103 protein-coding genes and 2 riboswitches (2 of these 105 running past the window's edge) are annotated in these 115,343 nt (G+C 57.6%); of the genes, 22 read left to right on the forward strand and 81 right to left on the reverse strand.

What is annotated here, in order from left to right:
• From E0E20_RS06325 to E0E20_RS06355, 7 genes are all read left to right on the forward strand, one after another.
• On the forward strand, positions 1–725 hold the 3' portion of the coding sequence (locus E0E20_RS06325; RefSeq protein ID WP_130837364.1) for a pyridoxal-dependent decarboxylase. Its footprint begins 469 nt before the window's first position; only the last 725 of its 1,194 coding nucleotides appear in the window; its start codon lies beyond the left edge, outside the window; the stop codon is at positions 723–725.
• A 24-nt stretch (positions 726–749) separates the two neighbouring features.
• Positions 750–1,820, forward strand: a complete 1,071-nt coding sequence (pseI, locus tag E0E20_RS06330; protein WP_130837365.1) for a pseudaminic acid synthase — start codon at positions 750–752, stop codon at positions 1,818–1,820.
• Positions 1,817–2,893, forward strand: coding sequence for a UDP-2,4-diacetamido-2,4,6-trideoxy-beta-L-altropyranose hydrolase (gene pseG, locus E0E20_RS06335; protein WP_130837366.1), 1,077 nt, complete (start codon positions 1,817–1,819; stop codon positions 2,891–2,893). The genes pseI and pseG overlap by 4 nt, the downstream gene beginning before the upstream one ends.
• A 45-nt stretch (positions 2,894–2,938) precedes the next feature.
• The gene (locus tag E0E20_RS06340) at positions 2,939–5,350 is read left to right on the forward strand and encodes a YfhO family protein (protein ID WP_165444011.1); all 2,412 of its coding nucleotides are present in this window, start codon (positions 2,939–2,941) and stop codon (positions 5,348–5,350) included.
• Positions 5,337–5,918, forward strand: coding sequence for a DUF4870 domain-containing protein (locus E0E20_RS06345; protein WP_130837368.1), 582 nt, complete (start codon positions 5,337–5,339; stop codon positions 5,916–5,918). Before E0E20_RS06340 ends, E0E20_RS06345 begins: the two co-directional genes overlap by 14 nt.
• 5 nt (positions 5,919–5,923) lie before the next feature.
• Complete coding sequence (locus tag E0E20_RS06350; RefSeq protein WP_130837369.1) at positions 5,924–7,108, forward strand: phosphopentomutase; 1,185 nt, start codon at positions 5,924–5,926, stop codon at positions 7,106–7,108.
• 67 nt (positions 7,109–7,175) lie between these two features.
• The gene (locus tag E0E20_RS06355; RefSeq protein ID WP_130837370.1) at positions 7,176–8,552 is read left to right on the forward strand and encodes an MFS transporter; all 1,377 of its coding nucleotides are present in this window, start codon (positions 7,176–7,178) and stop codon (positions 8,550–8,552) included.
• 4 nt (positions 8,553–8,556) lie between these two features.
• Here the strand turns inward: E0E20_RS06355 and deoC are convergent, their stop codons facing one another.
• The 10 genes from deoC to E0E20_RS06400 all read right to left on the reverse strand — a co-directional run bounded on the left by deoC (position 8,557) and on the right by E0E20_RS06400 (position 17,418).
• Positions 8,557–9,270, reverse strand: a complete 714-nt coding sequence (gene deoC, locus E0E20_RS06360; protein WP_130837371.1) for a deoxyribose-phosphate aldolase — start codon at positions 9,268–9,270, stop codon at positions 8,557–8,559.
• Positions 9,271–9,360: 90 nt separating this feature from the next.
• Positions 9,361–10,761, reverse strand: coding sequence for a thioether cross-link-forming SCIFF peptide maturase (scfB, locus tag E0E20_RS06365; protein ID WP_130837372.1), 1,401 nt, complete (start codon positions 10,759–10,761; stop codon positions 9,361–9,363).
• Positions 10,762–10,938: 177 nt separating this feature from the next.
• Entirely contained in the window at positions 10,939–11,088 is a 150-nt protein-coding gene (scfA, locus tag E0E20_RS06370) for a six-cysteine ranthipeptide SCIFF (protein WP_130837373.1), read from the reverse strand.
• A gap of 128 nt (positions 11,089–11,216) precedes the next feature.
• Positions 11,217–11,978 (reverse strand): Fic family protein, encoded by a 762-nt coding sequence (locus E0E20_RS06375; RefSeq protein ID WP_130837374.1) that lies wholly within the window; start codon positions 11,976–11,978, stop codon positions 11,217–11,219.
• A 22-nt stretch (positions 11,979–12,000) separates the two neighbouring features.
• The gene (locus E0E20_RS06380) at positions 12,001–12,432 is read right to left on the reverse strand and encodes a DUF3842 family protein (RefSeq protein WP_130837375.1); all 432 of its coding nucleotides are present in this window, start codon (positions 12,430–12,432) and stop codon (positions 12,001–12,003) included.
• 130 nt (positions 12,433–12,562) lie between these two features.
• Positions 12,563–13,723, reverse strand: a complete 1,161-nt coding sequence (locus tag E0E20_RS06385; RefSeq protein ID WP_130837376.1) for a toxic anion resistance protein — start codon at positions 13,721–13,723, stop codon at positions 12,563–12,565.
• A 67-nt stretch (positions 13,724–13,790) separates the two neighbouring features.
• Entirely contained in the window at positions 13,791–15,176 is a 1,386-nt protein-coding gene (locus tag E0E20_RS06390; RefSeq protein WP_130837377.1) for a 5-bromo-4-chloroindolyl phosphate hydrolysis family protein, read from the reverse strand.
• Between the two features lie 263 nt (positions 15,177–15,439).
• Positions 15,440–15,607 carry a hypothetical protein gene (locus tag E0E20_RS14165; protein WP_242622683.1) on the reverse strand — a complete coding sequence of 56 codons (168 nt, stop codon included), beginning with the start codon at positions 15,605–15,607 and terminating at the stop codon, positions 15,440–15,442.
• Between the two features lie 3 nt (positions 15,608–15,610).
• Entirely contained in the window at positions 15,611–15,742 is a 132-nt protein-coding gene (locus E0E20_RS14170) for a nitroreductase family protein (RefSeq protein WP_242622684.1), read from the reverse strand.
• A 104-nt stretch (positions 15,743–15,846) separates the two neighbouring features.
• Complete coding sequence (locus E0E20_RS06400; protein WP_130837378.1) at positions 15,847–17,418, reverse strand: aminotransferase class I/II-fold pyridoxal phosphate-dependent enzyme; 1,572 nt, start codon at positions 17,416–17,418, stop codon at positions 15,847–15,849.
• 133 nt (positions 17,419–17,551) lie between these two features.
• On the opposite strand from E0E20_RS06400, the gene E0E20_RS06405 reads away from it, so the two are divergent.
• Positions 17,552–18,799, forward strand: a complete 1,248-nt coding sequence (locus tag E0E20_RS06405) for a galactokinase (RefSeq protein WP_130837379.1) — start codon at positions 17,552–17,554, stop codon at positions 18,797–18,799.
• Between the two features lie 156 nt (positions 18,800–18,955).
• Here E0E20_RS06405 and mscL read toward each other — a convergent pair whose 3' ends face one another.
• The 8 genes from mscL to E0E20_RS14740 form a co-directional block, all read right to left on the reverse strand.
• On the reverse strand, positions 18,956–19,357 hold the full coding sequence (gene mscL / locus E0E20_RS06410) for a large conductance mechanosensitive channel protein MscL (protein ID WP_130837380.1): 402 nt from the start codon (positions 19,355–19,357) through the stop codon (positions 18,956–18,958).
• Positions 19,358–19,457: 100 nt separating this feature from the next.
• Entirely contained in the window at positions 19,458–20,372 is a 915-nt protein-coding gene (locus E0E20_RS06415) for a DMT family transporter (protein ID WP_130837381.1), read from the reverse strand.
• 9 nt (positions 20,373–20,381) lie between these two features.
• Entirely contained in the window at positions 20,382–21,179 is a 798-nt protein-coding gene (locus tag E0E20_RS06420) for an ABC transporter ATP-binding protein (protein ID WP_130837464.1), read from the reverse strand.
• Positions 21,180–21,187: 8 nt separating this feature from the next.
• Positions 21,188–22,171 (reverse strand): ABC transporter permease, encoded by a 984-nt coding sequence (locus E0E20_RS06425; protein ID WP_130837382.1) that lies wholly within the window; start codon positions 22,169–22,171, stop codon positions 21,188–21,190.
• 18 nt (positions 22,172–22,189) lie between these two features.
• Complete coding sequence (locus E0E20_RS06430; protein ID WP_130837383.1) at positions 22,190–23,158, reverse strand: ABC transporter substrate-binding protein; 969 nt, start codon at positions 23,156–23,158, stop codon at positions 22,190–22,192.
• Positions 23,159–23,351: 193 nt separating this feature from the next.
• Positions 23,352–25,568 carry an alpha-galactosidase gene (locus tag E0E20_RS06435; RefSeq protein ID WP_130837384.1) on the reverse strand — a complete coding sequence of 739 codons (2,217 nt, stop codon included), beginning with the start codon at positions 25,566–25,568 and terminating at the stop codon, positions 23,352–23,354.
• Between the two features lie 103 nt (positions 25,569–25,671).
• Positions 25,672–26,289 (reverse strand): Maf family protein, encoded by a 618-nt coding sequence (locus E0E20_RS06440; protein ID WP_334295339.1) that lies wholly within the window; start codon positions 26,287–26,289, stop codon positions 25,672–25,674.
• A 142-nt stretch (positions 26,290–26,431) separates the two neighbouring features.
• The gene (locus E0E20_RS14740; protein WP_330508850.1) at positions 26,432–26,671 is read right to left on the reverse strand and encodes a hypothetical protein; all 240 of its coding nucleotides are present in this window, start codon (positions 26,669–26,671) and stop codon (positions 26,432–26,434) included.
• A gap of 61 nt (positions 26,672–26,732) precedes the next feature.
• Between E0E20_RS14740 and E0E20_RS06450 the strand changes: the two genes are divergently transcribed.
• Together E0E20_RS06450 and E0E20_RS06455 are read left to right on the forward strand one after the other, a co-directional pair.
• On the forward strand, positions 26,733–27,326 hold the full coding sequence (locus E0E20_RS06450) for a type IV toxin-antitoxin system AbiEi family antitoxin domain-containing protein (RefSeq protein WP_242622685.1): 594 nt from the start codon (positions 26,733–26,735) through the stop codon (positions 27,324–27,326).
• A complete protein-coding gene (locus E0E20_RS06455; protein ID WP_242622686.1) occupies positions 27,323–27,949 on the forward strand; it encodes a nucleotidyl transferase AbiEii/AbiGii toxin family protein in 627 nt (208 codons plus the stop codon). Before E0E20_RS06450 ends, E0E20_RS06455 begins: the two co-directional genes overlap by 4 nt.
• A 182-nt stretch (positions 27,950–28,131) precedes the next feature.
• On the opposite strand, the gene E0E20_RS06460 is transcribed toward E0E20_RS06455, so the two are convergent.
• Positions 28,132–29,298 (reverse strand): DUF6077 domain-containing protein, encoded by a 1,167-nt coding sequence (locus E0E20_RS06460; RefSeq protein ID WP_130837386.1) that lies wholly within the window; start codon positions 29,296–29,298, stop codon positions 28,132–28,134.
• Positions 29,299–29,739: 441 nt separating this feature from the next.
• On the opposite strand from E0E20_RS06460, the gene E0E20_RS06465 reads away from it, so the two are divergent.
• The 3 genes from E0E20_RS06465 (at position 29,740) to E0E20_RS06475 (ending at position 33,800) form a co-directional block, all read left to right on the forward strand.
• A complete protein-coding gene (locus tag E0E20_RS06465; protein WP_130837387.1) occupies positions 29,740–30,684 on the forward strand; it encodes a glycosyltransferase family 2 protein in 945 nt (314 codons plus the stop codon).
• Entirely contained in the window at positions 30,681–32,717 is a 2,037-nt protein-coding gene (locus tag E0E20_RS06470) for a DUF6044 family protein (RefSeq protein WP_130837388.1), read from the forward strand. The genes E0E20_RS06465 and E0E20_RS06470 overlap by 4 nt, the downstream gene beginning before the upstream one ends.
• A 96-nt stretch (positions 32,718–32,813) precedes the next feature.
• On the forward strand, positions 32,814–33,800 hold the full coding sequence (locus E0E20_RS06475) for a radical SAM/SPASM domain-containing protein (protein WP_130837389.1): 987 nt from the start codon (positions 32,814–32,816) through the stop codon (positions 33,798–33,800).
• A gap of 35 nt (positions 33,801–33,835) precedes the next feature.
• On the opposite strand, the gene E0E20_RS06480 is transcribed toward E0E20_RS06475, so the two are convergent.
• Positions 33,836–34,960, reverse strand: coding sequence for a sensor histidine kinase (locus E0E20_RS06480; RefSeq protein WP_130837390.1), 1,125 nt, complete (start codon positions 34,958–34,960; stop codon positions 33,836–33,838).
• Between the two features lie 45 nt (positions 34,961–35,005).
• The gene (locus E0E20_RS06485) at positions 35,006–35,710 is read right to left on the reverse strand and encodes a response regulator transcription factor (protein WP_130837391.1); all 705 of its coding nucleotides are present in this window, start codon (positions 35,708–35,710) and stop codon (positions 35,006–35,008) included.
• A 216-nt stretch (positions 35,711–35,926) separates the two neighbouring features.
• On the opposite strand from E0E20_RS06485, the gene E0E20_RS06490 reads away from it, so the two are divergent.
• Together E0E20_RS06490 and E0E20_RS06495 are read left to right on the forward strand one after the other, a co-directional pair.
• Positions 35,927–36,652 carry an ABC transporter ATP-binding protein gene (locus E0E20_RS06490; protein ID WP_130837392.1) on the forward strand — a complete coding sequence of 242 codons (726 nt, stop codon included), beginning with the start codon at positions 35,927–35,929 and terminating at the stop codon, positions 36,650–36,652.
• Positions 36,649–38,175: an ABC transporter permease gene (locus E0E20_RS06495; protein ID WP_130837393.1), complete on the forward strand. Its 1,527-nt coding sequence runs from the start codon at positions 36,649–36,651 to the stop codon at positions 38,173–38,175. Before E0E20_RS06490 ends, E0E20_RS06495 begins: the two co-directional genes overlap by 4 nt.
• Before the next feature lie 38 nt (positions 38,176–38,213).
• Here E0E20_RS06495 and E0E20_RS06500 read toward each other — a convergent pair whose 3' ends face one another.
• Entirely contained in the window at positions 38,214–39,782 is a 1,569-nt protein-coding gene (locus E0E20_RS06500) for an NAD(P)/FAD-dependent oxidoreductase (protein WP_130837394.1), read from the reverse strand.
• 142 nt (positions 39,783–39,924) lie between these two features.
• Positions 39,925–41,451: an MBOAT family O-acyltransferase gene (locus tag E0E20_RS06505; RefSeq protein WP_130837395.1), complete on the reverse strand. Its 1,527-nt coding sequence runs from the start codon at positions 41,449–41,451 to the stop codon at positions 39,925–39,927.
• A gap of 116 nt (positions 41,452–41,567) precedes the next feature.
• Between E0E20_RS06505 and E0E20_RS06510 the strand changes: the two genes are divergently transcribed.
• Complete coding sequence (locus E0E20_RS06510; protein WP_242622687.1) at positions 41,568–42,002, forward strand: VOC family protein; 435 nt, start codon at positions 41,568–41,570, stop codon at positions 42,000–42,002.
• A gap of 143 nt (positions 42,003–42,145) precedes the next feature.
• Here E0E20_RS06510 and E0E20_RS06515 read toward each other — a convergent pair whose 3' ends face one another.
• The 5 genes from E0E20_RS06515 to E0E20_RS06535 all read right to left on the reverse strand — a co-directional run bounded on the left by E0E20_RS06515 (position 42,146) and on the right by E0E20_RS06535 (position 47,272).
• Positions 42,146–42,400 carry an acyl carrier protein gene (locus tag E0E20_RS06515; RefSeq protein WP_130837396.1) on the reverse strand — a complete coding sequence of 85 codons (255 nt, stop codon included), beginning with the start codon at positions 42,398–42,400 and terminating at the stop codon, positions 42,146–42,148.
• Positions 42,401–42,420: 20 nt separating this feature from the next.
• The gene (locus E0E20_RS06520; protein WP_130837397.1) at positions 42,421–43,569 is read right to left on the reverse strand and encodes an alginate O-acetyltransferase AlgX-related protein; all 1,149 of its coding nucleotides are present in this window, start codon (positions 43,567–43,569) and stop codon (positions 42,421–42,423) included.
• Positions 43,570–43,584: 15 nt separating this feature from the next.
• Positions 43,585–45,006: an MBOAT family O-acyltransferase gene (locus tag E0E20_RS06525; RefSeq protein ID WP_130837398.1), complete on the reverse strand. Its 1,422-nt coding sequence runs from the start codon at positions 45,004–45,006 to the stop codon at positions 43,585–43,587.
• Between the two features lie 79 nt (positions 45,007–45,085).
• Positions 45,086–46,924 (reverse strand): HAD-IIIC family phosphatase, encoded by a 1,839-nt coding sequence (locus E0E20_RS06530; protein ID WP_130837399.1) that lies wholly within the window; start codon positions 46,922–46,924, stop codon positions 45,086–45,088.
• Between the two features lie 75 nt (positions 46,925–46,999).
• Positions 47,000–47,272 (reverse strand): hypothetical protein, encoded by a 273-nt coding sequence (locus E0E20_RS06535; protein ID WP_130837400.1) that lies wholly within the window; start codon positions 47,270–47,272, stop codon positions 47,000–47,002.
• A gap of 68 nt (positions 47,273–47,340) precedes the next feature.
• On the opposite strand from E0E20_RS06535, the gene trxA reads away from it, so the two are divergent.
• On the forward strand, positions 47,341–47,658 hold the full coding sequence (gene trxA / locus E0E20_RS06540) for a thioredoxin (protein WP_130837401.1): 318 nt from the start codon (positions 47,341–47,343) through the stop codon (positions 47,656–47,658).
• Between the two features lie 376 nt (positions 47,659–48,034).
• Here the strand turns inward: trxA and E0E20_RS06550 are convergent, their stop codons facing one another.
• Together E0E20_RS06550 and E0E20_RS06555 are read right to left on the reverse strand one after the other, a co-directional pair.
• Entirely contained in the window at positions 48,035–48,451 is a 417-nt protein-coding gene (locus E0E20_RS06550; RefSeq protein ID WP_207302834.1) for a hypothetical protein, read from the reverse strand.
• Positions 48,452–48,456: 5 nt separating this feature from the next.
• Positions 48,457–48,918, reverse strand: a complete 462-nt coding sequence (locus E0E20_RS06555; RefSeq protein WP_278045059.1) for a DUF3990 domain-containing protein — start codon at positions 48,916–48,918, stop codon at positions 48,457–48,459.
• A gap of 411 nt (positions 48,919–49,329) precedes the next feature.
• Here E0E20_RS06555 and trpB point away from each other — a divergent pair, with 411 nt between their 5' ends.
• A complete protein-coding gene (gene trpB, locus E0E20_RS06560; RefSeq protein WP_130837403.1) occupies positions 49,330–50,520 on the forward strand; it encodes a tryptophan synthase subunit beta in 1,191 nt (396 codons plus the stop codon).
• Complete coding sequence (gene trpA / locus E0E20_RS06565) at positions 50,513–51,283, forward strand: tryptophan synthase subunit alpha (protein WP_130837404.1); 771 nt, start codon at positions 50,513–50,515, stop codon at positions 51,281–51,283. Before trpB ends, trpA begins: the two co-directional genes overlap by 8 nt.
• A gap of 213 nt (positions 51,284–51,496) precedes the next feature.
• Here trpA and E0E20_RS06570 read toward each other — a convergent pair whose 3' ends face one another.
• The 25 genes from E0E20_RS06570 to E0E20_RS06685 all read right to left on the reverse strand — a co-directional run bounded on the left by E0E20_RS06570 (position 51,497) and on the right by E0E20_RS06685 (position 75,403).
• The gene (locus E0E20_RS06570; protein ID WP_130837405.1) at positions 51,497–53,482 is read right to left on the reverse strand and encodes a right-handed parallel beta-helix repeat-containing protein; all 1,986 of its coding nucleotides are present in this window, start codon (positions 53,480–53,482) and stop codon (positions 51,497–51,499) included.
• Between the two features lie 402 nt (positions 53,483–53,884).
• Positions 53,885–54,037 (reverse strand): hypothetical protein, encoded by a 153-nt coding sequence (locus tag E0E20_RS13905; protein WP_165444012.1) that lies wholly within the window; start codon positions 54,035–54,037, stop codon positions 53,885–53,887.
• Positions 54,038–54,262: 225 nt separating this feature from the next.
• Positions 54,263–55,429, reverse strand: coding sequence for an N-acetylglucosamine-6-phosphate deacetylase (nagA, locus tag E0E20_RS06575; RefSeq protein WP_130837406.1), 1,167 nt, complete (start codon positions 55,427–55,429; stop codon positions 54,263–54,265).
• Positions 55,426–56,310, reverse strand: coding sequence for an ROK family protein (locus E0E20_RS06580; protein WP_130837407.1), 885 nt, complete (start codon positions 56,308–56,310; stop codon positions 55,426–55,428). Before E0E20_RS06580 ends, nagA begins: the two co-directional genes overlap by 4 nt.
• On the reverse strand, positions 56,288–57,220 hold the full coding sequence (locus E0E20_RS06585; protein ID WP_130837408.1) for a dihydrodipicolinate synthase family protein: 933 nt from the start codon (positions 57,218–57,220) through the stop codon (positions 56,288–56,290). The genes E0E20_RS06580 and E0E20_RS06585 overlap by 23 nt, the downstream gene beginning before the upstream one ends.
• A 50-nt stretch (positions 57,221–57,270) precedes the next feature.
• The gene (locus tag E0E20_RS06590) at positions 57,271–57,894 is read right to left on the reverse strand and encodes an NAD(P)-dependent oxidoreductase (protein ID WP_242622688.1); all 624 of its coding nucleotides are present in this window, start codon (positions 57,892–57,894) and stop codon (positions 57,271–57,273) included.
• Positions 57,891–59,249 (reverse strand): ABC transporter substrate-binding protein, encoded by a 1,359-nt coding sequence (locus E0E20_RS06595; RefSeq protein ID WP_130837409.1) that lies wholly within the window; start codon positions 59,247–59,249, stop codon positions 57,891–57,893. The genes E0E20_RS06590 and E0E20_RS06595 overlap by 4 nt, the downstream gene beginning before the upstream one ends.
• A gap of 47 nt (positions 59,250–59,296) precedes the next feature.
• Positions 59,297–60,127, reverse strand: coding sequence for a carbohydrate ABC transporter permease (locus E0E20_RS06600; protein WP_130837410.1), 831 nt, complete (start codon positions 60,125–60,127; stop codon positions 59,297–59,299).
• A gap of 11 nt (positions 60,128–60,138) precedes the next feature.
• The gene (locus E0E20_RS06605; RefSeq protein ID WP_130837411.1) at positions 60,139–61,020 is read right to left on the reverse strand and encodes a carbohydrate ABC transporter permease; all 882 of its coding nucleotides are present in this window, start codon (positions 61,018–61,020) and stop codon (positions 60,139–60,141) included.
• 72 nt (positions 61,021–61,092) lie between these two features.
• Positions 61,093–61,809, reverse strand: coding sequence for an N-acetylmannosamine-6-phosphate 2-epimerase (locus E0E20_RS06610; protein ID WP_130837412.1), 717 nt, complete (start codon positions 61,807–61,809; stop codon positions 61,093–61,095).
• Between the two features lie 330 nt (positions 61,810–62,139).
• Positions 62,140–63,021, reverse strand: coding sequence for a MurR/RpiR family transcriptional regulator (locus E0E20_RS06615; protein WP_242622689.1), 882 nt, complete (start codon positions 63,019–63,021; stop codon positions 62,140–62,142).
• Between the two features lie 158 nt (positions 63,022–63,179).
• Positions 63,180–64,832, reverse strand: coding sequence for a flotillin family protein (locus E0E20_RS06620; protein WP_242622697.1), 1,653 nt, complete (start codon positions 64,830–64,832; stop codon positions 63,180–63,182).
• A 92-nt stretch (positions 64,833–64,924) separates the two neighbouring features.
• Positions 64,925–65,227: a DUF2157 domain-containing protein gene (locus E0E20_RS06625; RefSeq protein ID WP_130837413.1), complete on the reverse strand. Its 303-nt coding sequence runs from the start codon at positions 65,225–65,227 to the stop codon at positions 64,925–64,927.
• On the reverse strand, positions 65,217–65,870 hold the full coding sequence (locus E0E20_RS06630) for a hypothetical protein (protein WP_130837414.1): 654 nt from the start codon (positions 65,868–65,870) through the stop codon (positions 65,217–65,219). Before E0E20_RS06630 ends, E0E20_RS06625 begins: the two co-directional genes overlap by 11 nt.
• Before the next feature lie 157 nt (positions 65,871–66,027).
• The gene (locus E0E20_RS06635) at positions 66,028–66,384 is read right to left on the reverse strand and encodes a hypothetical protein (protein ID WP_130837415.1); all 357 of its coding nucleotides are present in this window, start codon (positions 66,382–66,384) and stop codon (positions 66,028–66,030) included.
• Complete coding sequence (locus tag E0E20_RS06640) at positions 66,381–66,872, reverse strand: RNA polymerase sigma factor (RefSeq protein ID WP_130837416.1); 492 nt, start codon at positions 66,870–66,872, stop codon at positions 66,381–66,383. Before E0E20_RS06640 ends, E0E20_RS06635 begins: the two co-directional genes overlap by 4 nt.
• Positions 66,873–67,284: 412 nt before the next feature.
• Positions 67,285–68,022 carry a hypothetical protein gene (locus E0E20_RS06645; RefSeq protein WP_130837417.1) on the reverse strand — a complete coding sequence of 246 codons (738 nt, stop codon included), beginning with the start codon at positions 68,020–68,022 and terminating at the stop codon, positions 67,285–67,287.
• An 11-nt stretch (positions 68,023–68,033) separates the two neighbouring features.
• Complete coding sequence (locus tag E0E20_RS06650) at positions 68,034–68,870, reverse strand: metal ABC transporter permease (RefSeq protein WP_207302835.1); 837 nt, start codon at positions 68,868–68,870, stop codon at positions 68,034–68,036.
• A 63-nt stretch (positions 68,871–68,933) separates the two neighbouring features.
• Positions 68,934–69,638, reverse strand: coding sequence for a metal ABC transporter ATP-binding protein (locus E0E20_RS06655; RefSeq protein WP_130837418.1), 705 nt, complete (start codon positions 69,636–69,638; stop codon positions 68,934–68,936).
• 158 nt (positions 69,639–69,796) lie between these two features.
• Entirely contained in the window at positions 69,797–70,909 is a 1,113-nt protein-coding gene (locus E0E20_RS06660; RefSeq protein ID WP_130837419.1) for a metal ABC transporter substrate-binding protein, read from the reverse strand.
• Positions 70,910–71,021: 112 nt separating this feature from the next.
• Positions 71,022–71,474, reverse strand: coding sequence for a Fur family transcriptional regulator (locus tag E0E20_RS06665; protein WP_130837420.1), 453 nt, complete (start codon positions 71,472–71,474; stop codon positions 71,022–71,024).
• A 186-nt stretch (positions 71,475–71,660) separates the two neighbouring features.
• Entirely contained in the window at positions 71,661–72,317 is a 657-nt protein-coding gene (locus E0E20_RS06670; RefSeq protein ID WP_130837421.1) for an HD domain-containing protein, read from the reverse strand.
• Positions 72,318–72,375: 58 nt separating this feature from the next.
• Entirely contained in the window at positions 72,376–73,824 is a 1,449-nt protein-coding gene (locus tag E0E20_RS06675) for a M20/M25/M40 family metallo-hydrolase (protein ID WP_242622690.1), read from the reverse strand.
• 100 nt (positions 73,825–73,924) lie between these two features.
• Complete coding sequence (locus E0E20_RS06680; RefSeq protein WP_130837422.1) at positions 73,925–74,602, reverse strand: hypothetical protein; 678 nt, start codon at positions 74,600–74,602, stop codon at positions 73,925–73,927.
• 78 nt (positions 74,603–74,680) lie between these two features.
• Entirely contained in the window at positions 74,681–75,403 is a 723-nt protein-coding gene (locus E0E20_RS06685; RefSeq protein WP_165444013.1) for a DUF5058 family protein, read from the reverse strand.
• A 77-nt stretch (positions 75,404–75,480) separates the two neighbouring features.
• On the opposite strand from E0E20_RS06685, the gene E0E20_RS06690 reads away from it, so the two are divergent.
• Positions 75,481–76,860, forward strand: coding sequence for an alanine/glycine:cation symporter family protein (locus tag E0E20_RS06690; protein ID WP_130837424.1), 1,380 nt, complete (start codon positions 75,481–75,483; stop codon positions 76,858–76,860).
• A gap of 57 nt (positions 76,861–76,917) precedes the next feature.
• Positions 76,918–77,045: riboswitch (FMN riboswitch) on the forward strand.
• Between the two features lie 161 nt (positions 77,046–77,206).
• Positions 77,207–77,851: an ECF transporter S component gene (locus tag E0E20_RS06695; RefSeq protein ID WP_207302836.1), complete on the forward strand. Its 645-nt coding sequence runs from the start codon at positions 77,207–77,209 to the stop codon at positions 77,849–77,851.
• Positions 77,852–77,918: 67 nt separating this feature from the next.
• Here the strand turns inward: E0E20_RS06695 and E0E20_RS06700 are convergent, their stop codons facing one another.
• The 5 genes from E0E20_RS06700 to E0E20_RS06720 form a co-directional block, all read right to left on the reverse strand.
• Complete coding sequence (locus E0E20_RS06700) at positions 77,919–78,971, reverse strand: glycoside hydrolase family 88/105 protein (protein ID WP_130837425.1); 1,053 nt, start codon at positions 78,969–78,971, stop codon at positions 77,919–77,921.
• Positions 78,971–81,148: a 1,3-beta-galactosyl-N-acetylhexosamine phosphorylase gene (gene gnpA / locus E0E20_RS06705; protein WP_130837426.1), complete on the reverse strand. Its 2,178-nt coding sequence runs from the start codon at positions 81,146–81,148 to the stop codon at positions 78,971–78,973. Before gnpA ends, E0E20_RS06700 begins: the two co-directional genes overlap by 1 nt.
• 145 nt (positions 81,149–81,293) lie before the next feature.
• Entirely contained in the window at positions 81,294–83,006 is a 1,713-nt protein-coding gene (locus tag E0E20_RS06710) for an extracellular solute-binding protein (RefSeq protein ID WP_130837427.1), read from the reverse strand.
• A gap of 57 nt (positions 83,007–83,063) precedes the next feature.
• Positions 83,064–83,984, reverse strand: a complete 921-nt coding sequence (locus tag E0E20_RS06715) for a carbohydrate ABC transporter permease (protein ID WP_130837428.1) — start codon at positions 83,982–83,984, stop codon at positions 83,064–83,066.
• A gap of 46 nt (positions 83,985–84,030) precedes the next feature.
• Positions 84,031–84,975 (reverse strand): ABC transporter permease, encoded by a 945-nt coding sequence (locus tag E0E20_RS06720; RefSeq protein ID WP_130837429.1) that lies wholly within the window; start codon positions 84,973–84,975, stop codon positions 84,031–84,033.
• Between the two features lie 354 nt (positions 84,976–85,329).
• On the opposite strand from E0E20_RS06720, the gene E0E20_RS06725 reads away from it, so the two are divergent.
• Positions 85,330–86,295 carry a helix-turn-helix domain-containing protein gene (locus tag E0E20_RS06725; protein ID WP_130837430.1) on the forward strand — a complete coding sequence of 322 codons (966 nt, stop codon included), beginning with the start codon at positions 85,330–85,332 and terminating at the stop codon, positions 86,293–86,295.
• 33 nt (positions 86,296–86,328) lie between these two features.
• On the opposite strand, the gene kduI is transcribed toward E0E20_RS06725, so the two are convergent.
• The 21 genes from kduI to rfbC form a co-directional block, all read right to left on the reverse strand.
• The gene (kduI, locus tag E0E20_RS06730) at positions 86,329–87,171 is read right to left on the reverse strand and encodes a 5-dehydro-4-deoxy-D-glucuronate isomerase (RefSeq protein WP_130837431.1); all 843 of its coding nucleotides are present in this window, start codon (positions 87,169–87,171) and stop codon (positions 86,329–86,331) included.
• Positions 87,171–88,004, reverse strand: a complete 834-nt coding sequence (locus E0E20_RS06735; RefSeq protein ID WP_130837432.1) for a gluconate 5-dehydrogenase — start codon at positions 88,002–88,004, stop codon at positions 87,171–87,173. The genes kduI and E0E20_RS06735 overlap by 1 nt, the downstream gene beginning before the upstream one ends.
• Positions 88,005–88,078: 74 nt before the next feature.
• On the reverse strand, positions 88,079–88,891 hold the full coding sequence (locus tag E0E20_RS06740; protein ID WP_130837433.1) for a sugar phosphate isomerase/epimerase family protein: 813 nt from the start codon (positions 88,889–88,891) through the stop codon (positions 88,079–88,081).
• Between the two features lie 205 nt (positions 88,892–89,096).
• A complete protein-coding gene (locus E0E20_RS06745) occupies positions 89,097–90,482 on the reverse strand; it encodes an alanine/glycine:cation symporter family protein (protein ID WP_130837473.1) in 1,386 nt (461 codons plus the stop codon).
• Between the two features lie 169 nt (positions 90,483–90,651).
• Positions 90,652–90,751: riboswitch (glycine riboswitch) on the reverse strand.
• Positions 90,752–90,814: 63 nt separating this feature from the next.
• Positions 90,815–92,113 carry a UDP-N-acetylglucosamine 1-carboxyvinyltransferase gene (locus tag E0E20_RS06750; RefSeq protein WP_130837434.1) on the reverse strand — a complete coding sequence of 433 codons (1,299 nt, stop codon included), beginning with the start codon at positions 92,111–92,113 and terminating at the stop codon, positions 90,815–90,817.
• 152 nt (positions 92,114–92,265) lie between these two features.
• Positions 92,266–93,900, reverse strand: coding sequence for a M23 family metallopeptidase (locus tag E0E20_RS06755; protein WP_242622691.1), 1,635 nt, complete (start codon positions 93,898–93,900; stop codon positions 92,266–92,268).
• A gap of 25 nt (positions 93,901–93,925) precedes the next feature.
• Positions 93,926–94,666, reverse strand: coding sequence for a hypothetical protein (locus tag E0E20_RS06760; protein ID WP_130837436.1), 741 nt, complete (start codon positions 94,664–94,666; stop codon positions 93,926–93,928).
• Positions 94,667–94,732: 66 nt separating this feature from the next.
• Entirely contained in the window at positions 94,733–95,422 is a 690-nt protein-coding gene (locus E0E20_RS06765) for a GTP pyrophosphokinase (protein WP_130837437.1), read from the reverse strand.
• 35 nt (positions 95,423–95,457) lie between these two features.
• Positions 95,458–97,251 carry a glutamine--fructose-6-phosphate transaminase (isomerizing) gene (gene glmS, locus E0E20_RS06770; protein ID WP_130837438.1) on the reverse strand — a complete coding sequence of 598 codons (1,794 nt, stop codon included), beginning with the start codon at positions 97,249–97,251 and terminating at the stop codon, positions 95,458–95,460.
• Between the two features lie 19 nt (positions 97,252–97,270).
• Complete coding sequence (locus E0E20_RS06775; protein ID WP_130837439.1) at positions 97,271–98,245, reverse strand: glycosyltransferase family 2 protein; 975 nt, start codon at positions 98,243–98,245, stop codon at positions 97,271–97,273.
• Positions 98,246–98,310: 65 nt separating this feature from the next.
• Complete coding sequence (locus E0E20_RS06780) at positions 98,311–99,900, reverse strand: LCP family protein (protein ID WP_242622692.1); 1,590 nt, start codon at positions 99,898–99,900, stop codon at positions 98,311–98,313.
• 157 nt (positions 99,901–100,057) lie between these two features.
• Entirely contained in the window at positions 100,058–101,467 is a 1,410-nt protein-coding gene (locus tag E0E20_RS06785) for an undecaprenyl-phosphate glucose phosphotransferase (protein WP_130837440.1), read from the reverse strand.
• Positions 101,468–101,491: 24 nt separating this feature from the next.
• A complete protein-coding gene (locus E0E20_RS06790) occupies positions 101,492–102,586 on the reverse strand; it encodes a glycosyltransferase family 2 protein (protein WP_130837441.1) in 1,095 nt (364 codons plus the stop codon).
• Positions 102,587–102,592: 6 nt separating this feature from the next.
• A complete protein-coding gene (locus tag E0E20_RS06795) occupies positions 102,593–103,939 on the reverse strand; it encodes a glycosyltransferase (protein ID WP_165444014.1) in 1,347 nt (448 codons plus the stop codon).
• Positions 103,940–103,999: 60 nt separating this feature from the next.
• Positions 104,000–105,733, reverse strand: coding sequence for a phospho-sugar mutase (locus tag E0E20_RS06800; RefSeq protein ID WP_242622693.1), 1,734 nt, complete (start codon positions 105,731–105,733; stop codon positions 104,000–104,002).
• Between the two features lie 45 nt (positions 105,734–105,778).
• Positions 105,779–107,824 (reverse strand): glycosyltransferase family 2 protein, encoded by a 2,046-nt coding sequence (locus E0E20_RS06805; protein ID WP_130837443.1) that lies wholly within the window; start codon positions 107,822–107,824, stop codon positions 105,779–105,781.
• 3 nt (positions 107,825–107,827) lie between these two features.
• Positions 107,828–109,960 carry a glycosyltransferase family 2 protein gene (locus E0E20_RS06810; RefSeq protein ID WP_242622698.1) on the reverse strand — a complete coding sequence of 711 codons (2,133 nt, stop codon included), beginning with the start codon at positions 109,958–109,960 and terminating at the stop codon, positions 107,828–107,830.
• A gap of 37 nt (positions 109,961–109,997) precedes the next feature.
• Complete coding sequence (locus E0E20_RS06815) at positions 109,998–112,133, reverse strand: class I SAM-dependent methyltransferase (RefSeq protein ID WP_130837445.1); 2,136 nt, start codon at positions 112,131–112,133, stop codon at positions 109,998–110,000.
• A 128-nt stretch (positions 112,134–112,261) separates the two neighbouring features.
• Entirely contained in the window at positions 112,262–113,761 is a 1,500-nt protein-coding gene (locus E0E20_RS06820) for an ABC transporter ATP-binding protein (RefSeq protein ID WP_330508856.1), read from the reverse strand.
• Between the two features lie 59 nt (positions 113,762–113,820).
• Positions 113,821–114,840, reverse strand: a complete 1,020-nt coding sequence (locus tag E0E20_RS06825) for an ABC transporter permease (RefSeq protein WP_242622694.1) — start codon at positions 114,838–114,840, stop codon at positions 113,821–113,823.
• Positions 114,837–115,343: the 3' portion of a dTDP-4-dehydrorhamnose 3,5-epimerase gene (rfbC, locus tag E0E20_RS06830; RefSeq protein WP_130837447.1), read on the reverse strand. Its footprint extends 84 nt past the window's final position; the window shows 507 of its 591 coding nt (coding positions 85–591); its start codon lies off the right edge, out of view; it ends in the stop codon at positions 114,837–114,839. Before rfbC ends, E0E20_RS06825 begins: the two co-directional genes overlap by 4 nt.

Here is a 115,343-nt window from a genome sequence, read left to right on the forward strand (position 1 = left end):
GCGGGCTCGCGGATGTGATCGCCCGCCTCCGAAAGCTCCCGGATGTCGAAATCTGCGGCCTCCACCTCCACTGCACGACGCACACCCGCTCTGTCGCCGGCTTCCGCGCTCTCGCCCGCTTTGCCGGGGAGCTCCGGGACGCTTTCGGCCTGACACTCAGCTACGTCGATCTGGGCGGCGGCTTCTGGGGCGGCGTACCCGGCAGACCGGATTTTCGGGACTATATTCCTGCCATTGCCTCCGAGCTGTCCCGCTTCTTTAATCCGGAAGCCACGACGCTCATCCTCGAGCCGGGCGTCTCTCTCGTCTCCCGCTGCTCGAGCTTTGTCACCACGGTGCGGGAGGTGAAGCGGCTCCGCGGCGAAGTCTTCGCCGTCACCGACGGGGGCCGCGTCCATCTCAATCCGCAGGTAACGCGGCGGCGCTATCCTCACCACACCGTCTATCTCGATCATGACCGGGAGATCGTGCCGCGGCAGATGATCTGCGGCTACACCTGCATGGAATACGACCGCCTCTTTGAGGAGACGGACGCCCCCGCTCTCCGCCCCGGCGACCGCGTCGTCTATGACCTCGCGGGCGGCTACACGCTCTGCCTCGCCCCGCAGTTCATACAAGGGCTCCCCGCCGTCTATATCGGCAAAGCCGACGGCTCCGTCCTCACGGCGCGCGAAGCATGGGGCGCGGCGGAATATCTGCAGAAATGCCGCTTTGAAACGCTCTGAAAGATTTTGAAAGGACAAGCTCATATGACGCTCAGCAAAGCACCCCGCCGGCAGATCTGCATCGGCTCGCACCACATCGGAAAGGATGATCCGGTGTACATCGTCGCGGAGATGTCCGCGAACCATCTTCAAAGCTATGACCGGGCTCTGGAAATCCTCCGCGCCGCAAAGGAGGCCGGAGCCGACGCCATCAAGCTCCAGACCTATACCGCCGACACCATCACGCTCGACAGCGACGAGCCCTGCTTCCGCATCACGGGAGGGACTCTCTGGGACGGCACCACGCTGCACCGCCTCTATGAGGAGGCCTATACCCCGTGGGAGTGGCAGCCGAAGCTCTGCGAGGAGGCGGCCGCGCTCGGCCTCGACTGTTTTTCCTCCCCCTTTGATCCGACTGCGGTCCGCTTCATGGAAGACATGAATATGCCGGCCTACAAAATTGCTTCCTATGAAATTACGGACATTCCGCTCATCCGCGAGATCGCGCAGAAAGGAAAGCCCGTCATTTTTGCGACCGGCGTCGCGACGGCGGACGACATCCGTCTTGCCCTCGAGACCTGTCTCGCCGAGGGCAACGACCGGCTCGTTCTCCTGAAATGCGTGAGCGCCTATCCCACGCCCTACGAAGATATGAATCTCAATATGATTCCCACGCTCGCAAAGGAATACGGGGTGATTACGGGACTGTCCGACCATTCACCCGGCTCCGCCGCCGCTGTGGCTGCCGTTGCGCTGGGTGCCCGCATGGTGGAAAAGCACCTCACTCTCCGGCGCGCCGACGGCGGCCCGGATGGCGCATTCTCCATGGAGCCGGAGGAGTTTGCGCGGATGGCAGCCGATATCCGCATTGTCGAGAAAGCGCTCGGCCTCTCCGACTACGCTCTCACGCCCCAGCAGGAGGCGGAGCGCTCCGGCGTCCGCTCTCTCTTCGTGGTGGCGGATATCCGCGCGGGCGAAGCGCTCACCACGGACAACATCCGGTCCATCCGCCCCGGGGACGGCCTGCCTCCGAAAGAGCTCGGCCGTGTTCTCGGCCGCGTGGCCGCCCGGGATCTTTTCCGCGGAAAGCCTCTGCAGGAAGGAGATTTCCTATGATCCGCATCGGCGTCCGCACCGACGGCAACGCCGAAATCGCAACCGGACATCTCCGTCGCTGTCTCACCGTCGCCGATGCGCTGACGGATCGTGCCGAGGTCGTTTTCTATGTTTCCGACGAAGAGAGCGCCGCCCTCCTCCGCCAGTTTTCCTCCCGTTTCCCCGTGTATATCACCGGGACAGATTACCGCGCCCCAAAGGAAAACGCCGCGGACTACGCGCGGCCGGAGCTTCCGGAGCTTCTCCTCGTCGATTCCTATTCTCTGACAGAGGAGTGGCTGCGTTTTCTCTCCGGGCTTGCCCCGGTCTGTTATCTCGATGATCTGATGCTCTTTGATTACCCGGCGGCGCTCGTCGTAAACTATGACCCCGCGCCGCCCTCCGCCTTTTACCGCTCCGCGGAACAGCTCCTTGCCGGTCCGCAGTACGCCCCGCTCCGGCCGGAATTTGCCGCAGCCGGCGCCGCGTACCATGTAAGAGAGATCGTGCGCGACGTTCTGATCACCACCGGCGGAACAGACCCTCTGGACATAACCGGACGCCTCGCGGAGGCGCTCGCCGCCGGCTTCGGGAAAAATACGGACCGCAGACTGTCCGGCGGGGCCCTTTCCGCACCGCTTTGCATTCACATGGTCTCCGGCGCGCGGAATATACACCGAAGCCGCCTTATGGCGCTCGCAGAGCGCTTTCCCTCCCTCTGCTTTCACGAAAATGTTGAGGACATGGCGGCTCTCATGGCCTCCTGCGACCTCGCCGTAACCGCCGCAGGTACGACGCTCTGCGAGCTCTGCGCCGTGGGCGTGCCCGCCGTTTCTTTCTGTATGGCAGACAACCAGAAGACACAGGCCGCCGCGTTTGACCGGCTCGGCGCCGTCCCCTGCTGCACCGGTCTCCCGGAGATTCTTCATTGGATTCATACCGCGGCGGCGCCGGGAAGCCTCGACGCCCGCAGAGCGCAGTCCGCCCGCATGCGCACCGTCACCGACGGCCGCGGCGCCTCCCGGATCGCGGACGCACTGCTTTGCACCGCCGCCCGCGGACGCCGCCTCCCGGACCGCACGGATATACCGTGAATCATAAGAGCCGTCAAGCATAAATAATTTATGGAGCTTTCGCCTATGTACCGTTCGCCGCAACATCCAAAGCGCCCGGCCCCGCGTCCGCTGCGGCCGGCCTCCGATATCTGTCTGCTCCGCACGGCCGCGCTCTGCGCTCTCCTCTCCGCCCTCTCTTTCGGCTGGTATATCTTGAAAAACGGCGGTTTCTTTTCGCTCAGCGACGACTTCAACGTCCAGCAGCTCCCTTTCTTTGCCGCCATGCGAAACACGCTGTTCTCCGGCGGATGGGACAGCTGGGTCTGGAATCTGGATCTCGGCACCGCCCTCATCCCGGGGTTTTCTTTCTACGGTCTCGGGAGCCCGTTTTTCTGGCTCATCGCACCGTTCCCCGCCCCCGCGATCCCCTACCTTGCCGGCCCTCTCTATATTCTCCGCTACACCGCGGCCGGCGCGTTCTCCTATCTCTATTTCCGACGCTTTGTCTCCCGAAAGAACCGGTGCTTTGCGCAGCTCGGCGCTGTTCTCTACGCATTCTGCGGCTTCCAGAGCGTGAATCTGATCTATCAGTTTCACGACGCGGCCGCTCTGTTCCCTCTCCTCCTCATCGCTCTTGAAAGCGCTATGGGAGAACGGGATCAGAGTCTCTCCCCCGGCCGCGGCGCGCCGCGCCGCAGAACGCTCCCCGGCTTTCTTCTTTTTTCCGCAGCCGTCGCCCTGAACTGCGTCAATAATTACTATTGCTTTGTGCAGGACGTGTTTTTTCTCCTGCTCTATTTTCTGCTGCGCTTCCGGCGAAGACCGGCAGAAAAGCTCCGCGCCGCGCTTCGTCTTCTGGCCAGCGGCGTTCTCGGCGTCTCCATGGCCGGTTTTCTGTTTGTCCCCAGCATTCTCTATGTCCGCTCCAGTCCCCGGGCGTTCTCGCTTTTCCCGCTCACGAGGGACAGCTTTTTTTACCCGTTCCGCTTTTCTCTTATGTATCTGAAAGGCCTCCTCATGCCCGCCGAGGCCATGTCGGATCAGAGCGCGATCTTTCCGTTCAATTATGATTCGGCCTCCTGCTACCTGCCTCTCATCGGCATGACGCTTGTGCTCGCCTACATGCTGCGCCGGAGAGACCGTCTGAGCGCCCTGCTCGGCCTCCTCCTGCTCTGCTCCTTTGTTCCGATCCTGTCCTCGGCTTTCGCCCTGTTTTCAGCGGATTACAAGCGCTGGTGGTACGCCCTCGCCCTGATGTGCGTCCTCGCCTCCGTCCGGGTGCTGTGCCGGCCGGAGGATTATCCCGTCCGGGCATCCGCCGCGGTCAATCTTCTCCTCATACTGCTCCTGTATCTTGCCGCGCGCTTCATGCGGCTCCCCGGAAGCTTCTGGCCGGAAACCCTCGTGTACCACAGCCTGCGGCTCACCCTGTTCTCGGTGATCGCCGCCCTCGGAATCTGCGCCGCCGCGATTTTCCTGCGCATGCTTCCGAAGCACCGGGCCGCCGGAATACGGTTCCTCACCATAGGAATCTCGCTCTCTGCCCTCGTCACCACCTTTCTTTCCATCCGCTTTTATCTGCGGGAGGATCAGGCGCCGGAGACATATCTCACGGATTATCTTCTGGGCACGGAGCTCCGTGTGCACAATCCGCAGTACCGGTACACGACGAATGACAACGTCCTTACGCTCACCGGGGAGGCCGCCGGAACCGGCAGCTTTTCCTCCACGGTTTCCCACGCCGTCACCCGCTTTGACGAGGTCTTTGACTACTACTCCCCCACCCTGCGGATGGACGTCACACAGGTTCCCGGGCTGCGCGAGCTCCTCGGCGCGGGATACCTTCTCTCGGATTCCGTTTCGGATCCCGCCTCCGCTCTTGAAACTCTGGAGATCCGCGGAAAGACCTACTATATTGTCAGTCTCCCCGCCTCTCTCATCGGCTACGCCGTGCAGAACACCATCTCCCGTGAGGAGCTCCGCTGTCTTGACCTCAGCCTGCGCGGGATCGCGATGCTGGACTGCGCCGTCATCGACCCGGATAAGGAGGAAGAGGCGGCAGACTTCGCTCCCCTGCGGAGCGTCGCGGAAACCGATTTCGAACGCTCCATCTTCGATTACTGCGCGCGCAACGCCGAAAACGCGGTATCGGACTTTACCCGGAGCACGGGCGGCTTTTCCTGCACCGCCGATTATGAGCAGAACCGCGCCGTCTATTTCAGCGTGCCGAATGACGAGGGCTGGACGGCATACATCGACGGCACGGAGACGGAAATTCTCGATTCCGCAGGCATGATGCTGCTCCTTGTCCCCGCGGGAGAGCACCGCATCGAATTCCGTTACCGCACGCCGGGATTCCGCGCCGGCGCGCTGCTTTCCATCTGCTCCTCGGCGCTGTTTATCATGGCCGGGATATGGTACTATAAAAGACAGCAGTATCCGGAACCGTCCACCACAGCACCCGAAACAGGAGGAAATCATTATGAAGCTCTGTAATCAATGCGGCGCCCCTGCCGAAGATGACGTAAAATTCTGTGCGAACTGCGGCGCCCCTTTCGCTGCTGAAAAGAAAGAAACCGCCGTAAAGGATGAGACCGCAGCCGAGGCAGAAGCCGCCGCTCCCAAGACGGATGAGCAGCCGCAGGGCAGCGCCGCAGGGACTTCCGGCGAGGACGCACCGGCGCAGGACGGCGCGGCAGAAGCGCCTGACGGCAACCGCCGCGCAGAAGAAGCAAAAACACATTATGAGCATGTGGAGGGTGAGGTCATGAGCGAAAACGGCGCTCCCGTTTCTTCCAATAGTACGTCATTTGGCATTGTCGCCTATATTACATGGATCGGTCTTCTGATCGCCTTTCTTGCCGGGGACCGGAACGATCCGTATCTGCGCTTTCATCTGAATCAGTCCCTCGTCATCAATCTCTTCGGACTGGTCGGCCTTGTTCCGGTCATCGGCTGGATCTGCAGAATCTTTGTTTTTGTCTGCTGGATTATCGCGATCATCGGCGCAGCGCAGGGGCAGAAAAAAGAGGTTCCGCTTCTGGGCAGCATTCACATTCTGTAAAACGTATGAAATCAGATATTTCCACCGCAAAACGCGTTTTTTTCATGATCATGGACAGCTTCGGCATCGGCGCCGCCCCGGACGCCGCCGCGTTCGGGGACGAGGGCTCCGATACTCTCCGTGCAGTCTCGGGGAGTCCGCGTCTGTTCTGTCCGAATCTCGCGCGGCTCGGCCTCTTTGCCATTGAGGGCACCGAGGAGGCGCAGCCGGCCTTTCTGGACGCCCTGTCCGGCGAATGTGCCGGCTCCTACGGACGTCTCCGGGAGCTCTCCGCCGGAAAAGACACCATCATCGGCCACTGGGAGCTCGCAGGTCTTGTCAGCGCAAAGCCCATGCCCGTCTTCCCGGAGGGCTTTCCCGCGGACTTCATCGCCGCCTTTGAAAAGGCGGTCGGACACCGCTGTATCGTGAACCGCCCCTATTCTGGCACAAAGGTGATCGAGGAGTACGGGGAACAGGCGCTGAGAGAAAATGCGCTGATCGTCTACACCAGCGCCGACAGCGTCTTTCAGATCGCGGCGAATGAGAGTCAGATTCCGGTCGAAGAGCTGTATCGCTGCTGTGAAATCGCACGGAATATGCTGACGGGCGATCTCGCCGTCGGCCGCGTCATTGCCCGCCCCTTTGAGGGTACCGACCGGAAGAGCTTCCGCCGCACGGAGCGGCGGCACGACTACGCACTCTCGCCCCCGGCTCCGACCATGCTGGATATCCTCCGGGATGCCGGCAGGGACGTAATCGGCGTCGGAAAAATCGGCGATATCTTCAACGGACAGGGCCTCACCGAATCGCATCGGACCACCGGAAATCTGGACGGCCTCATCACCACCGATGAGATTGCAGCGCGGAACGACTGGAGCGGCCTTTGCTTTGTCAATCTTGTGGACTTCGACATGCTCTACGGCCACCGCAGAAACATCGACGGCTACGCGCAGGCGGTCACGGACTTCGATGCATGGCTCTCGATTTTTATGGACAGCATGTGCGAGGATGATCTGCTGGTCATTTCCGCCGATCACGGCTGCGATCCGTCCTTTTCCGCCCATACGGATCATACCCGCGAATATGTTCCGCTTCTGATGTACGGCTGCGGCGTCGAAAAGGGCAGAGATCTCGGGACGGTCGACGGCTTCGGCTTCGCGGCGGAAACCATTCTGCGCGCGCTCGGCACAGAGTGCCGTACGGCCTGAGGAAAGGAGCGCGTCCGGCACTTTTTTCTCTTTTCACTCATATGCCCATACGGAGGTTTTCATTCTCATGAAGCTCAATTACCGGCGCACCATTCTCATCGGACTTGCCTTTCTTTCGATCTCCGCTTTCTGGCAGACCTACGACAACATCATTCCCCTGATGCTGCAGAATACGTTCGGGCTGAAAGAAACCGTCACCGGAAGCCTCATGGCAATGGACAATGTCCTCGCCCTCTTTCTTCTTCCCCTCCTCGGCAGCATCTCGGACCGGGTCGATACAAAATTGGGCCGCCGCATGCCGTTTATCGCCGCAGGTACGGTTCTGGCTGTCTCGTTCTATATCCTGATCGCTCTGGCCGACCGGGCCGCCAGTCTTCCGCTGTTTCTCATCGTCCTCTTCGGCGCGCTGATCTCCATGGGACTGTACCGCTCCCCCGCCGTCGCCCTGATGCCGGATCTCACGCCGAATGTTCTGCGCTCCAAGGCAAACGCCGTCATCAATCTGATGGGCACCGTCGGCGCGGTCTACGCCCTTGTCATGATCCGTCTTCTTTCCGGCAGAACGCTCTCCTCCACCGGCCGCACCGACTATCTTCCCCTCTTTGGCAGCGTCGCGCTGCTGATGGTTGTTGCTGTCGCCGTGCTTCTTCTGACCATCCGTGAGCACCGCGTAAAGCAGCAGGTCAACGAGGAGATCCGCCTTTACCGGCAGGCGCATCCCGAGGATACGGAAGTACAGACTATCGAAGACGCCGGCTCCGCCAAAGGCACAGCCGCTTCCCCGCAGAAAGCGGGAAAGGACCGTGCAGGCACCCGTCCCGCCGCGGCTATGCCGGCTGATGTGAAGCGGAGCATGATATTCCTGCTTCTCTCCATCTTCCTCTGGTTCACCGCCTACAACGCGGTGACGACCGCATTCTCCCGCTATGCGGAGAACGTATGGCAGATGCGGAACGGCGGCTACGCGAGCTGCCTGCTCGTGGCGACGCTCGCCGCAGTGGCCTCCTATATCCCGATCGGCCATATTTCCAGCCGGATCGGACGAAAAAGGACGATCCTAATCGGAATCGTCCTCATGCTTCTGTGCTATATGACGGCGGCCTTTGTCACGGAATACGCGTTCTGGCTGAATTTCCTCTTCGGCCTCATCGGCATCGGCTGGGCCGCGATCAACGTCAACTCCTACCCGATGGTCGTCGAAATGAGCCGCGGCGCGGACATCGGCAAATTTACGGGAACCTATTACACATTCTCCATGGCAGCGCAGATCTTTACGCCGGTGTTCTCCGGTTTTTTGCTGGAGCATGTGTCCTATCGGACGCTCTTCCCCTATGCGCTCCTCTTCTCCGCTGCGGCTCTCCTCACCATGACGCAGGTGCGGCACGGCGATATCCGGCCGGCGAAGAAAAGCAGCGCGCTCGAAAGCTTCGACGTGGACGACTGACGCCTTACAGCTGCGGGTCCCAGCCCCTGTCAATATTGGTGTTCGTCTGCAGGAAGCCCTCGATATCCTGCAGACGGACCACCTCTTTGATGATGGAGCTGGTTCCCAGACGCTCCGCGCCGAGGCTCATGTAGAGCTCCGCCTCCTCCAGCGTATGGATTCCGCCGGCCGCCTTGACCTTTACCTCCACCCCGACATGCGCCCGGAGGAGCTTCACATCCTCCGGCGTCGCGCCGCGCACGGCAAAGCCGGTCGATGTCTTGATATAATCGCAGCCCGTCTTTGTCACGATCTCACACAGACGGATTTTTTCCTCATCGGTCAGAAGCGCGCACTCGATGATGACCTTGAGCACATGTCCCCTTGTCGCCTCGCGCACGGCGCGGATATCCTCCTCGACAAGATCAAAGCGCCCGTCTTTCACATAGCATACATTGATCACCATGTCGATATCGCTCACGCCGTTCCGGACAGCCTCCTCCGCCTCGCAGACCTTGGCCGCCGTGGTGCTGTACCCGTTCGGAAAACCGATCACGACCGTAACCGGAAGACGCCCGTTCAGATATTTCACCGCCTCCGCCGCGTAGCAGGGCGGAATGCAGACGCTCGCCGCATGGTACTGCACGCCCTCGTCGCAGAGCGTCTGAATCTGCTCCCATGTGCTGTCAACCCTGAGCAGCGTATGATCGCAGTGTCCGCAGATTTTCTGAATATCCATACCGATCTCCTTTCAAAACAGCTGACATTTGTTTTTTATTATACGTGAAACGGACCGGGTATCCAACCCGATCCGCCTTATCTCAGCCTTTCAGCGGCTCTCCGCCGCTTTCATCATGATCGCACATTCCATACGTTTGCGGAACAGGTCGCAGCCCTGCCGGTACACCCCGTGAATATCACCGGTCGCGTGCATCGCGTTGGCCGCGCAGCCGCCGGAGCAGTAGAGCTTCGCCCAGCAGTCCTTACAGTCGGGACGGGCATAGACATTGCAGAGCTTGAACTCGTCCCGGAGCGCCGTGTTCGTGACGCCGTTCCAGATATCCCCCAGCCGGTACGCCTCCTCGCCGACAAACTGATGGCAGGGATACAGGTCCCCCCACGGCGTGACCGCCATGTACTCCGTTCCGGAGCCGCAGCCGGAGATTCTCTTATAGACGCAGGGCCCGCCGGACAGATCGAGCATATAGTGATAAAACGTGATCGGTCTGCCCTCTTTCTTCCTGCGGAGCATATCCTTTGCCAGCAGCTCATACTGCTCCGAAACGATCGCGAGGTCCTCCGCGGTCAGCGCCGAGGGGTCCCCCTCCTTTGCCACCACCGGCTCCATGGAGAGCTCGGTGAAGCCCAGATCGTCCGCCATGTGGAAGAGGTCCTCCGTAAAATCCGGATTGTAATGCGTGAATGTCCCTCTCATGTAGTAATTTTTGCCGCCGCGGGCCGCAACGAGCTTCTGAAACTTCGGCACGATCGTATCGTAGCTTCCTTTTCCGGAGATATCCCTGCGGAAGCGGTCATTGACTTCTTTCCGTCCGTCGAGGGACAGGACGACATTGCCGCACTCACGGTTTGCCCACTCGATCACCTCGTCCGTGATGCCGATTCCGTTCGTCGTAAGCGTAAAGCGGAAGTTCTTGTTGTGCTCCCGTTCAACGGAGCGCGCATAGGCGACCAATTCCCTGCAGACCTCAAAGTTCATCAGGGGCTCGCCGCCGAAGAAATCAACCTCAAGATTGCGGCGTGTCCCGGAATTTTCAATCAGAAAATCAAGCGCCCGTTTGCCGGTCTCGAAGCGCATCACCCCTGCCTGCCCGTGAAACTTTCCCTGCGCGGCAAAGCAGTAGTTGCAGTTCAGATTGCAGGTGTGCGCGACATGGAGGCAGAGCGCCTTGACAACGGTGCTCCGCTTCTTAAAATCAAAGGCCTCCGGTTCATAAATATCCTCCGTGAACAGCTTCCCCTGTTCCCGGATCCGTGCGATCTCGGCAAGAACCTCCTCCGGATCCTGCTCACCGTACTTCTCCTCTCCCTCCGGGATCGCGCTGTTGTAGCGGCTGAGCGCCGAGAGAAGCTGCGTCTTTGTCTCTTCCTCGGTCTTCCCCGCATCAAGGAGCGCAATGGCGTCATAGGACATATCGTCAACGACATGCACGCTGCCGCTGAATACGTCGAGAACAATATTGTAGCCGTTCAGCTTATACTGATGGATCATAAAATGCAAAATTCCTCTTTCTCTGATGAACGCTTCGGATGAAAGCAGCAGACATGAAAACGACAGCCGCAAAGCCACACAGCAACAGACTGCCATGTCCCCGGAATACAACCATCCCGAGGATATGGCAGTCTGCTGTACACGTATGGTAAATACTCTGTGCCGTCAGGAAATCCCTCAGTCCTCCATACACTTCTCGCACTGCTGATTCGCAATGCCGCAGCTCGTCTTGCAGGCGCTCTGGCAGGAAGTCTGGCACTCGCCGCAGCCGCCGTTCTGCAGGCTCGCCGCAAGGTCACGGGTATTCAGAGTCTCGATGTGCTTCATAGGAATTACCTCTTTTCTTTATACAAACAGATTTCTGATACATGTTGCGGCACTGTTCCGCTGCTTTTTAATAATACATACGAGCTCCGGGGTTTGTCAATGTCCGTCGGACTTCTCCCGCACCTGCTTCAGCCCCGTTTTCGCCGTTCGGCGCGCCCGACCTGCTTTTCCCATGTCTTTGCGGTCTGCTCTTTCAGAAACGCACATAAGGGAGTCAGTTCCTGATGAGTATCCCACTCTTCCAGCGCCGTATAATATGCCTTTCGGTCCTCTTCATGAATCACAATGGGAGGGTGATTATGAAGAACAAGAAAATAGTTCATGGCAAGACGGCCGCATCTGCCGTTGCCGTCGGCAAAAGGGTGGATGTTCTCAAACTTTGCGTGGAAATACGCCGCAGCCGTCAGTGCATTTTCCTCCGAAACATCCTGCAGCTCTGCGAGCAGCTCATCCATCTCTTCCGGCACATCCTCCGGGGCCGCACCGATTTCTTCCCTGCCGGTCACATAATCATGATGCTTATACTCGCCCGGGCGTTCACCCATCTGCCACCGGCGGGTGTCATAGCTTGCCTGCGTCAGCACCTGATGCAGCTCCCTGATAAAAGCCTCGTTCATAGGACGCTTGTCACGGAATGATACGAGAAACAGCTCATTGGCATTTTTGGCATTCTGAATTTCAAAAAGAGTCCGCAGATCCCCGGTGTAGGAGGTGACGCCGTCATGATCAAAAATCTCTCTGGTATCATGATACGTAATGCGGTCATTCTCTATTTTGCCGGAATGATAGGCAAACACAATGCTGTGACTGCTTAGCGCTTCCGCAAGCTCCGCATCGTTCTGTATGTTTTTTTGACGCCAGAGAACAACGGCTTTTTCATAATCCGTCATCTCTCTCCTTTATCCTGTGCAATCATTCCTCGGTCAGATAAATTCTGAGCTGCTGCACAGCCTCCGCCATCAGACGGCCGGTGCTGAAATCCGACACCCCCGCGATATAATTGTCACAGCTGCTGAACGGTATCATAATCCGCTTTGCCGCCGCCTGTGCAATCGTGCAGGCAATCATCGGGGTGATTTCCCCCAGCATGGCATCGGCGATCACCATCCCGACCGGACCGATGATAACATCTGCCTTTCTGCTCGCGACACGGGCGGCATTCTCCCCCGTCGCCGCCTCGTCCGCACCCGCTTTCAGCATGGCGCCGGTAGCCGTTGAATTTGTTCCGACCGCCAGAATCTGAATATCAATATCAGACAATGCTTTTCTGATCGCTGTGATAAGCTGTTTGCCGAGGCCGCCTCCCTGCGCGTCGACGACCATAACCACTTTTTTGCTGCTCATTCCTGTCATTCCCCATGCCGAAGCACTTTGTGCGAGGCGCGCGCCGCATGCACCCTGCGTCGGGGTGCAGAGTGCCGAGCCGCTTTGCGGCTGCAATCACCGGCATAAAGCAGATCATTCCCGAATCAGATCACCCTCTCGCCGCTTCAAGGAGCTTGGCCTTGAGCTGATTTTCGATATCCGCAAGCTCAAGCTCGGCGTCGTGACGCTTCTGCTTGCCCTCTTTCTGGATCGTGATGACCTCGTCCATCGCCGAGATCAGCGTCTCATTGGTCTGGCGCAGCGTCTCAATATCGACGATACCGCGCTCCGCCTCCTTTGCGCTCTCCACCGTGGCGACTTTCAGCGCCGCCGCGTTCTTTTTCAGCAGTTCGTTGGTCATATCGTTGACCTGCCGCTCTGCGCGGGCCGCCTGTGTCGCGTGCTCCACGCCCATGGCAATAACCATCTGATTTTTCCAGAGCGGAATCGTATTGACGATCGTGGACTGAATTTTCTCCGCCATCATGGTGTCGGAATTCTGCACCATACGGATCTGGGGAGCCGTCTGCATCGCGATCGTCCGCGTCAGCTCAAGATCATAGATTTTTTTCTCGAAGCGATCGCACTGCGCCGCCAGATCCTTTGCCGCCTGCGCATCCTCCGCAAGCCCTGTCTGCGCAGCCTTGTTCTGGAGCTCCACGAGCTTCCCGGTGCGCACCTCCGCGAGCTTTTTTTTGCCCGCAAGGACATACATGGTCATCTCCTTGAAATAATTGAGATTCATTTCATACATGCGGTCGAGCACTTCCACATCCTTGAGAAGCGTGACCTGATGTTTTTCCAGTTCCGTGGAAATCGTGGTGACGTTGGTCTCGACCTTGCTGTATCTGGCGCGCAGCTCCTCCGCCCGGTTCCCCGCCTTGCGGAACAGCCCCATGAAGCCTTTCTGCTCCCCGTCCACATTGAAATCCTTGAGCTGTGTGATAAGCTGGGTCAGCATCTCGCCCGTCTCGCCCATGTCCTTTGTCCGGACGTTGTCCAGCGCTCTCTCCGAGAAATCCGCGAGCTTTTTCTGCGTTCCCGCGCCGTAGTTCATGATCGCCGCCGAATTGGCGATATCAATCTGCTTCACAAAGGCGTCGACCTGCGCGAGCTCCGTTTTTGAGAGAACAGACTCCGCATCTTTCAGCATCGTTTCCGGCGTCGCCCTGACGATTTCCTGCGCGGCCGGTTTCTGCTCCTCCTGCGGCGCAGTCCCGAATTCCAGCGTGGGGGCCTGTTCCTCAAATTCCTTAAACTCTTCCGTCATTTTTCGTCTCCTTCCCGGAAAATCATTTTCACAGCGCTGCGGCAGCTGCACCGCTGTCCGTGCGTGCTCAGCGCTCCGCCGCCGAACCGTCGGTGTCGGCCTCCATATGCAGAGCAGAAGCCTCCGCTTTCTGCTCCGAAGCTCCAAACGGCACCGGGACCGGCTCTTTCTCCGAAGAAGTCATTTTCCCGGGAGTCAGACCGTCCTGTGCCAGCATCGTTTTCATCACGGAAATATCCGACGAAATATCCCACGCCAGATCCTGAAACAGGCTGTCGAGAAGCTTCTCGAACGCGTCGTTGATCGTATCCATCGCCTGTTCGATTTCATGCCGTGTCTTTACCACGTTGGTGACCTCCGGCTGCTTGTCCAGCTCCACGTAGGCCCCCAGCAGCTTTGCCGTGGTCGGCAGATAGTAGTCCATCAGGCGGCGGAGCTCGCCCGCGCTCGCCGGGTGCTTTCGCACCTGCGCGAAAATGCGGTTCATAATATTTTCAAGACGATAGAGCTTCTCCGACATTTCCTGATTGTCAGGGATACGGTCGTTGGCCTCCCGGACGGAGCGGATATACTCGCCCCCCTCTTTCAGAACGGCCGCGGCCTCCGCAGGAAGCTCTCCGTAGATTTGCTGTTCTTTCTGCTGCTTCTCGCGGGCCTGCTGCTCCCGCGCCGCGCGGCTCTCCTCTGCACTCCGGTACTGCGCATAGGCGCTGTCCGTCAGCATAAGCGTCGTCTCTCCCGCATCCATGCGGGCTTTCGGAAGATAGCCCCGCCGGATCATCTGCGCGAGCTCCGCACGGAGCTTTTTCTCCGCGATCCCGGCCCGTGAAGCAAATTCCCGGATGCTGAAAAATTCTTTCTTTTCCAGCAGCTTTCCATAGAGATAATAGTGATCTACAAGAATCCGTTCCCGGTTTCCCTTTATCATAAGAGCGATGGAGCCTGCCAGTCCCCCGGCGGACACCCCGGCCGCGATCAGAGAGGCGATGATGCCGGCTGAATTGTGCGCCGCCAGAAATCCCACGGCGAGCATAAGCATGAAGACCGCGAGCGGAGCGCTGACAATCGCCCACAGAAGCCCCAGAACAAAATACACGATTCCCTTGGTGCGGCCGGGCGATTTCTGAATAAAAAAGCCGCCCGGAGAAGCCGCGGGCACCCCGGTCCGCCCGTCCCCGTACGCCGACGGGAAAGAAGAGGCAGAGGAGCGATAAGCCGTGCGGTAGTCCTGACGGAAGCGCTGCTGCTTTCCGCCCTTATGCTGCTCTTCATAGCGTTTTTTCCAGTCCTCTGTGTTTTTCTGCGCCTCGCTCCGCGGATATACGCTGCGGGCAACATCATTCACACGCTCCCGGAGCGTGCTGTTCAGCTGACTGTAATCATTTCGCGTAACGGCATCGGTGACTGCATTCAGAATTTCTCCGCCGGCATCGATAAGATCCTGTGTATTCATCCCTTGTTCCCTGAAGAAAATCACACTGCCGCCGAACCCCCGGCGACTGGGATAAGTATATCATAAAGCAAAGCCCTGCGGGTTTTGTCCTGTAAAAAGTCGAAGCATGTTTCGCATACGTCCTCTGTCAGGCGGCAGAATGGACGCCGTACTTGTACGAGCGGACATTCTGACATCTGACAGGACTGTTTCGCTGCCACCGGCGGCGAAGCAGTGCAAAGGACTTATCCCCATGGGCGCAGCCGCCCCTCCCCGCGCGCGGCTCACTCCACGTAAAACACCCGGTTCGCCCAGTCCTTTTCCGCAAGGACAACCAGAATCACCGGCGCACCGTAAAACGGATCGAAATCGGGCTTCCAGCCGCCGATCCTGCAGTTGTCCGCCGACAGCCGGTCCCGAAGCTCCCGGTTCGTGACCGCCACCGTGGTCACCGACTACCTGCCTTTTGCGCTCGCCGCATAGAGGCCCGCCTCGATGATCTGATCAATATCCTTTTTCTCCGGCATATCCGGCTTGAATTTCCGGATGCTCCTGCGCTCCTCCATGGCTTTGATGATCTCGTTCATACTTTTCCTCCTCTCTGCAACCGCTTCATCCGGCATAAAAAATACCGGTGGAATATCCGTTTGGCACGATATCGATACTCACATTATAGCCCCTGCCTTTCCATTCATTGAAGCTCCTGTTTTTTCTTCATCTGCTCCGCTCTCCCCGCACGGTGAAATTCCGTCCCCGCAACCGCAAGGCGCCGGATGGAGGACAGCCTTGCTTCACTGATCTCCTCGCCCGGCAGAAGAATCGGGACGCCCGGCGGGTAGCACCACAGATATTCTCCGCTCTGCCGGCCCTGCGCAGCGGAGAGAGAAACCCTCTCCGCCGGCTGCTCCAATGCCGGCCGAAAACGCCGGAAGCGCTGTCCGGGCACGGCCTCTTTCAGCACAGAAAGCTCCATTTCCGTGATTTCCGGCACTGTTTCTCCCACTGCCGCGGACATTCTCCCGTCGGAACAAGAGGAGGCGAAACCGGCGCCGGGCCGATACGCGGATACCGCATCGCCCCCGTCATCGTCAACCCTGCGCAGAGCCGCCGCAAGCGCGGCAAGCGCCTCCGGGCTGTCCATCGGACTTGTCATTGCGAGCACACAGTCCCCGCAGGTCATTTCCATTTCAAAATGAAAACGCTCCCGCAGGCAGGCCGCCAGCTCCGCACCGGTAAGCCCCGCACCCCGCCCGCTGATATAGAGCTTGGAGGGGTCAAAGCCGAAAAAGCCGTGTCGTTCTCTGCTGTCTCCGCCGCAGCAGAGCACACGCAGCCGCCGGAATTTTTTCGCTTCTTCATGGAAGTTCCGAAGCGCCCGTTCCCAGCGCTCAAAGAGGCCCCGTCCCTCCCGCAGGAGAAAGCCGGTGCAGCTGTCCAGCGAGCAAAGCAGCGGATAAGACGGCGAGCTCGTCTCGAAAATATCGAGCTGATGCTCCAGCTTCGCAGGGCTCAGAAAGCGTTCGCTGCAAAGATGGAGCCATGCGGTCTGCGTAAGGCCTGGCAGCGTCTTGTGTGCGCTCTGAATAACCACATCCGCTCCCTGATGCGAGGCGCTGTCCGGAAATCCGTAGTCACAGGAGCGTCCTCCCCCCGGAAAACACAGTCCCAGATGCGCCCCGTGCGCCTCATCCACGATCAGGGGAATCCCCCTCTCGTGGCAGAGCTCCGCGGCGGCATGGACGTCCGAGAGCACGCCCTCGTAGGTCGGGCTTGTAAGAACAACCGCCTCCGTCTTCGGGAAACGGACGAGGAGCCGCTGCACCTCCCCGGGGTTCACCGATCCGGACACATGAAATTCCGCATCCTCGGGCGGCTCGGCAACATGCACCGCAAGATCAAGGAGCTCCGCGGCATGCCAGATCGAGCGATGGCAGTTCCGCGCGGCAATCAGCTCGCCCCCCGGCCGAACCGCCGCCGCAATGGCCGCGAGGTTCCCGCAGGTGCTCCCGTTCACAAGGTAACGGCTCCACGGCACCCCGCAGAGCCGCGCCGTCCGTTCCATGGCAGCCCGCAGGATGCCGTCCGCCTCATGAAGATTATCGGTGCCCGGAATCTCCGTAAAATCGATCCGGTACGGCAGCTCCTCCGGGAGAAGCCCCGCCGCGCGCCTCTTGTGCCCCGGCATGTGGAACGGATACGACGCCTCTCCCTGCCGATGCAGCGCATTGATAAGCTCCATTTCATGAGCTGTTTCAGAACTCATTTCAAACTCCCGTCTCAAATATGGTCGAATTTGCGCAAAAGAATGATTTTTGCAGATAACCGAACGCAGCAAAACAACGTATAATAGGTAGCAGTATAGTGCTCATTCACATATCTGCAAGGAGAACAACGCTATGACACTTCCTTCCAAAGAAGCTCTGGGATGCATTTACGGTGCGGATGCCGAAAGAGCTGAAACCCGCTACGAAAACCTCGCCGCCGCATTCGAAAAGCAATTCGGCAAAGCCGAGCCCGAGTTTTTCACTGCGCCGGGACGCACGGAAATCATCGGCAACCACACCGACCACAACGGGGGCCGGATTCTCGCCGCCAGCATCTCGCTGGACACCATCGCTGCCGCGGCAAAAACGGACGGCACCGTCATCACCATCATCAGCGAAGGCTATGACCGGCCGATCGTCGTCGACACGGCAAAGCTCGATGAAGTACCGAAGAATCAGGGCAGCATCTCTCTCGTCGGCGGCATCATGACCGCGGCCATCCGTTTCGGCTACCGGATCGGCGGCTTCAACGCCTATGTCTCCACGGAGGTCATCAGCGCCGCCGGCGTAAGCTCCTCTGCCTCGTTTGAAATGCTGGTCTGTTCCATCGTAAACTTTTTCTTCAACGACGGCGTCATTGACTGCGCGCACTATGCCCGCATGGGGCAGTATGCGGAAAACCACTTCTGGAACAAGGCCTCCGGCCTCATGGATCAGATGGCCTGCGCCGCCGGCGGAACGATACTCCTCGACTTCTCCGACGGCGTGCAGTGTAAAAAAGTGGATTTTGACTTTGACCAGATCGGCTATGATGAAGTCATCATCAACACGGGAAAGGGGCACGCGGATCTCAGCGCGGAATACTCCTCCATCCCGCTCGAAATGCGCTCCGTCGCTCACGAGCTCGGGGCAGACAATCTCTGCGGCGCCAGTGAGGAAGCGCTCCTCGCCGGTCTTCCCGCCATCCGGAAAAAGCTTGGCAACGACCGCGCCATTCTCCGAGCGCTTCATTACTTTGAAGAGTGCCGCCGCGTGGATCAGGCGGCCGCCGCTCTGACCCGGGGGGATGCGAAGCAGCTTCTCTCCATTATTGAGGAATCGGGCCGCTCCTCATGGGACTGGCTGCAGAACGTCTACTGCATCAATGACAGCTCCGAGCAGTCCATTCCGCTCGCCCTTGCTCTCACCCAGATCTTTACCGGCCGGATCGGAAAAGGCGTCGCCCGCATCCACGGCGGCGGCTTCGCCGGCGTCATCATGGCCGTTATTCCGAAAGAGCACACAGCGGAATACGTCGATTTCATGACCGACTTCTTCGGTCGGGAAAACATCTATGTCATGGGAATCCGGCAGACCGGCGCCGTACATGTGGGGCGCTGATACAGACTACGGATTCTGAAAACGCCCGCCAGAGGCGCCGGATCGGCGTTCCCTGACGGGCGTTCTTTTCAAAATTAATACAGGCGGATCCGCTTTTTCCTGCGCTCACGGAGGCCGCATCGGACAGCCTGTCACTGCCGTCCCCGCCACTGCGTCTTATTTCTTCTCTTTCAGAGTTTTCAAAATATCCGCGAGAAGCTGCTCCGTCGTGGGACCTGCCGGAGCGGCCGCTGCCGCCTCTTTCTTCTGCAGCTTCTCCGCTCTCGCCTTGACCGAATTGATGGCCTTTACGATACAGAACAGAACAAACGCCATCAGGATAAAATTGATAACCGCAGAGATAAACGCGCCGATTCCCAGCGAAACGTTGTCCGTCATTTTGATGGCGACATTGCTGAAATCGGTCTGAAACACCAGTCCGATCAGCGGATTGATGATATTTTCAATCAGCGCCGTGATGATGGACTGAAACGCGCCGCCGATGATCACGCCGACCGCCATGTCCATGACGTTGCCTTTCAGAGCAAACTCTCTGAATTCCCCCAGAAACTTCTTCATAACAATCCTCCATGCCGAAGCACTTTAGTGCGAAGCACGCGCCGCAATTATTTGCCTGTGATCTGACCTGAAGTAAGTATATGCGAGCAGCACAGGCTTTTCAAGAAATTGTTTCCTGCGGCTTCGCGGAAATGATCGCCATCATCGCGAAGATGCAGGCAAAGCCCGCCGCGTCCCAGCCCGTGAACGGATTGCCGAGAAACAGTGTCCCGATAAGGGCCGCCGTGACCGGCTCCGAAAAGCCGTAAAGAATCCCTTTCTGCGGGCCGATCATCTGCACGCCTTTCATATAGACCGTAAAGGCGAGAACATTGCCTACAAGTACGACAAATGCAATCCCGAAAAGGCCCGCCGCCGTAGGAGTATACGCCGCGCGCCACGGACGGAAAAGCAGTGCCGTCACCGCGCTCCCGAGAAGAAACGCCCATGTCTGGAGCACGGTGACCGGGTATTCTCCGACAATCGGCTCCATGTTGTAAACAGTGACGCAGCATACGCTGATCAGCCCCGCCGTCAGCGCTGCCGCCGGAATGCGGAGGGCTCCGAAGCTCCCGTGCGTCGTGATCAGCAGAACGCCGGCCAGCGCCAGCAGGATGCTGATGAGCTCGAACCGTTCCGGCCTGCGCCGCCGGATCACGCAGGTCACCGCCAGAATCAGGGCCGGCGAAAGCTCCTGCATAATGGTTCCGATCACCGCCGTGGAAAATTGAATGGTTAGAAAATACGTGAACTGACAGAATGTGACGCCAAGAATTCCATAAATCAGGAGATGCGCCCGGTCCCGGCGGTTTTTCCACGGCCGAAACAACAGCTCCCTCTCCCGCAGAAAGCACCAGACAAACAGAATCACCCCCGCACAGCCCAGACGAATCGGCACCAGCCACCGGCTGTCCATATGCTCATGATGGAACAGATATTGTCCCATCGTTCCGGAGGCTCCCCAGCTCATGCCCCCGACAAGCGTCAGCAGTGCGCCGGCAAGCCCGTCCCGCCGGACTCCGTGATTCTGATTCATGCGCCCTCTCTATCTGCTCAGCAGCGCCTGATCATTGGAAAACTCCTCCTCCGTCGCCACGCTGAATTTGTGGAGCAGATCCTCCACCGTCAGATTTTTCTTCTCCTCGCCCCGGATATCCAGCGCGATTTTTCCCTCATTCATCATGATGAGACGATTGCCGTGATGAATCGCGTCCCTCATGTTGTGTGTGATCATCAGTGTGGTCAGATGCTCCTGCCCTACGACCTTTTCCGTCGCATTCAGCACCTTTTCCGCGGTCTTCGGATCGAGCGCCGCCGTGTGCTCGTCAAGAAGCAGCAGCTTCGGCTTCCGGAGCGTCGCCATAAGGAGAGTCAGCGCCTGCCGTTGTCCGCCGGACAGAAGCCCTACCTTGGCCGTCATTCTCTCCTCCAGCCCGAGCTCGAGAATCCGGAGGCGCTCCCGGTACTCCTCGCGCTCCGCGCGGGTAACGCCCCAGCGGAGCCCCCGCCGTTTTCCCCTCCGCGCCGCGAGAGCAAGGTTTTCCTCGATCTGCATGGTTGCCGCCGTCCCTGTCATCGGATCCTGAAACACTCTTCCGATGAGGGCCGCCCTCTTATAATCCGGCAGCCCTGTGACGTCGATTCCTCCCACAAGAATCGAGCCCTCATCCACCGGCCAGACGCCCGCAATCGCATTGAGCACCGTGGATTTGCCTGCGCCGTTCCCGCCGATCACGGTGACAAAGTCGCCCTCCTCCAGAACGAGGTCCACGCCGCACAGCGCGCGCTTCTCATTGATGGTTCCGGGATTAAAGGTTTTGCTGATGTGCCTCAGCTCCAGCATCGCAGCACTCATGGTTCCTCCCCTTTCTCCGCGCTTCTGCCGCCTTTTCCATCCGCCCGTCTTGCATTTTTCTCCGCTCGCTTAAAGGAGGCCTTCGAGTGGGAACGCAGATACGGCACCGCAAGGAACACTGCGACGACGACGGCCGTGAGGAGCTTCAGATAATTGGAGTTGAGCTTCATCCAGAGCACCAGCACGACGACGAGATAGTAAATCACGCCGCCCAGCGCGACAAAGCTCAGCCTGCCGAAGAAATTGAGATATTTGCCGAGCAGCGCCTCGCCCAGAACCTCCCCGATGATGACCGCCGCGAGCCCGATGACAATCGCGCCGCGCCCCATGTTGATATCCGCAAAGCCCTGAAACTGCGCCATCAGCCCGCCCGCGTAGGCGACGACGCCGTTGCTGATCGCAAGCCCCAGAATCTTCATGAATCCGATGTTGATTCCCTGCGCCTTGCTCATCTCCGGATTACAGCCGGTCGCCCGCATGGCCGACCCGCTCTCCGTCCCGAAATAGATATACAGAATGCAGATGATGACAAAAATCAGCAGCACGCCGGTGGCGATCGCAGGCGGAACCCTGCGCGAGCTGATCGACAGGGAAAACTTATCGACGCTGACCGCCTGATTGGCTTTCATCCCCATAATCGCAAGATTGATGGAATAAAGCGCGAACTGAGTCAGTATCCCCGCAAGAATCGCCGGGATTCCCAGCAGAGTATGAAGTATCCCCGTCGCCGTACCGCACAGAAGCCCGACAACAAGCGACGCAAGGAGCGCGGCCCATGGATTCCAGCCCGCAAGGATCAGCATGACCGCGACCGCTCCCCCCGTCGTAAAGCTCCCGTCGACCGAAAGATCCGCGATATCAAGAAGACGGAACGTGATATAGACGCCCAGCGCCATCACGCCCCAGATCAGCCCCTGTGCGATGCCGGCCGGCATGCTGGACAACAGCGTCGCCGGATTCAGAGATGCAAAATAGCCCATGAGTCCAATGTCCCTTTCTTACTCCTCCGCCGTGTATGCCGTATAACCCTCCGGCACGGTAATGCCAAGGGCGGCACAGCGATCGGCGTCATACTCCTTGACCGGATTCTGATAATATTCCACCGGCATGGAGGAAATCTGCGCCTCGCCGGTCAGAATTTTCACCGCCATCTCGCCGGTCGTTCTGCCGAGCTCATAATAATCGATGGAAAGCGTGGCGATGCCGCAGCCGGCCATGATGCCCTCCTCGCCGCAGACGATCGGAACGCCCGCCGGCTGCGCCACATTATCGATGGCCGCCGTGCAGGATGCCGCCACATTGTCCGTCGGGATGTACAGCGCGTCGTTGTCATTACAGGCCGTCTGTGTGACCGAGGCGACATCGTTGGAATCCGCAAAGGTATAGACCGTGACAGTCTTCCCGGCTTTTTCGAGAGCCGTCCTGACCTCCTCGGCCTGATAAACGGAATTCGGCTCCGCCGAGCAGTAAAGAATACCGATGTTCTTCGCATCCGGCAGCAGCTCGTCAAAGATGGCAGCCTGCTGATCGAGGGGTGCGAGATCCGACGTTCCGGAGACGTTGCCGCCCACCGTGCCGTCAAAGCCGTCGATCGAGAGCGCCGTGCCGTACTCTGTAACCGCTGTCCCGAGAATCGGAATTTCCGCCGTCGCAGCCGTCGCAGCCTGCAGCGCCGGCGTCGCATTGGCCAGAATCAGGTTGACATTAGAGGAGACAAAGCCGCTGACAATCGTCGTGCAGGTCGCGGAATCGCCTGCCGCATTCTGTTCGTCAAAAGTGACCTGTCCCGGAAGCGCTTCGTCGATGGCGTCACGAAAGCCCTTCGTCGCAGCATCCAGCGCCGGATGCTGCACGAGCTGGCAGATTCCGACCGTGTAGGAGCTTCCCTTTGCCGGAGCCCCGCAGGCCCCGAGACTTACTGCCGTCAGAACAGAAAGAACCGCCGCTGCAAATTTTACCCTCTTCATCTCTAACCTCCCTTGCCGCGTTTTTTGCGGCTTCGCAAGGAGAATTTCGCGCAGGCGAATTCTCCTTTGCGATCAAAATCGATGACGCCATGCGTGCGCTTCCCTGCGCCAACGCTTTAACGCTTTGTGTTACTAAAGCGGCATTTCCATCATATTAAAAGTTCCGGTCAGAAATGTCAAATGCTATATTCCGTTAGATTCTCTTCAGATAGACCTGCGTACTGGTAAAGTCTCCGCGGTTCGGGAAACGAAGACCGCAGCACAGCAGCTCCTCACCGGAGCGCTCGCCCTCCGCAGCGCCATCACGCTCGACCGCGTAGCGTGCCTCCGGGTCGAGCCCCCGGAGCTTTATGATGCGGCTCCGGAAATTGGGGCGTCCGAGCACCTGCACAAAGGTCAGGAGCGCCTCGCTCCGATCCTTACGGACCGACATCCAGCAGTCAAAGGGATCGCTGTCCGACCATGAGCTGAGCCGGTAATAATCCCCGTCCGCCACAATCCCGTGGAAGCGGTGATAATCCGCCACCTGACCGGGAATCTGCGTTCTCTCCTCCGCCGTCAGCTTCGCAATGTCGAGTTCATAGCCGAACGTTCCGGACATCGCCACATCGCCGCGGGTCTTGAACGGCGTGCTGCGCCCCACCTGCTCGTTCGGGCAGATGCTGACATGCGCGCCCATCGAGGAGAGCGGAAATACCATCGCTGTTCCCTCCTGTATCCGCAGACGCTCAATCGCATCCGTATCGTCCGAGGTCCAGATCTGAGGGCTGTAATACAGCTCGCCCGCATCAAAGCGCGCCCCTCCGGAGGAACAGTTTTCCAGCAGCAGCTCCGGAAATTCCGTGACCAGACGTTCCTGCATCTCATACAGAGCCAGCACATAGCGGTGCAGAAGCTCTCCCTGCCGGTCCGACGGAAGAACGAGATTGCCGACGTCCGTGAGAGAGCGGTTCATGTCCCACTTCACATATTCGATGTTCGCGCTGTGCAGTATCGACAGCAGCTGATCCATGATGCAGTCCCGGACCTCCTGCCGCGTGATGTCCAGCACAAGCTGCATGCGCCCGCAGGAGGGCTTACGGCCGCAGAGCTGCAGCGCCCAGTCGGGATGCGCGCGGAAGATCTCCGAATCCGGAGACACCATCTCCGGCTCGAACCAGATGCCGAATTTAAGGCCGATCCGGTTCACCTCCTCTACAAGATACGAAAGACCGCCGGGCAGCTTTTCCTCATTGACAAACCAGTCGCCGAGCGAACGGAAGTCGTCCTTTCTGTCCCCGAACCAGCCGTCGTCCATGACAAGCATCTCGATGCCTGCGCTCTTTGCCTCCCGCGCAAGCGTCAGAAGCCTCTCCGTATTGAAGTCGAAATACGTCGCCTCCCAGTTGTTGATGAGAATCGGTCGGTCCCTGTGCAGATACGGGCTGCGTATCATATGCCCGCGGAAGAAATCATGAAACTGGCGGGTCATCTGCCCGGTCCCCTCTGCCGAATAGCTGAGGACGACCTCCGGCGCATCGAAGCTCTCTCCCGGCCGAAGCTCCCAGTCAAAGCCGTCCGGATGAATCCCCATGACCAGACGGATCTGATCCATCTGCGACCACTCCGTCTCCGCAAGGAAATTACCGGAATAGACAAAGCTCAGGCCGATCGCCTCGCCCTGTTCCTCGTTCGTATCGTGCCGCACCAGAGCCGCAAAGGGCTGATACTGGTGACTGGATTCCCCGCGGAGGGAAAATACGGACTGACGCCCGCGCCGAACCGCACTCCGCTGCACATGGCGCTCCCGTCCCCATGCGCCGGGCAGTGTGATGAGCTCATATCCATTTTGACCGTCTTGGTCAACATCTAAGCAGGCGCTGAGAACCCGCCCGATGTGCAGCGTCTCTCCGCCGTTTTCCATGCCGGTATTGGCGAGCATCACACTGCGGGTGATGATGTTCTCACGCGGAAAAGCAGAATAAAGAAGCGTGACGGTCAGACCGAGAACCTCGTCTTTCAGATTGAGGTACAGAGTCTGAACCGCATCGTCCTCACCGGGAAACGAGCAGGGAAGACCCTCGAGACGGGGCTTGCCGCTCTCAATCGCATACGAGTCATAGACAAGCTCGCAGCCCCTCTGTCCGCGCGCGTTCCTGACCTCAAGACAAGTGGGACGGAAATCTCCCACACCGCCTGTCGGGAACTCAAACAGATAATAATCCACAAAGGAAATCTTGTCCCGCGGCGTCACTGAGGGCGGGTACGGATACTCATCCGCGCGCAGCATATCCATCCCGCAGGCATGGTTCAGCTTCGGCCCGTAATAGATATGTCCCAAAAGTCCCCCCGGCCCGATGCCGATAAGGTACGTCGTTCTGTCCGTATCCAGCTTGAAAATCTGTTTTTGTTCGTCAAAAGAAATCGGCATAATCTGTGTCTCCCTGTGCGCTCCTGCGCCCTCTCCCTGTCCGGTTCTGTTTCGTATACTTCTTAAATGAACAGCTCTTTCTGTCTGTCCCTGCCGGAGGCGGTCAGTTCTCCAGCGCTTTCAGCTCCTCATACACCCGGCAGACCGGAAGCCCGACCACATTGCTGTAATCGCCCCGGATGCCCCTCACAAACGCAGCGAACGCTCCCTGTATCCCATAGGCTCCTGCCTTGTCCATCGGCTCCTCGCTGTCAGCATAGCGGAGAATCTCTTCGGCCGTCATGGGCGCGACCTCCACCTCCGTGCGCTCTGCAAAGGTCTTTGCGCTCCAGCGCTCCGCGCCGCCTGTCCGCTCCTTGGCCGTACTGATGCGGAGCAGCGTCACGCCGGTGAGCACCTCATGCGTTTTCCCCTGCAGGCTCCGTATCATTGCCGCCGCCTCCTCATGACTCCCCGGCTTGCCGAGGATCCGTCCGCCCGCCGATACAACAGTGTCCGCGCCGAGAACGATCACCGGCGCCTCCGGGTCGGGGACACGGAGAAGAATCTGTTCCGCAACATCCTCTGCCTTTCTCCGTGAGAGCTCCCGAACCACCCGCTCCGGATCGGTTTCCTCCGTCATCTCATCCGCAAAGCTCGGGACGACGCCTGGCTCCAGTCCGATCTGCTCTAGGAGCTGTCTGCGCCGCGGCGACGCCGAGGCAAGAATTATTTCTGTAATCACTGTGCTTCTCCTGTCCATACCGTCATGCCGCCGGCCCCGGACCGTCCCGGAGAACCGCCTGCATGCACATCGCTTTTTTCATTATATGCAAAATCTTCCGGAAAGCATATGATAAAAACTGCTTTCCGCTTTCACCCTGTCAGGAGGCCTCCATGCACCAGTCTTTTAGCTCAAAAATCCCTGCATCGACATCCCGCGAAGTCCCCTCGCCGGAATCCGTCGAAGATATTCTTCTGCGCCATTCACAGCGCGGTATGTGGGAGCTCCGCGCACAGCAGCGCGCGGCGAAGTTGCCGCTGCAGGCGTCCTCTAAGCCCCATACCAGCTCGTAAATCCATTCCCGGCAAAAGACACCTGCATTGACGGAAAGCAATTCCATAATATCGAATTCTTTTTGACAATACCTATCTTTCACAGATAGGAGCAGGATAATATCTCATTTGTTCATCCGACATACACACATTACTACATATCAATTGTCGAAAGACGGCACGATCACCGCTGCACAGGTAACGGAATCCGGGCTGCACCGCAGCATCCTGCAGGAGCTTGTTAAAAGCGGCGAAATATATCGCTTCGGGCGTGGGCTGTATGTGCGGAGCAGCGCATGGGAGGATGATTTCTACCTCTTGCAGCGTAAGTATGGACGCGGAATTTATTCGCACGATACCGCTCTTTATCTGCTGGGCTATTCAGACCGTACCCCTGCGAAATATACAATGACCTTTCCCAAGGGCTACAATACGCTGTCCCTGAAGCGGGAAAACCTGATTGTCAAACGCGTTGTGCCGGAAAACTACGAGTTCGGCAGGATTGAAACAGAATCCCCATCCGGCAATCCGATTCGTGTTTACGATCTGGAACGGACACTGTGCGACATCCTGCGCGGCACCGGCAGTGACATCCAAATCGTCGGGGAAGCCATGAAGCGCTACGCGGCATCCAAGAACAAGAACATTCACAAGTTGATGCAGTACGCAGCTCAGCTTCACGTTACGTCCAAAGTACTGCGCTATATGGAGGTTTTGCTATGATAACTAAAAATCCAATGCAGCTGAAAGCTTTTATCAAAAAGAACGCGGCGGAGAAGCATATCTCGGCACAGCTCGTTATGCAGAACTATATGCTGGAGCGTCTGCTGGAACGAATCTCACTCTCACCCTATAAATACAATTTCATTCTCAAAGGCGGATTCCTGATTTCTGCTATTGTGGGACTGGATACACGGGCAACTATGGATCTGGACACGACGATCAGCATACCGCTGACTGTGGACGTTACTACGGGCGATATGATAACGCCCCGCGAAGTGGAATACACATGCTCCCTGCTGTTTGATGACCGCACAATCAATATTCCTGCCTACAACCTTGAAACAATACTGGCCGAAAAGCTGGAAACCGTGCTGTCCCGCAGCATTGCCAACACCCGTCCGAGAGATTATTACGACATATATACTGTATGCACTGCACGGCGCGGAGTACAGCAGAGCAACGCTGCACTGCGCGCTGGAACGAACGACACAGAAACGCGGCAGCGGCACGATTCTGATAAACTGCCCGGATATTATAAAAGAAATCCGCGAAAGCGATACTCTCCGCAAGCCGTGGGAGAAATACAGCCGCGAGTACGAATACGCAAAGGACATTTCCTTTGAAGATACCTGCCATGCCATTCAGACGATTATGGACGCAATCATGGCGTAAACAAGTCAAATACTCCGCAGCAGGCTACGGGGCATGACCTGGCTTGTTTCTGGATTTGTACGCCCCAAGGGGCGGGTATCCCGCCCTCGCAGCATTCGCCAAATGGACATGCAAGCATGTTCCGCCCCGCTCATTACCCGCGGGAATAGAGCGTTTTCAGCAGATACAGGAACAGCAGCACATAGAGATAGCCCGGGATGCAGGACAGCACCGCACCGCGGAAAACAGCCGCTTTTCTCACCGCAAGGCTGATGAAGAAGCCGCAGAGCCAGATGAGCCCCATGGTCATGACGACCGCCATGGAGGAGCTGAGCCCCCCGGTGACGACCATCAGAGCGAGCATGATCCAGATAAAGCGTTTTTCTCTCCGAAGCGCCGCGCGCTCCTCCGGAGCAGCTCCGCCGTCCTGCCGCCCCGCCGGACGCTCTCCGTACAGCTCTGCGGCCCAGAGAAACATCCAGAACACCGCCGGAATGATGAAATTCACAAACAGAGATTTCCCCTGCCACGAGCGCATCATGAGAAAGGTTTCGGGCGTGTAGATCGACACATTTCCGAAAATCTGCAGCAGCGCCGTCAGAATCATGAACAGCGGAAACGCTGCGCTGCGCTTCCCGTCAAAGACCTCCCTCCGCAGAATATGCTTCACCGCACAGGCCACGGAGAGGTCCGCGAGAGGGATCATAAGGAGCGGCATCACGGAGTGCGTGACGGCGGTCGGGTGCATGCCCGCGATGCCTGCGATATAAGAAATCCACATCGGAAACAGCGCCAGCGCATGGCGGACATCCAGCTTCGTTGAACCGCCCGTGTAGGGAAGAACGCGGTACATGGTGCCTTTCTGGTTTGTGATGACCGAGGAGGCCGCATAATATGCATCGTCGCCGTCAAAGGACAGATTGGTAAAGGCCATATAAAGTTCAAACAGGAGGAACACGCCGAACACCGCCCACAGAATGAAGCCGGCAATCCGCGCCCCCTGCCCCTCGCTCTCCTCGGTAAGCCCCGCAAAGGAGAGCCCTTTCGCTCCGCCGCACAGGACGAAGCCGAGCACCGCCATGAATACGCTCACCACAGAAAACACACGGGTCAGCAGGGAAAAATCCCCCCCGTAAGTGAACAGCAGGATGGGGAGTGCGATCATCTCAAAGACCGCAAAGGTCATAAAATATCCCGCGAGAATCAAAACCCCGGGCGTTCTCTTCTGTCTGGGGAGCAGCGAGCAGGGAAGAAGCCCTGCAAGCGCCGGGGCAAGCGCCATCCACACGATCAGTGCCGCCAGTTTTGCCAAAGCATTCATTCTTACACTCCTTGCGGCGTTCTCTGCCGCATCCGCGAAAAGAATTCCGCGCCGACGGATTCTTCTCTGCCGGAACCTCCATATCAGAAAGTGTATCGCAGTTTCCGGAGCATGTCCACGTGCCGGGTCCCCGCGCTCTGCCTCTCGCCCCGCCGAAGCACACTTCCTGAGAGACAAGACCCTCCGGATAGCGTATAATAACAGGGAGATGTCCGCTCCCGCAAGGGTATGCGGCAAAGGACGGAAAACATAATGCTGCCCGAGCTCTTCGGGCAGACGGCATGTCAAGAGATCTTAGTGTGAAAAATCACGCTGATGCGCTGATTTTTCGCACAGCCATTTGTGCCGAAGCCCAAATAGCCCCTGAGCGCAGCCGCAAAACCGCATTCGCGGATTTTACGGCGCGTGCCTCGCACAAAGCGCTTCGGCATGGTGATTATTATGGATAAAATCGCAGTTCTGATTCCCTGCTACAACGAAGCGCAGACCATCACAAAGGTCGTCCGGGACGCCGCGCGGGCGCTCCCCGACGCCGTAATTTACGTATACAACAATAATTCCACCGATAATACCGCCGCTCTCGCAGCGGCCGCGGGGGCCGTCGTCCGGAATGAGTACATGCAGGGCAAGGGCAACGTCATCCGGCGGATGTTCCGTGAGATCGACGCGCAGTGCTACATCATGGTCGACGGGGACGACACCTACCCCATGGAGGCCGCGCCGGAAATGGTCGAAAAGGTTCTTCATCACAACGCCGACATGGTCGTCGGCGACCGCCTCTCCTCCACCTATTTTACGGAAAACAAGCGTCCCTTTCACAATCTGGGCAATTCCATGGTGCGCGCCTCCATTAACCGCCTCTTTCACTGCCGCGTCCGCGACATCATGACCGGCTACCGCGCGTTCAGCTATGAGTTCGTCAAGACGTTCCCGGTGCTGTCCCACGGCTTTGAGATCGAGACGGAGATGACCATTCACGCCGTCTATAATAAGATGCAGATCGAAAATGTCGTCGTCAGCTACCGTGACCGGCCCGAGGGCAGCGCCTCCAAGCTGAACACCTTTGCCGACGGCTTCCGGGTCCTCAAAACCATCTTCAACCTGTACCGGGGCTACCGGCCGCTTCAGTTCTTCAACGGGGTCGCTCTTCTTCTGGCTGCCATTTCCGTAATTTTTCTTATTCCGGTCCTCACCGGCTACCTTTCGACCGGTCTGGTAGCAAGATTTCCGACTCTGTTCGTATGCGGCTTCGTCATGCTCGCTGCGGTGCAGTCCTTTTTTGCGGGCCTCATCCTGTCGAACATGGAGCGCAACAACCGGAGACAGTTCGAGCTCCATCGCTGCGAGCTGAGCCGCCTGTACCGGCAGGAGCTGGAAAAGCATTGAAAAATCGAGTACAAAACACACTTCATACGCTTGCATGCGGCTGGTACTATGCCCTCATCGCACTCTTCCTTGCCGCCGCGGCGGCTCTTTACCTGCTGTGCGGAGAGAATTCCCACATCGCCGTCCACGACAACCTCGAGCTCTTTCAGGCCCAGTATCAGATGATGAAAAATCAGGGCAGCTTTTTCCGTCACGGGAGCGCCGCGCCGTTTCTGGGAGGCGTAAACCGCGATCTTCTGCCGTCGGAGTTTTCTCTGACGACGCTTCTGTATGTCCTGCTGCCCTCCTCCTTTGCCGCCTATATCGCGAACTGGTTCGTGAAGCTCCTGCTCGCCGCCGTCTCCTTTTCGCTTCTGGCGGGGGAGCTCCTGTGCGCCCCGGCTCCTGCGCACGGCGCAGGAGCAGCATCCGCCGCTTTCACGCCAAGGGAGCGCAGCATCGTCGTCCTCTGCGGCTTCGCCTACGGTCTCCTCAATCTCTTCCCGAATTTCGGCATTCCGTTTGCCTCCATCCCACTGTACATCTGGTTCTTTGTCCGCCTGTACCGCGCGCAGACGCGCCGCAGCGCCGCGCCGTATCTTACCGGACTTTTTCTCTATCCGTTCCTCTCCTATTTTTCATACTTCGGCCTGTTTCTTCTCGCCTACTCCTCCGCGGCGTTTCTCCTGCTCTGGTTCCGGAGCCGCAGGCCTCCTCTCCGGCTCCTTTGCGGAATTATCGCGGCGTCCGCGGGCTTCATGCTCTTTGAGTACCGCCTCTTCGGACAGATGCTTTTTTCCGACACGGTCACCATCCGCTCAAGCTTCGTGGCGGGGGATCTCTCCGCTCCCCGGATTTTCTCTGAAATTCTCACGGTGTTCCGGAACGGCATCTTCCATGCCGACAGCCTGCAGGCAAGGCTGGTGCTCCCCGTCTGCGCCGTCTATTTCCTGTACCGCAATTTCCGGAACGTCATCACAGGAAAATGGCGGGACAGCTTTCATGATCCTTTTAATCTGTGCATGGCGCTGCTTGCCTTCAACGCCGTCGTCTACGGACTGTATTATTCCGCACCGTGCCGCGACGCCGTCGAGATGCTTCTGCCGCCGCTCCGGGGCTGGCAGTTCAACCGGACGGTATTTTTCAGTCCTTTTCTCTGGTATGCGGCATTCTGCCTCGTCTGTTTAAGGCTCTGCCGCTTCGGGGAAAAACGCCGGTTCCGCCCGGCCGGGCCTCTCGCCTCCGCGCTCTGCCTCGCCGCCTGCGCCGTAATTCTTTTAAGCGGCACCAGATATAACGATCTCTATTCCACGGCAAGAGCTCTCGCCATGGAAACGCTGCGCGGGTCGGAGCCCGACGAGCTCTCGTACCGGGAATTTTATTCCACGGAACTGTTCGAGGAGATCAAAAAGGATCTGAACTACCGCATCGGCGATCTGAGCACCGGCGAGCGCTCCCCCTCCGGAGAAATCGAGGCGGCCGCCGTTCGCGCCGGTCAGAATTCCGGACGCGGTCAAAACGCCGTTCGCCCGGCGCAGGATGACGACGCCGCAAAAGCGCAGACCGGCCACGACGATGACGGCGGCAGAGAACGCGGCGTGCAGGTCTCCGGCGCAGACGGAACCGACTGGGCGGTCGCCTACGGCCTCAATCCGGCCATTCTGGAATACAACGGCATCGCCACGCTGGACGGCTACCTCGGCTTCTATCCGCAGAGCTACAAGGATGCGTTCCGGGCCGTGATCGCGCCCGCGCTGGACCGCCGCCCCGCCTCCGCGGCGTACTATGACGAGTGGGGTGCAAAATGCTTTCTCTACTCGGGCGACGAGGACAGCATCGTGCAGGCAGTGCGGAACTATCAAAGCATCAGCAGCCGCATCTATATTGATGCGGAGGCGCTCCGGGCGCTGGGCTGCCGTTATGTATTCTCGCGCATCGAGCTTTCCAATGCCGGCGAATCGGGCCTCGTTCTGCGGGGGACCTACACGGAGCCGCATTCCCCCTACACCGTCTATGTGTATGAATTTTCCCGGACGGCGCGGGGCGCATTTTAAAAAACTGTGATACACTGTAAAGAAATTCAAATCAAGGAAATTCCATGCCGCGCGCATCCGGAAAACGGATATCCGGCGGCGGAAAGGACACCGTCCATGCCAGTGCGGATTTCAAACTTTCTGGGCCGTTTCGGCTGGGAGATGCAGAAAAGATTTCCGAAGCTCTCCTCCGGAGCCTACCTGAAGCTCCAGTTCCTTGCGAGGAACCGGCTGCAGAAAAAATATATCGAGTGGTTCATGCAGAATCCGGATGAGGTTCCTTATCCCAACGTCGTCAATATCGAGACCGTCAACCGCTGCAACAATAACTGCGCGTTCTGCACAGCCAACCGCTTCGCCGAAAAACGGCCCTACAAATATATGAGCGACGAGCTGTACCGGAAGTGCATCGACGATCTGGCGGACTGGGGCTACCGGGGCCACCTCACCCTGTACGGGAACAACGAGCCGTGGCTGGATCAGAAGATCGTGGAGCGCCACCGGTACGCGAGGGAAAAGCTCCCGGACTGCTATCTCTTTATGTCCACCAACGGGCTGCTTCTCACCGTCGACAAGCTCCGTCAGATCGCGCCGTACCTCGATCAGCTTGTGATCAACAATTACTGCGAGGATATGAAGCTGCATCCCCTGACCAGACAGTGTTACGATTACATCCGCGCAAATCCGGAGGAATTCCGCCATGTCGAGGTTCTGATTCAGATCCGCTATGTCAAGGCCGTGCTGACAAACCGGGCGGGCTCTGCGCCGAATAAGCAGGGCGCGTCCAAAATCATCCGGGAAACCTGCCTCATGCCCTATACCGATATGTGGATCACGCCGGACGGACGTCTGGGCTACTGCTGCTGCGATAATTTCGAAGTCACGGAGCTCGCCGACGCAAGCCAGTTCCGTCTGAAGGACGCGTGGAATACCGAAAAGTACCGCGCGTTCCGCGAGAGCGTGCGCGAGAGCCGCGCGGGCAACGATTTCTGCAAATACTGCGACTTCATCGACGCAGGGCTCCGCATGCGGATCGTTGAAAACGTACTCGAGGGAAAGGACGCCAATCAGGCCTCGAACGGCTATAAGATTATCGGAAAGTAAGCTTCTCCGCGCTTTATCATATGCGCGCCGCCCCGTCAGATCCATATTCTGCATCGGAAGCCGTGCGGCTCCTCGCTGTCGAAGCGCACCCGCCACCCGTGATACCGGGCGATCTGCTTCACGAGCCGAAGCCCCAGCCCGTGCTCTCCGAGTCTCCGCGGGCGGAGATCATCCCTGCTGTTCAGCCGGGCCAGAGTGTCCGTGTCCGTCCCTTTCCCGTCGTCGGCAAGCTCAAGACAGTACCTGCGCCGCGGGCTTTTTGCCTCATCGAAGCGCAGGCTGATCCGGCAGCCGTCCGGATTGTGCCGCACGGCATTGTTGATCAGGTTTTCCAGAAGTCTGCGCGTCAGCTCCCTGCTGCAGCGGACACGCGTTTCGCAGGGCTCCTCCGCGATGACAAGTTCGAAAGTGTAGGGCTCCTCCCCGCGGGCGTTTACGGTGTCGGCCACCACCTCCCGCAGGAGTCTCCCAAAGCTGAATTCCGTTTTCTCATAGCTCCCCATGCCGAAATCGAGCTTGCTCGACATGTTCAGATTCGCGACAAGAGAGCGTATTCTCAGCCCCTGCTCCTCCACAGCCGCCGCACGGGCCGCATTCCCCGGCTCCTCCGGATGCTTGCGGATATAGTCCGCATTGCCCAGCATCAGCGTGAGCGGCGTCCGTATGTCATGCGATACCCCCGCGATCCACTCTGTTCTCTCCTCCTCTCTTCTCCGTATCCATCTTTTCTGCAGGGCGAGCGGCGCCATGATGAGCAGACAAATATTGAGAAGAAAAAGAAGCGGTATATATTTCATGAGCATATTCAGAAGAGAAATCTCAAACTCCAGATTGTACTTCCACACGGAGTTTTTCGGCCCGCCGATCACGAGGATGCCGCGATCCGCCACATAACTTTGCACCGGGTAATCGTCCAGATAATAGCGGGTAAAGCGCACGACATCCTGCAGCGTATAATCCCTGCGCAGCTCCTCCGGCAGCTCGTAGGCCGCCCCTGCCGCAGAGACATCCTGCACAATCGCGCTGTATTCCACAGGCTTCCCGTCTTCCCCAAAGAGAACCAGAAAGAAAAAAATCGCAATATCCGCAAACACCAGCAGCACCGCTATGAAGAGAAGCGCGATGACGATATATGCCGCATTTTTCATATTCCTTATCATAGATACCAATCCCCATGCCGAAACGCATCAGCGTGATTTTTCACACTACTTCTCCAGCTTGTAGCCGAGCCCTCTGACCGTCAGAAGATAGCGGGGCTTTGAGGGATCCTCCTCGATCTTTTCGCGCAGGTGACGCACATGCACGATGAGGGAGCTCTCAAGGCCGTAGCTTCCCTCCGGCCAGAGTGCGTCGCACAGCGCGTCGATGGTAACGATCCGCCCCCGGTTTTCCGCGAGCTTATGGAGCAGCGCATGCTCCTTGGCCGTGAGCCTCTGCTCCCCGTCCGGGCGCTTCACACTGCCCGCGTCAAAGGAAACCTCCGTATCGCCGAGCAGAAGCAGCTCTTCCTCCTGCTCTCTGCCCCGCGCCGTCCGACGCAGCACCGCCTTGACCCGCAGCAGAAGCTCCATGGGAAGAAACGGCTTCGTGATATAATCGTCGGCACCCAGTCCCAGTCCCCGCAGACGGTCGGCGTCCTCATCCCGCGCGGACAGAAAGATCACCGGCATCTCGCCGCATTTTCCCCCGCTCTGCAGCTCGCGGTACAGCGAAAATCCGTTTCCGTCCGGCAGCATCACGTCAAAGATCGCGAGCTGATACTCCTTTTCCATGAGCCTGCGCCTTGCTCCGCGGCAGCTCGAGGCCGTATCAACAGAAAGTCCGTCCTCCGCCTCAAGGAGTTCCTTTACCATATCCCGCAGACCCGCCTCATCGTCGACGAGCAAAATCTCCATTGCACGCTTTCCCATCCGCATCGTCCTCTCTCCGCGCCATCTCTTTTCTCTGCGCCATCCTTTTTCCGCGCCGGCAGACCCGCGCGGAAAGCACGCTTACAGCATAGCCTCCCCTCCCCGCGCAATCCATGCCGCACGGGGATTCTTAAGGTAACGCTAAGGCAAACGCAAGGTTTTCGCAAGGGAGATTCTGTATTCTGTCCTTGACATCAATCATCACGGAGGATTCCTATGAATTATATTCTTGAAACCGACCATCTCACCAAAAAGAGCGGCTCCGCATTCCGGGCAAACGGGGTCTGTCTCCGGGTCCCCGAGCGCTGTGTATACGGCTTCCTCGGCCCCAACGGCGCCGGCAAGACCACGACCCTCAAGCTGATCCTCGGACTGATCCGTCCGGACAGCGGCTCCGTCTCTCTCTTCGGGCAGCCCCTCGAGACGAAAAACCGGCTCTCTCTTCTGCGGCAGACCGGCTCTCTCATCGAGAGTCCGGGAGGCTACGGACATCTCACCGTTCTTGAAAACATGCAGATCGTGCAGAGGCTGAAAGGCGTCCCGGAGGAGGAAATCCTCTCTGCGCTGCGCACCGTGCGCATGGACGGGCATCGGGACCGGAAGCTCAAAGCCTGCTCGCTGGGCATGAAGCAGCGTCTGGGAATCGCCATGGCTCTTCTCGGGAGTCCCCGGCTTCTCATTCTGGACGAGCCGACAAACGGACTGGATCCCGCCGGCATACAGGAGATGCGCGAGCTGATCCGGACACTTCCGCAGGAGCGGGGCATAACGGTCCTCGTCTCCAGTCATCTGCTCTCCGAGGTGGCGCAGATGGCGGATTACATCGGCATCATTCATCACGGAGAAATGCGGTATCAGGGCAGACTTTCCGAGCTGGCGCGGGAGGGCGAGTCACTGGAGGAGGCGTTTCTTCTTATGACCGGAGGGAGGGAATCACTGTGAAAACATTCGGCGCATGGAAGAGCTTTCGTCTGGAATTTCTGAAATTCCGAAGAAAGCCCACCATTCTTCTGGTGCTCGCACTCGCCGTCATCGACGGCCTCTATCTGTACGCGGGAAACAGGACAGGCCGCAGCTCCAAGGCCCCGTCATGGCAGTCCCTGCTGTTTGCCCTCTCCATCATCAACGGAATATTTCTTTCCATTCTGGCCGCCGTTCTCGCGAGCCGGAGCATGGATCTGGAACACAAGGGCGACACATGGTATCTTCTACACACGCTCCAGTCCGGGCCGTCCCTCTACGGGGGCAAGCTCCTGTCCGGTCTGTTCTGGCTCACGCTGTTCTGCCTGCTGCAGGATGCCGCCCTGCTGCTCCCCGGAAAGCTCCTCGGCACGCCGGAGTTTCCTCCCGCGCGGATGCTTCTGCTCCTGAACCTCGGCGAGCTCGCCGCCGCGATGGTGCTCTATGAGCTGCAGTGCATTCTCTCGCTCATTCTGCCGAATCAGTTTGCCGCACTTTCCGTCAGTATGGGAGGAACGCTCGCCGGTCTCTTCCTGATGTTTGTGAGCCGCAGCGCCTCCATCCCGTGGACGCTGATCATCTCTCTGGGCGTCGTGCGGATGAACTATGACGAGCTCTCCCGCAGCGCCTCCTATTATTGGGAGCTTCCCCCGGCGTCCGCGTATATCGTCACCGCGCTCTATCTCGTTCTCTTCCTCCGGGGCGGGCTGGCCCTGTACACCCGCATGGAGGAGGGCTCGGTCCTGCGCACGTCCGCCGTGCTCCGGAAGTCCCGCTCCGTGCACACCCTGTGGCCGGCAGAGCTCATCAAGCTCCGGCGGTCTCCGGTCTGGATCGCATTCTTTGCGCTTCCTCTCATTTCCGCATTCATCGGGACCATAAATTTTATGCAGAATCAGGGCGTGCTGAGCTTCACATGGGACTCGCTCTGGACGCAGCACTCCCTCTTTCTGGGGATATTTTTTCTGCCCCCTCTCATTGGGATATTCTGCAGCCTCCTCTGGCGCATGGAGCACACGGGGACAAACTGGAACCTCATCCTCACGCTGGAGTCCGCCGCAAAGCTCGTGCGGGACAAGCTCCTTGCCGCCGCGGGCGTCTCCGCCCTGTGCATACTTTGGACAGCCCTGCTCTTTGTCCTGTGCGGAAAGCTGCTCGGCCTTAGCGACCCGGTGCCTGCCGCGTTCGGGCAGCACCTCCTCTTCGGCATTCTCGCCTGTGCGGTGATCGCCTCGTTCCAGAGCTTTCTCTCACTCGTCATCCGCTCCTTTGCCGTTCCGGTCGGCATCGCGGCCGCCGGGAGTCTCGCCGGGATGATGTGCCTCGTAAAGGGCTGGGATTACGCACTGCCCTTTTCGCTCCTCCAGCTCGGCATGGGGAGCAGCAATCTCACGGAAAGCGTCCGGGCTCTCCCGTTTCTTCTTGCCGGCATGATCTATATTGCGCTGTGCTTCGGCCTCAGCGTGCTGTACATCCGGCGCACGGACGTGAAAACACATGAATAGGAGCGCCGCGGCGCTCCTATTCATGTGTTTATTTCACTTTACTCAATCTCGTTTTTCTTCTCCTCCTCGTGATACTCTTTCTCCGTGTTGACGTTCCACACATTGCTGTGATCGGTGCTGCCGGAGAGAATATCCTTTACCGCCTCGAAGCTCGTGCACATGGAATGATCGATATTGTTGTAGCGGTGCTGCCCGTTCCGTCCCACGCAGAACAGGTTCGGAATCGTATCAAGATACGCCCGCAGCTCATCCATCTGCGCATAGCTGTCAAAATAGGCGGGATAGGCTTTCCGGACGCGCTCCACATGATAATCCAACACCTCGTCCGGGGAGCCGATGAGCTTCAGCCTGACCATCTCCGAGATCCCGAGCCCGGCAAATGCATCGTCGCTCATGCTCCACATCGCGTCGCCCTCGTTGCAGAAATATTCAAGTCCCATCCAGACCGTGTGCTCCAGATCCTTTACCATATAGGGCGACCAGTTGTTGTAAATCTGAAAGCGTCCCATCTGCACGGAGCGGTCGTGCACATAGACCCAGTTGTCGGGCACGATGTTCCCGACCGTCTTCCTGCCCGTCCGGTTTTCGAGCCCGAGACGCGGAATCAGCACGCCCACCGTCATATAATCCCGGTAGGGCAGCCCCCCGGCGATTTTTGCCGCGTTCTCCGGCACGTCATTCATCCCGGCCACAAGATCCCGGATCGGCATGGAGGAAATGACGACGTCCCCCTCCATCTCGTGCGTCTCTCCGTCCTGCTCATAGAGAAGCGTCGTCAGCCGGTTCTCCGCGTTCTTCCTGAGCCCGGTCACGCGGGCATGACGACGTATCGTCCCTCCCCGCTTCTCGATCTCCGCCGCCGTGACGTCCCACAGCTCGCCGGGCCCGAGCTTCGGATAGGAAAATTCCTCGATGAGCGAGGTCTCCACTTTCCGGTTCTTTCTCCCGAGCTGCTTCTCAAGCGCATTTTTCAGAACCGCACGGATTGAAACACCCTTGACGCGCTGCGCCCCCCACGACGGGTCGATCTGGCTCGGGTGGCGTCCCCACAGGTTCTCGGTGTAGTGCTCAAAAAACATGCTGTACAGCCTGCGCCCGAAGCGATTGATATAAAAGTCCTCAAGAGAGCGCTCCGGCCGCTTGCGAAGACAGACCGCAAGATAGCTGCACCCGGCTGCAATCGTCGCTTTCAGCCCCATGTTGCGGAACGTCTCGGCCTTGATCGTGATCGGATAGTCAAAAAATTTCTGATTAAAGAAAATGCGGGAGACGCGGCTCCTGCGGAGCATGACGCGGTCCTCTTTCTCCGGATCGGGCCCTCCCGGCTGCAGGGTCGGCACTCTCCCCAGCAGTCGGTCGTCCAGCGCCGGCGCCCCCTGCATCGGCAGCATATTCTGCCACCACGCATTGACCTCCGGCACCTTGGAGAAAAAGCGATGCCCGCCCATATCCATCCGGTTCCCGTTATGGCAGACGGTCCGCGAAATTCCGCCGAAGCTCCCGCTCTCCTCAAATACGACGACCTCGTATTCCCCGGAGCGGACGAGCAGTTCATAGGCGGCAGTCAGACCGGCAGGCCCGGCGCCGATAATAAGAGCTTTTTTCATAAGTAATCTCCACACCAAAGCGTTTCCCGGCAAAACACGCAAAGCACTTGATAAAACAACACTTGTTTTATTCTACCATCGAAAAAAAGGAAAGGAACCCGCCGCCCCCGCCGCAGGCTCCCGGAAATATGGACCGGCCCCGTCAGAAGCCGGCATAAATAAACGCGCCCGAGCTGTAACCCGGTCCGTAATTGCCAAAAATAATGACAAAGAACAGAAGTCCCATCCACAGGCACCAGCGAAGCGGGAGCGGCTTCCCGGCAATGCGCTCCCGCACATCTCCCGTTCCTCCGCCCCGGAGCGGCCTCTGCTCCATGACCGACACCGCTCCCAGCGCAAGAACGGAGAGCGCGAGGATCACGAGCTCCGCCCCGTCGAGCCCCAGAGAGAGAATGCTCCTCCGTTCCGCGCTCAAAAAGTCCGCTCCCCGGACCGCCGTGCGCTGCCAGCCGTTTGCCAGCATACCGAGCGCGTCGCCGGCCGATGCGGCGCGGAAAAACACGTTTCCGATGTTAACAAGAAAAAAGGTGCGCGCCACGCGGAAGCCGTCCGCCGCCCGGCCCTTGGTCGGAATATGGCATTTCGGGAGGAGCTTCTGCCAGAACGGGAGCGTCGCCTCGCCGAAAACCATGTAAAACCAGTGCAGAAGACCGGAGCCGATCACATATTTCACATCGCCGCCGTGCCACAGACCGATGGCCAGCCAGAGAAGAAACATCGCGGCATATGTTGTGAGCTGCTTGCCCGCTTTTTTCCCCAGTCTCCTGCGAAGCGTCTTTCCCAGACGGATGAAAAGAGCCGTGCGCAGCAGCGGATAAAACACGTAGTTCCTCATCCACACGCCGAGGCTCGCATGCCATCTGCGCCAGTATTCCGCAATCGACTTTGAGAAAAAGGGCTGTGAAAAGTTTTCCGGCAGCGTGATGCCGAACGTCTCCGACACACCCAGAACGATGTCCATGCAGCCGGAAAAATCAGTGTAGAGCTGAATCGTGAACATGACGGCGCCGAACCAGATCCATGCGCCCCGGTATTGTTCATAGTAATCGAACACCGCGTTTGCCAGCACCGCCGCCCGCTCCGCAATCACGAGCTTTTTGAAAAATCCCCAGAGCATCCTCTGAAATCCGCGGGTCACGCGGAGATAATCCAGCGTGTGGGCCTCAAAAAGCTGACTGCCGTGTTCGCGGAACACCGTGATCGGCCCGGACGTCATCAGCGGGAAAAAGAGCCCGTACAGTGCAAGACGAAAGGGATTCGGCAGAAACTCCGCGATGCCGTTGTACACGTCGATCAGATAGCCCGTGAGAATAAAGGTATAATAGGAAATGCCGAGCGGAATGGCGAGCCCGCCGCCGAAGCGGAGATATTTCAGAAGCGCCAGCGAGCCGAGGAGAAGAAAAACGCCGAAAAACAGCGCCGCTCTTCGCCGTCCCGCCGCCTCCGCCGCGCTGCTCCGGACGATCATGAACGAGCAAAACCATGTGACCAGCACCGCGGAAACCGGCCAGAGTATCGCCGCTCCTCCGCCGCCCGCCTGATAGAACACCGCGCTCGCAAGGAGAAGAAGCACCCACTGCAGTTTTTTCTTCCACGGATCGGGAATCAGATAATAGAGCAGCAGCACCGCCGCATAAAATATCAGAAAAAAGAACGAGGTGATTTCCATGAAACGGAATCCTTCCGATTGAAAAATCAGAGCGGCCGATATATCCTGTTGCCAGAGCGTCAACCATCTGATAAAGGAATAGCGTAAAAAATCAGCGCATCGGCGTGATTTTTTATATGGTAATTTCTATGCTGGATCTGAACATACATCATATCGGTTATCTGGTAAAAAAGGGAGGCCCCGCACTGCAGGCGTTTCTGGCGCTGGGCTATACGCTGCGTCAGGACTGGGTCCGCGACACGCTCCGGGGCATTGATATCTGCTTTGTGGAAAAGGACGGCGTGCAGCTCGAGCTGGTCTGCCCCTTTACAAAGGACTCGACCGTTTCCGGTCTCCTGTCGCGCTGTAAGAACACGCCCTATCATATCTGCTATGAGAGTCATTCCCTCGCGGAGGATCTCCCGGTGCTCCGGGAGGCAGGGTATCTGCCCGTCACCGAGGCCAAGCCGGCTCCCGCCTGCGGCGGACGGCCCGTCCAGTTCTTTCTGCACCCGGCGCTGGGAATGATCGAGCTTGTGGAGAAAGACGGAGGCCCCGCTCTCTCCACATGATTCTCCATGCCGAAGCACTTTGTGCGAGGCACGCGCCGTAAAAGCACCCTGCGCCGGCGCGCAGAGATGCGAGCCGCTCTGCAGTTCATATCCGGTAATGCGCCATGCTCTCTGAATCATACGGATGTGCACTGTCGGGGGCATTACGATACGGGAATCGACCCCTTTGCCGCGATGATCTCCGCCATTTCTCCCACATTCTTCATGGTCACGATCTGTCCCATGGCAAACTTCACGCCGAATTCCTGCTCGACCGCCGCAATCAGATTGATGTGCTCGAGAGAGTCCCAACCGTCGATATCCGCCGCCGTCGTATGCTCGTCCACGGTGATGTCCTCGTCGTCGAATACATCCCGGAACACCTCGTTCAGCCTCCTGTAAATTTCATTCCTGTCCATGAATTTTCCTTTCCTTTCCGTCAGTCCGTGACGGAAATTCCGCCCGAAACCGAAAATCTCCCGAGATTCGCGATATAGCGCTCCACTGTTTCGTATACGACCACGTCCGGCTTTTCCCTCTCCAAATCCTCCGGACTGTATTTGTAATAGAACGCATCATACATATGATTGAAATTCGCCGCCACGTAGAGAGAAAGCATCGAGGAGAACGAATCGCCGATCATCATGACGTTCCGCGGATCGCCGTCCATCGCCGGGTTGTTGTAGCTGAACACCGTGCTCATATCGTCAGTAGTCATTTCAATGCTGTGCAGGGTATAGCCGCGCAGCGTCTCCGCCGGGTCATCCTTAAGCACATTTCCGAGATGAAGAAGCCGCGCCAGATCGTAGACCGGGATCGGGCCCTCGTCGACCGCCAGCGCCTCCAGCGGAGGAATGTCGTGAATCCCGAGCTGCGTGTTCAGAGCATAGGCGCCCAGAAAAGCGCCCTTATGATTCCAGTGCGTATCGTACTTGAAATAGAGCTGCGTCTCCGGATGCAGGGTCCGGTACTCCCGCAGCGACTCATAGGCGTTGACGACCGGCACATCCGTATTCTGTCGCAGATAGTCCGTCACCTGCTCCAGCCGTCCGTAGGAGGTGAGAGCTCCGTAGACCTCCGGCATCTGATCCGCATAGGCTCTCTCCTTGTTCGGACAGAGCATAACCACGAACTGCTGCACGCCCTGCGCCGCAAAGTCCGCTTTCATCTGCATGACGTTCGCCGCGATCTGCTGCAGCTCCTCCTGCGAAAAAAGATTCGTCCCCTGATAATCAGCGATCGGATCCTCTCCGTTTGCCTGCGAGCCCTTGTAGAAGAGCCAGCCGTCCTTTCCGATGATGACCGTGTCCGAGGCCGTGCTCCTGAAGATCCGGTAATCAATAAGGCCGCTCAGCATGCCGAGCTGATTGCGGAAAGGAAGCGCGTCCTTAAAGTAGCTCTCGAACGCCGCGGGAAAGCTCTGCAGGCTCTCCAGACTGATGGAAAGCACCGGCCGCGGCGCGAGCCGCCGATTTTCATAATTTGCCGAATCGACCAGATGCTTCCCCACCGTCCGGAAGAACACCACCGGCAGGGCAAGAAACACGACAAAGACTGCAATATAGAAAAACTGAACCGCTTTTTTCATCCGACTCCGTTCTCCTCAGAACCGTGTATAAATGAACGCATTATAGCTGCTCCCCGCCGTCAGGACAAAGGAGAGAAACAGCACGCAGGCAAGGAACACCGCTTCCGGAAGACTGTTCTTCCACCGCGCGGCGAGCGCCGCCCCGCGCCCCCGCTCCGAGAGCCTGTGAAGAACGCCGGCCCCGAGCACGGCGAGGACGCAGGCAAAAACCGCCTGCGCCGGAACGAGCGCCGCGAGCTGCGGGTCGGCCTCCGTATAGAGCCACGGCAGGAACATGCGCTTCACCATCTGCAGCCCCTGTCCCAGACTGTCCACGCGGAAAAACACCCAGCCCACGACAAACGTCAGTATTCCGTAGATATGGCCGATCAAGGCAAAGCGGTCGAGCACCCTTTTGCGCAGCCCCATGCGCTCGATAATGACAAAGAACGCATTGTAGAATCCCCAGCCGACGAAGCTCCAGCTTGCCCCGTGCCAGAGTCCGGTCGCCGCAAACACCAGAAAGAGATTAACATAGGTGCGCAGCGTGCCTTTCCGGTTGCCGCCGAGCGGGATATAGAGATACTCGCGGAACCACGTTCCCAGCGTCATATGCCACCTGCGCCAGAACTCCGTCACCGAACGGGACAGATAGGGATAGTTAAAATTCTCCGGAAAGCGGAAGCCGAACATCTGCGCGATGCCGATCGCGGAATCGGAATACCCCGAAAAATCATAATAAAGCTGCAGCGTATAGAAAATCGCGCCGGTCCATGCCGCCGCGCCGTTCATCGCCGCCATATCCATGCCGAAGATCCGGTCCGCCGCAATGCCCAGCGTATCCGCGAGGATGACCTTTTTTCCAATACCGTAGAGGAAGCGCCGCAGCCCCGCCGCGAACATACCGGCCGACGGTGCGGGGCGGTGATCCAGCTGATCCCCGAACTCCGCGTAGCGGATGATGGGGCCGGACATGATGCGGGGGAAGAACGCCATGTAAAGGGCAAAATCCGGCAGGCTGCGTCTTGCAGGGAAACGTCCCCGATACAGATCGATCAGATAGGTCAGGGCCTGAAAGACAAAAAAGGATATCCCGATCGGAAGCGCCACCCCCAGACGGGGAAGCTCCCCCGGGAGGATATGATCGAGCGTATTCAGAAAGAAATCGGCATATTTGTAATAGCCGAGCGCCCCCAGGTTCAGCAGCACCCCGAGCGAGAGCAACGCCTTTGCCGCAGCCGTTCCGGGCGCGGCGCGTCCCAGAAGAATTCCCGTTCCCCAGTTCGCGAGAATCAGCAGCAGAAGCAGAGGAAAATAGCGGACATCGCCCCACGCGTAAAACACGAGGCTCGCCAACAGAAGAAACAGATTTTGCAGACGGGTTCTGCGGATAAGCATTCCCGGGATCAGCACCAGCGGGAAAAACACCCACAGAAACAGCATGGAGGAAAAGGCCATGTGCATTCTCCAATCAATTTGCCGCCGGACAGCTCATCCGGCACGGTGCCGCCGGACAGCGGACTCTCCCGCAGACCGGTCATTCCGGCAACACTCTGATGTGACGGTTCTTATTCGTATATACCGGCGGAATGCGGAACTTCCATGTCGTGCTGCCCCTGTCATCCTCACCGGCCTTTTCAAAGCCGAGCTCCCGGTAAAAATCCTTCACCATTCCGTTTTTCGCCGTCGGATAGTAGTAGCCAAAGATCGAATCCACGCGAAGACGCCGGCACGCGGCGACCAGCGCATCCATCATAGCGTATTCCATGTCCCGTTTCAACACGCGGCAGCTCATGAGCCAGAGATCGACGAGCAGCGCTTTCTGCCCGGTAATAACCGGTCTGCCGCCGTTTTTCGCCAGATCTGCCGGTTCATCGGACACGGTCATGGCAAGGCTCCCGATAATCAGAGAAACGATGCCGTTGTCCCCGAATTTATCCTCAAGACGCCCGCAGAGCGTGAGGGTGTCCGGATCCTCGGCCGCCGCCCGGATCTCTTCCTCATTGTAGCGCTTCGTCGTGAGATTGAATTGATTGCTTTTATTCGTAAGCTGCGTGATCCGGGGATAATACAGACTCTCAAAGGGCCTGATGTTCGCCGTCATCTCGAGAGAGTCCAGATACTCGCCGTAGTCGGCAAAGCCCGTCGCCGCCGCCTTTCTCTGCGCATTGGCGAGGTACATCTGACTGCGCCGCGCATCGTCCCCGGAAAAATCCGTGACCTCAAAGAAGCCGGAGCGGTCGAGAATGCGGATGTACTCCTCGGGGCGCGTGAGCTCCGGAACCGCGACGCCCGGAAGCTGCTGCCGGACGAGCTCCCGCTCCGCCGGATTATCGTCCACAAAGACGAACGCCTCGGGCAGAATATTCAGCTCCCCTGCCATGCTGAGGAGATTTTCGCTCTTCGACTCCCAGTTGGCCCGGAGCGCGACAAAATCCTCCGGCCGAAGCACTCCCGAGGGATGCCGGAGACCCGCGAGCGCGTTCTCCTCCTCGTTCTTGGAATCCACCGTGAGGAGAACGCCGATATCTTTCTGCTCCTTGAGATACTGCTGAAATTCCCGGTAGGTCTCGCCGACCGGCGTCTCCTCGCCGATCTCAAGCCCGTCCACACCGTCGTCGCCGACAACGCCGGCCCAGAGCGTATTGTCGAGATCGAGCGCAAGCGCTTTCCGGTTGCGCCCGTAGAGCGATTTGATGATGTTGGAAACGCTCCACGCCAGCACCGGAATCGCCCGCAGGGAGAGCGCGTATTTGTACATATTCCAGAACGCGTCGTCGAGCCATTCGTCCAGCCCGTACGCGGCGGACAGATAGCAGAGATCGTGGATATAGAAGCTGTCGTGCTCCTCAGCATACTGCGCGAAGCGCTCATTCAGACGGTTCACGAAGCGGACCCGCCCGCCCGCATCCCACGCCTCCCGGTTTCCCATGACGCGGTACATGGGGTACTCGAAGTTGTTCTGGATCACCGGGCAGCGGAATTTTGCCGCCGCACTCTCCCAGAGCGAAACGAAACGCGCAAAGCTTTCCTCCAGCAGCTCGTCCGCCTGCTCCCGGGACATTCCGGCCCGCGGCAGCTCCCTGAGATTCCGGCAGCTCGTATGAATATAGATCACGTCCGGATGAAACACAGCCAGCGCCTCGCTCCCGAACACCGCATCCTCGTAATACCGGCCGTATTCCGACTCATAGAACTCCGGTTCAATCCCGCTGCGAAGCAGAAAAATCTCCAGCATGCGGATGATGTCATGGGTGGTCGAGCCGCCCAGAATCGCAATTTTCTTATGGATCCGCTCCGTGCCGTCCGCAAGGAGCTCCCGCCGGAGCCTTTTGGATTTTTTCAGTAATTCGTCGCTGTCAAAGGGATAAAACATGCGCCGCCTCTCCGTTCTTTCATCGTCCGGCCGCCTGCTCTCCGGACAGAGGCGCGCAGCCGTGCTTTCAGATCATTATAGCATTTCTGCCGCCGGTTCGGGACAGAGAGCTCCGTTTTCCTCCGCCTCTCCCTCTTCCATGATCCGGTACAGCTCCTGAAAACGCTCGGGGATGACGCCGATATGTTCCCCCATCTCAAAAATACGGGCGGCATCTGTGCTCGACTCCCACCGGGGAAGCCCCTCTCCGTTCAGATTTCCGTACTTTGCAAAATTCGCCCAATAGCCGGTCAGTTTTTTATGATCAGATAAATATATTCTGCGTACTTGATAAGTTTTGCGTACCATCTATAATAAAGTCATACAGAACAGATCAATCATCGCTGTTGCTTAACATAATAACGGAGGACGGAAAAATGGAATATCATTTTAATGAAGAAAATTTCAACAACGAAGTAATAAAGAGCGACAAGCCCGTCATGATCGACTTCTACGCCGACTGGTGCGGGCCCTGCCGGATGATGGGGCCGGTGGTCGCACAGCTTGCGGACGAATACGACGGCAAAGTCAAGATCGGCAAAGTGAACACCGACGAGCATCCGCAGCTGGCGTCCTCGTTCCGGGTCGAGACCATCCCGTTCATCGCTTTCCTGAAAGACGGCAAGCTGGTCGACAGCTCCATCGGCGTCGTTCCGAAGTCGGTGCTGGAGGACAAGCTGAACAAGCTCCTCTGATTCTGACCGCTCCCCCGCACAGCTCCCGGACTCACACAGCTCCCGGAGTGCGGATCCCCCACCGGCTCTGTCATTGCAGTATGAGCGTCACGATCACCCTGCCACATTGAAAATCGAGACTCCCGCATAGAGGAGCCTCGATTTTCAGCGTGGCGGACATCGTGGGCAGAAATCACCGGCACAGCTTGTTTCGCACCATCATCAATATCAAGTATTTCTGATGCTGTTTTCTCATCATGGAAGCAGGAGGCTTTCTGGTACATCATATACTGCTCCATCGAAGAAAATTCTTTATCTGCATAGACAAAGCCCGAGAGATATCAGTTGCTTAAGAATCCGTTCTCTTCGTCCGGATTATGGAAACAAATGACGTTCATCATACCTCACCAACTTTTTTCACCGCCAACTCAAGATCCAGATCATGAAGGCCTCGATAGGCTTTTATAAGAAAATCCACCGGTATCTTTCTGATGATCTCAGCGCTCGGCATGTTGTAGTACCACTGATAATAGGCATAGAACTCGCCCATCCAATCAGGCGCAAAACCCTCAATGGCCTTTCCGGTCTTGAGAGCATAGTTCTCAGTTCTTGCAAAATACCGCCAAAGCTCTCCGGCATCCATCGTATTCGTATACGCTTTTGCCTCATCAATGCTCTTTCTCGTTTTACTGAGCATGTAGGCATTGATGAAGTCGCTGGTGTCTTTATCCGGATAGTTCTGCGCGATCATATCAAACAGTTTTCCCTGATTCTCCACCACATCATTCAAATAAGCTCTCGCATAGGCCTGCATAATCATCATCTCCCGAACAACGTGCTGAATACTTTCATAACCTTATTCGCATCGGAATCCACAAGCTTCCTCATATTCTGTCCGGCCATGGAATCACGTTCATTATATTTCATGTTAAATTCTTCATACTCGACCGAAACAAGGTCTTTGGTAACTTCTTTCAGCTGAGAATATGCCTTTTCCGACCTGATGCAATATTGAATCCCAAGATCGCCGAGAGAAAGCAGTTCCTCCAAAATATCAATATCAACGTTATCCCTGACAAATTCTCTTGCGATATAAAAATAGGATGCATCGGCGCGCCATCCTCTAATTACATCGTATCCGGCTGTATCAATACCATACTTTTCAATGAACTGCCCGGCCAGCATATGATATCTTCTGGAATCTGCCGCATCTCTATGCTTCATAAGTTCCGCCAGCCAGCACAATACATTTATTCTCTGAAAATCAAGGGCGCTGCACAAAGAGCCAAAAATGTATTGACTTTCCGGAGAATGCTGTGCTATAAATCATGTTAATTTCATATTCTCCAAACCGTTGACGCGGAGATAACGGCAATGATGCCTTTACAGAGAGCCTGTGTTGCTGAGAGACAGGCAGGAAACAAGTTGTCAAATGGACCGCTGAGGGCGCAGTCAACAGAGAAGCGCTGCTTCTCCCAGTATTCTGCGACGTTGCAGGCAGACGTCATTTGCCGGGGATATATCGGTATCCTGCTGAGCGCACGGGGCGACCCGTGAATCAAGGTGGCACCACGGATAGTGTCGTACTTTCAGATAAGTACCTTATTCGTCCTTGACAGATTAATATGATCTGTCAGGGACGTTTTTTATTCCCGCGGCATTCGCTGCAGACGCCAGAAAGGAAAACCAAACATGACAAATCCAAACGGACGCTTCGGCATTCACGGCGGTCAGTACATTCCCGAAACGCTGATGAACGCAGTCATTGAACTGGAAGAAGCCTATAATCATTATAAAAACAATCCCGAATTCATCCGGGAGCTTTCCGCGCTGCTCCATGAATATGCAGGAAGACCCTCCAGACTGTATTTCGCCGAGAAGATGACGCAGGATTTAGGAGGCGCAAAGATCTACCTGAAGCGTGAGGACCTGAACCACACCGGCGCTCACAAGATCAACAATGTTCTCGGGCAGGCGCTTCTCGCAAAGAGAATGGGAAAAACCCGATTGATCGCCGAGACAGGAGCCGGGCAGCACGGCGTTGCGACGGCGACCGCCGCCGCTCTGATGGGAATGGAATGCGTGGTCTTTATGGGCGAGGAGGACACCATTCGGCAGGCTCTTAATGTGTACCGCATGCGCCTGCTGGGGGCTAAGGTAATCCCCGTAAAGACAGGTACGGCGACGCTCAAGGACGCCGTATCGGAGGCCATGCGTGAATGGACCTCCCGCATCAGCGATACTCACTACTGCCTCGGCTCCGTGATGGGACCTCATCCGTTTCCCACCATTGTCCGTGATTTTCAGGCGGTCATTTCCATGGAGATGAAAGCGCAGATCCTCGAGAAAGAAGGTCGGCTGCCGGACGCGGTGCTTGCCTGTGTGGGCGGCGGCTCCAACGCCATCGGAAGCTTTTATCATTTCATAGAAGATAAAAGCGTTCGCCTGATCGGCTGCGAAGCGGCGGGCAGAGGCGTTGATACCTTTGAGACGGCCGCCACCGTGAACACCGGCAGAGTAGGAATCTTTCACGGAATGAAGTCATATTTCTGTCAGGATGAATACGGTCAGATTGCTCCCGTCTATTCGATCTCCGCAGGGCTTGACTATCCCGGAGTCGGTCCCGAGCATGCTTACCTGCATGACATCGGCAGAGCGGAATATGTGCCCGTCACCGATGAGGAAGCCGTAGAGGCCTTTGAATATCTGGCAAAAACCGAGGGCATTATCCCTGCCATCGAATCGGCTCACGCCGTCGCTCACGCGATGAAGATCGCGCCGGCAATGAACAGGGACAAAATCATCGTGATCACCGTCTCCGGCAGAGGCGACAAGGACTGCGCCGCCATCGCCCGATACAGAGGGGAGGATATACATGAGTAATATCCGGAAAGCATTTGAAAACGGGAAAGCGTTCATCGCTTTTATTCCCTGCGGCGACCCTGAGCTGGACACCACCGCTGCCGCTGTCCGCGCCGCCGCGGCGAACGGCGCAGACCTCATCGAGCTTGGCATCCCGTTCTCCGATCCCACCGCCGAGGGGCCCGTCATGCAGGGGGCGAGCTTTCGTGCGCTGCGCGGCGGTATCACCACGGATAAAATCTTCGCCTTTGTCAAAGAGCTTCGCCGGGATGTGACGATTCCGATGGTCTTTATGACTTATTCCAATGTTGTATTTTCTTACAGCGCAGACCGCTTCTTTTCTGCCTGCAGGGATCTCGGAGCGGACGGGGTCATCCTGCCTGACCTGCCCTTTGAGGAGAAAGAGGAATTTTTGCCGTTTTGCCATAAATACGGCATTGAATTAGTGTCTCTGATCGCGCCTGCCCCCGAGAGCCGTATTGCTGCGATCGCAAAAGAAGCGGAGGGGTTCTTATATATCGTCTCCGGCCCCGGCGCGGCGGGTGCGAAAAATGAAATAAAGACAGACCTTGCTTCCATTGTCAGCGTGATCAGAAAAAACACCGATGTGCCCTGTGCTGTCGGGTTCGGCATTTCCACGCCTGAGCAGGCAAAGGAGATGGCGGACATTGCCGACGGCATCATTGCCAATTCGGCCATCGCCAAACTTCTTGAAACCTGCGGAGCAGATGCTCCCGGCCACATAGGGAGGTATGTGAAATCCATGAAAGCTGCCATGCAATAGGGTATGATCGGAAGTCTTGCCGTGGTGTGCCGCTTCAACCGATTTTCCTTTTCCACCACCCCGTATAAAACGAAAAAGAAAACTCCCCTCCCGCCGGACAGGTCACAGCCTGCCGGCGGGAGGGGCTCTTTATTTACTCCATATGATATTTACCTACTCCGCACGTCGTCTGCCCACAATGTCAGCTTCCGTACTGCACCCCCGCCATTCGCCTCAGCAGAGGCTCTTCGCCGCGGCCTCCGCCGTGGCAAACGGTCCGGGCAGAACATCCACGCCGCGGTGTGCGCCGAAATAGTCCGCGTCAAAGATGATCGGCGTGCCGTCCGGATTTTCAAATGCCTGATCCGGCTCGAAAACCCTGCCGAGACTCTCCGTATTCACCATCCCGCAGCGGAAGCCTTTGATCACCTCATATACATTCGTGTCCAGCGTAAGGGCGCCGTCCCGTTCCACCAGCTCCACACGGATCGGCGTCTCCTGATCCACAAAGCCGTTCTTCTCCTTGTCCCATGCCTGCGCTCCCGCAAGATAGCAGTTCCCCTCCGACCAGACGGGAAGTTTTCCGAAATGCGCCTCCTCGAGCTTACGCATATTCGGAATCTCCTCCTCCGGATCAAAACGGAGCTTCCATTCCTCTGCCGTCGGATACTCGTTCCAGACGTGCGTGCCGACCTCACGATTCTCACTCTCTTTCCTGTCTTCGCTGTCGCTGCGGATCACAAACGGCTCCGACGGCCACTTCTGCACAAAGATGTTATTGCAGAAGCGGTCGTCGCCGTGCAGAATCGTCATGAAGCCCATGACCTCTGTGCGATGCGGCATGTGATAAGGCGTATACCGCCAGCCCGTCCCCGCGCCTACGCTGGTAAAGGAGCCGCAGAGCAGATTGTGCACCATGGCCACCCCCTGTGTCGCCACGCGCAGCGAAACATCCGAAAGCAGGATATTGTTGTCGATCAGCGTGGGTCCATGGCTCACCTCCACAAAAATATCCTGACACATCATGCCGCCCTCAAGCTGCTTCGCATAGGGCGGGCGCTGGTTGTCGTGCAGGAGATTCTGTGTGATCCGCGTTCCCTGCGCCTCCCAGTCGCACCAGATACCCATTGTGCTGTGATGGATATGATTGCGCCGCATTGTCACATCGATGGCCGCGTGCAGCTTGATGCCGGATATCTCCGCGCCGCCCAGCTCCATCATGTTGTTGATGTGATGGATATGGTTGTCCTCGATGGTGCTGAACACCGCACCCATACGGCCGATGATGCCGCCCTGCTCGCAGTGATGAATGTTGTTGCGGCGGATGATGTGGCTGCCCACATTCTCCTTGAGCCAGCCGTGGTACTGCCCGCGGCAGACCGCATCGCGCTCCATCTGCGTGGGGCTCTTCACATGGTGACGGGTGAAGAAATGATCATTCGCCGGATCATAATACTTGCCCAGGGAAATACCGGCGCACTTGCTGCCCCAGATCTCGCAGTCCTCGATGATCCATCCTTTTGACCAGTGCGGCCCAATCATGCCGTCCTGATACGCCGCCGGAGGCGCCCATGTCGTCGCCGCCTTGTTGATATTGAAGCCGCTGACCGTGATGTACCCGATGCCGTTTTCCTGTGGCAGGAAGCATTCCCGGCGAGCCGTGATTTCGACTTTTTCCGCCGTCGGATCCGCCCCCTGGAAATTAGCGTAAATCACGGTTGCATCGCCATCCTGCTCAGTGCACCATTTGCGCCGCGACGCCTCCGGATCCCATGCGCAGGGATAGACCTCCCCCCCAAGGCACTCCTCGACGGTCGAGACCTCATAGAGCGCCTCGTCGTTCATCCACACGCAGCCGGTGTGCTTGTCCCGCTTCGCAAAATACCAGTCACCGAACACATAGGTCGTGTACGGATTATATGTCCCGAACACGCTGTTCGGAATTCTTGTCCTCCATACATTCCCCTCATAAGGCGTCCAGTTCGTCACCGGCTCCGCTCCGGTGATCTCCGCACCGAGCGGCTCGGTGCTGCGGTAGCAGATCCTTGCTTCCTCGGTTCCCGCATGTACCGGCGCGACATTCTCGCGGTATGTGCCGGGCGCAACCAGAACCTCATCTCCCGGCATGGCGATCCGGGCCGCCTCGCTGATGCGGCGGAACGGTCTTTTCTCTGTGCCGTCTCCGTCAAATGCCGCGTTTCCATTTACATAAATCGTCATCTTCATCACCATGCCGAAGCACTTTGTGTAAGGCGCGCGCCGCAAAATCCGCAGAAGCGGTTCTGCGGCTGCGATCATAGGCGATTTGGGCTTCGGCACAAACCGCCGCGTAAAAATATCACATCAGCGTGATTTTTTACACGAATCACCTCATGTACAGATATCGTTCTCCCGGCGCGAGCATATGGTATCTCCGATCCTATGTTTCGAGAATATATAATCTGCAAAATGCGCCGGATTCTCGCCGTTGCCCGTCATCGTGTCAAAATGATGCCGCCCAGCGCACAGGGATCCAGATGATCCTTATGATCGTGCGTGCAGAGCAGATAGTCGAAGAGATCCCCAACATCCTCCGGAGCAAAGGGCTGCAGCAGCTTCCGTCACAACCGTACCGCTCATAATTCAGAAAATACGTGTCACTTCATCCCGCGGCTTCCGCGGTCTCGCCGGAGTATCCTGCGCGCGTTTCCCGACCGCAATGACCGATACGATCTCTTCCTCATCCGCATAGCTCCGAATACTTTTCCGTCTCTCGATCAGCTCTCTGAACTCCATTAAAATATTCTCCTTTCCCTGCCCTCATCCCCCACGGATGCGGAAAACATACGGCAGTATTTTGTCCGCCTTAATCGTCGCGCAATTCACCTGCCCTGTCAATCGGTGAGTCTATGTATTTATTGCTTTCTTTCTCCGCAGTTTTCCCGCCGCTTCACACAAAAAACCGCCCGGGGCACCGCAAAATGCGAATGTCTCCGGACGGCAGTCCTCTTTCCTTTCGTCTTATGCAATTACGCGTCCGTCCTTGACGACCCTGCGGACTGCGAGGCTCTCATCCCTTGAGAGCAGCACGACGTTTCCTTTCTTCCCCGCCTCGATGGAGCCGTAGCGGTCCTCCACACGGATCGCCCGCGCCGGATTGATCGTCGCGCAGGCCACGGCCGTCTCCAGCGGAATTTCCATCGTCTGTACCGTATTGCGCAGGCAGTCCATCAGATTCGACACGGAACCGGCGATGTTTCCGCCCTCTTTCAGGGTGCAGAGCTTCCCCTCTTTCCGGACGATCTGCCCTCCGAGAATATATTCCCCGTCCGGCATCCCGGCGCAGCGGAGACTGTCGCTGATGAGAACCATGCGCTCCGCGCCGTTCATGCGGAACGCCGCGCGCACGGCGGCGGGATGGATGTGAACGCCGTCGCAGATGATTTCCGCATACACATGGCGCGCATCGGACACCGCGCCGATCATCCCCGGCTCCCGGTGCGAGAGCCCCCGCATCGCATTATACAGATGCACCGCGTGGCCCGCGCCCGCCCGGAACGCCCGCATCGCCGTGGCATAGTCGGCGTTGGTGTGGGCGAGCGATACGATCACCTTGTCCTTTACCGCCCGGATGTATTCCTCAAAATCCGGATTTTCCTCCGGCGCGAGGCCGATGATCTTCAGAAGTCCCTCCGATGCCTCGATAAACTGATCCACCACGGCCGGATCGCAGGGAATGATATAGCTCTCATTCTGCGCTCCTTTTTTCACATGGCTGATGAAAGGGCCCTCCATGTTAAAGCCCACGAGATCGGCGCCGCCGGTCTGCGTCCTCGCAAACTCCGCGCCGGTACGAAGCACCGCCGCGAGCTCGTCCGTCGCCAGCGTGAGCGTCGCCGGGCAGACCGCCGTCACCCCCTGCCGCGCCTCGTAGTCCGCAATGCTCTGGTACGCCTCCCGCGTGCCGTCGCAGACATCCATGCCCAGCGCTCCGTGAAAGTGAAGATCCAAAAGTCCCGGGATCACATAGCATTCCGAGGCGTCGATAACCTCCTCCGCCGCGTCCTGTCCGCCTCCGGGCACGGCCTTTCTGTCCGCCTCCTCCGCAAAAACACCGTCCCGGATCACCACGTCGCGCTCCGCAAACCGCTGATCCGCGCCGAATACCATTCCTCCCGTAATTCTCATTCCGTCCGCCTCCCGATAAAGTGATAGTATGCTCCCAGCATTCCCGCGCTGTTCCCGTTCTCCGCCATGCGCAGCGCCGTATGCTCCGCCATCGACGGAATCAGCGCGTCGTCAAGACTCCGGCGCAGTTTCGGATACAGCATCTCTTTCTGCGCCATAATACCGCCGCCGAGCACGACCACCTCCGGATTGAGGACATAGCAGGTATTCGCAATCCCCTCCCCCAGAATGCGGCACATCTCGTCGATGGCCCCGATGCAGATTCTGTCCCCGCACTTCGCCTCTTCAAAAACGCGCCTCCCGTCCCAGTTCTCCGCCGCTTCTCCCCGGCGTTCCGCCACCCGCTTTGCCAGAACGCTCGCCGCTCCGAGCTCCTCAAAGCTGCTGCCCTCCATGTGCATATAGCCGACCTCGCAGGCGCCCCCCGTAAAGCCGCGCCAGACCTTTCCGCCCAGAATCGCACAGCCTCCGATTCCCGTTCCGACGGTGAGACACAGCAGACTGGATGCGCCCCGCCCGGCCCCCGCATAATATTCCGCCAGACCCGCGCAGTTCACATCGTTCTCAATTTCACAGGGAATGCCGAAGCGCTCCTCGACCGGACGGCGGAACTCCACACCGCTGTATTCCGGAATCGTCGGCCCGGCATCGCCGATGTTTCCGTTTTCCACATCCACAATCCCGGCGGAGGATATTGCAACGCCGCGGATCGTTTCGTCTTTCATGGAAGCGATGAGCTCCAGCACCTTTTTCTGAATGGCAGCGCCGCCCCTCTCGCTCTCCGTCGGCGTCTCATGACGCGCAAGAATGCGGCCGTCCTCACCGAGGATCCCGTATTTGATCGCCGTTCCGCCAATGTCAATCGCTATATACCGTCCCATGCTTCTCCCGGGCCGCGCAGATCATGGCCGCCGCCTCCTCGCAGACCGCCCTGTCCTCTTCTGCAAGAGGCGCGAGCGGAAGACGGACTCCTCCCAGATCAAGCGCCTCATTGATCCGCAGAATCTCCTTGATGACCGCGTACATGTTGCCGTGTGCGGAGCACATCTTATAAATCACCTCGTTCGCCGCGTACTGAAGCTCGCGCGCCTCCGCGAGCTTCCCCCCGGCAAGCAGCCCGTCCATTCGCAGGAAAAGCTCCGGCATCACACCGTAGGTTCCGCCGATGCCGCCCTCCGCGCCGATAATCCGCCCGGAAATGAACTGCTCGTCCGGTCCGTTGAAGATAATGTATTCTTCGCCCGCCTGCTGCCGGAACATCTGGATGTCCTGCACCGGCATCGAGGAATTCTTGACGCCGATCACGCGGGGATTTTCCCGCATTTTCGCAAACAGCGGCGCCGTCAGGGCCACGCCGGCGAGCTGCGGAATGTTGTAGATCACAAAATCCGTATCGGGCGCCGCGCTGCTGATGTCGTTCCAGTACTGCGCCATCGCGTGCTCCGGAAGATGAAAATAGATCGGAGGAATGGCCGCGACCGCATCGACGCCGCAGGCCTCGGCATGCGCGGCAAGCTCCATGGAGTCCCTCGTGTTGTTGCAGGCCACATGGCAGATCACCGTGAGCTTTCCCCTTGCGACCGCCATCACATTTTCGAGAATGCGCTTTCTCTCCTCCACACTGAGATAGATACACTCGCCGGAGGAGCCGTTTACATAAATACCTTTCACCTTTTTATCAATGAAATACTGCGTGAGCTTTTGAACCGCCTCCGGACTGACATTGCCCCCGCTGTCGTAGCAGGCGTAAAACGCCGGAAGAATTCCCTTGTATTTATCAAGATTTCTCATGAAGCCCTGACCTCTTTTATCCGTAATACAAATGCTGAAAGATAAAACTTTCAAAACGCCCTCAGAAAATTTTTATTACAGACATTCTCAGGCATTTTCCCGTTTGCATACTGCTCAATATTGTCTGCCATGATTTTCTGTGAACGAAGACCGCTCTCCCGTGACTCGGCTCCCATGTGGGATGAAATAAATACGTTGTCCATCTTCATGAGCTCATTATCGCTCTCCGGCGGTTCTTTTGTAAGAACATCCAGTCCGGCTCCGGCAATTTTCCCGCTCTTCAGCGCCGTGATCAGATCCTCTTCCCTGAGCACATCCCCCCGGCAGGTATTGATCAGATACGCCCCGTCTTTCATCAGGGAAAACAATCTGTTATCAATCGATCCCTTTGTCTCCGGCGTACTGGGAATATGCAGGCTCACAATGTCGCTCCGGCGATTCTGAATCAAACGCACTTTCCCGTCTACGGCAGACAGCTTTTCTTCATCCCAGCGCTCCATGGAGGCAATGATGACATCCGCCTGCTCTGCCTTTTCCAAAACCGCGGCTGCGTCTGTGACATCCGCCGGTTCGGGATGAAATTCATAGCCCGACTGATGAAATCTCTCATATAAATACGTAGTATCTACTTTCGCCGGGTCTATGTTCATCCATATCCTGACACTCCTATTCACTGCGGCTCCTCTCCCTTTACCTGATCCTGAAAATCCTCCATGTCACGGATCATAGACTGAATTCCCTCATCCAAGGAAGTCGTTTCTGTCGCCACCTGATTATAGAGTTTGCCCACCGGGAAAGTGAAATAATGCTTCGCCGCCGTCGCTCTGCCTTCGATCGTCCCGACAGGATAGCCGTAATAGCCCGTCGCACTTTCTGCATATTTCAGAGCCTGCGCATTAACCGGGTTCTCGGTCCATGTCGGATTTTCTTTTTCATCCTGAAATACCGGAGCATAGATCGGCGCAATACTGTCCAGATATTCATCGTACCATTCTTTCTCAACCAGATATCGGATGATATCCGAAGCAAGCGCTGTATCCTTACAGGTATTCATTATACTGAAGCCGACTGGGAAAGCCATATAGACCTGATTGACCTCACCGGCCGGAGGAGCCAGAACCTCGGTATTCTCCAGCAGCTCCTTGTATTGTTCATCGCCTCTCATCGCATTATACAGGGTCGGAGCATTAAATACGATCCCGGTGCGGCCCGCAAGATAGGAGCCGTTATTGCCTCCGGCATCCCATGTCGTTGCATCGGCCGGAATAACTCCCGCGCGGTAAAGCTCCGCATAGTGATTCACGCACGCTTTCAGAACGTCATTGTTCGCGGTAATATTCCCGTCCTTGTCAAAGAGATATCCGCCCATATTCCAGCAATATTGGCGAAGCGTATTTTCGTCATCGTCGTCGTTGGCACCGCATCCCATTCCCAGACCGTAGAAATCATGATCCGGGTCGCTTATTTTTTCGGCGGCTGCAAATACTTCTTCCCACGTCTCGGGCATTTCCGTAATCCCTGCCTCCGCAAGCTTATCCTTTCTGACGAACATTAAGCAGGAAGAATTATCAAACGGCACATAATAATGAACGTCTCCGATTTTTGTCCCGGCGAGACTGGCCTCAAGAAACGGCCTTTCCTTATGGATCTCTTCCACCACCTCCGAGACATCCATACAGGGGATATTCGGATAATAGTTCAGAACCTTTGTCGTACTGGAAGAAATGATATCCGGCACTCCCTGCTTGGCTTCAATCGCCGCATTCAGCTTGGTCATGAAGTCCGTGGCCCCGATCTGCTCGACATGAACCGCTACGCCCTTTTCCTCTCCATACTGTTTCAGTCTCGCCTCCATTTGCATATTGGCATCTTCACTGAAAATTTTCTCAATCCAAACGGTAATCTCTTTGCCCTCAGAGCCCGTCTCTGCTGTCTGCGCATCCGCGGAAGAAGTGCCTGCTCCGCCGCACCCGATCAGCGAAAAAATCATCACCATTACCACCATAAACGCAGCGAATCTCTTTTTCATTGCATCCTCCTCACCTGTTCAGACAAACTTCACGCAGTTAAAACACCTTATCCCTTTACGCCCCCTGCCGTTCTCCCTCCTGTCAGAACTCCGGACGCCAGTATATAAATGAGAATCACCGGTATTCCGGCCAGCACGGCCGCCGCCATAAGCTGATTCCACGGCGGCATGTCCCCGAAAATCAAACCAGAAATAACAATAGGAAACGTCTGCACCTCTTTCGACGTCAGATTTACCAGCGCATAAAGATATTCTCCCCAGCACATGGCAAAGGTAAAAATCGTCGTTGAAACAATTCCCGGTAAAGCTAAAGGAAAAACAATTCTGTACATCGTCTGCAGTTTTGTACATCCATCCACCTCCGCCGCCTCCTCCATCTCCGCCGGCACAGACGCAATATGCGGAATCAGAATCCATGCAATATACGGAAGTGTAAACGTCGGATAAATCACCGCCAATCCCCATATCGTATTGGTGAGATGCAGCTTTGACACAAACAGGTACAAAGGAATGTAAAGAACCGATGTCGGCAGCAAATACATGAACAGAATCGTCTTCGAGAAAATTTTTCTTCCCCTGAACTTCAATCTCGCCAGCGTATACGCCGCAGGATACGCAATCAAAATAGAAAAGATCGATACCATGCCCGCTATAACCACACTGTTCTTCATACTGTTTACAAAATTCGTTTCCCGAATCAGATACGCATATGCTTCCAGCGAGAACCGGTGAGGATATAAGGTCGGCGTTTTGCTGTAAATCTCATAATCCGTCTTAAAAGACGTATTCATCATCCAGTAAATCGGAAATAACGCCGTAACAAGACAGATTACGATGAAAAATCTTTCCAGAATTTTACTCATGGTCTTCTTTTTCATCCGTCTCCTCCTCACTCATTTTCATCGGGCAGCATTCGTCCGGTAAGAACTCTTATCAGAAGCATCAACACCGGCATGGCAAGAATGGATACGGCAATTCCACGCCCGAGCATCATGGATTTCATCGCGGTTTTATAGCTGTAAACATTCATGACCTCCGTAGAACCGTTCGGTCCGCCTCCCGTAAGAAGCCAGACCGTTTCAAACTCATTGATGGTCCAGATTGTGCTCATCAGCGCAGACAGAATCGCGACGTCCCTGACCTCCGGAAACGTAATATGCCAAAACCTTTGAAATATCCCCGCTCCGTCAATTTCCGCCGCCTCATAATAATCAGGAGGTATCGTCTGCATCTTTGCCAGAATGGAAATTCCAAAGAAAGGAGTCCCCCTCCAGACATTGGCCACAACAATACAGAACATCGCCAGCCCTGCAGAGCCAAACCACACCAGATCCCGGCTGATGAGCCCTGCCGACTTCAAGAGGTGATTGGCAATTCCCCCGGACGCGTTAAATATCCATCGCCAGTTGTAAACCACTACAATGTTCGGCAATGTCCACGGAATCATCAGAAGAGCCCTGCAAAGGTTTCTCCCCCTGAAATTCTGATTCAGCGCAAGCGCCATCAGCATGCCAAAAATCATCTTGAAGAAAATGGACAACGCCGTAAATTCGATGGTATTAAAAATGGATCTCCTGTATTCCGGATCCCCGATCAGACGGATATAATTTGTAATACCGATAAATTTTGCCGTTCCTCCGACCGTCTTGTTCGTAAAGCTGATGCAAAATCCCCAGATCATCGGAAAAACCAGAACACAAGCCAGATAAAGAATGAGCGGAAGATTCACCGCATATGCAAATCGTAGATTTTTCTTTTCTCTGCCTCTCATGACCGATCGTCCGCTCCTCGTACTGTCTGTTCTCTTTTTACGAAAACTGTCTGTTCTCTTTTTATGAAAATTTCAATTCATCGGTTCCGCCTCACGCAGCGCATCCGTGAACCGCTTCGTGATCAGCTGAGGTCTTGTAATCGCAGAGCCCACAACCGTCGCATAAACGCCGAGCTGCGTGACCCGCACCAGCTTCTCCGGCGTGTCGATGTTGCCCTCCGCGATCACACGCCGCTTCACGCCGGCAAGGATGCGGCGGAGAATCTCAAAATCGTTCTCCTCGATCCGGCTGCCGCAGCTCTCCTCGGTGTAGCCCACCATCGTTGTTCCGATAAAATCAAAGCCCAGCGCATCTGCACGCAGCGCCTCCTCCACGGTGGAGCAGTCCGCCATATAAAGCTGATCCGGATATTTTGCCCTGACCTCCCGGAAGAAAACCTCCAGCGTCACGCCTCCCGGCCGCAGCCGGTTCGTGGCATCCATGGCAATGATCTCGGGCCTCACCTCCATGAGCTCGTCGATCTCTTTCATCGTCGGCGTAATATAGACGGCGCTCCCCGCGTAGTCCCGCTTCACAATGCCGATCACCGGAAGCTCGACCTCTTTCTGAATCTCTGCGATATCCTCTTTCGTATTGGCGCGTATCCCTCTTGCTCCGCTCTGGAATGCCGCTCTCGCGAAGCGTCCCATAATAAATGATGAGTGCATCGGCTCATCCGGAAGAGCCTGACAGGAAACGATCAGCTCTCCTCTCAGCGCCTCTATCTTTTCTTTTGTTATGCTGTCCATTCTTTTTCTGTCCCCTCGCAGAGTCAGTGATTTTTTCTGACAGATGCAGTGTAGTATTTTCGATAATATTTTTCTATTGTGATTATATGATGAAAATTATTTTCTATTTTGTGCATATTGACAGCCCACATAGGTGACCACCCTTTTTGTCCCATATCACACCTTACAAATCCCAGACCATCTCAAGTAAAATCTCAGACAAAAATAAGAACCACGCAGACAGAGCCGATTTTACATTGCTTCTGCCTGCGCGGCCCGTATGTCCGGCGCCCGGCCTGCTTGGCGCTGCGCCGCCCGATTCCGGCATACCGCCGCATCGGTATTAAGGTATCAGTGGTCCTCGAACTTATCCAGTGTTGCCTCCGCCGTCCTCTTGTTATTGCACCGGGACGCCTCCAGATTTTCACGATAATAGCACTGGAACAGCACCTCTATGATATGGAGCTGGCTCATCTTCGCCCCCATCGAGCCGCCTTCCAGAGGCCCCTCCTTGGAACCGCAGATAATGACGGCATCGGCGCATTTTGTGAGCCTCGACCGGGGGAATCTGGTGATGACCGCAATCTTTGCTCCCTGCTGCCGCGCGATCTCAGCGACGCGGATATTGTCCGTGGTCGCCCCGCTGTATGAAATGAATACCAGCATATCCTCCTGCGTCACCATGGACGCCGCCATCGCCTGCATATGCGTATCCTTGATGTACTCGACCTTGGGCGTAATATGGAGAAATCTGCCCTGCGCCTCCTCAGCCGTGACCATCGAATTTCCGACGCCGACAAAGATGATCTTCCGCGCCTCGCTCATCATGCGCACGGTCTTCTCCACGACCTCCGCGTCAAGAAGCGCGTCAGTCTCCCGGATCGCCGCCATGTGGTTTTCCAGAATTTCCTCAAAGAGGTTCTCTCCCTTTTTCTTCGGAGAAGCGGCACGGTTCTTTTCCGCGGCCTCCTCCTGCGAATTGACGCTGATGGAAAGACGCATCTTGAATTCCTGATAGCCCTTGACCTTGATCGCGCGGCAGAAACGGTGCACGCTGGCCTCCGCGACCCCGCAGGCATCGGCAAGCTCTGTGATCGACATGAACGGCACCTCCTGCGCATTGCCGATCACGTAATCCGCTATTTTTTTCTCCGTTCTCGTAAACTGGTTGTAGCTCAGCTGTATCGCCACCAATAAATTGCTGACCTCCATCACGCCTCCCCGCAGAAGCATTCCGCGTCTCTGTTTTCTATTAGGTTAAATTTCATTCTGGAACGTGTCAATCTATTAATGAAAATCAACTTCTCTTTCCAGCCGCAATAGACAGCTTCTGCCGACAAAAATGCCCCCTGAGGAGCACTGCTCCCCAAGAGGGCCGCCAGTTGGTATTATTACGATTTCTTCTCCGGATTTCCCGATTCCGCAGCCACCGACACCGTCTCCGCCGCAGACCCGGCCGGAGCAGCCGTCTCCTCCGCCGCAGGCTCGACAGGAGCAGGCGGAGCAATCGGCACAGCGGGCGCAGTCGGCGCGGACGCAGCCTTATCCGTCATTCCCTCAAGACCGGTCACATGAATGTTGCGGTTTACTTTGGCATCATAGGTTCCGGCCCGCATCACCTCGCCCAGATCGATACCGGTCGTCTCTTTCATGGATTCAAACAGCTTCGCCATCACGGCGGGCACATTGGAAGCAATCTGCGAGACGCCGTTTCCGTCGCCCTCGCCCCCGATGATCGTGATCTTGTCGATCTGCGCCAGCGGCTTCGCTATCTCGCCCGCGATATCCGGCAGCACGCGGATCAGCATTTCCGCCATGGCTGCATTATTGTATTTCTGGTAGGCCTCCGCCTTTTTCTCCATCGCCTCGGCTTCTGCAAGGCCCACGGCGCGGCGCGCCTCCGCGTCGGCCTTTCCTTTCAGTGCGATTCCGGCGGCCTCCGCCTCATACTTCGCGCGGATTCCGGCGGCCTCCTGCTCTGCGGAATACTTTGCGGCATCCGCGACGGCCTTCTTCGCCTCCGCCTCTTTCTCCTGCTCGTACTTGCGGGCCTCAGCCTCCCGCTGTCTCCGCGAGAGAGCCGCGGCAGCCTCCTGCTCGACACGGTACTTCTCCGCATCCGCTTTCTTGTTGACCTCCGCATCCAGAGCCTGCTCCGTGACAAGAACCTCCTGCCGCTTGAGCTCGGAATCTCTCTCCGCCTTTGCAATCTGCGCGTTTACCGTCGCAATCTCGATATTCTTCTGCTGCGCCTGCTTCTGAATCTCGTAGGCCGCGTCCGCCTCCGCTTTCTTAGTATCGGAAATCACCTTGAGTTCGGACTGACGGATCGCCAGCTCGTTGTTCTTCTGCGCAATCTCCGTCTCGGACAGAACTCTCGCGTCATTGGCCGCGCGCGTCGCCTCTGCCTGCGCGATCGCGACGTCACGGTCCGCCTGCGCTTTGGCAATGGCCGCGTCTTTCTTGATCTTGGAGGTGTTGTCCGCTCCGAGATCGTTGATGAGTCCTTTCTCGTCGGTCACATTCTGAATATTGCAGGAGAGAATCTCAATACCGAGCTTCTCCATATCCTTGGCCGCTTTCATCATCACCTGATCCGAAAAAGAATCCCGGTTCGTGTTGATGTCCTTGAGCGTCAGCGTGCCGATGATCTCACGCATGTTTCCCTGCAGAGAATCCTGCAGATCCATGGCGATCTGTTCCGGCTTCTTGTTAAGAAAGTTCCGGGACGCTTTTTCAATCCCCTCGCCGTCCGGAGAGATCCTCACCTTGGCAACGGCGTCCACATTCACGTTGATGAAATCCGTCGTCGGAACGGACTGCTCCGTCTTGATATCCACCGTCATCTGCCCGAGGTACAGGATGTCAAGTCTTTCGAGGAAAGGCACCTTGATCCCCGCGCGCCCGATCAGAATCTTGGGCTTTTTACGGAAGCCCGAGATAATATACGCCTTGTCCGGCGGCGACTTCACATAGCCGCTCAGCACAAGCACAAGCAGAACAGCAATAACCAAAACAGTGATAAAGAATTCCGGTTCAAATATAAACACGCCGACACGCTCCTTTCGCATACTGCGCAACGGTAAAGGCCTACGCTCCCATTATAAAGGATTGTGTCTCGTTTGTCCCCTGCGGATCACGGGCAGGAAAAGCTCGAGGGGAAGCACTCCATACACATCGACGCGCCTCCCAGCGCCATCGTGAACAGCAGGAGCAGCGCCGTCATCACCACCGCTGCGCCGTCGATCCGAAACGAATCCTTCCATTTTGTATTCGCGGCAAGAACCTCAATTCCCAAAAGAATCAGCACGCAGGGCCAGAGCTTCATGACAAACCGGACCGGCAGCTTTTCCCACACAAGCGATACCAGATACAGCACTCCGAACACGATCAGCGTAAGACCCAGCGTGATTCCTCCCACTCTATGCTCATGCTTCATACTTTTCCTCACTTTCTGTCCCCTCTTCTGCTTTTTCTTCTGTCTTTCCCTCTGCCTTTTCTTCCGCTTTTTCCGTCTTCTCTTCCCGGACCGGCAGCGTGCCTGTCCCGGAAAAAAGCTCAGCCTCCGCCTCCGCTTCCTGCGTCAGCTCCCTTTTCCTGCCGCGAATCAGACGAACGCCGATCCAGATGATCGCCACGCCGAACGCCAGTCCCGGCAGCGCATCATAGACTCGTGCCGCCGGCTCCCACAGCCATTCCGGCAGAGCCCATGTCACAAGATCCCAGAGGACGCGGATCAGTATCCATGCGCCGCCCGCAATCAGCACAATGGCGATGCCGCGGTTCTTCTGCACACGATCCAGCTTCCAGTCCGAAATATGGAGAAGATACTCGTCCTTTACCGCAAACAGCTCCTCGTCGCTCATGGCGGCCATATTCCTTGCATGGAAGAAGCCGTAGAACCAGACCACCGGCAGGGTCATCACCAGCGGGCCGATATTCGTCATGACCGCGATAAAGCAGGCCGCCATAAACACCGTCAGAAGCGATATTCCCTGCTTCATCAGGCCCCAGTACATTTCCGCACAGCCCGGAATAAAAGAGAATATAAAGGTCCAAAATCTGTTCTTTTTCTTATACATGATCCGTCTCCACGCCGAAGCACTTTGTGCGAGGCACGCGTCACATACACCCTGCGCGGGCGATTTTGTGACTTCGGCCAAAAACGATTTGGGCTCCGGAACAAATCGCCGTGTGAAGCAAATCAGCGTATCCGCGTGATTTTTCACACTGCCTCCTCTAATAGTTCACCAGTCCGTCTGTAAATTCCCTCACGCCGGCAGTCAGCCGTCCGCTGTCCTCACCGATTGATTTGAGCTGCCGCTCTACCCCTGCCGTCCGCCGTCCCGGTCCCGGCTGCCGCGGCGACGCCGAAAGCAGAAACGTTGACAGCGCTATGAAAAAGATCGCCGCCGCGCCGGCCGCACAGACCTCCAGAGAGTACAGAAAAAGCTTCCGGCGAATTTGCCTCTCCCGCTGTCTTTGTCTCTCCAGAATCTCCCGCTTCATGTGGCCGGGCGCTTCGAGAAGCCCGCCGCTCTCAATGTCCGAGATCAGCTCCGACAGTTCCTCGCCGCTCAGATATTCTTCTTTCATACGCCCTGCGCCTCCTTTCTGAAATTTCGGTAAACCTCGCGGAGCATTTCCCTCGCCCGGCTGATCTGCGTCTGCGTCGTCTTGAGCTTCCGGCCGCAGAGCGCCGCGATCTCCGCCGGACTCCGCTCCTCGCAAAAATAATAAAATGCGATCTCCGCGTAGGGCTCCTTCAGCCTGAGACAGTTCTCCCGGAGCTGCTCCCGCAGCTCCCTCTCCTCGGCATAGACAGACGGCGTCTCCAGCCCGCCCTCGCGGCGATCCATCTGCTCCGCCTCGGTGGGCACGAGCCGCTCCTGCGACCGCAGATAATCGACGCACTTATTCGCCGCGATCCTGCAAAGCCACGCCTTTTCATTGTCTCCGCGGAAGCGGTCCATGCTCCGGAATGCGGACAGAAACGTCTCCTGCGCGAGATCCTGCGCCGCAAAATAGTCCGATGTCATCCGGTAACAGAGAGAGAAGATCAGGCTCTGGTAACGGTCTATCATCTGTTCCAGCTTATCCCGTGTATCGATGGTATCCTCCCCCTCTCCGGAACCGCAGTTCCTGTTTCTGTAAGAGCTCTCATTAACTATAACGAACGACGCCGGGAAAAATCTTCAAAAAAATGAAAAAAGAGTTGATTGAAAAAGAAAAAGCGACCCGTTTTCTCCGGATCGCCTGTATTTCAATATGTTTAGCGCATAGGCCCCTGTCAGGCGCCAGCATGAACACCATGCCCGCATGAACGAACATGTCGGCATTTGACAGGGCGACAGATATGAGCAGGCAGGACGATAGTCCGGATTGCAAATACCTGTCGGATTGCGGGGGCTGCCCAAAGCAGAGGAGCAGTCCTCAGCTTATAATGATGCGGTGCCGCAAAATGCGGCATGCGGGTACGGAGAACAGCGCAGGGGCTCATTTCCCCTGCTGCGATCCGGCCTCTGCCGGCACGCGCTCCAGCTCCGCGTTTGCGATATGACAGTACAGGCTCTCGTCGCCCTCCTCCTGATAAGTCTCAAAGGTTCCCGTCACAATCACCTCGCTGTCAAGCGGCGGATATTCATCCGGATAAACATGCGTACCGTCGCCCCAGATAAATTCCATTCCCTGCTTGCAGCAGCCCAGCGCATCCGCGATGATGCAGAAATGATAGTTCTGCCCCGTCGGTTCATAGTAGGAGGAATAGTACTGCCCCTCCATACGGAACGTCTTCCCCTCGTAGGAAAGCGGGTCCTGCATCAGCTTGAATACCGTGGCGTACACCATGTCGCTGCCCATCGCCGTGAGGTCATAATCCACATCGCCTGCCGCAGGCTGCTCCGGCGCGTCCGAGTCTGCCGATTCCTTTTCTACCGCAGCGGTTTTCTCCGTTTCCGGTTCTCCCACTGCGTCCGGTTTCTCCGCCGCGGCCGCGTCCTCAGCGGCAGCAGCCCCGGCCGAACCCGCCTCCGGTTTTTCTCCCTCATCCGCGGCTTCGGCCGATTTTTCCGAAGCTGCGCCGGACGCCACAGCCGCCTGACGTTGCAATGTCTCCTCCACCGCGTTCGCACCGGTTCCCGTCCTTGCTTTCGCGCCGGCAGCGCCGCAGCCCGCCGCGCAAAGCAATACAGCCAGAAGAATCCATATCGGAAAACCACGTCCGCCTTTCCGCATCGCTTCCTCCCTTACTCCCGCGCTCTGCCGATCACAAGGTGAATCAGAAACAGAAGCAGGTCAAAGACCACGATCGTCGACCCCACCGGCGTCGACGCAAGAATCGACACGATGATCCCGGCAACCGCCCCCAGCACCGACAGAACCCCTGAGTAAATCATCACGCCGCGAAAGCTTCGCAGCACCCGCATCGCCGACAGCGCGGGGAACACCAGCAGAGCCGTGATGAGAAGAGAGCCCACAAGGTTCATGGCCAGCACAATGATCACCGCGGTGATCACCGCGATCAACGTCTGATAGAGATCGGTATTGACGCCGGTCGCCCGGGCAAAGCTCTCGTCAAAGGTCACCGAGAAAATCCGATTGTACAGGAACGTAAATATCAGAAGCGTCAGCGCCGACAGCACGATGCAAAGCCACACCTCGCCCCGCGTCAGCGTGAGAATTGAGGTGGAACCGAACAGCGTGGTGCACACGTCGCCGGAAATATTCGCGGAATTGGAAAACACATTCATAAGGAGATAACCGATGGCCAGAGCCCCGACCGAGAATACCGCGATCGCCGCATCCCCCCGGATTCTCGCCTTTCCGCCCCGCAGAAGCAGCACCGCCGTAAAAATCGTGGCCGGCAGGATCAGCAGCATGCGGTCCGTGAGCTTCAGCACCGAGGCGACCGCAAGCGCGCCGAACGCCACATGAGAGAGGCCGTCGCCGATGTAGGAAAAGCGCTTCAGCACCAGAACCACGCCGAGGAGCGAGGCGCACAGCGCGATCAGCACTCCGACAATAAAGGCGTAGCGCACAAAAGGAAATCCGAAATAATACTGCAGTTTTTCAAACAGCGCCATAGCCGCCTCCTGTCAGCGCTCTGCACGGACCGGGCTCTCCCGTCCTGCCGCGTCCCGCCCTCCTCAGGGCTTCTCCTCCTGCTCCCGGAGCCTGTCCCAGAGCGGGCTTTTCATATATTCCTCTTTCGTGCCGTAAAAGCTGTGTCCGCTGTCGATATGCAGAATATGCGTCGCATAGCCGATGGCCGCCAGATCATGGGTAATCATCAGAACAGCGATGCCTTTCCGGTGGAGACTGTCGATCTGGTGATAGAACTCCGCCGTGGCCGCCGGGTCCAGTCCCGTCACCGGCTCGTCGAGAAGCAGGAGTCGAGTTGTTGCGCACAGAGCCCTTGCCAGCAGCGTCCTCTGCTGCTGACCGCCGGACAGCTGCCGGTAGCTGCGCCCGCGAAGCTCCCACATGCCGAGCTGCCGGAGCATGCTTTCCGCCAGCAGCTTCTGCTCTTTCGTATAGAACAGCGTCCGCTTCTTCCGCGTAAGCGTCCCGGAGAGCGCGACCTCCCACACACTCGCGGGGAAATCCCTCTGGACCTCGGTCTGCTGGGGAAGATAACCGATTTCCATCGGAGAAAGACCGTCCCCCACAGAGATCTCTCCGGCGCAGGCATCCTGAAGATGGAGCAGCGTCTTCATGAGCGTGCTCTTTCCCGCACCGTTCTGGCCCACAACGCAGAGATAATCCCCTCGGTTCACTTCAAAGCTGAGCCCCGTGACAATCGGCTTTCCATTATAGCCCAGCGCAAGATCCCGGCATGTAATATAGGCCATTTCCGCCTCCGTTTCCGCAAAGGAATTTTCACTTATGACAGCAGGTTTCCGGCTGTGCCGCCTCATAAAGCTGCAGGAGGACCCGGAGCCGCCGCACCGGCGGCTGCCCGGATCCCTCCCCCTTTGCACTGATTCCGATCAGTTCTTTCTTAATTCCCTTACTGCTCTGCGCCGAGCGCCGCCGTCAGAGTCCCGAGATTGCTCTCCATGGCGCCGAGGAAGCTCCTGCCCGTCGCAATATCCTCCGCCGAAACCGACTGCAGAGAATCCATGATCAGAATCTTCTGATCCTTGCTCTCGGTATTGTCCCGGATGGTTTCCGCAATCTTCTGATCCGAATTCTCAATGACCAGAATCGCGGGGAGCTTTAACTCGTCGGTCTTGCCGGCAAGGAACGTTATCGTCTCAAAGCTGGCCTCGGTCTCCGCGCTGCAGCCGACGAAAGCCGCATAATAATTCAGTCCGTAGTCGTCCACCAGATAGCGGAACGGGAAACGGTCGCCGAAGAGCACCGTGTCAAGCTTCGCCGATCCGACCACATCCGCATACTTCGCGTCGAGCTCCGCCAGCTCCGCCACATAGGCCTCACAGTTTGACTGAACCGCGTCCGCCTGCTCCGGCGCGATCGCCTCCAGCTCTGCGGCAATGCTCTTTGTCAGCTCCTGCGCATTTTTCAGCGAGGTCCACACATGCTCGTCATACTCGGGGCCCTCTTCCTCTTCTCCGGCCTCCTCTTCTTCCTCTTCCTCGGCCTCCATGCCCTCGACCAGCTCTTCCTCTTTCACCGCGTCGCCGAGCGCCTCCAGCATGTTGATGGATCTGAGCTCCGGATTCACGGCGTTCGCCAGAGTGTCCTCCACCCAGCCGTCCGACTCGCCGCCGACATAGATGAAGAGATCGGATTCGCCGATCTCTGCGATGTCCTCCGCACTCGCCTGATAGCTGTGCAGATCCACGCCGCTCTCCATCAGATAGGTCACATCGAACTGTTCCTCCATGCCTTTCACAAGCTGCATGGTCCAGTCATACTGGGGGAACGTCGTGCAGACGATCGACACTTTGCCCGCCTCTGCATCCGCTGCCGCCTCCGGCGCTTCCTCCCCGGCCGCTTCCTCTCCGACGGCTTCCTCCTCCGTTTCCGCCGCGATCTCCGCATCCGAAGTCATCACGCTGTCCGACGGCTTCTCTGACGGCGTGCTGCCGCAGCCCGCAAAAATCCCGGCCGCCAGCAGCGCCGCCGTCCCCGCCGCGATAAACTGTTTCATCTTCATACTGATACTTCCCTTTCCGCCCGCCTACGCCGCAGGCAATACCACAACTTCCGGCAAAGCATCCGAAACCGGGGAAGCCGCTCTTCCGGAACCGGAAAAGCCCAAAGTCCCGTCACCCGGCGCTCCCCGCCTTTTCGCGGCATTCGCGGCACAGCCCCATAATGACCGAACCGTCGCAGAGAATTGAAAAGCCGTGTTCCTGCAGAAGATGCTCCTCGACCTCCTGCATGAAGCCGCAGTCGAGATGTGTGATCTTTCCGCAGTCCCGGCACTTGAGATGCAGATGATGATGACACTCCTCGTGCCCCTCGATGTACTGATAGGTGCTCATGGTCTGATCGGCGCTCCGGTATTTGAGAAGCTGCCCCTCCTGCACCATGCGCTCCAGATTGCGGTACACCGTGGCCTGATTGATATCAACCTGCTCCGCCTCGAAATAGCGGCACATGTCCGATGCCGAAAAGCATCGGGACGCGATGCTGCGAGCATACGCCAGTATGATTTTTCTTGATCTGGTATTATACGTTCCTGCCATGGCCGCACCTGCCGCATCGGTTCTGTCCATTCGCAATTCCGCTCCGCAATTTGCGAATGCTTTGCGAAATCGAATTATAATAGAACCCTGCCTTGTTTGTCAATAGATCTGCGAAAGAGTTGCAAATTCAGATGCAAAGGATGCAGCTGATCCGCCAATGGTTCCGGTGGAAAAATTCCGGGCGGATCCTCTGTGCCGTTTCTCCGGGCCTCCGCTTCACAGAACTTTCTGTCCGTTCGCTTTCAGCCGGAATGTCACGCCCAGCACCTCCGCGGCGCGGCGGCACATGACCATGCGGTTCAGAAAGATCTCGAAATAATCGTACATCGTGCAGATTGACTCGTCGATCTGAAGATTCAAGGTAATCGTATTTTTTTCTTTGTCGTACAGAAGATTCTGCCCCGTCACGGCATAGTTTACCCGGTCGTGGATATCGAACTGTACGGGATCCTTGGTACGCACGCGGTTCCGCCGCACATCCGTCTTGTCCGCAATGATGAGCGCCGCCGAAACAGGGTCCGAGGCGGTTCCCGTCGATTCGTCGTGATTGGCGATGGCCGCCACGACGGTCACGCGGTCCTCGAGCGGCATATCGTATTTCCGCAGGATATCATTCACCAGCAGCGCGCCGTACTCCGCGTGATGGGAGCGGTTCACTGCATTTCCGATATCGTGCAGAAAACCGGCGATCCGCGCAAGTTCCATTTCATGCTCCGGATAGCCCAGCTCCGCAAGAAGCTGCGCCGCCTGCTTCGCGACAAGCGCCGCATGTCCCGCCGAGTGATCCGTGAAGCCCAGATGCCCGAGAATCTCGTTTCCTTTCCGGTAATAGGCCAGAATCTCCGGATCCTGCATCAGCTCTCTGTAATCCATAGGTATCGTCCTTTCTCCATGTTCCGCTTTCGCACTTTCCGCCTGCACCTCACCGCAGTCACGGCTTCATTCCGCTTCGAATCAGATTTTTATAGAAATCCACGCAGCCCGGCAGACAGAGATATTCGATGTTTTCGTCCAGTCCATGCATCCCCTTCATCTGCTCCGGCCCGTAGATCACCGGGGCAAAGCGCACGACGCTGTCACAGATTTCCTGATAGCAGCGGGCGTCCGTCGCGCCGGTCATGACATAGGGGCTTCCGGGAAGCCCCGGGAATGTCTCCCCGATCACACGCTGCAAAAGGCGAAACGCCTCTCCGTGAATATCGACCGGCGGCGTGTAGTCATCCGCATGCTGCACCGTCATGGCAAGGCCGTGCTTTTCCGCTCTTGCCCGGATGAGAGAGAGGCTCTCCTCCTTTCCCTGATGCGGGATAAAGCGCATATTCGCGCCCAGCGTCGCCTCCTGCGGCAGAACGTTGAACGCGTTCGACCCTTTCTGCATGGTGAACGCGATGGTCGTCTGCAGCATGGCCCTCGCCTGAGCCGAAAGCGCCGGCAGGAGCCGGAGAAGAAGCGGGCGGAACAGCCACAGGTTTCCGAACACCAGCCGCAGCCCGAAGCTCCCGTAGGGCGCAAGCGCCTCGAACATCGCCTGCACCTCCGGCAGCATACGCCGCCGGAACGGCGAATGATGCTCTGTCTCGTGGACAAAATCCGCAAGGCGCGCAATCGGCGAATTTCCTGCCGGAGCGCTCGCATGTCCCCCGCGGCTCTTTGCCGTAAACACCACATCCGCCTTTCCCTTTTCAAAGACGCCCACCATCGCGAAATTGCCGCGGATGCCGCCTATCGGATCCGTGATGATGCCGCCGCCTTCATCGCACACAAGCCACGGCCGCACGCCTCTTTGCTTCAGCTCCTCCACCAGCTTCGGGCAGCCGTCTCCCGCCCATTCCTCCGTGCAGGAGGAGGAAAGCCAGACATCCTGCTCCGGGACATAGCCCTCCCCCAGAAGCTCCTCCACCGCCTGAAAAAAGCCCATGAGCGAGCATTTGGTATCGGACGCGCCGCGCCCCCACACCTTTCCGTCCGCAATATCGCCGGAAAACGGCGCATGCTTCCATTCGCCCTCCGCCGGAACCACATCCTGATGGCTCATGAGAACCAGCGGACGGTCATGTTTTTTCCCGCGCCAGTAAAACAGCAGATTTCCGTCAAGCTCCGTTTTTTCGAGCGCCGCATGCACTCGGGGAAAGAGCTCCGCAAGGACTGCATGAAAGCGGAGAAATTTTTCCCTGTCCCGCACTCCCGCCTGCGACACCGTCTCGCAGCGTATCATCTGCGCCAGCGTTTCCGCATAACGGCGCGCACGGGCCTCCGTTTCCGCATCCCCGGACGGCCGGTAAGCCGATTGCTTCGCCGGGGTAAAAAGCGTGCGGAGAAGAGCCGCGAGAAGCAGGAGCACCGGCACGCAGAAAATGATCAGAACACCATACAGAAGCACAGACAGAACACCCCTTTCCAAAATTCAAAACACTCGTTTCACGTCGCATATACCGGCCGGAGAACAGGCTTACCACACAGAAAAACTGCTTTCCTGCGCTTTATGTCGATCTGCGGAAGCCAAGATAGCCCAGACCGATCGTGACGGCGCCCGCCGGCAGAATCAGAATGCTGGTCTGCGACGCCAGCGACGGCACAAAGAGAAAAAGCAGACTCATCATCAGCAGAGGCACCAGCGCAAGGCGCAGATTTCTGCGGTAATACTGATACCCCATTGCGCCGAACAGCGCCGGAACCACATTAGCAAAGGCGGGCGCAAGCGTCTCGCTCCGAAGCACCGGCTGGAGCGGCGCAAGAAGAAGCACGCCGAGGGCAAGCACCACGATCGTCACAAGGCTCGAGGCCGCGATGGAGAGCGTGGAGACGATCTCATTCTCCGCCGTTCCCGTCCTTGTCCCCGCAATGTCCCGCGCATTCATGGCGCAGGGGATTTTCAGATTGATGAGATTCCCTGTGATGAACGCGAGGTACCCGCCGCCGGAGCCGAGCATCGGCGTGTAGACCAGAAATTCCGCGACGCTTGAAACCGTCCAGACGATCCCCACGGAGAGAAAAGCCCGTCCCGCCGCAGGAAGGTCCGGCATCGCGCCGAATACCGCGCCGATAAGAAACGGCGCGCCAAGGAGCAGCACCAGCGTCGCCAGAGAAGCAAATCTTCCGATGCGGTGCGTCTTATCCGTGTACTGTTCTAAATATTCTGTTCTCTGCTTTTCGTCCATTTTTATCCCCCTCGCCGCGTTCTTGGCGCATCCGCGGCGATTTCATCCGATTCGTCGCTTCAAAGCCCTTTTGCGGCTCTATGCAAGCACAACCGCCGCGAGCATCCCGATCAGCATGCTCCCCGCGACGGAAAAGCTCTCAAGCCATGACAGGCGCCTGTGCTTTGAAAGAGCGGTAAACAGCGCCATCGCCGCGGCAGAAGCCGCGCAGACCGCCAGAGGCACAATCCCGCTTCCCGTCGCCGCGCCGCCGATATAGCTGCCGAGGTAACAGCTGATGAGGCCGATGAACATCGCGGTCATCGCCGTATCCGCAAAGCCCTTCTTTCCCTTTTTCGCGTTTTCCTCTTTCGTCCCGAGCTTCTCCGTATAGCGCCGGTTGAAAAACAGGGAAAGAACCATGCCCCACATGATGCAGCCGCTCATAAGGAGGGCGATCGTCGCAAAGGCGCGCGGCGTCATGCCCTGCGCGGAAAGCCCTCCGATCCCGACCTGCTCCGCCGCAGCCTGCGCAACCTGCGTCTCATAGTGCAGCGCGCCGATCACCGACAGGCGAAGCCACGGCCACGGCGTGCCGAGGCTCCCCGAAAGCGCGATGACGCCGAGCAGAATCCCGACGCTCGGAAGAACCGTAAACGCCGCGCTCGAGGTCACAGCGCGCCGCAGTCTGCCCGGCTCCATTCCGATCGCAAGCCCCGCGCGCCACGCGCGAAACAGGAAAATCACGCAGATCGCCGCGACGAACAGAATGATCGCCCCGCAGATCAGGTACAGCACCGGACTGTTCAGTTGTTCCTGCATGGAAAACTCCTCCTTGATATACATTCTGCCTTTCTTATGGTAAAATTTCGCACAAAGCGCCGTCACGGAGGATTCCTATGCTGAAAACGATCGAAACAATAAACAGCGCCGTCAATAATTTTATCTGGGGCGTTCCGGCCATGATCTGCATTCTCGGCGTCGGACTTCTTCTCAGCATACGCACCCGCTTCATACAGGTGCGGAAATTCCGCTACGCAATCCGGGTCACCATCGGACGGATGTTCCGCAGGCGGGAGGCAGAAGACGGCGCAATCACGCCGTTTCAGGCAGTGTGCACGGCGCTCGCCGCAACCATCGGCACCGGAAACATCGCCGGCGTCGCCGGAGCCATCGCCATCGGCGGGCCGGGCGCCGTCTTCTGGATGTGGATCTCCGCCTTTCTCGGGATGTGCACAAAATTTGCGGAGGTCACGCTGGCTGTCCACTTCCGGGAGACCGGCAGAAACGGAGAGTACGTCGGCGGTCCCATGTATTATATCCGAAACGGCCTCGGCCGGCACTGGCAGTGGCTCGCCGTGCTTTTCTCCGCATTCGGCGTTCTGACGGTCTTCGGCACCGGCAACGCAACACAGGTCAACACCATCATCACCGCCATCAACGAAGCGCTCCTCAATTACGGCGTGATCGGAAAGAACAGGCTCCCTGCCGTCAATCTGTGCACCGGCATCGTCATCACGCTCCTTGTCGCCGCAATCCTCCTCGGGGGCATCAAGCGGATCGGGCGTGTCGCGGAAAAGCTTGTTCCGTTCATGGCGCTCCTCTATGTCATTCTAGCTCTCGGCGTCGTCTTTGTGAACCTCCGGTCCGTTCCCGCTGTGTTCATCTCCATTTTCCGGGGCGCATTCCAGCCCGCCTCCGTGACGGGCGGCATCGTGGGGAGCTTCTTTCTCAGCATGAAAAAGGGCGTCTCCCGGGGAATTTTCTCCAATGAGGCCGGCCTTGGAACCGGCTCCATCGCCCATGCCTGCGCCGATACGCGAAAACCCGTAAAGCAGGGCTTCTTCGGTGTCTTTGAGGTCTTTGCCGACACCATCGTGATCTGCACCCTGACGGCTCTGGTCATTCTGTGCAGCGGCGTCCCAATCCGCTTCGGCGAGGCCGCCGGCGCGGAGCTGACAATCAGCGGCTTCACCGCAACCTACGGGAACTGGGTCTCGATCTTCACGGCCGTCGCGATGTGCTGCTTCGCTTTTTCCACGATTCTCGGCTGGGGACTGTACGGCGCCCGCTGCATCGAATTTCTGTTCTCGGCAAAGGCCGTGCGCCCTTTCATGGTCGTCTACTCTCTGGTCTCCATCCTCGGCGCCACCGTGAAGCTGGGACTGATCTGGGATATCGCCGACACGTTCAACGGTCTGATGGCGATCCCGAACCTGATCGCACTGATGCTGCTGTCCGGAACCGTTGTAAGACTGGTGCGGGAATACAGAGAATAGGATTTCCTCTTTACAAATTTTCTCTCTCCGGCTATGATTAAGCTGTTCCAATACAACTTAGATCTTCGGGGCGAGGTGAAATTCCTCACTGGCGGTATAGTCCGCGACCCGTAAGGCACTGCGCCTGCGGCTGATTCGGTGCAACTCCGGAACCAACAGTACAGTCTGGATGAAAGAAGATATTCTGCGCGTTGTTCCCGTCTGTTTTCAGACCGGCGGCACCGCGAAGCACAGATGATGACAGAAGCCGCCCCGGATCATACGATCCGGGGCGGCTTTTCTCTCTATCCGCTCCCCTGATCCCCACACGGGCACGTAAGCGCCCCGCATGAGAGGAGAACACAATATGACAGACATTCATTCCACACAGGGCAGCAATCCGTCCGGCCGCGGCGGGACGCAGGCTGCGGGACGCACGCGCTACATGGCCGTAACGGGCGTCCTCACCGCGATCGCACTGGTTCTGCAGGCAATCGAATTCCCGCTTCCGATGCTGATGCCTCCGTTTATCAAATTTGATCTCTCAGATCTCCCGGCCCTCATCGGCGCCTTTGCCATGGGCCCGCTCTGCGGCGTCATCATCGAGCTGCTCAAAAATCTTCTGCACGGCCTGATGATGAGTCAGTCGGTCGGTGTCGGCGAGCTCTGCAACTTTCTGCTCGGCGCGGTCTTTGTCGGCGTGTCCGGCGCGATCTACCGGAGGCACCGGAGCAAAAAAACCGCTCTCATCGCCTCGCTTGCCGGCGCAGCGTCCATGGCGGTCCTCTCCCTGCCGATCAACTACTTCATCGTATATCCGTTCTATTATCAGTTTATGCCCGAGGAGGCGATTCTGCAGGCCTATCAGCTTATTCTCCCGTCCGTGAAAAGCATACTGCAGAGCCTTGTCATCTTCAATCTTCCGTTCACCTTTGCAAAGGGCATGGTCGACGTGCTGATCACGTTCCTGATCTACAAGCGGATCTCGCCGCTGCTGAAAGGGCATGCGTAAGCGGAGATATACGTCGGGCTGCGCCTGATGGATGGGGCTGCATCTTTGCCTGCGGCAAGGATGCAGCTTACAGCGCGCCGTCCGCCCTCTCTTCATCCATGTCGATCAGATGTGCAAAAAAAGCGAGCACCAGTCCCTGTCCCCAGCCCTGGATCCAGTCGCGGGAAATGTTCCGGTAGCCCGCAATGTCTTTCATGACTGCGGTTCCGCCGGACACATTCATCACTCTGCCATCCGGAGAAATCTGATTCATTATCCCGCCCAGCGCTTTCTGCACATAGCGGTAATGAAGAGGATTCCCCCGGGACACCATGGCCGCGGCGATCCCTGCCGATGCGGAAACCTCCTCGTAGGACGCCCCGTCATCCAGCACCGTTCGCCAGAGTCCTCCGTCCGTCTGCAGGAGCTTCAGCGCCGCAAGCTGATCATTCAGCGAACCGGCAACATCCATATACCGCGGATACAGATATGCCTTAGGGAGAATTTTTCCCACCTGTGCCATGGTATATACGGCCCACGCATTGGCCCTGCCCCAATAGATCCCCGACATATGATCTCCGGCGAGATTGTCATAGCCGTGATACCACAGCCCCGAATCCGGATCCTGCAAATAGCGGATATGCCAGTAATATTGATTCAGCGCATCCTCGATCAGCTCCTCCCTCCCGAGCTTCACACCGACCCGCAGAAGAAAGAACGCCGCCATGAACAGCGTATCCGCCCAGCACTGCTCGGGAAAATCATTGTCCGGCGATACGGTATGCTGGAGAACATGGTCCCCGAAGCGAAGCGCATGATCCCGGAGATATTCCGTCTTTGACAACACCAGCTCCCAGTATTTTTCCTCTCCTGTCGCCTCAAAGAGAGAAATCAGACAGTGCCCCATGGCACAGGCGTTTACCGTCCACTCCGCCGGAAGCCCCAGCCGGATCAGCTCGTCCACTCTCTCTTTCATCGGCTGAAGATAGCGCTCGTCTTTCGTGATTTCATATGCCTTGCTGATCCCGTAATACGCGACGCCGCAGGGCCAGTCCCATGTCAGATCCATCCGCATGGTTCTGTCCGCCACTCTACCCATCTGTTCTTTCAGATGATCAACATCAAATTCCAGCGCTCTCATCACACCCTGCCTCCTGCTGCCTCTTCCATGGGCACATCTGCAAACACAGCTCCAAAGGGCGGAAGCTCCGCAGAGATGCGTCTTCCTGCCGCCGTCGCACAGCTTCTCTGCGGCGCTTCGCTGTTATTGATCAGAACCAGTTTCCCGCTGCCCGGAAAGTACGCGCATTCCGTCTCCGGATTATCCGTCACGCACGCTGCCTCCGGATCGATTCCGGCTCCGAAAAGAATCAGATTCAGCAAAAGCCTCGTATTGGCATTGCTGATCCGGAATTCCGACAGATAAATTCCTCTGCCTTTTCCAAAGGAGTGAACGGACAAAGCGGGCACTCCGTCCTCCGCAAGCAGAACTCTCGCCATCCCGTCCGTCAGAAAGCGGTTTTCCTTAGCCGCAATCGAAGCTCCCTCGGGGATCAGTCCCGGAACCGCACAGAGATCAAACCTCCATTTTCCGTGGCAGACTCTCGCCCCGGTATCCTCATCCACTCCCAACGCCGGAGCGAGGCGGAAATAATCCATGTGCCCTTCTCTCGCCGAGGGCTCGTTTACACCGATCAGTGTTCCGCCCTCCCACACCCATCGGTGAAATGCGGCGACGAGCTCCGGATCATCCCACGCGGCTCCGCCGCTCCACGCCGTCCCCGCTCTCCCGGCATTGACAGCGACCTGTACGCCTTTCAGGCCTCCCTGCTTCACTTCCTCAAAGCTGATGAATTTTACCCGCACCGGCAAACCGGACAGCGCTTCGTTGATATGAATCAGATCATGCGCCGCAGTCTCGTGAAAATGTCCGGACAAGGTCCAGCTTCGGAGCGCCCCCCACGCATGCACCACGGCGACCGTCACCGGAAGCGTATACACCGGCCCTGCGGCATGCAGAGCCCGGATTGTCCGGAACTCATCCGCCAGCTCCTCGATCCTGCTGCAGAACTGCGGATACGCCTCCAGCAGATGCAGATAACCGCCCAGTCCGATCCGATCCACCGGCTCTCTTAAAAGCGCCCGGCGAACCGATCTCCAATACTGCGCCGCATCCGCCTCCGGATCCCCTCCCTCCGAGAACGTAGGCTTTCCTCCAAGTCCCACGGGGAACAGATACGGATGCAGACGGATCTCATGAACCGCCGCTTTCACCCCCGCGCAGAGCCTCGCTTCAAAGCCGGAAAACACACATTTGATCAGACCGTCAAAGCCGAATTCTTCAAACAGATCAGAATACGGCTCTACGCCGATCCAGCTGTCGTCATAGAAGACATACGCTTTCTTGCCGTGCGTATGGACAAGCTTCACCAGCTCTCTCCCGAAGCGGACAACAAAACGGTTGGTAAAGCGCATATAATCCCGCTGCTTCTTTTCCGGAGGCATATGCGTGACATGAAAGCGTCCCCGGTTGATGAAATCCTCAGCAGTAAGAGCATAACCATACTCCTCTTCAAAGCTCTCCAGAGCCTCCGGACTCACGGTAAAGTCATAGCTTCCCCAGTCCGTAAAAAGATTCCGGTTTCTTTCATCCGCTCCCCAGATCCACACAAAATTATAGAACATTGAGGTGAAGCGAACCACATTCGTATGCGGATGCTCCCTGCACCATCGGTCGAGCCAGCTGTACAGGTAGCGCTGCGCTTCCGGGCTCCGCGGATCCACCGGCATCAGGTGTTCGCTCTCCCAGTCGTTCGTCACATGGTTATACATGGATATTTCTTCCCAGATCCGGTAAACAAGAAAATTCACCGTATACTCATGAAAAGGAAGCGGATCCGGAATCACGACACTGCCGGTTCCCTCCTCATAGCGCCAGAGTGATCTATCTTCTTCCCGGTCCTCCGTCCGGTCAAAGACCTGCCAGAAGCGCATGGCCCGGGGCTCCGCGTTGATCCGGAACTGCTCCTCATCATAGCCGGACAGCAGGCGGATGCGACAGGTGCCCTCTCCTGCCATGACCGGCGCTGACATCAGAAAGGTCTGCTGCAGATGCTCCGGATGCTTTCGCGCCCACTCGTTGTGATCCCGGATAATGCACAGCGTCGAGTAAATATCATACCCCGCCTTCATGAGCTCCTCTGAGAGCGCCGTGCCATCGGAATCGCGGATGACGTCCGCGCCCCACTGCCGGGCAAGACGGAGCGTCAGCTCCTCATAGCCTGCTTCGCCGGGCAGTGTGAACCCGCCTTTCTTCACCGTTCCTCTCCTCCTGTCCCATAAAGAGCGCAGAGCCCCGGAGGCGCATGCCTCCGGGGCTCCCTGCCGCCTTTTTCCGATGAACCGTTCCCGACAGCCGCCTCTCCGCGGGCTGCTGCTTCGGCAGCTCTTACCTCGGCAACTGTTACTTCGACAGCTTTGTGCTGTTGCCTGCCTCGTACGCCTCTTTTCTTCCGTCGATCACTTCCTGATAACCGTCGTCCAGATATGCCTGACTCAGCTCCTCATACAGAGCGTCGAACTCCTCCGGCGGGCACATGGTCAGACGATCCCTGTATTCCGCATATTTGGACGCCAGAGTCGCCGCATATTCCGTTTCTGCATCTACTGCCGAGGAAAACAGGCAGTCCATCTGCGCGTATCCCGCTTCATATACCTTGAGCTGACCATAATAATAATCGATGATGTCCCTGGTAAAATCCTCCGGCAGTCCCTGCGGCGCAATATAGGCCGCATCCTCCTCGATCGAGCCGAGGCTCTTGGAGGCCTGCACAACGCACCAGTAGTCGACGCTGTTGTTATAGCCCTGCGTATACTCTCCGCTGTAATCAGGAACCGATACCGGATTGCCGTTCTCATCGTAATTGAAGTTTTCGCCCTCAATTCCCCATGTGAACGTGAAGAGATTCTCAGGCTGCGCCATCCACTCCAGATACATCAGCGCCGCTTTCACCTCATCCGCGCTCGCGTCATGCGCAAAGCCCACCATCATTCCGAACAGATTGTTGGGGCGATATGCGTTCGTCATTTTCCCCGTCGCAGGATCGTCATCCTCCACCAGACCGTCGAGCGCGAGCACATCCAGATCCGCATCCGGGTTATTGTCATAGAAAGAAATCAGCCAGTCCATATTGGAAGACACGTACGCAGAGAACTCAAACACCTCGCCGTTCACGAATTTCGCCTTGGCGTCCTCAACGGAGGTAATATTGTACTCGGGGTCCTTGTAGCCCAGATGATAGGCTTCGTTTTCTCTCTTCAGGAGAATTCTCTGCGCCTCTGTGGTCAGCGCCGGGATATTGTAATCGCCGGTGGTTGCCCATGTGAGCTCATCCTGCGGATAGCTCCGGTACGGATAGTTCTGATCGACGCCGGCCCCCGCGATCTGCCAGCCTCCCGCAGGGTGCTCCGCCAGCCCCTTGTCGACAATCGCCTGATATGCCGCTTTCCGATCCGTCCACCGGAACGGATATTCCTTCACGCCGATCGCATCCAGCCAGTCGCGCCGGTAGAATGTGCAGAACGTATACGTGGTATTGGAATAGGGCCGCGTTCCCATGAGGAAATAGGAATCATCCCCCAGATCCGTAAACTGATCCAGCCCGTTGTCGACCATGTTCTGCCAGTATGTCGGCGCGATCTCCTTCACCATATCGAGATCGATCGGCTGAAGATATCCGTCATCCGCCCACTGCGTCAGCTTGGGATAATCGTATTCCAGGCAGAGCGTCGGCAGATCGTCCGCCGCGGCCAGCAGGGAATACGAGGTCAGAACATCGGAACGGGTAATCGGAACGTATTCCACGGTAATGTTGTTGGGTGCTCCGAAGTTGTCCTGCACCCATTTTGTCCAGTAATTGTCCGTAACGTCCGGCACGCCCTCAATGCCTCTGTCATAGACAGGGATCTGCAGAAGAACATTCTGCGAAAACGCACCGGTCTGCGAGGCCTCTGCCTCTCCGCTCTCTCCTGTATCTTCCGCCTCCGCATCCTCCGTGCCGGTACCGGAAGCCTCCGTCCCCTCCCCGGACGGCGCTCCTGCGGAAGCACCGCAGCCCGACAGCAGTCCCGCTGCCACAGCCGCCGCCATAAACGCTGCCAGCCATCTCTTTTTCATTGTGTCCTCCTCTTCCTGTTAAAATAAAACAGCTTACCGCTTATCCCGCCGGGATATTCACCCTTTTACCGCACCAACCATGGTTCCCTTCACAAAATATTTCTGAACAAACGGATAGATGCAGATGATCGGAATCGTGATAAACATAATGGACGCCGCCTGCAGCACCTCCGGCGTGCTTGTGACTGCCGCCGCCTCGGACAGGGTCGTTGTCTGCGCCTCCGTCGCCGAAGCCACCATCTGGTAGAGCCGGTACTGCACCATCTTCAGCGCATCGCTCTTGATGTAATACATATTGTCCGCATAGGCATTCCACCTGCCGACCGCGTAAAACAGCGAGAGCGTTGCGAGGATCGCCTTGGACAGAGGAAGCACAATGCGGAACAGAATCTGCACGTTCGTCGCCCCGTCAAGAAAAGCCGATTCCTCCAGAGAATCCGGTATCGCCGACAGAAAAAAGTTTTTCATGATCAGCATATTGGAGGGAGCATAAATCAACGGAAAAATCAGCACCCACATAGTATCGAGAAGCCGGAGATCCTTCATCAGGAGATAGGACGGAATGATCCCCGCACTGAAATACATCGGAATCATCAGAAGAAGGGTAAAAAATCCTCTCCCTTTCAGGCGTTTTCTGGAGAGCGGATACGCCGCGCAGGTGCAGCTGATCATGCCAAACAGCGTAAAAATGGCCGTGACCATAACGCTGTACCCCATGGATTTCACCAGAGAGCCGTCGGCAAAAATAGAGCGATAAGCATCCAGCGTAAAATCAATCGGAACAAAGAATACTCTCTTTGCAATCACCGCGCTGTTTCCGGACACGGACTTGGCCGCCACATGCAGGAAAGGAAAGATGCAGGTCGCGCATAGAAGACCCACAAACAGCATCATCAGTATATCGCTCAGTCTGAATCTGCTGATCGCCCGGAGGCCCTCGCTTCCGCCTGTTTTTGCCTTTCTTCCACTCTTTGCCATCGTTTTCCTCCCTGTGGGAGCGTCTCCCGGTAAGACGGACCTTTCCTTACAGGAGCCCCTCCTCCCCAAGCCGCTTGGCGATCCGATCCGAGATGAGCACCAGCGCCAGCCCTACCAGCGACTGAAACAATCCCACTGCCGTAGCCATGGAAAATTTCCCGCTCTGCAGCCCCTTTTCATATATGTAGACTGCCAGCTGATACTGGAAATCTCTGACCTGCGTATTGCCAAATACCGTAAGGCGCTCAAGATTGGACCCCATGATGCGCCCCATGTTCATGATCAGCAGCATCACGATCGTGGAACGTATCCCCGGAAGCGTGATATGAAGCATCCTTTTCCACCGGTTTGCCCCGTCGATCATCGCCGCTTCATAGAGATCATTGGAAATATTTGTGATGGCGGACAGGTAGAGTATGGTTCCCCACCCCATGCTCTGCCAGACGCCGATCAGCAGATACGTGACTGCCCAATGCCATTTTTCCGTCAGAAACGGGATTCCCTGCGTGATCACACCGATCCTCATCAGAAAAATATTGATCAGGCCGGTGGAGGGCTTGAACATCGCATAGGCGACCGACCCGATCACGGCCCACGAAAGAAAGTGCGGAAGATACAGGATGGTCTGCGTGACTCTCTTATACCTGCGGAAGCGCAGTTCGTTGAGCATCAGTGCAAGAACCACCGGCATCGGAAACCCCACCGCAAGATCCAGAAGATTAAACACAATGGAGCTTTTCAGCGCTCTCAGGAAATCCGCGTCCCTGAAAATCTTCTGGAACGTCCGGAAGCCGACCCACTCACTGCCAGAATACCCTTTCGCCGGCTTATAATTCATAAAGGCCATGCGAAGCCCCGGATATGCCGCATAATTGAACACACACACAAGAGCAATCGGGAGAAGAAGCATCAGATACAGCTGCCAGTCTCTCCGAAGTGCCTTCCTCCATGTGGTTTTTACCGCCGTTCCTTTCTCCGAGGATTTTTTCATGGAAACCTCCGTGACGAAGCGCGTTCACCGGAAACACTCGTTCTATACCAAATACTACTTCCATTCTCCCCGCTTAATCTCTCCATTTCATTTTTGAAACTTATCATTTTTGACCAACCGCAATTTCCTATCATTGTGTTTTTGTCTATTTTCCATATTAATATCTTTTATTTTTAGTTACTTTTTACGAAATTATCCTCCTGTTTTCTCCTTTTTCAAAAATACATCTCCCATATTCTTCCAGAAAATGAACACATTTTTGACAAGCCGCAGTTTCCGGGATAATATAAAAAAGACACCGCTGTACAGCGGTGCACACAGCCTGAACCAGCTTACGAAAGGGGGGGATATCGTATGAGTAACGGCAAAGCTGCCCCGGCAGTCCAGTTCAGGAGCTATGATCTCAACGATGATTTCCCGGTTCTGTTGCTGACGGGAGATATCTGGCATATCTCCGACGTCCCGTCCCATCATCTCCATTTTCATAACTGTGTAGAAATCGGAATCTGCGAATCCGACAACGGCATGATGAAATTCGGGGACGAGCAGCTCCCCTTTCAGGCCGGCGACGTCACTGTCGTCGGCTGCGACATTCCCCACACCACATGGTCCGCACAGGGCACACAGAGCAAATGGTCCTATATCTTTGCCGATCTCGACGCGCTTCTACAGCCCTATCCCTCGCTGGTTCCCACCGCAGATGAGATCGGCACGCCTCCTCTCCTGCACGATTATTATGCCATCTTCCGCCGTGACCGCTTTCCTGACGTACACACGCTGATGAGCCTGATGGTAAGCTCTCTTCAGGAAAAGAAAAACAACTGCCGCAGCATCTTCGGCGGACTGATCATTTCCTTTCTCAATATCATCTGCAACCTCCGCAGGGAGCAGGAATCGCAGAAAAAGGAGACGGCGCCCGATTCCGCCAGCACCGCCTCCTCCGTCATTCCTGCTCTGAAATACATCCGCCTGCATTTCCAAGAGGATTTTCCGCTGGAGGCTCTTTCCTCGGAATGCCACATGAGCTCCACCAGCTTCCGGCGCACCTTTACACAGATCATGGCGAAGAGCCCGCTCCGCCATCTGACGGAGTACCGGATCCAGCACGCCATGTTTCTGCTCCGCAGCTCCCGGCTGTCCGTTCTGGAAATTTCAGAAGAATCCGGATTTCAGTCCATCTCCTCCTTCAACCGGAATTTCATCGCGCTCACCGGTCTGACGCCCCGGGAATACCGGAAGAAAAAATCCCTCCTGAAATCAAAATCCGTCATGAAATACAGCGGCTGGATCGTCCCTGAGGATCCCTCCCGCATTCCCTGACGCGCAGAGAACAGCGTATGCTTCGGCATACCGTCATCTGAGCTCTGTCGGTTTCAGATGATCCATGTCGTCAAACTCCATGTTTTCTCCACCCATCGCCCAGATAAAGGTATAGCTGTGCGTCCCGACTCCGGCATGGACAGACCACGAGGGAGAGATCACAGCCTCCTCATTCTTCATGACAATATGCCTTGTCTGCGTCGGCTCCCCCATCATATGAAAGACGACCTGATCCTCCGGAAGCTCGAAATACGTATAGATCTCCATCCGTCTCTCATGCGTATGACAGGGCATCGTATTCCATATGGAGCCCGGCCGGAGCTCCGTCATCCCCATGGAAAGCTGACAGGTTTTCAGAACATCCGGATGAATGAACTGATTGATGACGCGTTCATTGGACAGCTCCGCGCTGCCGACCGGCCGGTGATTCGCCTCCTGCATCGTGATGCGCTTTGTTTCAAAGGAACGATGCGCCGGAGCAGACACCATATAAAATTTTGCCGGCTCCGACGGATTTTCCGAAGAAAAATGCAACTGCGCGGTTCCCATCGTGACATAGAGGCAGTCCTTATAGCCCAGCCTGTATTCCAGCCCGTCTGCCGTTACGGTTCCGCTCCCGCCGAGATTGAATATTCCGAGCTCCCTGCGCTCAAGGATAAAGCGGGTGCCGAAGCTGTGCCACACATCGATCCCCTTGTCGAGGGGAACCGTTTCCCCCACCGGCATGCAGCCGAACACCACCATGCGGTCGACATGAGAATATACGCAGCGGATCTCATCCGGTCTGTACAGATCGGTAATCAGAAATTCCTCCCGGAGCTCCTCCGTCGTATATCGCCTGACATCTCTTTGATTTGCCGAATACCTGATATCCATCACTCCTCCTTTTCGTCCCTGAGCTGCGAGGGATCCTGCCCGATATAGGCAAGAATTCCCCCGTCTATGTAGACCACCTGTCCGTTGATAAAATCCGAGGCGGGAGAAGCCAGAAATACCGCTAGTCCCTCAAGGTCCTCTGTCTCTCCCCAGCGCTGTGCCGGCGTTTTGGCACGGATAAAGCGGTCGAACGGGTGCATGGAGCCGTCTGCCTGCCGCTCGCGGAGCGGCGCTGTCTGCGGTGTCGCGATGTAGCCGGGCCCGATGGCATTGCACTGAATATTGTACTGACCGTATTCGGAGCATATATTTTTCGTGAGCATCTTCAATCCGCCCTTGGCCGCCGCATAGGCGGACACGGTTTCCCGACCCAGCTCGCTCATCATGGAGCACGCGTTGATGATTTTGCCTCCCCCTCTGCGCAGCATTCCCGGCAGAACCACCTTTGCACACAGAAACGGTCCTGTCAGATCCACGCTGATCACCTGCTCCCACTGCTCCTTTGTCATTTCGGTCATCGGGATCCGCTTGATGATTCCCGCATTATTGACAAGGATGTCGACAGCCCCGTACTTTTCCTCCACATCCTCTACGAGCTCCGCCACCTGTCTCTCATCCGTGACATCACACACATAGCCGTCCGCGTCAATGCCTCTTTGCCGATACTCTGCAAGGCCCTTGTCCACAAGCTCCTGCGATATATCGTTGAAGACAATTTTTTTCGCGCCTGCCTCCGCGAAAGCGACTGCATACGCCAGTCCCAGACCGTAAGAGGCGCCGGTAACCCATGCGACTCTGCCGTCCAGTCTGAATTTGTCAAGAATACCTGCCATAGCTCCCTCCCATTACTGTCTCTCATGCTCCTGATGAGGCGCACACCGCTCGGCTCTTTACCGTCCGGCTGTTTTCAAAAGTTTCTCAGAAATGCAATATCCCCGCCGTCATTTCGCGGGTCCATCTCCTCGCGAATCAGAGGAATCCCGTCATGGCCGCTGTGAATCCACCTCCGAAGCGCCGCATAATCTATCACCCCTTTCCCCAACGCCTTCGGCACATACGTTCCATCGCTGTCTGACACAAAGTCCTTGATATGCAGAACATCAATACTACTTCCGATTTTTTCAAGCCACTCTGTCCAGTATGCTGTCTGATCTGTCCGCTCCAGAGCCGCCAAAACGTTTGCCGCGTCAAAAATCACCCCGATATGCTCCGGATCATGAAGACGGTCAAGAACCGATCGAAGCATTTCCGGACTGTCCACCGGATGCCAGTACGCGGCCTCCACCGCCATTCTGGTGTCCAACCTCGCCGCCTCCTCGGCAATTCGCTCGAGACTGTCATGCACAAAGGGCCGCCAGACACGCTTTTCTTCCTCCGAGAGATGCGGGTACGCCGTCTCGGAGGCTACGACGCCCGCGCCGAGCTCCTTATTGAACGCCAGACAGCGCTTCACGGTTTCCACCGCTCTCTCCCGGACAACATCGTCCGGATTGCCCAGATCCATGTAGCAGCCGAAGACAGCAATCCGGATCCCGGCCTCCTCAAAATGCTTCCGTATGGAATCGATGAGCGGCAAAGTGATCTCATCATAGCCTCCGATCTCCTCAAAGGCTTTCGGCAGCACAAGCTGCGCACAGGAAAAGCCCCTGCGTCTAAGCAGCTCTGCCATCTCCCGTATCGTATGTCTGCCGTAATCATGCGCCCTGACCCCGACATTCATGCAAGCACCTCCTCCGGGCATACTGCGCCTTATATCTTTATTGTAGAGAATCCTCCTGCGGATTCCTGCCGAAAAGCTGCTGTAAACTGAGCATTTTTGTCCATTTTTATAACGATGGAAATATAAAGACAAAAAAGCACCGGAGACGGCCACAGGTCATTTCCGATGCTTTTCTTCTTAAAAAATATTTCAGCCCTCTCCCCCATCACCCCTCTCTCGACAGCTTTCTCGCCACGCCGTTCAGAGCAAGCAGCGCGAGCAGGTTCGGAATAACCATGAATCCGTTAAACAGATCGGACAGATTCCAGACAAGATCGACCTTGAGCACCGAGCCGACAAAGATGCAGACGACCGCCAGAACCGCAAAGGGCTTCACTCCCTTTTCGCCGAACAGAATCCGGATATTCGTGCTGGCGAAGAAATACCAGCCGATGATCGTGGAGAATGCGAAAAACAGCAGGCATACCGCGACAAACATCGGCCCGAACGAGCCGAAGCCGGTGCTGAACGCCGCCTGCGCCACCGGAGTTCCCGTCGTCCCGCTCTCGATCATCCCGTCCAGCACGCCGGAGGAGAGGATCACCAGCGCCGTCATGTTGAGCACAATAAAGGTATCCACAAAGACGCCGATCATCGCGACCTCGCCCTGATCCTGCGGCTTTTCAACCTGCGCCATGGCGTGCGCGTGAGGCGTGGAGCCCATGCCGGCCTCGTTGGAAAAGAGCCCTCTCGCCACGCCGTAGCGCATCGCCTGCCGGACGGTAATGCCGGCCACCGCGCCGCCGACAGCGCGCGAGGAGAACGCGCCGACAAAAATCGAGATCAGCGCGGACGGGATGTGCGGGGCGTTCACGATGAGAAGAATCAGTCCTCCGGCAAGATACAGGGCCGCCATAATCGGAACCACCTTTTCCGTAAAGGACGCGACCCGGCGGATGCCGCCGACGAAAATGAATGCAGCGACCAGAGCGACCAGTACGCCAACGACGGGCTTCGGCGCCTTAAACGCGGTATAAAACGCATCGGAAATGGAGTTTGACTGCACCATATTTCCCATGCAGCCCAGCGCAAGGATGATCATGACCGAGAAAAAGACAGCAAGAAACCTGCCGAAGCCGTTAAGAAACGCGGCAAACGGCTTCCCGGCCGTGCCGTGAAACGCCTCGCGGATATAGAATACCGGTCCGCCGATGGTCTGGCTGTTCGGATCCGTCGTTTTGGTCTTCTGCGCGAGAACCGCCTCCGCATAGATGGTCGCCATCCCGAAAAATGCGGCGATCCACATCCAGAAGATCGCGCCCGGGCCGCCGGAGACCAGCGCCGTAGCGCAGCCCGCGATATTGCCGGTTCCCACCTGCGCCGCGATCGCCGTCGTCAGCGCCTGAAAGGAGCTCATGCCGTGATTTCCCGCCTTTTTTCCCCGCAGGGTAAAGCTTCCGAACACGCGGTTCCACGCCCGTCCGAAATGACGGACCTGAACAAAATCCGTCCGGATGGAAAAGAAAATGCCGCTGCCGACCAGCAGGAACAAAAGCAGATTGTTCCACACAAAGTCGTCGACGGCAATGATGATCTGATTCAGCTTGTCCATGAATACCATTGGTCTGATTCCTCCTGCCCTCACAAAGATGCGACGCGTCCGTTCTGCAGCCGGGCTGCGGAGAATAAGGAAGAGAAAATTAAGGAAAAGAAGATAAGGAAAAGGCGAAAACAGGCCATAAAAAAGCCATGTTCCGAAAACGGAAACACGGCTCTAACTTTCTCGTCACTCTGTCCTTTTGCCTGAGAGATCATTCCGGGATTTCCGCCCCCGAAACTTACACCTTCGGCACTCTTTCGAGTTTCTCCAGAGCCAGTCGCTATGCAGTTGACTTGTTCGAGTATAGGGGACGGCGGAGAATAAGTCAATCGTTTTCTTTATCTCTACGCCAGATGCAGCGCTTTGCGGGAATCAAGCTGCGGATCGTCCGTATCGAGGAGGCGGATATCCGCGCCGAGCGCGCGGAGCTTCTCCGGAAAATCCTCATAGCCGCGTTCGATATAGCGGATATCCGACACTTCCGAATATCCCTCCGCCGCGAGCGCGGCGATCACGAGCGCCGCGCCGGCGCGCAGATCCGGTGCGACAATACTCGCGCCGGTATATTTTGTCACGCCGTCAATGATGGCTGTGTTGCTCTCCACCCGGATCTGTGCGCCCATCCGCGTGAGCTCGTCCACATATTTGAAGCGGCTCTCAAAAATGCTCTCCGTCACAATGCTCGTCCCATCAGAAAGACCGAGAAGCACGGTGATCTGTGGCTGCATATCCGTGGGAAAGCCGGGGTATGGCAGGGTTTTGACATGTGTGCTGGAGAGGCGGCGGTTCGCCACGACGCGGACCGCGTCGTCCGACTCCTCTACCTGACAGCCGATCTCCCCCAGCTTGGCCGTAAGAGACTCAAGGTGCTTGGGAATCACGTTGCGTATCGTCACATCGCCGTGCGTCGCCGCGGCGGCAAACATATAGGTGCCCGCCTCAATCTGATCCGGAATGATCGAATACTCGGTCGCGTGGAGCCTCTGCACCCCGCGGATGCGGATGACATCGGTTCCCGCTCCCTTGATCTGAGCTCCCATGCTGTTCAGGAAATTAGCAAGATCGACGACATGCGGCTCCTTGGCCGCATTTTCGATGATCGTCAGCCCTTTTGCCATGGACGCCGCCATCATGATGTTGATGGTGGCTCCCACCGAGACGACATCCAGATAAATATGGCTGCCGGCCAGCTCCCGCGTCTCCGCGATGATCATGCCGTGCTCGATGCGGATCGCAGCGCCCAGCGCGCGGAAGCCTTTCACATGCTGGTCGATCGGACGCAGACCAATATCGCAGCCCTTCGGCAGCGTGACCTCGGCGTGCTGGTACTTGCCCAGAAGAGAGCCGATCAGATAATAGGAGCCGCGGATCTTCTTTACGGCTTCATCCTCGACCGGCGCGTCCTGAATCCGCGAGCCGTTGATGCGGAATGTATGGCGGTCCACACGCTGCACGACGGCTCCGATATTTTCAATCGCACTGAGAATGGCACGGATATCGCTGACGTCGGGCACATTCTCGACAGTGACCGTCTCGTTCGACATAATCGAAGCCGCCAGAATCGGCAGAGCCGCGTTCTTCGCTCCTGCGATATCCACTTCCCCACTCAGGGGGTTGCCGCCCCTGATCGAATAAAATTCCATACGATTCCCGATTCCGAAGCAGAATACCTTTCACTGATACGCGGCGCCGGAGAACCGGCGCGCCGTCTGTTGCTTCTCTTTCACGATTCCAGCTTACTAAGAATAAACTGAATCGCGAGGACTGTCAAATCAAGTCCTGCCCTCAGCCGCCGCTAATTCATATAGCTCAGCGGATTGACCGCCGTCCCGTTAATCCGTATCTCAAAGTGCAGATGCGGGCCCGTGCTGTTTCCGGTGTTGCCGGAGAGTGCGATCTTCTGTCCCTGCGTCACCGACTGTCCCGAGCTCACAAGGATCTTGGAAAGATGCCCGTAGCGCGTCTGTCTGCCGTCCGCGTGCTGGATATAAACGACGTAGCCGTAGCCGCTCTGCCAGCCCGCCGAGACCACCGTGCCCGCGCTGGAGGCCATGACCGCCGTCCCGACCGACACCGCGATGTCGATCCCCTGATGATAGTGACTGGCCCCTGCTTTGGGCGCGGAGCGCGCGCCGAAGCCCGAGGAGACGTAGCCTCCCGAGACGGGCCAGATATAGGTCGGCGGGACCTTTGTGCCGCGCATGACAATCTTCGGCACTGCCGCCGTATCGATCTCCTCCTTGACGATGGTTCTGCCGGTTCTGACATCGCCCACATAGTCGACCAGTGCAATGATGCGGCGATGTCCGGAGGAGGGCTGCTGGATCACCTCCTGACGGGTTGTGTACCAGTCGTCGTTGTCTTCGTAGATTGTGTCTTCTTCGTAGTCCTCTTCATAATATTCCTGCTCCGTATAGGCGACGGAGAGCGCCGGCTCGGGCACCGTGACCGTGATTTCGTCGCCGATGCGGATCATGGCCGTCTCGTCCTCGTAGTTCGGATTCATGGCGAGAACATCCGCCACGGTCAGATCATAGTGCGCCGCGATCCCCGAGAGCGTGTCGCCGGCCTGCACCTCGTAGACCTGCTTCTCTAGCCGGTCCGCAAGAACCTGGCCCAGCGCCGCGTCAAGGCTCATGATTCCCTGCGCCGGCATATAGGACTCCACGACCTCAATTTTCTGCCGGAAGCCGATCTTCACGAGCCCCAGCATATAATCCTCAAAGTTCCGACCCACCGCCGGCTCCGTGGAATTAAGGACGTCCGAGAGCCGCGTGATGATGCCGGCCGTGGGGAGGCTCTGCTCTTTCTCCTCGATCTGCTCCTGCTCCCTGACCGAACGGATCTCCGTCGTCAGGGCATAAAACTCCCGGCTGGTGTCCGGCGTCAGCTCGACAAGATATCCCTCGTCCTCGTCATACTGCCGCAGCGCCGAGGAAAACAGAGAGAGCACCTCCGCTTTCGACGCAAGATTCAGAATATTGCTGCCGAATTTCACGGTATAGCAGCGCTGCAGCGTCGTCTCCTGTCTGGCTGCAAGAACCTCCTTCATCCTGTCCGTCACCGCCCGGCGGCTGTCGACGCGCCCCCACAGCACTTCCTCTCCCCGGGCCTCCAGTTCTGCCTCCGCGTAATAGAGCGCGGTGTTTCTCGCCGTCTCCTCGTCCTCTCCGGCGACGGCAGCCGCCGCGGCGGCCTCCTCCATATATTCCTCCGCCAGCTCCCGGCGGGCCTCGATCAGAGCGCTTCGGGCCTCCGCCTCAGAGCCGAGCGTTCCGACCTCTTCCCCGTCCAACATGACGGTGAAGAGGTTGCTTCCGCCCATCTGCCCGGGTGAATACTGCGGCAGAAAAAAAAGGCTCACAAAAAAGGCCGCGACGGTAGCCGCCAGGGCCCAGAGGTGAATCTGCCTTTGATGAATTGTTTTCATTCCTGCCGCCACCGACATTTCATGCTCAGAGCCCCATCATTCTGAGAACCTGCTCCGTCAGCCCGAACGCGCCGCCAACCGAAAAGACACAGGTGATGAGAGCCAGAACAAAGGTCAGAACGCCGATCACGGTATTCCGCACCGGGAAGCGCACGCCGCTCCTGCCGCTGCACGCTTCGGCCGCCGCTTCCGCGGCCTCGCGGGCCGCCCGCAGCTCTGCCTCGACCGTGGTCTGCCCCTCCCGCAGCGCATAGATGGAGGCGCTGAGGGTCTTGGTCTGCTTTTCCAGCTCCTCGATAAGAGAAGCCTGAACATTACGGTACACCCGGACGCTGTCCTTGTGGCTCAGCTCCTCCGACGCATGCAGCAGCTCCTCCAGCGTCTGCTCCGTCTTTTCGATTGCCGCGAGAATTTCTCCGCCATTGCTCTCCGCCGGACTGCCGCTTCGCTTTGCCTCGATCTCATTCAGCTTCTCGTTCACGATTCTCGCTCCCTCATTCATTCCGTCGCTCTCCGCCATGTCCGCCGCCTCTTTCTCCGACTCCGCAAGCGCCGCCTCGATCTGAGCCGGCGACGGGAGCTCCCCCGTGAACTGGCGCATGGTATCCTGCATCTGCGTGACCAGCTCGTTGTTTTTCAGATAAAGGTCCTTCATCTCGCCGAGCATCCGCTGATAATCGACGATATCACGGCGGAGCCTCTCCTGCTCCGCTGCCTCCGCCGCACCGTTTGCGCGGATCATTTCCTCCGGATTATCAAAATTCATACACATCCCCCTGCTCTCCGGCGGGCGCGCCGCCCGGAACCGCTCTCTGTGAATGTAATGTCTGCATCATACCATTGACGGATCAATTTTACAAAGCGTCGCCCGGGTCTCCGCCTCGCCATCTTCCTCGCCGGCAAGCTCCTGAATCTCATTGTTGAGACGCATCATTCTGGCATCCAGCTCTGCAACCATCCTCGCATTTTCCAGCAGCTCCTCCTGAATATGCTCCGGAACCTCCCCGGGAAACTTGTACTGGATCTTGTGCTCCAGACTGGCCCAGAAATCCATCGCAATCGTCCGGATCTGAATTTCCACCTTGGTATCCACAATGCGGTCCGAAAGATAGACCGGAATCATCACGATCATGTGATAGCTCATATAGCCGCTGGGCTTCGGTGACGCGATATAGTCCTTGATCGCCGCCACCTTGATGTCGCTCTGGTTCGTGATCATATCCGCAATGCGGTAAATATCGGAGGTGTAGTCGCAGATGATGCGTATTCCCGCGATATCGTTGCAGTACTTCACCATATTTTCCAGCGTGGACTCATAGCCGTGGCGCTTGAGCTTCTTGACAATGCTCCGCGGCGTTTTGACGCGGTACTTGATATGCTCGATCGGATTGTATTTGTGCACATGCTGAAACTCGTCGTTCAGAATTTCGAGCTTGGTATTGATCTGCTTAAGCGCCGCGTCATAGATGAGCATGACCTCTTCCCAGCTGTCCGCGCCGTCGTCATGTACCTGTAATTCCATCCCCGTTCTCCATTCCGGCCGCGCTCTCCCGGCCCCTACTCGACCGTGACCGACTTGGCCAGATTGCGCGGCTTGTCCACATCGCAGCCGCGGCTGCATGCAATATAGTAAGCGAAAAGCTGCAGCGGAATATGGATCACATAATCCGCTGCCCTGTCAATCGACTCGTTCCCCACATTGGTCACAGCCAGAACAAAGGCGCCCCGGCTCCTGACCTGTTCCATATTGCTGATCATTTTATCATAGAGCGCCGGCTGTGTGCTGACCGCCGCCACGAGCGTCCCCTCCTCCATGAGGGAAATCGTGCCGTGCTTGAGCTCGCCCGCCGCATAGGCCTCGGAATGAATATAGCTGATTTCTTTCAGCTTGAGCGATCCCTCGAGGGAGATCGCGTAGTCGATTCCGCGCCCGATGAAAAAGATATCGCGGGCCGCAATATAGCGGTTGGCAAAGCGCCGGATCAGCTCATGGTTATTGAGCGTCAGCTCGATCTGATCCGGAAGCCGCCGCAAATCCTCCAGCATGGCGGCGAGCGCCTCTCCCGCAAGCTCTCCTCTCGCCTCGGCAAACTTCATGCCGAGCAGATACATCGCGCAGAGCTGCGCGCTGTACGCCTTGGTCGTCGCGACCGCAATCTCCGGCCCCGCCCATGTGTACATGACATTGTCCGCCTCCCGGGCAATGGTGCTGCCGACCACATTGACGATCCCCAGCACGCGCACGCCGTTCTCTTTCGCGAGCCGGAGCGCCGCCAGCGTATCCGCCGTTTCTCCGGACTGGCTGACCACGATCAGGAGAGAATTTTTCACAAAGATCGGATTCCGGTAGCGGAATTCGGAGGCCAGATCGGTTTCCACCGGAATGCGGGCCAGACCCTCGATCACATATTTTCCCGTCATGCCCGCATGGTAAGCCGAGCCGCAGGCGACGATATAAATTTTCTCCGTTCTGCGGATGTCCTCATCCGACAGTCCCAGCTCGTCGATCACGATGCGCCCGTCGCGGAGCCGGGGCGAAATCGTGTCGCGCACCGTCTGCGGCTGCTCGTACATCTCCTTGAGCATGAAGTGATCGTAGCCACCCTTTTCCGCCGCCGCGGCATCCCAGTCGATATGAGAGAGCGGAACCTCCGTCTCCTCCTCGTCGAGATTGTAGAAGCCGATCTCCTCCGGCCGCAGCGCTGCAATGGTTCCGCTGCCGATGTAATAGACATCGCGGGTATATTTCAGAAGAGCCGTCGCATCGCTCGCGGCAAAGCTCCCCTCCGCCGAATGTCCCACGATCAGCGGACAGTCCCTGCGCACCGCGTAGACCTCCTCCGGATGATCTGCAAACATGCAGGCGATCGCGTAGGAACCCTCGAGCCGGAGCAGCGTGTGAACGATCGCTTTCACCGGATCCCCGCCGTATTTCCGGTAATACCAGTCTAAGTTATGCGCGATCACCTCGGTATCCGTTTCGGAAATAAACGCATAGCCTTTCTTCTCCATGCGCCGGCGCAGGGGAATATAGTTCTCAATGATGCCGTTCTGCACCACGGCGATCGTCTTATCCTTATTGAAATGCGGGTGTGCGTTGACTTCTTCCGGCACGCCGTGCGTCGCCCATCGCGTGTGCCCGATGCCGGCAAAGCCCGGCATCAGCGCTCCGCCCCGGGTAATATTTTCCAGCACGCCGAGGCGCCCCGCCGCCTTTTGAATATGCAGCCGCGTCCCGTCGTGTACCGCCATTCCTGTCGAGTCATAGCCCCGGTATTCGAGCTTTGCCAGCCCCTCCAGAATGATCGGCCCCGCCTGCTGCTTTCCCGTATATCCGACAATCCCGCACATTGCGTCTGTCCTTTCCTGCCTAGCTTTTCTGCTCCCCGCCGCGAAAATACCCCGGGTTCATCGTGCAGCGGCGCACCAGCGCCGCCGGCAGATGCCGGTAACTCCGGCCGGCCCGGTAACCGATGAAACGGAATGCGCAGCGAAGCAGAAAACGCGGCAGCTCCTCTGCCGCACCGCAGCGCCGCAGCGCCGCCGTCATACTCTTTACATAGCGGAATCCCTCTCCCTCGGAGCGCGCTCCGCCGAAGATTTCGGGATGCTCTGCCTGCGAGACTCCCAGATCAAAATTGCGGTGAAACTGCGCCAAAGCGCCGTAGTCATGCGAGTGGATGACCTCCGCCTCCGCCGCATAGCAGACGGCGTATCCCGCCTGCAGCGCCGTCCCCGCATAAATCATATCCTCATTGAATATTGTGCGGCGGACAAAGCCGCCCAGCTCCCGATAGATGCGGCCATCGTACATCGCACACACATTCGAGCAGAAGTAGGCTTTCACCCCGATCCGGAGAAAATCCGCCTGCGTGCGGTACTGCGTCTGCGCCGGATAATTGAACTCCCGCGTGAGGCGCTCCTCCCATGAGGCGCCCGGTCTCGCAAGCTGCCTCGCGTAGGCCGCCGCGACGGAAGGCTCCCGCTCCTCTCCTCCAAAGCCCGCAAGCAGCGCCGCCGTAAGCCTCGTATCTGCCGGCTCCGCATCCTGCGTCATAAAGAGGAGATAGTCCGCGTCCTCGCAGAAAGACGCGCCCAGACGCCGCGTGCCGCCGTGATCAAATTCCTCCCTCCGCACCGGATGAATCCGGACAGCGGGGGAGGAATCCTCCTGTGCTGCGCGGCTCAAAATCCTCTCCGGCAGCGTAGATCTGCCGTCAGGAAGCCTCGTGTCCATCAGATGGACCCGACGCACCGGCGTGTCCTGCGACTCCAGACGCGCAAGGAGCCGTTCCAGCCGTTCATCCGGATGATAGACCGGAATGATCGCATCGATACTCTTCATCCGTCCTCTTTCCGGTGCAATGCACGGCAGACCGTCGTCACGCCGCCGCACCACGTCCGGCAGGATCAGCCGATCCCCGCCGTATCGGAGGCAATCTTCTGACTGTATTCTTCCACCTGCCCGGAGACGGTGTAGCTCTCATCGCCGAACAGATACCGGTGAAGCCAGACGACATTGGCGTCCAGATCTCGCGGAATAACGCAGCTCCCCTTTTGCCCGACGGTTCCGGTCGTCCTGAGATCCGCCTGCGGGAAGCCGTTCTGATCGACGATCGTGTAGCTCGCCGCCTGCAGCGCCATCGGCAGAATATCCTGCGTAATATCAAAATTGGTCACAATCTTTGAGGAGACGTCGTCCACAACCTTGGTCAGCGTCGCGGCATCGGCCTTCTTCGCCTTTTCCATCGTCGCCATCAGAACCTCCCGCTGCCGCTCCGCGCGCTTGAAATCATCACCCGCGGTGTAGCGGATGCGGCAGTAGGCCGTGGCCTGCAGACCGTTCAGATGAAGCATGCCCGTCTGCGTGACCTCCTGATAGGGATAGTTCAGCTCCTCGGACATGGTCAGCTGGTAGCTGTTGAGATGCGGCCTCTCGGCGTCGTCCACCTCGATATCCACACCTCCGAGATCGTCGATGGCCGCGGTCAGACCGCCGAAGCCCACCGTGACGAAATTGGTGATGTTCATGTCCAGATTCATGTTCAGCATGTTGATCGCCTGCTCGGGACCGCCCTTGGCATACGCCGCGTTGCACTTGTTGTAGGAATCGTTCCCCAGATTCAGGTAGGTGTCGCGGTATACGGAGCAGAGACGGATCTCCTGCGTGTCCTGATTGATGGACGCGATCATGATCGTATCGCTCCGGGTGTTCTGCGTCAGATCCCCTTTCGTGGAGTCCACGCCGAACAGCGCGATGTTCATGTAGCCCTTCATCGTTCCCTCGATGGTTTCCTGCGCCACCGTATCGTTGAGGTTCTCCGCAATCTTATCCTCGTTGATCGATATCTTGCCGACCTTGCCGATTTTCGTCGAAAAATAAAAAAACACAAGCACCGCGAGGAGAATGAGAATCTCAATCACGAACAGAATCAGCTTTCCCTTTCCCTTTTTTCCGTCGCCGCGGCCGTTCCCGCCGCGCCGGCTGTCCGCGCGCTCGTCCCGTCTGCCTTTGCTCCGGGACGCTTTCGCGACGCTTCTGCCGCCATAGGCACGGCTCTCGGCGCTTCTCCCCCGGTCTCCCGCGCTCTGCCGGCGTCCGCCGGCATTTCCCGGGCGGCTCCCGGCGCTTCTCCCTCGGCCAGCGCTCCGGGCACGGGACGGCTGCGGGGCTGAGACTCTGCGGGAGCGCTCATAAGCGCTGCGGGGAGCCCCATAACCACCGTCCATCCCGTAATCATCGTAGCGGTCGTCCTCATAGCCGTCTTCATAGCCGTTTTCGTCGCCGTAATCGTCCGCGTAATATTCTCCGCCGTCCTCATCGAGATGCCCGTCGTCATACGCACCGTAGCTGTCGCCATAGTCCTCATAGCCGCCGTCATCATACCGGCGGTCATAGCTGTCATAATCGTCTCCGCGCCCGCGACTCTGCGCATACTCCTCGTAATCGTCGTAATCCTGATAGGAATCATTTCTGTCGCTGCGGTATCTTCCTGCCATACTGTACTATCCTCACATATTCCCGCGAGCGGGAACATTTCTGTATTTACGGTTGCCGGCTGGACATAGCCTTAGATATTTTCGCATAAAGCCCCGCAAAAAACAAGAATGCCCAAAGGACGCGGCTCGCCTCCCTCTCTCCGGCGCATCCGGCGTTCTAATAGGCATTTCTGTTGATAAAGCCCTTGAAAACGGTAAGAAACAGAATCCGCAGGTCAAAGCCCGCGCTCCAGTTTTCAATATAGTAGAGATCGTACTCGATTCTCTTGCGTATCGAGGTATCCCCGCGATAGCCGTTCACCTGCGCCCAGCCCGTGATTCCCGGCCGGACCTGATGCTTGACCATATAGCGGGGGATCTCCTCCCGGAACTTGCGGACAAACTGCGGCCTCTCCGGACGCGGCCCCACAAGACTCATGCTCCCGGCAAGCACGTTGAAAAACTGGGGCATCTCGTCGATACTCGTCCGGCGCAGGAACGCCCCGAAGCCGGTAACCCGTGCGTCGTTCCGCGTCGTCCAGCCTTTCTGCTCCTCCTCCTTTGTCTGCACCACCATCGTCCGGAACTTATACATCATGAACGGCTTACTATGAAGTCCCACCCGCTCCTGCCGGTAAATGACCGGCCCGCGGCTCGTGAGCTTCGTCCCGACGGCGGCAAAGAGCATAACCGGCGAAAACAATACAATGCAGAAGAGACTTCCGAGAATGTCCACGACACGCTTTACAAAGATATTCCAGCTGTTGGTCAGCGGCACATAGCGGATGTTGATGACCGGCAGCCCCATCAGGTCCTCCGTGTAGGGGTGGCTGGGGAAGAGAGAGCTGTAATCCGGGATGAACTTCGTGTGCACGCCCGATTTCTCGCAGTCGTCCACAATCTTTTCGAGATCGTCGTAGTCGTTGAGCGACAGCGTGATCGCAATTTCGTCGAGCTTGTTCTCCGGGAGAATGTACTGGAGATTCTCAATGCTCCCCAGAACCCGTATTCCCTTGTAGACGGTTCCCCGCGGCACATGGTTGTCCAAGATTCCGTGCACGACATATCCCCACTGCCCGTTCGTGAGAATGCGGTCGATGTACGCCTCGGCCGCGCGGGAATAACCGATGCACAGGACATGCTTCAGATTTCTTCCGCTGTGGCGGATGCGGTAGAGAATCGAGCGGAACGCATAGTGAATGACGCAGGTGAGGAGAATATTGAACACATAGAACAGTGCGATAAATGTCTTGGAAAAATCGTTCAGCTCCGTGAGGAAGAACGCCACGATCACGCCGATGACGCCGATGGTGTTCGCACGGAAAATCTCCGCGAACTCACCGCGGATGCGCGTGATACGCCGGGAGCTGTACAGTGAGCCGGCCGAGTACAGGACGAGATAAAACGGCACAATAAAATACAGCGCCGAAAAATACGTCCGCGCCGAGTAGGCCGTGACGCCGGGCGTCGTGGTCGCAAGAGGCGAACTGAACTTAATCAGCCACGCGAGCACATAGGAGCCGACGACGGCCGCGCCGTCGAGCACCACATGCAGACGGTTAAAATATGTCTGATTATCCTTGATCATGGAATCTCCATGCTGCCTGCTGCATCACCGCAGTCTCTTTCCGATATTCTCCCAGAGCGCGAGCTGAATGGCAAGATAATTGCCGAGACGCCACGGGGAAAACCGGACTTTCCCGCCGAGATACAGCGGATGGATCAGCGGTCTCTCCCGCTCCTCCTCTTCCCCGGAGACGATCCCGGCCTCCTCCCAGATGGTCCCCTTTTCCGGCGAGTCCAGACGGCGCATCGCCTCGCCGTACTTCGCACGCTCTATGAGATAGCTTCCCCGGACGAGCCCGCTCTCATACGCCTCCCCCAGACCTCGGGCCGCAAAATAGCGGCGTTTCACCGCGCGGCCGAGGAGGATCAGGGGCATATTGAAATAATATTGAAAGGCGGGCATGTTTTTCCACAGGAGATACCGGTTGTTGCCCGCCGTCATGAGCTCCTTGAACTCGTTGTGCACGGAGCCGCTCGTCGCGCTGCCCGCATGATACACCACAGCTTTCGGCTCATACCGGTTTGAAAAACCGGCAAGCCGCGCGCGCCATCCGATGTCCACATCCTCGAGATAGCAGTAATGGCGCTCATCAAAGTAGCCGATCCGGTCAAACAGCTCCCGTCGGTAAATGGCCGCCCCCGCGCAGGCAGAAAAGACCGGCCCCGGCTTCATAAAGCTCTCCGCCTGCCGCGCCTTGCCCCGGGCGAAAGCCCAGCCCAGCGCACAGTAGAAGTCACCGGCGTCATCAATGACATCCGGATCCCGCAGGGACAGCATTCTCGCCTGCACCGAAAAGGCCCGGGAATGCTGGATGATCGCCGTCCACAGCTCCTCGATGCAGCGGGGATCCACCGTGGTGTCGTTGTTGAGGAGGCATACGTAGGGCGTCCTCGTGATCCGCAGGCCGCTGTTCACTGCGTGGCAGAAGCCGGTGTTGGTTTTCAGACGCAGCAGGGTAAAACGATCGCGCTTCGCCTGATACTCGTCGCGGATCAGCTCAAAGCTCCCGTCGTCCGAGGCGTTGTCCACCACGATGATCTCCGGCACCAGCGTCCCGGCAAGCAGGGAATCCAGACACGCCCCGATATACTGCATTCCGTTGTAATTCGGAATGACAACCGTCACCTGATCTCTCATCATCCGTCCTTATTTCTCAAGGCGCGTCACCATGGACGGCTCCCAGACCGTCACATAGCCCAGCGCCGCCGCCCGGCGGCAGAATTCGATGCTCTCCCGGCGGTAATCCCTGCCGTCATCCATGATGTGAGCGTCGTAATCACTGCCGAATACCTCGCGGTAAAGGCCCTGCAGCTCCGGCCGGATCCGCATGCAGCGGACATCCACCGCCGCCGCGTTCTGCCTCGTGTCAGCCCGGTGCATCGGCCCGCTCCATTTTTCGTGCATTCCCTCAAACATCACGCGGCCGTCACTGTCGAACATGCCGCCGACAATCCGTCTTCGTCTGTTGACCACCTTGCCGCCGACAATTCCCACATCCGTCCGGGCCGCAAAAATATCCGGCTCATAGCTCACGTCATAAAAGCCGCGGTGCCGGGAATGACGGACTAAGGCCCGGATCCCCGCGCTCCGGAAATAATCCGCCAGCGCCGCCCGGCCCGCCTCGGCCGCATAATCCTTGCCGCATGGGTCGCCCGCCGTGGAACCCGCGTGCGTCCGCCAGTGATAGAGCACCTTTGCCACATGACATACATTGGTATGCGGCGCCCGCAGGAGAAGATCATAGTCCTGCGCCCCGTCGTACTCGCTGCGGAGCCGCAGAGCAAGAAACAGGCCGCGCTTCATGACCAGCAGATGGCAGATATAGTTATTGCAGAGAAAATAATCATAATTGAAGTCCGGCTTGCGGTTCCGCTCAAAATAGCGTTCCCCGCTCTCGTCGCACTTGTCCTCGTCGGAATACAGAATCTCGCAGTCTGTCTTGAGAATCCCCATCGCCGCCTCGAACAGAGCGTCCGGCGTGAGAAAATCGTCGTGATCCAGAAGCGCGATATAATCCCCCTGCGCAAAGACCGCCGCCGCATTGGTGTTGCGGGAAATGCCGCCGTTCGCGGAAAGACGGTGATAGTGAATGCGCGCATCCTCATATTCCGAGGCGACCCGGCGGACCGAGTCGCTCATGCTCGCATCCGCCAGAATCAGCTCCCAGCTCCCGTAGCTCTGCGCCGTCACGGAATCGAGCAGCGCGCGGAGATAGGACTCCTCCGTCTCATAGGCAGGCACCAGAATCGAGATCCGCGGCATGACCCGGCCTGCAAATTCCGGCCCGAACACCTCCTCCGGCGTCGCCCCCTGATTCAGGCACTCCCAGATCGCCCGCTGCGAGCGCAGAACCTCCTGTTCCGGAGGCACATAGGTATAGCTCCGGTCCGCCGCTTTCTCCGCAAGACGCTCCGCCGCTGCGTAGAAAGTCTCTGCCGCACCGTTCCGCCGGAAATAATTCAGTGTTTTATGGATATTCGTAAAAAAAGACATAGTCTCCATGCCGGGGAACAATTCCCAGGCGCGGCAGGCGTCTGCCGCGCCCTGTGAACGTCAATCGCCGATCAGCTTCTTCACGGCCTCGGAGAGCTCCCGGTTCTGCGCCTCTCCGTCCGCAAGGCTCATCCCACGGACGCCGATATAGAACTTGATCTTCGGCTCCGTCCCCGAGGGGCGGGCGCAGACCCACGCATCCTCATCCAGCGCAAAGTACAGAACATTCGACTTCGGAAGCCCCGTAGGGGACGTCTCCCCCGTCCCGGGCCTCCGGATGATGCCGGCCTCATAATCCCGGAACTCCAGCACATTCCAGCGTCCCAGCGTCGCCGGCGGTTCTTTTCTCAGGCGGTCCATGAGCGCCGCGATTTTCCCCGCGCCCTCGATCCCGGGCATCGTGATGGCGATCTGCGTCTCCTTATAATAGCCGTACTCCTCATAAATCCGGAGCATCTGATCCCAGAGCGTCAGCCCCTGCCTCTTATAGAACGCGGCGGCCTCGCAGAGCAGCATGACCGCGACCGGCGCATCCTTATCCCGCGCGTGCGTCCCGGCGAGACACCCGTAGGACTCCTCCAGACCGAACACATAATGATAGGACTGCTCCGCCTCAAACAGACGGATCTGCTCCCCGATATATTTGAAGCCCGTCAGGCACTCCACATAATGCAGGCCGTACTTTTCCGCGATGGCCCGCGCGAGGTTGGTCGTAACAATGGTCGTAACAAAGGCCGGATTCGCGGGCAGTGTTCCGTTTGCGCTCCGCTCCCGCAGAATATACTCCGCGATCAGCATGCCCGACATATTGCCGGTAAAGGCGACGTATTTTCCGGTCTTCGCGTCTTTGACATAGACGCCGAGGCGATCCGCATCCGGATCCGTCGCGAGAACAATGTCCGCGTCCTTTTCCTCTGCGAGCGCAAGAGCGAGGCGGAACGCCTCCGGGTCCTCCGGATTCGGATAAGCCAGCGTCGTAAACTCCGGATCCGGATCACGCTGCTCCGGAACCACATAGACGTGCCGGAAGCCGAGCTCGGTCAGAACTCTCTCCACCGGAACGAGCCCCGCGCCGTGGAACGGCGTATATACGATGCGGATGTCGTCCGCCATCTCCCGGATGATCTCCGGATGAATGATCTGCTTCTTCAGCGCCTCCATATAGGCGTCGTCCACCTCTTTGCCGAAGTACTGAAGAAGTCCCTGCGTCAACGCCTCCTCCTCGGACATGGTTTTCACTTCGCTGTAATCCGTCACCGCGTTCACTTCCGCGATGATGCCGTTGTCATGGGGCGGCGTGACCTGCGCGCCGTCCTCCCAGTACGCTTTGTACCCATTGTACTCCGGCGGATTGTGGGACGCCGTGATCTCGACGCCCGCCTGACAGCCAAAATACCGGATTGCAAAGGATTCCTCCGGTACGGGCCGCAGCGTGTCGGACAGATACGCCTTGATTCCGTTCGCAGCAAGGCAGAGCGCCGTTTCCTTTGCGAACTCCGGGCTCATTTGGCGGCTGTCATAGGCGATGGCGACACCCTTTTTCGGATCGCCGTTCCGGTTGATGTAATTGGCGAGCCCCTGCGTCGCCCGACGGACGGTATAGAGGTTCATCCGGTTCGTCCCCGCGCCGATAACTCCACGAAGTCCGCCGGTCCCGAACGCAAGATCCTTGTAGAAGCGATCCTCCACCTCTTTCTCATCATCCCGGATCGCGAGAAGCTCCGCCCTCGTTCCCTCGTCAAAATAAGGGTCATTCAGCCAGTATTCAAACAGTTCCATAACCCGCGCTTCCATATGAACCTCCATTCTGTTCTTCCTTTTTATTTCTGTCTTTTGTTCTTACGTCTGAACCCGCAGCGACAGATCGGACCGGTCCAGCGTGAAGTTCGGATTGTAGTAGGGATCCCCCTGCTCCAGCACGGCCCGCCATTTTCCCCGGAAGCGCGCCGCCTCCGCCTCGTAGCGCGCGGCTTTCTGCGCGTCCTTTCCGTCCACGTCCGAGCCCCTCGAAGCCGACTCGTAATGATAGAGCTCGCAGAACGGCGTAAACACATTGAGATACCCCGCCTGCCGCATTTTCAGACACAGATCCACATCGTTGAGCGAGATCGCAAATTCCTCGGAAAGACCGGAAACCTGATCCCAGAGAGCCCGCCGGACCATAAGGCAGGCCCCGGTCACCGCCGAGAGGTCCTGCGCGTAGCAGAGCCGTCCCATGTAGCCGAGGTTCTCCCGGCGCTGCCCGTAAAAGGGATGCCCCGCGGTGCGGTGCGCCCCAAGCCCCAGAATGATTCCGGCGTGCTGGATCGTCTTGTCCGGATAATACAGCTTGCCGCCCACGCAGGCCACGTCGCGGCGCTGGGCGTACATCAGCAGCTCCTCGATCCAGTTCACGGAAATCACCTGCGTATCGTTGTTGAGAAGCAGGACATACTCCCCGTGCGAGGCGGCGACGCCCATATTGTTGAGGCTCGCGTAATTAAAGCTCTCCTGCTCCCCCGCATCGACAATATGGATGCGGTCGCTGTACGGGCCGCCCGCAAGCTCGCGGTAATAGCTCCGGACCGCCTCCTGCGTACTGCCGTTCTCGACAATGACGATCTCAAAGTTCTCATAGGTCGATTTGTCAAAAATCGACGTGAGGCAGCGGCGCAGATCGGCCTCGTGATCCCGGTTCGCAATGACAATCGAAACCATCGGATTGCCCTCGATCTCGTAGGTGATCTTGAAGATCGTCTCAAAGGCGCGCGTGCTGGTAATTCGGAAATTCCGATAGCCGTGACGCCGCAGATGGTCTGCCACGGCCCCGCGCGCCGCGTCGATGGCATAGGATTTCGCGCGGATGTTGCCCGCCGTGGAACCCGCATGCTGCCGCCAGTAATACAGGAGCTTCGGCACATGGACGATATGGCGCGCCTTGTCCGTCAGCCGCAGGATCATATCGTGATCCTGACTGCCGTCATACTGCGGCCGGTAGAGCTCCTCCCCCTCGAGAAGACGCCGGTCAAAAGCCGAGAGATGGCAGATGTAATTGTTCGCCCGGAGCGTATCGATGGCATAGTCCGGCTTGAAGTGCATCGTCACGAAGTGATCAAGGTCGTTTTCCTTAAACGTCGCCTCATCGCAGTACAGATAGTCCGCGTCCTGCTCATTGATCGTCTTCACATACCAGTAGAGCACCGACGGATGCAGGTAGTCATCATGGTCAAACGGCGCGTAAAAATCGCCGGTCGCCAGCACGAGGCAGGCGTTTGTATTGGCCGATATCCCGCCGTTTTTTTCAAGGCGCGTGTATTTGATGCGCCGCGCGTCTTTCTGCCGGTACTCCTTCACAATGGTTCCGACATACGCATGCTCCGCATCGGAGCCGTCCGCGAGGCAGAGCTCCCAGTTCCCGTAGGTCTGGTTTTCCACCGAATCGATCATATCCCGCAGGAGCTTCTCCGGTGTATTGTAAAGGGGCACCAGAATGCTGAAGCATATCTGCCGCGGAAGCGCCGCCGCCTCCGCGGCCTGTCTCGCCCGCTCCGCCTCGTCCGGAAAGCTGGCCGTACCGTAGCTCTTCTGCGCCTGCTTCTCCCGTCTCTTATAGCGGATCTTTTCCGCGACGCCGCGGAGAGACCCCTGATTTTTCAGCCGGTCCGACTGACGCCGGACCCAGTGATAGCATTCCCTTGCCGGTCTGCTCGCCCTCCAGACGGGATTTGTTTTGATGCGGTTCAGCTTAAAGGAGAGGTCGTCCACCTGATCCTCAAGCTGCGCGACCCGGTCCGCGAGATAGGCGCTCTTCACGCGTTCTCTTTCGTATTCCGCCCGGTAGTCCCGAGAGAGCTCTTCTTCTCCCGCCTGCCCTGTATTCTGCAATATCTCTTCCGTATTCTGCATGCGTCACCCTCTGACTTTCAGGATCACGTCGCTCCAGTTTACAATGCGCTGCCGGGAGCTGCGGTCCTTTGCCAGCATGCCAACCGTATAATCGCCCTCCGGCAGAATCCCCGCCTCAAAGCACGCGATAAATCCGGTCAGATCGACATGGATCTGATCCTTTAGCTGATCCCGGATGTCCTCGCGATACATCGCCCTGACCGGGAGCTCCCAGAGCTCATTCTCCGCACTGCTTTGGCGAAGCAGGATCGTCCGCTCATAGAGGGCATTGTCCGCGCCGATGACGAACGAATATCCCTTTACATAATAGCCTTTCTTCGTACCGGTGGCAAACGGCCCGAGATACCACTCATCCAGACTGTTCGCATACTCCACGCCGAGGCGCAGCACCGGGTTCGTCCACTTCTCCGGCAGCTTCTTTCTCCGCCGCGAGGGAACCATGGTCTGATGGGAAAGGCTGCGCAGCAGCTCCTCGTCGTAGTCGATCCGGAACTTTGTGACCACCGGATTCTGCGTCATATATTTCGCATAGAAAGGATCGACGCCGTAAAGACCCGGATGCGCCCGGAGAAGCGTCTCGAGCTCCTTTGACAGGCGCAGCGACTTGACGCGGTCTTTCCGGTCGTCTCCCCGGCTCAGCGATTCGTGATGGTAGAGATACATGTTGTTGCGGACAACATTGTAATATCCCTTTTCATAGATCCGGTAGCACAGGTCGATATCATTGAATGCGACCGCGAAGCGGTCCTCATCAAAGCCGCCGACCTCGTGGAACAGTTCCGCGCGCACCATGAGGCAGGCCCCCGTGACCGCCATCACATTGCGGACGCCCTTGTTGAAGCCGAAATAGATTTCCTCCGCGTTGTTCTCATACTGGAGCTTATGAACCGGTCCCACCCGGAGATTCACGACACCGGCATGCTGGATAATATCCGAGTTCGGGTACAGCAGCTTCATTCCGACCGCGCCGACGTAGGGGAGCTTTGCCTTTTCCGAGAGATAAGACAGCCAGCCCGGCTTGCGGATCTCGATGTCGTCGTTCAGAAACAGCAGGAGCTCTCCGTTGGCCCGGGAAGCGCCGAGGTTGCACATACGGGAAAAATTGAATTCCGCTTTCTCATAGAGATAGAGTGAGGCGCCGGCCTCGTTGTGGCGCGCAAGCAGCTCCTCGACAAGGCGGCGGTTCTCGTCCGTGCTGCCGTTGTCCACGATGATCAGTTCATAGGGCGACGCCTGCGTATACTGCCCGATCGTTTCGATGCAGCGTCCCAGCACTTCCGGATTGTCCCGGCTGGGAATGATGATGCTGATGAGACGCGTCGCCGCAGACTCGCTGCTGTAACGGCCGGTCAGCGAATCGCGGATCAGCGGACTGTTCCAGAGCACCGGCCGTTCGTCCCGGTGAAACAGAATCTCCGGAATATGCCCGATCGGGAAGCTCCCGCCGGTAAGGAGCGGTGCGTCCTCCCCCTCCGCGGCGGTCTCCGTCACCGTCCGCCGGGAAAACCCGCCCGCCGCCTGTGCAAGCTTCATGCAGAGCTTCCCGTAGATCCAAGAAGACATGCCGTCGTCCAGATCACTGCGCCTTGCATCCAGCTCTTCCCTGCTGTCCTCCTCGAGAACCGAGCGCGCCTCGTAGTCCGACGCCTTGCGGGACGCCGGATTGATGAGCCCCAGCTCCGATGAGCGGAACGCAAAGATGCTGCCGAAATAAAACGTAGAGAGAAACGTGTCCGGCGCCCAGTCGGATTTCATCCACGGATCGCGGAACAGCCCGTCCGCATCCACACGGTCTTCATCGCCGTATACCAGACCGATCGCCGGATTTTCCGCAAAGAAATCCCGGATCAGCGTCAGCGCGCAGGGCGTAAGCTGTCCCTCGTCGTCGCAGGCGACAACAAGATCCGGCAGCGCTTCGCCGGACAGAAGATAGTTCCGCAGATGTGAGTAGCGCACCGTTTTAATCGAAAGGCGCTCCCCCGCGCTGTGATCCTCCTCCGCAAGCTGAGAGAGAAGAAGCTCCTCATGCGCGCGATACCATGCGTTATAGGAGGGAGTCAGCCCTCTTCGCTCCGCCTCATAGGCGGCCTGCTCCCGGCGGATCAGCGCCTGCCGGATTGTCGCTTTCCATTTCACCAATTTATACCGCCTCCGTGCCCGGTTCACTTCCGGATCATTCTTCTCCGCGCAGCCTCTTTGCCATTGTCGAGGGCATCCCGCACATCTGCAGTGTCATGGAGAGCTGCAACGCGCCGCTCCTCACCCCGGCCGCCCGGCGCACCCGGCGCAGATCCCAGTACAGATTCGGATCATCTGTCGCGAATACGACCGCGCCGTCCGGGTCTTTCCTGCCGTTGCTTTTCATGAGCTTATGAAAGGCTCTCGTCTCCTGCCCGTTCACGCTCGCCGACACCAGCAGCACAAAGCACGGGCAGAGCGCCGGATCGATGCGGAGCGCCCGCACATTTTCGGAAATATCAAGCGAAAACCGGATGCAGCCCTCGTCCCCGTAGCGCTCCGGCAGGAAAAACTGTTCCTCCTCGCGAAAGCCGCTGCCCGTATCGTAATAAATCTGCACGCTTGTAAGCGAAAGCGCCTCCGCCGCCGCGGCCTCCCGCGCCGCCCGTTCCCTCTCCTCGGCCTCGGCGCGGAGCTTCGGATCCTCAAGAATCAGCTCAGAGGGCACGATCACCTTTGTGCCGAGCTCCGCACGGAAAGCCGCAAGGGGAGCCGTTCCGCCGGTTACTCGCCGCTGAAACGCATCCTCCAGCTTCCTGTGACGCCCGAGCTCCTCTCCCGTGATGCCGTATCGGTCAAGGAGCCCCTCCATGAGTCTCTCCCGGCGCCTCTCATCCTCCGCGAGATACACCGTAAGCGCACGCAGGAACAGCTCTCTTGCCGGAACGGCGCGTTCCTCTGCCCACTCATAGTCAATCGCCGTCCACCGGCCGCCGTCCACAAGAATGTTGGCAAATGTCATGTCGGGATCCGCGATCTCCATCTCGTCATGCGCCCCCGCCTTTTCGAGAAATTCATCGAGGAGAGCCCAGAACGCGGCCGTATCCCCGGCCTCATATGCTTCATCGAGGAGCGACCGGAGCGTCCGCCCTGGAACATAGGGAAATTCCGCCGCTCCGTCCGCGCGCAGCGCGCAGGGCACGACATGGAGCCCATCCGGGTCCGCATAGCGGGCCGCCAGCTTCTTTCCCATTCGCGCCATTTCCGCCACATGCGCAGCGGCCGCAGGAGTGAGCGGCGACTTGATCACCACGCGCCGGACCGCCTCCGGCCCCTCCGTCGCTTCCGTCTGCTCCCGGAACGAGGTGACGATCTGATACTCGGGGGCCCGCTCGCCGGAATACTTCGCGTAGACCACCGGAAGCGCCGGACCGATCACGACCTCATAGGAATTGGAAAAGACCGGGTACAGACCGTCCTCCGCAATGCCTCCGTAGGCGTCTTTCTCGTCAAAAAGAAGCAGCCGGTCCCGGTCGAAATTGCGGATGTTCTCCGTGAGCTCGCTCCCCAGCGGGAGACGCCGGTCGGAATACACCGCGGACGGAAACTTGTAATCCGGATAGGGATAATAAAAGGAAAATTCCCGCACCCCGCACTCCCGGAATATCCGTTCCAGACGCTCTCTGGAAAAGGTACGGACACCGGAGGCGCTGTTTTCATAATTCTCGATGCCGTCAAAATACCGGCCGGTATGATCCTCTCGCGCGCCGGCGAAATACTTGAGCCCCAGCCGGTTTTCAATCGCCATGACGAGGCGTCCTCCCTCTTTCAGATGCGGGAGAATGCGGCGAAGCTCCTCGTGAAAGGGCCGCTCCGCACGGATATAGCTGCCCGCATATTCAAAGACGCCGATCAGGAAAATATAGTCGTAATCCGCCGGCAGCGAGGGCTCAATGTCCTCAAAATTGCCGACGTGAATCGTGATGTTGCTTCTGTCGCGGTTCCGGTACGCATTGATCTGCGCCCGCTTGAATGAAAGATCGATGCATTCGACCGCGCCGGCCTTGGCCGCCAGCATTCCGGTGACCGCGCCGGGTCCCGCGCCGATCTCGAGCACCTTTTCCGTGCCGTTCATCGGGATCCATTCCACGATGTTCGCGCGGACCGGGGAGAGATGGTACAGCGTCGGCCAGTCGCAGCGCTCCCGGATCAGCGCGGGGAATTTCCCGGGAGAGACTGCTTTCACGAGCGCAAGAAGCTCATCCTCCACCGCTCCGTCGCAGTAATAATCCTCCCCTGGATAATGAGCATAGTCCAGTGTAACGCCGCCGATTTTGACTTTATCTTCCATAAAAATCCCCATGCCGAAGCGTTCCCCGGCGAGGTACGCGCCATAGCCTCTCTCTGTGCCAGCGCGCAGTATGCCGGGCCGCGCCGTCCCGCTTCCCACCGCCCGGGCTTCGGCACAAACAGCCGGTGTCAGCTCACCGTCACCACGGAATTCATATCATAGTAGCCGACCGTATTCTTGTCGGAGACCACCGTGAGATTCATTGCATCATACAGACGGTGATACACGGTGAAGCTCTCTTTCTCGAAGCCGGTGCAGCCAAAGCTCAGAAGATATTCCCCTCCCTGCAGATCCATTCTCTGCGAAAAGGTGATCGTCTTCTCCTCCCCTGCGCGGACCGGCTCAAGAAAGGCCTTTTCAAACATGGTGTTGGTCCCGCACAGCTCGACGCCGTACACGTTCCGTATCGTAAAGGCAAAAATCGGCGCCGCGATGTCCTCCAGAATTTTCACCCGCATGTGCACCGTGCAGAGGGTTCCCTTGAGGATGGTCGTCGAGCGCTTTCCGCCGTCGTCCGTGACCCAGTACTCCGTGATCTTCACCCTGCCGGAGCCGTATTCCAGCGTTCCGGCCTCCGGCATGTCCTCCCCTGCGGATTTCTCCGCCCGGCGCAGCTCGTCGGCCGTATAGACCGGCGCCTCCTCTCCCTCCGCTCTGGCTTCCGCTTTCGGATGCGGGCGGTTCTCGCTGGTTCCCTGCGTCTCCGCGCCCTCGGCGCTGACCTGCATCCGCTCCGCCGCGGCCCTCGCGCGCTCGGCAGAATCTCCCTTTACCTTGGCGTCCGCCTCATCGGCCTTTTTCGCCGCCGCGGCAAAGATCGCCTCATCCGCCGTCATTCCGTTCGGCAGCGCATTTCCGTGCGTGCGCCCCCCGTTCGGATCGTACTGGCCGACGAGCACCTGCTTGTAGATGTCGATCATCTCCTTGGGACTGCCCTCGCCGAGCTTGTGCCCGCGGTTCAGCAGCACCACGCGGTCGCAGTATTTGCTGATGTTGCTGAGGTCGTGGCTGACGAAAAGAACGGTCTTCCCCTGCTTCTTGAACTCCTCGAACTTATGATAGCATTTTGCCTGAAAAAACACGTCTCCAACCGAGAGAGCCTCGTCCACAATGAGGATCTCGGGCTCGATGTTGATCGCCACCGCAAAGGCGAGACGCATGAACATGCCCGAGGAGTAGGTCTTGACCGGCTGATAAACGTATTCTCCGATGTCGGCAAAGTCGAGAATGGCATCGATCTTATCCGCGATCTCCTGCTCGGAAAAGCCGATCATCGTGCCGTTCAGATAGATGTTCTCAATGCCGTTGTATTCCAGATTGAAGCCGGCCCCCAACTCGAGAAGCGCCGATATCCGCCCCGCCACCGCCACATCGCCGGAGGTCGGATTGAGCACGCCGGTGATGATCTTTAAGATCGTGGACTTGCCGGAGCCGTTGGTGCCGATGATTCCGACCGTCTCGCCGCGGTACACGGTGAGATCCACATTTTCAAGCGCCATATGCTCGGTATAATGCGCCCCCTTAAACCCCAGCGCATCCGCCACGCGGTCGCGGTTGTGGGGGTAGAGTTTGTACATCTTATTGAGTCCGGTCACCCGGATGGCAACCTCTCTGTTCTGCATATCCATATTCACCTGTCCGCCTGCCGCATTTTTCTCAGCGCAGGCGCTCCGTCCCGTTCCGTCCGTCAGAGTATATCCGCAAAACCGGTTTTCAGCTTTTTGAAGATCAGCGAGCCAAGGCCGAACAGCAGCGCCGTCAGAATCCAGAAATAGGTCGTGCTGTAAAAATGCGTAAAAAACCACTGCTGCTCGTAGATCGCCCCGCGGAAGCCGTTCACGATGTAGGTCATCGGATTCAGCTTGATGAGAATGATCATATCGCTGTGCTGGAGCAGCGATATATTCCAGAGAATCGGCGTGGCCCACGTCCCGATCTGCATCCCGATTCCGATGATCTGCTGCAGGTCGCGGAAGTACACCGTGACGGCGCAGGTCGCATAGCACATTCCGAGCACCATGATGAAGCAGGCCGCCGAATAATAAGGAAGCTGCAGCCAGTAGAGGCTCGGCCGGCAGCCGTACAGCACGGCGACGACAAGGAGAAAGGCGGTGAAAAAAATATGGGTGAACAGCGCCGCAATGATCTTGATGATCGGCAGCACGCTGATCTTGAACACAACCTTTTTGACAAGATAATTGTATTCCAGAAGCGACGCCGTCCCGGACGAAAGCGCATCCTGAAAGAAAAACCACGGCACCATGCCCGCCATGAGAAAAACCACATACGGGATCGGCTCGCCGGTCGCCGCGGAGCTCTGCGTCTGGTGAAAGACCTTATCGAACACGATCCAGTACATGAGCACCGTTGTGACCGGAGGAACCAGAGCCCAGACTGCGCCGAAGATCGAACCGGCGTAGCGCTTTTTGAAATCGTTCTTTGCCAGACGCCAGATCAGCCTCCGATTGTTCCAGAGCTCTTTCGGCAGCACCGTCAGCTTATGATAAAACACCGTAAACGACAGGATCCCTGTCCCGAGAAGCACGCAGCCGCAGATCTTCTTGAGACGCTGCGTATCCGGATCGTCCAGAGGATTGTTGTGCAGAAGAATCACCGCAGCCAGAGCAGCCGCGGCGATCCACGCAAATATCATGATCGGTTTTCCGTATTTCGTCCGTCCCCGGACGACTCCGCTCTGACCGTTCACTGATTTTCACTCCGTGACGCCGGGACAATTCCGCGCTCCCGGCAATATTCCGCAAGACCCGGATGCACCCGGTCCTTTTCGGAGAGAACCGGCTCCGCGATATCGCCCAGCGGCCACTCCACGCCGATCTCCGGATCATTCCACATCAGCCCGCCCTCATCGTTCGGATGATAAAAATCCGTGACCTTATAGCAGAACTCGGCCTCCTCCGAGAGGACAAGAAAGCCGTGCGCGAAATTCTTCGGAATAAAGAACTGCTTCTTATTCTCCGCCGAGAGGACGACGCCGAACCACCGGCCGAACGTGCGGCTCCCCTCTCTCAGATCGACCGCCGCATCAAAGACTTCGCCGCGGACAACGCGAACCAGCTTGTCCTGCGGGAAATTTTTCTGAAAGTGAAGTCCCCGGAGAACGCCCCTGCGGCTCGCCGACTGGTTATCCTGCACGAAGTGCTGATCAATCCCCGCCTCGCAGAAATCCTGATAATTATAGGTCTCCATGAA

Source organism: Lachnoclostridium sp. Marseille-P6806, from assembly GCF_900625025.1.
In the GTDB taxonomy this organism is placed as follows: Bacteria; Bacillota; Clostridia; order Lachnospirales; family Lachnospiraceae; genus CAG-791.

Coding starts and splice junctions, on each gene's coding strand:
- E0E20_RS06795 (WP_165444014.1), bottom strand. CDS start 103,939: ATGTCTTTTTTTACGAATATCCATAAAACACTGAATTATTTCCGGCGG.
- E0E20_RS06375 (WP_130837374.1), bottom strand. CDS start 11,978: ATGACGGATTATGAAAAAGCCGTTGTTCTCTGGCGTCAAAAAAACATA.
- E0E20_RS06480 (WP_130837390.1), bottom strand. CDS start 34,960: ATGATAAGGAATATGAAAAATGCGGCATATATCGTCATCGCGCTTCTC.
- E0E20_RS06500 (WP_130837394.1), bottom strand. CDS start 39,782: ATGAAAAAAGCTCTTATTATCGGCGCCGGGCCTGCCGGTCTGACTGCC.
- E0E20_RS06475 (WP_130837389.1), top strand. CDS start 32,814: ATGCCAGTGCGGATTTCAAACTTTCTGGGCCGTTTCGGCTGGGAGATG.
- deoC (WP_130837371.1), bottom strand. CDS start 9,270: ATGGATATTCAGAAAATCTGCGGACACTGCGATCATACGCTGCTCAGG.
- E0E20_RS06605 (WP_130837411.1), bottom strand. CDS start 61,020: ATGAGAGGCAGAGAAAAGAAAAATCTACGATTTGCATATGCGGTGAAT.
- E0E20_RS06490 (WP_130837392.1), top strand. CDS start 35,927: ATGAATTATATTCTTGAAACCGACCATCTCACCAAAAAGAGCGGCTCC.
- E0E20_RS06615 (WP_242622689.1), bottom strand. CDS start 63,021: ATGCTTCTGCGGGGAGGCGTGATGGAGGTCAGCAATTTATTGGTGGCG.
- E0E20_RS06735 (WP_130837432.1), bottom strand. CDS start 88,004: ATGGCAGGTATTCTTGACAAATTCAGACTGGACGGCAGAGTCGCATGG.
- E0E20_RS06755 (WP_242622691.1), bottom strand. CDS start 93,900: ATGAAAACAATTCATCAAAGGCAGATTCACCTCTGGGCCCTGGCGGCT.
- E0E20_RS06455 (WP_242622686.1), top strand. CDS start 27,323: ATGATAACTAAAAATCCAATGCAGCTGAAAGCTTTTATCAAAAAGAAC.
- scfB (WP_130837372.1), bottom strand. CDS start 10,761: ATGATCCATCAGTATAAGCTGAACGGCTACAATATTGTTCTCGACGTA.
- trpB (WP_130837403.1), top strand. CDS start 49,330: ATGACAAATCCAAACGGACGCTTCGGCATTCACGGCGGTCAGTACATT.
- glmS (WP_130837438.1), bottom strand. CDS start 97,251: ATGTGCGGGATTGTCGGATATACGGGAAAGCAGCAGGCGGGGCCGATC.
- E0E20_RS06655 (WP_130837418.1), bottom strand. CDS start 69,638: ATGGCCTATATTACATGCCGGGATCTTGCGCTGGGCTATAATGGAAAG.
- E0E20_RS06380 (WP_130837375.1), bottom strand. CDS start 12,432: ATGAGCAGCAAAAAAGTGGTTATGGTCGTCGACGCGCAGGGAGGCGGC.
- E0E20_RS06400 (WP_130837378.1), bottom strand. CDS start 17,418: ATGAGTTCTGAAACAGCTCATGAAATGGAGCTTATCAATGCGCTGCAT.
- E0E20_RS06625 (WP_130837413.1), bottom strand. CDS start 65,227: ATGAAGCATGAGCATAGAGTGGGAGGAATCACGCTGGGTCTTACGCTG.
- E0E20_RS06535 (WP_130837400.1), bottom strand. CDS start 47,272: ATGGTACGCAAAACTTATCAAGTACGCAGAATATATTTATCTGATCAT.
- E0E20_RS06715 (WP_130837428.1), bottom strand. CDS start 83,984: ATGGCAAAGAGTGGAAGAAAGGCAAAAACAGGCGGAAGCGAGGGCCTC.
- E0E20_RS06415 (WP_130837381.1), bottom strand. CDS start 20,372: ATGAATCAGAATCACGGAGTCCGGCGGGACGGGCTTGCCGGCGCACTG.
- mscL (WP_130837380.1), bottom strand. CDS start 19,357: ATGAAGAAGTTTCTGGGGGAATTCAGAGAGTTTGCTCTGAAAGGCAAC.
- E0E20_RS06405 (WP_130837379.1), top strand. CDS start 17,552: ATGACACTTCCTTCCAAAGAAGCTCTGGGATGCATTTACGGTGCGGAT.
- E0E20_RS06690 (WP_130837424.1), top strand. CDS start 75,481: ATGCTGAAAACGATCGAAACAATAAACAGCGCCGTCAATAATTTTATC.
- E0E20_RS06610 (WP_130837412.1), bottom strand. CDS start 61,809: ATGGACAGCATAACAAAAGAAAAGATAGAGGCGCTGAGAGGAGAGCTG.
- scfA (WP_130837373.1), bottom strand. CDS start 11,088: ATGAAGCACATCGAGACTCTGAATACCCGTGACCTTGCGGCGAGCCTG.
- E0E20_RS06345 (WP_130837368.1), top strand. CDS start 5,337: ATGAAGCTCTGTAATCAATGCGGCGCCCCTGCCGAAGATGACGTAAAA.
- E0E20_RS06430 (WP_130837383.1), bottom strand. CDS start 23,158: ATGAAGAGGGTAAAATTTGCAGCGGCGGTTCTTTCTGTTCTGACGGCA.
- E0E20_RS06820 (WP_330508856.1), bottom strand. CDS start 113,761: ATGGATATGCAGAACAGAGAGGTTGCCATCCGGGTGACCGGACTCAAT.
- E0E20_RS06640 (WP_130837416.1), bottom strand. CDS start 66,872: ATGATAGACCGTTACCAGAGCCTGATCTTCTCTCTCTGTTACCGGATG.
- E0E20_RS06800 (WP_242622693.1), bottom strand. CDS start 105,733: ATGGAAGCGCGGGTTATGGAACTGTTTGAATACTGGCTGAATGACCCT.
- E0E20_RS06425 (WP_130837382.1), bottom strand. CDS start 22,171: ATGGGCTATTTTGCATCTCTGAATCCGGCGACGCTGTTGTCCAGCATG.
- E0E20_RS06740 (WP_130837433.1), bottom strand. CDS start 88,891: ATGAATGTCGGGGTCAGGGCGCATGATTACGGCAGACATACGATACGG.
- E0E20_RS06790 (WP_130837441.1), bottom strand. CDS start 102,586: ATGATGAGAGATCAGGTGACGGTTGTCATTCCGAATTACAACGGAATG.
- kduI (WP_130837431.1), bottom strand. CDS start 87,171: ATGGATATCAGGTATTCGGCAAATCAAAGAGATGTCAGGCGATATACG.
- E0E20_RS06460 (WP_130837386.1), bottom strand. CDS start 29,298: ATGAATGCTTTGGCAAAACTGGCGGCACTGATCGTGTGGATGGCGCTT.
- E0E20_RS06645 (WP_130837417.1), bottom strand. CDS start 68,022: ATGCGGAAAGGCGGACGTGGTTTTCCGATATGGATTCTTCTGGCTGTA.
- E0E20_RS06765 (WP_130837437.1), bottom strand. CDS start 95,422: ATGGAATTACAGGTACATGACGACGGCGCGGACAGCTGGGAAGAGGTC.
- E0E20_RS06710 (WP_130837427.1), bottom strand. CDS start 83,006: ATGAAAAAGAGATGGCTGGCAGCGTTTATGGCGGCGGCTGTGGCAGCG.
- E0E20_RS06650 (WP_207302835.1), bottom strand. CDS start 68,870: ATGGCGCTGTTTGAAAAACTGCAGTATTATTTCGGATTTCCTTTTGTG.
- E0E20_RS06630 (WP_130837414.1), bottom strand. CDS start 65,870: ATGTATAAGAAAAAGAACAGATTTTGGACCTTTATATTCTCTTTTATT.
- E0E20_RS06350 (WP_130837369.1), top strand. CDS start 5,924: ATGAAATCAGATATTTCCACCGCAAAACGCGTTTTTTTCATGATCATG.
- trpA (WP_130837404.1), top strand. CDS start 50,513: ATGAGTAATATCCGGAAAGCATTTGAAAACGGGAAAGCGTTCATCGCT.
- E0E20_RS06750 (WP_130837434.1), bottom strand. CDS start 92,113: ATGGAATTTTATTCGATCAGGGGCGGCAACCCCCTGAGTGGGGAAGTG.
- E0E20_RS06385 (WP_130837376.1), bottom strand. CDS start 13,723: ATGACGGAAGAGTTTAAGGAATTTGAGGAACAGGCCCCCACGCTGGAA.
- E0E20_RS06485 (WP_130837391.1), bottom strand. CDS start 35,710: ATGGGAAAGCGTGCAATGGAGATTTTGCTCGTCGACGATGAGGCGGGT.
- E0E20_RS06550 (WP_207302834.1), bottom strand. CDS start 48,451: ATGCAGGCCTATGCGAGAGCTTATTTGAATGATGTGGTGGAGAATCAG.
- E0E20_RS06635 (WP_130837415.1), bottom strand. CDS start 66,384: ATGAAAGAAGAATATCTGAGCGGCGAGGAACTGTCGGAGCTGATCTCG.
- E0E20_RS06780 (WP_242622692.1), bottom strand. CDS start 99,900: ATGGCAGGAAGATACCGCAGCGACAGAAATGATTCCTATCAGGATTAC.
- E0E20_RS06595 (WP_130837409.1), bottom strand. CDS start 59,249: ATGAAAAAGAGATTCGCTGCGTTTATGGTGGTAATGGTGATGATTTTT.
- E0E20_RS06435 (WP_130837384.1), bottom strand. CDS start 25,568: ATGCCGATTTCTTTTGACGAACAAAAACAGATTTTCAAGCTGGATACG.
- E0E20_RS06745 (WP_130837473.1), bottom strand. CDS start 90,482: ATGGACAAGCTGAATCAGATCATCATTGCCGTCGACGACTTTGTGTGG.
- E0E20_RS06340 (WP_165444011.1), top strand. CDS start 2,939: ATGTACCGTTCGCCGCAACATCCAAAGCGCCCGGCCCCGCGTCCGCTG.
- E0E20_RS06695 (WP_207302836.1), top strand. CDS start 77,207: ATGACAGACATTCATTCCACACAGGGCAGCAATCCGTCCGGCCGCGGC.
- E0E20_RS06775 (WP_130837439.1), bottom strand. CDS start 98,245: ATGAAGAGTATCGATGCGATCATTCCGGTCTATCATCCGGATGAACGG.
- trxA (WP_130837401.1), top strand. CDS start 47,341: ATGGAATATCATTTTAATGAAGAAAATTTCAACAACGAAGTAATAAAG.
- E0E20_RS06760 (WP_130837436.1), bottom strand. CDS start 94,666: ATGAATTTTGATAATCCGGAGGAAATGATCCGCGCAAACGGTGCGGCG.
- E0E20_RS06680 (WP_130837422.1), bottom strand. CDS start 74,602: ATGGACGAAAAGCAGAGAACAGAATATTTAGAACAGTACACGGATAAG.
- E0E20_RS06580 (WP_130837407.1), bottom strand. CDS start 56,310: ATGGGACGGTATATAGCGATTGACATTGGCGGAACGGCGATCAAATAC.
- E0E20_RS06520 (WP_130837397.1), bottom strand. CDS start 43,569: ATGAAAAAAGCGGTTCAGTTTTTCTATATTGCAGTCTTTGTCGTGTTT.
- E0E20_RS06390 (WP_130837377.1), bottom strand. CDS start 15,176: ATGAATACACAGGATCTTATCGATGCCGGCGGAGAAATTCTGAATGCA.
- E0E20_RS06665 (WP_130837420.1), bottom strand. CDS start 71,474: ATGGACAGAACCGATGCGGCAGGTGCGGCCATGGCAGGAACGTATAAT.
- E0E20_RS06525 (WP_130837398.1), bottom strand. CDS start 45,006: ATGGCCTTTTCCTCCATGCTGTTTCTGTGGGTGTTTTTCCCGCTGGTG.
- E0E20_RS14170 (WP_242622684.1), bottom strand. CDS start 15,742: ATGAACGAGATCATCAAAGCCATGGAGGAGCGCAGGAGCATCCGGAAA.
- E0E20_RS06505 (WP_130837395.1), bottom strand. CDS start 41,451: ATGGAAATCACCTCGTTCTTTTTTCTGATATTTTATGCGGCGGTGCTG.
- E0E20_RS06805 (WP_130837443.1), bottom strand. CDS start 107,824: ATGCAGAATACGGAAGAGATATTGCAGAATACAGGGCAGGCGGGAGAA.
- E0E20_RS06600 (WP_130837410.1), bottom strand. CDS start 60,127: ATGAAAAAGAAGACCATGAGTAAAATTCTGGAAAGATTTTTCATCGTA.
- E0E20_RS06515 (WP_130837396.1), bottom strand. CDS start 42,400: ATGGACAGGAATGAAATTTACAGGAGGCTGAACGAGGTGTTCCGGGAT.
- E0E20_RS06685 (WP_165444013.1), bottom strand. CDS start 75,403: ATGCAGGAACAACTGAACAGTCCGGTGCTGTACCTGATCTGCGGGGCG.
- E0E20_RS06660 (WP_130837419.1), bottom strand. CDS start 70,909: ATGAAGATGAAACAGTTTATCGCGGCGGGGACGGCGGCGCTGCTGGCG.
- E0E20_RS06570 (WP_130837405.1), bottom strand. CDS start 53,482: ATGACGATTTATGTAAATGGAAACGCGGCATTTGACGGAGACGGCACA.
- E0E20_RS06720 (WP_130837429.1), bottom strand. CDS start 84,975: ATGAAAAAATCCTCGGAGAAAGGAACGGCGGTAAAAACCACATGGAGG.
- pseI (WP_130837365.1), top strand. CDS start 750: ATGACGCTCAGCAAAGCACCCCGCCGGCAGATCTGCATCGGCTCGCAC.
- nagA (WP_130837406.1), bottom strand. CDS start 55,429: ATGAGAATTACGGGAGGAATGGTATTCGGCGCGGATCAGCGGTTTGCG.
- E0E20_RS06725 (WP_130837430.1), top strand. CDS start 85,330: ATGAGTAACGGCAAAGCTGCCCCGGCAGTCCAGTTCAGGAGCTATGAT.
- E0E20_RS06465 (WP_130837387.1), top strand. CDS start 29,740: ATGGATAAAATCGCAGTTCTGATTCCCTGCTACAACGAAGCGCAGACC.
- E0E20_RS06700 (WP_130837425.1), bottom strand. CDS start 78,971: ATGAGAGCGCTGGAATTTGATGTTGATCATCTGAAAGAACAGATGGGT.
- E0E20_RS06785 (WP_130837440.1), bottom strand. CDS start 101,467: ATGATCAAGGATAATCAGACATATTTTAACCGTCTGCATGTGGTGCTC.
- E0E20_RS06510 (WP_242622687.1), top strand. CDS start 41,568: ATGGTAATTTCTATGCTGGATCTGAACATACATCATATCGGTTATCTG.
- E0E20_RS06420 (WP_130837464.1), bottom strand. CDS start 21,179: ATGCTGGAGCTGAGGCACATCAGCAAAACCTTTAATCCCGGAACCATC.
- E0E20_RS06670 (WP_130837421.1), bottom strand. CDS start 72,317: ATGGATTACAGAGAGCTGATGCAGGATCCGGAGATTCTGGCCTATTAC.
- E0E20_RS13905 (WP_165444012.1), bottom strand. CDS start 54,037: ATGGAGTTCAGAGAGCTGATCGAGAGACGGAAAAGTATTCGGAGCTAT.
- E0E20_RS06585 (WP_130837408.1), bottom strand. CDS start 57,220: ATGAGAAATCTTGATAAATACAAGGGAATTCTTCCGGCGTTTTACGCC.
- E0E20_RS06355 (WP_130837370.1), top strand. CDS start 7,176: ATGAAGCTCAATTACCGGCGCACCATTCTCATCGGACTTGCCTTTCTT.
- pseG (WP_130837366.1), top strand. CDS start 1,817: ATGATCCGCATCGGCGTCCGCACCGACGGCAACGCCGAAATCGCAACC.
- E0E20_RS14740 (WP_330508850.1), bottom strand. CDS start 26,671: ATGGAATTGCTTTCCGTCAATGCAGGTGTCTTTTGCCGGGAATGGATT.
- E0E20_RS06530 (WP_130837399.1), bottom strand. CDS start 46,924: ATGTTTTATCCCTTTGACAGCGACGAATTACTGAAAAAATCCAAAAGG.
- E0E20_RS06815 (WP_130837445.1), bottom strand. CDS start 112,133: ATGGAAGATAAAGTCAAAATCGGCGGCGTTACACTGGACTATGCTCAT.